The sequence below is a fragment of the Amycolatopsis sp. NPDC114504 genome (genome assembly GCF_055633595.1).
This window is the reverse complement of the sequence record NZ_JBVKDU010000002.1, coordinates 1,556,875-1,667,293: the sequence shown is the minus strand read 5'-3', so window position 1 is coordinate 1,667,293 and position 110,419 is coordinate 1,556,875. Positions and strand designations below refer to the sequence as shown.

Here is a 110,419-nt window from a genome sequence, read left to right as displayed (position 1 = left end):
GAGCGGCATGAGCGCGCTCTCGGTCTCACCCGCGGCCAGCAGCCGCGCCACTTCGTCGGCCTGGTGCCGCAGGCCACGACCCTCGTCGAAGTACTCGAAGCGGCTTCGCTCGCCTTCGCGCGGGATGAGCGTGAAGGACGCGGGCGCGTAGAAGGGACCTTCGATCTCGATGCGCGCGTCGGTGCCGACGATGGCCGCGGTCGTCGGCGAAACCGCGCTCAACGTGCAGCTCAGCACGGCCTGCGCCCCGCTCGCGTAGCCGAACAGCATCGACGTCTGCGCGTCGACGCCGGTGAACGCGGGAGTCGCCATGGCGGCGACGCGGTCGGGCGTGCCGAGCACCATCGACGCGAACGAAACCGGGTAGATCCCCAGGTCGAGCAGGGCACCACCGCCCAGTTCGGGCGCGAACAGCCGGAAGGCGGGGTCCTCGGCGAACCACTGCCCGTGGTCGGCCATGACGGTGACGACGTCGCCGAGGCTCGGCAGCAGCTCGCGGACGTGCCGGATGTGCGGCAGGAACCGCGTCCACATGGCTTCCATGAGGAAGAGGTCGCGTTCCCGGGCGAGCGCGACGAGGTCACGCGCCTCGTCGGCGTTCATCGTGAACGGCTTCTCGACCAGCACGGGCTTGCCGGCCTCGAGCGCGAGCCGCGCGTTGCCGTGGTGCAGGGGGTGCGGCGTGGCGACGTAGACGATGTCGACGTCCGGATCGTTCGCGAGAGCTTCGTAGCTGCCGTGCCGGGCCGGGATGCCGCGCTGCTCGGCGAAGGCGTCGGCGCTTTCGGCCGTGCGCGACCCGACCGCGGCGACGACACCGGAGTCCGTCAGCTTCAGATCGTCCGCGAAGGCGCCGGCGATGCCACCGGTCCCCATGATTCCCCAGCGCAGGGGCTTGTCGGTCATGCCGGAACCCTACGGGCAGTGGCGGTAAAACCACGGTGGATACCCGCCGCGCGATCGGGCAGGGTGGTGGTTTCCCGAGTCGAGCGGAGGGCCTGCCGTGCCCCGTCGCCGTGTTCCCGAACGTGCCACGCCCGTCGGCGCCGGCCGGATCTTCCTGCCGGTGATGCTGGTGGTCTTCGGCCTGGGCACGCTGGTGCTCCTGGTCGCCTCGATCAAGGTCCTGGCGGACGACCTCGGCCACGGCGGCGATCCGTCGCCGTGGTTCGTGCTGTCGGTGTTCGCGACAGCGATCCAGCTGCTGGCCGTCGTCGCACTCGGTTTTCGCCGTCGCTGGGGCGCGAAGCTGCTCGCGGCGGCGTTCGTGGCGAGCGTGCTGCTGGACTTCACGGGACTCACCGGGCTGACCACCGGAGCGGTCCTGATCAAGATCATCGCGGCCGGCCTCTTGGCCACCGCGATCCTGGTCCGCTGGGACGACCTCGTCGCCTGACCCGCCCCTGGTCGACGTGATCGACACCACAAGCGACAATGGAGACGTGACCGCCACCCTGAGCAAGCCCGCCCTGAAGATCGGCCCCTACCAGGTCGATCCTCCCGTGGTGCTCGCTCCGATGGCCGGCATCACCAACGTCGCCTTCCGGCAGCTGTGCGCCGAGTACGGCGCCGGCATCTACGTGTGCGAAATGATCACCGCGCGGGCCGTCGTCGAACGGCACCCCGCGACCATGCACATGATGACCTTCGGGGCCGACGAAAAGCCCCGGTCCATGCAGCTCTACGGCGTCGACCCGAAGACCATGGCCGAAGCCGTCCGGATCATCGTCGGCGAAGGGCTCGCCGACCACATCGACTCCAACTTCGGCTGCCCCGTCGCGAAGGTGACGCGCAAGGGTGGCGGGGCCGCGCTGCCGTACAAGCGGAAGCTGTTCGAGGCGATCGTCCGCGAGTCCGCGAAAGCGGCGGGCGACGTGCCCTTCACGGTCAAGTTCCGCATCGGCATCGACGACGACCACCGCACCTACCTCGACGCCGGCCGCATCGCCGAAGCCGAGGGCGCCGCCGCCGTCAGCCTGCACGCGCGCACCGCCGCGCAGCGCTACTCCGGCCAGGCCGACTGGACGAAGATCACCGCGCTCAAGGAGGCCGTCACCAGCATCCCGGTGCTCGGCAACGGCGACATCTTCTCCGCCGCCGACGCCCTGCGCATGGTCGACGAGACCGGCTGCGACGGCGTGGTCGTCGGCCGCGGCTGCCTCGGCCGGCCGTGGCTGTTCGGCGAGCTGGAAGCCGCGTTCGCCGGCCGCCCGCTGCCGACGCCGCCGAACCTGGGCGAGGTGGCCGGCGTGCTGCGCCGGCACGCCGAGCTGCTCATCCAGCACGACGGCGAGACCAAGGCCCTGCGCGACCTGCGCAAGCACATGGCCTGGTACTTCATGAACTTCCCGGTCGGCTCCGAACTGCGCCGCGGCTTCGCGATGGTCTCCGGCCTCCCCGAGCTCGACGACCTGATCGGCCGCCTCGACCACGACGCCCCGTTCCCGGACAACGCCGACGGCCCCCGCGGACGCCAGGGCTCACCGGGCAAGGTCACGCTGCCCCACGGCTGGCTGAACGACCCGGACGACGACTGCGTCCCGGAAGCGGAAGACATGCACTCGGGCGGCTGATCCCGTCTGGACGGCTCGACCAGAAAGCGCTCATCCGCCTTCTGAAGCCGGGGCACGGCGCCAAAGACCGTTCCCCGTGACGGGGAGGCGGCTCAACTGCATGGTCAGCAGCAGGCCCGCGGTTACGGGTGCGAGGAAGACGGCCAGGGTCTGCAGGCCGATGGTGGTGCGCAGGAAAGTCGCCATACCTCTACGACGACGCCGCCGGGCCGAACGTGAGGTCGTGACAACTGTCATCCCTCGATCGTGGCGGATGGCATCTCTGCCGAACCCCGTGCCGCGACAAGCTTTTCGCATGACGAACAACAACGGACTCGGTTCCCTGCTCCAGACCCTCGGTGTCGAGATCGCCGTCCCGCTCGGCGTCTACTACGGACTCCACTCGCTCGGCGTCAACGACTTCGCCGCCCTCGCGCTCTCCGGGGTCTTTCCGCTGGCCAGGACGCTCTTCCAGTTCGCCAAGCACCGCACCCTCAACGGGCTCGCGCTCGTCGTCCTGGTGACCAACGTCGTCGGGATGCTGCTGACCTTCGTCTCCGGGGATGCCCGCATGATGATCGCCAAGGACTCGATCGGGAGCGGGTTCGTCGGGCTCGTCATCCTGATCTCCGCCTTCACCGCGCAGCCGATCATGACGAAGACCCTGCGCCCGTTCCTCACCCACGGCAAGGACGACCACGAAGCCGCGTGGGAGCGCCTGAACCCCAACCCGAGGTTCGCGAAAGTCCTGCGTCGCAGCAGCTTCATCTGGGGTGTCGGGTTCATGCTCGAAAGCGCCGCTCGCGTCGTCGGTGCCTTCACCTTGCCCGTCTCGACCATGGTGTGGCTGAGCACGGTCATCTTCGTGACCTCGTTCGCGGTGATCATGGTGGCCGCCGGGGCCTCCGCGAAGGAAGCCGGCGAGATGGTCGCGCGGGAAGCCGGCGCGAAGCAGCTCGTCGCCGCTTGACCAGCACGAACGCAGCGTGTACAGGTGTGTACATGTACAGCAAGCGGCAGCAGCTCGTCGGCGACCTCTCCGACCTGATCCGCTCGGGTCGGCTCGCCCACGGTGAACGTCTCCCCGGCGAGAACCAGCTCGCCGAGCAGTACCAGGTCAGCCGCGGCACCGTCCGTAGCGCCCTCTCCGAGCTCCAGCAGCTCGAACTGATCTCCACCCAGGCCGGCGTCGGGTCGTTCGTCACCTTCGACGGCGTCCAGCTCGACCAGCGGCTCGGCTGGGCCCGCGCCCTCGCCGACGCCGGCGCGCCCGTCACCACCGAGCTCCTCGGCATCGAGACCGTCGAAGACCGGGACCTCGAAGAAGAGTTCGGCGAGAAGACCTACGTCGCCGTGCGGCGGCTGCGGCGGGAGCACGACCGGGGCGTCTCGCTCGAGACCGCCACCGTCTCCGCCGCCGGCCCGCTCGCCGACCTCCCCGAGACCGGCCTGCGGGACGGCTCCCTCACCAAGACCCTCGAAGCCGCCGGGCGGATCTCCGTCGGCGGCGACCAGTGGATCAGCACCGAACGTCTCGAAGCCGGCGACGCCGAGCTCCTCGGCCGCAGCATCGGCGAGCTCTTCCTCCGCGCCGAACGCACCTCGGTCGACGTCGAGGGCCGGCTCGTCGAGCGCGTCGTCAGCCTGCTGGACCCGGACCGGTTCCAGTTCCACCTCACCTTCGGACACCGGTGAGCGCGCGGGACCGGGCGCTCGGCGCGTTCACCGGGCTCGCCGTCGGCGACGCACTCGGCATGCCGACGCAGTCCATGTCCCGCGCCGCCATCGCCGCCACCTACGGGCCGGTCACCGGGCTGCTCACCGCCGTCGCCGAGCAGCCGGTCGCGCCGTCGATGCCCGCCGGGTCGGTCACCGACGACACCGAGCAGGCCGTCCTGCTGGCCCGGTTGCTCATCGACGGCCGCGGCACCGTCGAGCCGCAGGTCTTCGCCGACGCCCTGCTCATCTGGGAGGCGGACATGATCCGCCGCGGCTCCGCCGACCTCCTCGGCCCCTCCACGAAACGCGCGCTCACCCGCCTCCAGGACGGCGTCCCCGCCGAAGAGGCCGGCCGCACCGGGACGACCAACGGCGCCGCCATGCGCGTCACGCCGGTCGGCATCGCGACCCCCTCCGACGACCTCCACGCGCTGGTCGACGCGGTCGCCGCGACCGCGCGCGTCACGCACAACACCAGCCTCGGCATCGCGTCCGCCGCCGCGGTCGCCGCCGCCGTGTCCGCCGGGGTCGAGGGCGCGAGCCTCTCCGAAGCGCTCGACGCCGGCGAGCGCGCGGCCGTCGTCGGCGGGGAACGCGGGCACTGGGCGGCCGGCGGGGAGATCGCCGCCCGGATCGAGTGGGCGCGCGGCTGGGTGCGGGGCATGGCGCCGGCCGCCGTCGCCGACGCGGTCGCCAGGGTGATCGGCACGTCGGTCGCGTCGCAGGAGTCCGTCGTGGCCGCGTTCGCGCTGGCCGAGGCCATGGGCGACGACCCGCCGGCGGCGTTGCGCCTGGCCGCCGGGCTCGGCGGCGACACCGACACCGTCGCCGCGATCTGCGGCGCGATGCTCGGCGCCGCGCACGGCGTGGGTGCCTTCCGCCCCGACGTCGTCGAGACCGTGCTGTCGGTGAATCGACTGGAATTCGGGCCGCTCGTCGACGAACTGCTCGCTCTGCGGCGGCGGAACGGGCAGAGTCGTAGCACCTACTGACCACAGGGGACGGGCCATGACCGAAACGGGCACCCGGAAGCTCCAGGTGGAGACCAACGGCCTCGACGTGATCGACGACGCCGAGCGGCGCGGCAGGCCGCGGCAGCTGTTCTGGCCGTGGTTCGGCGCGAACGTGTCGGTGCTGGGGCTGAGCTACGGCTCGTTCACCCTCGGCTTCGACATCTCGTTCTGGCAGGCGCTGGTCGCCGGGGTCGTCGGCATCCTGTTCTCGTTCCTGATGTGCGGGTTCATCGCGATCGCGGGCAAGCGCGGATCGGCGCCGACGATGCTACTCTCGCGCGCGGCCTTCGGCGTCCGGGGCAACCGGCTGCCGTCGGCGATCTCGTGGCTGCTCACGGTCGGCTGGGAAACCGTGCTCACCGCCTTGGCGACGCTCGCCACGTCGACGGTCTTCGAACGCCTCGGCTGGGGCGGCGGGACCGCGACGAAGGTAATCGCGCTGGTCGTCGTCGCCGCGCTGACCGTCGCCGCCGGCGTGCTCGGCTTCGACGCGATCATGAAGCTGCAGACGTGGATCACCTGGATCACCGGCGTGCTCACGGTCGTCTACGTCGTCCTGGTCGTCGGTGACGTGCACTGGGACGCCGTCAGCGTGCTGCCGTCCGGCTCGGCGCAGCAGTGGGTCGGCGCGCTGGTGTTCCTGATGACCGGCTTCGGCCTCGGCTGGGTCAACGCGGCCGCGGACTACTCGCGCTACCTGCCGCGGTCGTCGTCGAGCCGCGGCGTGGTCGGCTGGACGACGTTCGGCGCGTCGGTGGCGCCGCTGGTGCTGCTGGTGTTCGGGCTGCTGCTGGCGGGCTCGTCCACCGAGCTGAACGGCGCCATCGCGAAGGACCCGATCGGCGCGCTGACGACGTTGCTGCCGCTGTGGTTCCTGGTGCCGTTCGCGCTCGTCGCGGTGCTCGGGCTGGTCGGCGGCGCCGTGCTGGACATCTACTCGTCGGGGCTGGCGCTGCTGTCGGCCGGGCTGCGCGTGCGACGGCCGGTCGCGGCGTTCGTCGACGGCGTGCTCATGGTGGCGGGCACGATCTACATCGTGTTCTTCGGTGGCGAGTTCCTCGGCCAGTTCCAGGGTTTCCTGGTGACGCTGGGCGTACCGGTGGCGGCGTGGTGCGGCGTGATGCTCGCGGACGTCCTGCTGCGCCGGCGTGACTACGCCGAGCCGGACCTGTTCGACCCGGCCGGCCGCTACGGCGACGTCCGGTGGGGGCCGATCGCGCTGGTCCTGGTGGCGACGGCGCTCGGCTGGGGCCTGGTCACGAACACCGCCGCGGGCTGGCTCCAGTGGCAGGGCTACCTCCTCGAACCGTTCGGCCTCGGCGGGCGCGACGGCTCGTGGGCGTTCGCGAACCTCGGCGTGCTGCTGGCGCTGGCACTCGGTTTCGTCGTCACTTTGCTCACGCGGCAACGGGTCCGCACGCAGGAGGCGGCGTGAGGTCGGTCCTGGCGGTCATCGACCTGCAGAACGTGTTCGCCACCCCGGCGAGCGAGTGGTTCACCCCGCGCTTCGCCGAGGTGCTCCCGCCGATCCACCGCCTGGTGGACGCGTTCGGCGCGGACGTCGTGTTCACGCGGTTCATCGCGCCCGCGCATCCGGAAGGGGCGTGGAAGCAGTACTACGAGCAGTGGCCGTTCGCACTGCGGCCGCCGGATGACCAGCTGTACCAAGTGATCTCCGAGTTCGACCCGCCGTCCACAGTGGACGCGACGACGTTCGGCAAGTGGACCCCGCGCCTGGCGACCCGCGTCGGCGGCGCCCGGCTGGTGCTGGCGGGCGTGTCGACAGACTGCTGCGTGCTGTCGACGGCGCTGGCCGCGGCGGACGCGGGCGTGTCGGTGACGGTGGTGTCCGACGCGTGCGCGGGCGTGGACGACGAGAGTCACGCGAAGGCGCTGGACCTCATGCGGCTGTACGGGCCGTTGGTGAAGGTGGCCACGACGAACGAGGTGCTCGGCTAGGCTCGACTCGGTGAGCCTCGAAGCCTCGGCCATCGCGTTGACGACCGCGGTGGTGAAGGCCGCCGCGAAGCTCTGGCTCGGCGACCGCCCGCTCGCCGCCGACGCCTCGGCCAAGGTGTTCGACCTGCTGGAGAAGCAGGTCACCGGCCTCAACGACCGCCGCAAGCTCCGCCTGCTGTTCACGAACCTCGAGTCCCGCGTCGCCGACCGGCTGCTGCCGTTCCTCGACGTCGAGTTCCGCGCGCTGCCGGAAAACGAGCGCACGGCGGCGGTGGACGCGGTGCACGACACGTTCGAACGAGCCGCGCTGACCGACGAAGACCTCTTCGCCGCCGACCTCGACGCCGGCTACTTGTACCGCTACCTGCAGCGGACCGTCCCGGACGTCACCGCGCTCCTCTCGGCCGACGCGACCGGGCTGTACCGGCGGGTGCTGCGGGAGTGCTGCGCGTACCTGGTCCAGGTGACGAGCACCCTGCCCCGCTTCCAGCCGGGCGCGCTGGTCGAGGTGCTCCGGCGGGAGACGGAGATCCTGGAGGCGGTCCGAAACGTGCTCGAAGCGATGCCGGAACGCCGGCATCCGGACGACTTCGCGGCGGACTTCCGACGTCAGGTCGTCACGGCGCTGGACCGGATGGCGTTGTTCGGCGCGGGCCTCACCGACGCGACCCGGCTGTACCCGCTGTCGGTCGCGTACCTCAGCCTGAGCGTCACCGCCGACGACGACGGCCCGCCCGCCGACCGGATCGAGCACGTGCTGCCCCGCACCCGGCGGATCCTGCTGCGCGGCGAGGCGGGCTCCGGCAAGACGACGATGCTGCAGTGGCTGGCGGTGCAGTGCGCGAGCCGGCAGCTGGAGAGCGTCGGCGGCTGGTCCGATCTCGACCCTTTTCTGGTGCGGCTGCGGCGGTTCAGCCGGTCCGGACTGCCGGCCCCGGAACAGTTCCTCGACGAAGTCGGCAGGCACATCGCCGACGAGATGCCGCCGGGGTGGGTGCACAAACGGCTGCGGGAGGGCCGGGCCGTCGTGCTCGTGGACGGGATCGACGAGCTGCCCGCGGAACGCCGTCCGGAGGTCCGGGACTGGCTGGGCGAGCTGATCGGCGCGTTCCCGCGGGCCCGGTTCGTCGTCACCACCCGGCCGGCGGCGGTCGAGCCCGGCTGGCTGGCCGGCGACGACTTCACCGAGGTCCGGCTGCGGCCGATGACCCCGCGCGACGTCCGGACGTTCGTCACCCGCTGGCACGCGGCGACGGGCGAGGACTTCGAAGAACGTCGCGACGCACTCGTGACGGCCATCGGCGCGCGCGGCGCGTTGCGGCGGCTGGCCGAGAACCCGCTGTTGTGCGCGCTGCTCTGCGCCCTGCACCACGAAGGCAACGGGCACCTGCCGGACAACCGCATGGAGCTCTACGACGTCGCGCTGCGCATGCTGCTCGACAGCCGTGACGTCGAACGGCGGATCGAGCCCGGCGTCCGGCTGTCGCTGACCGAGAAACTGGTGCTGCTGCGGCACTTGGCGTACTGGCTGGTCCGCAACGCGCACACGGACATCCCGGTGGCGGACGCGGAAGCGCGGCTGGCCGCGAAGCTGACGTCGATGGGCCAGATCGACGCGACCCCGCACCAGGTGTTCCGGCACCTGCTCGACCGCGGCGGCGTGCTGCGCGAACCGGTCCCCGGCCGGATCGACTTCGTGCACCGGACGTTCGGCGAGTACCTCGCGGCGAAGGCGGCCATCGAGGAGGACGACATCGGCGTGCTGGTCGCGAACGCGCACCGCGACGACTGGCGGGAGGTAGTCGTGCTGGCAGCCGGGCACGCCCACCCGGCGCAGCGGGAGAAGCTGCTCGAAGGACTCCTGGCTCCCGAGCGGGACCGGCTCAAGCTCGACCTCGTCGCACTGGCCTGCCTCGAGACGTCTCCCGAACTGCCCGGGACCCTGCGCACGAGGATCGAGGACCGCACGTCGGCGTTGATCCCGCCGAAGACGTTCGCGATCGCCGAATCCCTGGCCACGGCCGGGGAATTCGTCCTGGACCTGCTCGCCGGCCCCGTGCCCGCGGACCCGGAGGCCGCCGCGGCCACCGTGCGCGCCGCCGCCCTGATCGGCGGCCCCGCCGCGCTCGAGCTGCTGGCGCGCTACGGCGACCAGTCCGATCCACGGGTGGTGGACGAGCTGATGGACGCGCACCCGCGGTTCGACCCGGCGCAGTTCGCCGAGCGCGTGCTCGCCGGCACGCCGCTTCCGTACGACTGCCTGACCGTGCTGGACCCCGCGCTGCTCGCGGGCCTGGAACACCTGCGCCACCTGCAGGTGCTCACCTGCCTGTTCGAAAACGGCTACGGCCGGCTCGACTTCGTCCGGCGGCTGCCGCGGCTGCGGGAGGTACGGGTGCAGGACCTCGCCGGGTTCGACCTGCCGTCGCTGGCCGGCACCCCGCTGACCCACGTCGCCCTGCTCGGCGACCCGCTGCCGCAGTCGGCCGACGTGTCCGCGCTCGCCGACGTTCCCGGGCTGACCCGCGTGACCGCCGAGGTCGAGACGCACGGCTGGGCGCGGCTGGCCGAGCTGCCCGAGCTGCGGCGGCTGCAGCTCAGCTGGGTCGACGACCCGGACCGGCTGGCGGAACTGGCTCCGCTGCGGCAGTTGCGGACGCTCGAGCTCAACAACGTGTTCCACCTGCGAGACCTCTCCGTACTGTCCTTTTTGGACGGACCGGAGGACCTGCGCCTCGAAAGCTGCGACGCCCTCCGCGACCTCTCCCGGCTCAGCGCGTGGTCGGGCACGCTGACCGAGCTGCAGCTGCGGTCCTGCCCGGTGGCGGACCTGGCGCCGATCGCGGACCTGACCCGTCTGCGGGCGCTCCGGCTCGCCGGTACCGCACCCTTCGACCTGAGCCTGCTGGCCGGCCTCGATGACCTGCGGCTCCTTTCGCTGGGCGACGCGGAGCGCGCCGATCTCACGCCCCTCGCCGGCCGCTCCGGGCTCACCGTGTACGTCGGGCTGGGCACGTGGCTGACCGGCGAGGACGCGATGGGACCGGAGTGCGTGCTCAAGCGGATCTGACCGGCCACTCGCCGTTCAACCGCGCGAAGTAGATTCGGGCTCGTGATCGACCACATCAGCATCCCCACCGAGGCCGGTTCCTTCGACGCCATCGCCGCCGGGCCCGAAGACGGGCGGCCCGTGCTGCTGCTGCACGGCTTCCCCGAAGCCGCCGTCGAGTGGGAGCACCAGGTCGCCACCCTCGGGGTGCTCGGGTACCGGGCTGTCGCGCCGGACCAGCGGGGCTATTCGCCCGGGGTGCGGCCCGAGCAGGCGACCGAGTACTCGATCGATCACCTCGTCGCGGACGTCGTCACGATCGCCGATCGGCTGGGCTGGCCGGTGTTCGACCTCGTCGGGCACGACTGGGGCGGGGCCGTCGCCTGGTGGACCGCCGACGCGCACCCCGGCCGCCTGCGCAGCCTCGCCGTCGTCTCCACGCCGCACCCCGCCGCGCTCGCCGAGGCCATGAAGACCGACGAAGACCAGCACCTGCGGTCGCGGTACATGACCGAGTGGCGGCAGACCCGCGTCACCGAACGCAAGATGCTGGAGAACGACGCCAAGGCGCTGCGGGACATGTTCGAGCGGCGCGTGTCGCCGACCAAGATCGACGAGTACGTGCGGCGGCTGTCCGAGCCGGGGGCGCTCACCGCGGCCCTCAACTGGTACCGCGGCGGCCGGCCGGGCGGGAAGATCGGCAAGATCTCCGTGCCGACGCTGTACATCTGGAGCACCGAGGACGTCTCGTTCGGCTCGACCGCCGCGCTCGACACCGAGAACTGGGTCACCGGGCCGTTCCGGTTCGAAATGATCGAGGACGTCACGCACTGGGTGCCCGAAGAGGCGCCGGAGGCCGTGACTTCGCTCATCGTCGAGCACCTCGACGCGCGGTAGCGGCCCGTCACCCGGCCGGGCGGACCGCCGGTAACCCACCCGGCTCGCGGTACGAGCCGCTCCGGCTCGTCGTGTTCACTGAGGCCGTGGATACCGCGACCGAACCCGAGACCGAGCAGGTCGTCTTCGTCACCGAAGACGGCGTGCCCACCGGCGAAACCGGCCCGAAGCTGGCCAGCCACCACGAGCACACCCGGTTGCACCTGGCCTTCTCCTGCTACGTCCTGCGACGCCGCGACAACGCGTTGCTGATCACGCAACGCGCGCCGCACAAGAAGGTCTGGCCGGGGGTCTGGACGAACAGCGTCTGCGGCCACCCCGCGCCGGGCGAGTCGCTCGAGGACGCCGTCCGGCGGCGCGCGGCCTACGAGATCGGGCTGCCGTCGCTGTCGGAGCTGCACTGCGTGCTGCCGAGCTACCGGTACCGGACGCCGCCGTTCCAGGGGATCGTCGAGAACGAGTTCTGCCCGGTCTTCGCCGCCTGGGCCGACGCCGAGCCCGAGCCGAACCCGGCCGAGGTCGGCGGCTGGCGCTGGGTCTCCTGGAGCGACTACCAAGAGTTGCTGAACGACGAGACGGCTAATGTGAGTTACTGGGCCAAGGATCAGTTCTCCCAGCTCAAGGGCATCGAGCCGTTCGTCGGACTCTGACGGCGCAACTCCGGAGTGTCACCGCCGCGGTCTCGTTTGAGCGAAATTCACCTTCGACCGCACCCGCGCCTCAAGCACGGCCTCCGCTACGACGACAACCAATGCGTGGTGGAGGTGGGCATGGTCGCGGGGGAAGAAGGCGTGCTGCGCCGGAGCCCGCAGCCGCCGGACCTGCTGCGCCTCCACGAGGCCGTCGCCACGCTCTTCGCGACCCAGGGCGACTGGCGCCGCGCCTACCAGCACCTCCGCTCCGCGCTGGACATCGCGCGTGACGGCAGCCTGCGCGACGCGCTGACCTCGAGCTACAACCGCCGGTACCTCGACGAGCGCTTGTACGGACCGTTCACCGATCGGCCGCCCGCCCGGCCGCGGCCCGCGCTGGGCATCGCGCTCGTCGATCTCGACCGCTTCAAGCGCGTCAACGACACGTACGGTCACCTCGTCGGCGATCGCGTCCTCCGCCGGGTGGCCGATCTGCTCCAGGAGGGGCTCCCGCCGGACGGCTTCTGCGCCCGCTACGGCGGCGAGGAGTTCGTGCTGTGGCTGCCCGGCGTCGATGCCGGGCACGCGGTCCGCATCGTCGACGCCGCCCGCGTGCGCGTCGCCCGTCACCCCTGGTCAGAACTCCAGCCGGGACTGCGCGTGACCATCAGCGCCGGGCTCGCCCACGAGGGGCCGGACGCCCCGACCGCGCCCGAGCGCCAGCTCCGAAGCGCCGATGACCTGCTTTACGCGGCGAAACGGGCCGGGCGGAACAAAGTCGCCTATCACGACGCGCAAAGCACGCGGTTAATAACCCACTCTGAGTAACGTAAACACCCCATTACCTCGGAAAGCTGCGGGCATCCTTCACCCGTTTGTCGACGGCCAGCCGCCGTTCGTCGACTCAAGGTGAAGAAAATTCCGGGAGGGTGTCGTCACGAACGGGGGGTATCCGTACGATAACGAAAACCTCCGGGGGAACGATCACCTCTCGCGGGGGAAGACGGCCAAGTAACAACCCCGCCTTCGATCGCGCGAAAGGAGACCGAGTGCCGGACGAGCACGACAGCCCGGGGACCGGTCGCCGTTCGGACGGTCCCGCGCGGCCCCGCACCGGCAGACGCCGGTCGATGGAGGACCAGGGCGGGATCAGCGTCTCGGACGTCGTCGCCAAGTCCACCGGCGTTCGCCCGCTCCCGTCGCGCGAGCCGCAGGACCGCGCCGACCAGCCCGGACGCCGAGCGCGAGCCGAAGCGCCCGCCCCGTCGCGTGGAGCGCACTCGCGCGCACCGCAGACGCCCGCCGAGGACCCAGTACCCACGGACGCCACTCGTCAATCGCGCCCGCCGCGGCCGCGCCAGCCGCGCCGCACAGCGGCAGCCGCCCCGGCGCCCGAGGCTCCGCTCCAGCGCCGTCCCCCGGCTGCGAACCCGGGCCCGCAGCAGACGACCGCCGCGCCGCAGCCGCCCCGCCGGGTCCGCCGTCCCGCGGTCGGTCCGGACGGTGGCGCTCCCCAGCGCACCGGCGAGGGAGCTGTTCCCCAGAACTCCGCCGACGAAGGTGGCGGACCTCGCCGGGTCCGCCGTCCCGCGGCCACGCCGGACGGCCCCGCACCCCAGAGCCCCGGCGACGAGGGTGGCGCACCCCGCCGCCCTGACAGCGCCGCTCGCCAGCGCCCGACGGCAGCCCTGCGTCCCACCGCCGACGACGGCTCTCGCCGCGCCGCGGGTGCGCCGGACGCCACCCAGCGCCCGGCCGACGGCGGTGCCGCACCCCGGCCCATCCGCCGGCGCCCCGCGGCCGAGGGTGCCGTACCTCAGCGGCCCACGGCTGACGGACCCGCACCCCAGCGCGCTGCCGCAGACGCACCCCGACGGGCCGTGGCCCCCGCCGACGGACCCCGCCGGCCCGCGGTCACCGACAACGCCCAACGCCCAGGCGCCGACGCAACCCGCCGCCCCGCGGCGACCCCCGACGGAGCAGCACCCCGCCGCCCAGACACTGCTGCCGCGCGCCGCCCCGCCGATGGCGCCGCATCCCGCCGGCCCCTGACCGAGAGCGCCGCGGCGGCCCCCGAAGCGCCCGCGCGCAAGCGGCCCACCCCGGATTCGCCGGCACCTCAGCGCCCGGACGCCGCACCGCAACGACCTGCGCCGGACTCCGGCGCACCCCAGGGGCCGGCTGCCGAGGCGGCCGCGGCCAGCGCCCCGCTGCGTCGTCCTGGCTCCGTACCCCCGCGGTCCGAGCTGGACCCGCTGACCATGACCGACGAGATGGAAGCGATCGACGAGGCGACGCAGTACCGCCGCAAGATCGACCACACCCTCGCCCGGTTCTCGGCCGCGCACGACGAGATGAACGCCGAAGAGGCGAAGCGACGCGAGCGCCGTGAACGCCTCTCGCCTGCTTCGCTGATCGAGAGCACGCGTACGGCGCTTCAGCGCGTCGTCGCTCCGACGCCGTCGCCGGAAGAGCAGGCCGAGAGCGCCGAGCTGGCCCTGTGGCAGGAAAAGAAGGCCAAGAAGATCGAGCGCTCGGCGCGGTTCGGCCGGATCGCCGCGGCCGCCGTCGCCGGGCTCGTGTTCCTCGGCATCGGTGGCGCCTGGGGCGCCCAGACCTACTTCGACGCCAAGTTCACGCAGGTCTCCGCGCTCGACGAGAACTCGTCCGACATCCAGGACGCCGACGCGCAGGCCAACGACGAGAACTTCCTCATGGTGGGCTCGGACAGCCGCGACGGCGCGACCGCCGAGGAAGGCGTCGGCACCGCGGACAGCACTCCGGGCGCCCGGAGCGACACCGTGATGGTGGCGCACATCCCGGCCGACCGGAAACGGGTCGTCGTCACGTCGTTCCCGCGCGACCTCGAGATCAACCGGCCGGACTGCCAGAAGTGGGACCCGGCGCAGAACAAGACCACCGACGAGGTCTTCCCCGGCCAGAAGATCGCCAAGCTCAACACCGCGTACGCGGTCGGCGGGCCGGCGTGCGTCACCAAGGTGATCCAGCAGATCACCGGCCTGCGGATCAATCACTTCGTCGGCATCGACTTCAACGGCTTCAAGGAGATGGTCGACGCCGTCCACGGTGTCACCGTGCACAACGAGAAGCCGATCGACGACGGCATCCTCGGCAAGGTGCTGCTGGAGACCGGGGACGTCACGATCTCCGGTGACCAGGCGCTCAACTTCGTGCGCGCCCGGCACGTCAAGGGCGACCCGACGTCGGACTACGGCCGGATCAAGCGGCAGCAGGAGTTCATCGGCGCGCTGCTGAAGAAGGTCATGTCGTCGGACGTCGTGCTCGACCCCGGCAAGCTCACCGACTTCATCAACGCCTTCGCGAAGGCCACCTTCGGCGACAACCTCGGCGTCAAGCAGATGATGACGCTGGCGCAGTCGATGAAGGGCATGGACCAGTCGAAGATCTCGTTCCTGACCGTGCCGACGACCGGCGAGGCCAACAGCCGCGGCAACGAGGTCCTGGTCCGCAGCAAGACGAAGGCCCTGTTCGACGCGCTGCGCAACAACACCGCGCTGCCCGACCCGAACGCGCCGGTGCCGGTGAGCGAACAGGCTCCGCCGACCAGCACGTCGAAGTCGTCGTCCAAGACCACTTCCAAGTCGACGACGAGCAAGAAGACGAGCACCACGGGCTGATCCGCGAGGGATCGTTAGTCCGGGTTCACGTGCGGTTCACCCGGCGATGAGGTGTTTGGCCACGGTTGGCCGTAGGGTTGGGCCATGCGTGAGGCTTACCATGTCGAACTCGAACAGCTCGCCGTCAACCTGGCCGGGATGTCGGTCCAGGTCGCCGACGCCATGGAGCGCGCCACGCGCGCGTTGCTGGAGGTCGACCTCGGGCTCGCCGAGCAGGTCATCAGCGACGACGTGAAGGTCGACGACGCCCGCGCCCAGTGCGAGGAGCAGGCGTACGCGCTGCTGGCCCTGCAGGCGCCCGTGGCGACCGATCTCCGCACGGTGCTGGCCGCCATCCACGCCGCGGAAAGCCTGGAGCGGATGGGCGATCTGGCGCTCCACGTCGCGAAGGCGGCCCGGCGCCGTCACCCCGACCCGGTCCTGCCCGAGGCGGTCAAGCCGTACTTCGCCGAGATGGGCGAGGTCGCGGTCAAGCTGGCCCGGTCGACCGAGCAGGTCATCAAGACGAAGGACGTCGAAGCGGCGAAGACGCTCGAGACCGACGACGACCAGGTGGACGACATCCACCGCCACCTGTTCACGGTCCTGATGGACCGCGAGTGGCCGCACGGCGTCGCCGCGGCGGTCGACGTGACGCTGCTGGGCCGCTTCTACGAGCGCTACGCCGACCACGCGGTGTCGGTCGCGAAGCGGATGATCTTCGTGGTCACCGGCAAGATGCCGGGCTACGGCTCCGACGACGACATCTGAGCAAGCTCCAAAAAGGCCCCTGACCTGCGTCGGGGGCCTTTTTTCGTGGGGACCGATGAGTTTCGCGGCGCGGGTGTCTCTCAACGGGTGACAGCACACTCACGAAGGAGCCGGCCATGCGCACCGTCATCGCCTACGTCAACCTCACCCTCGACGGCCACCTGGCCGGCCCGGCGGGCGAGCTGGACTGGATGTCGCCCGACCCGTCGATGAACATCGCGCTGTCGAACGAGCTGCGGTCCCGCGTCGACACGATCCTGACGGGCCGGAACTTCCACCACGGCATCGAGCAGAACTTCCGCGCCCAGGCGACGGACCCGGCGAGCCCGGCCGAGCTGGCCGACTTCGCCACGTGGATGATTTCGACGCCCCAGGTGGTCTTCTCGCGGTCGTCGGCGGAAGTGGCCGCGCCACACCGGCTCGCCGGACCGGACCTCGCCGCCGAGGTCGCGACGCTGAAGGCGTTGCCAGGCAAGGACATGGTGCTGTTCGGCGGGGTGTCGATCGTGCGGGAGTTCGTCCGGGCCGGACTGGTGGACGAGTACTGGGTCAAGCTCTACCCGACGGCGATCGGTGCGGGGCAGCCGCTTTTCACGGACCGGCGCACCGAATTGCGGCTCGTGGAAAGCAAAGCGTGGGAATCGGGAATCCTGACGCTGCGCTACGTCCCGGCTCATTGATCCACAAAGGACAAAAAAGAAGGCCTTTCTCGCCTGCCCCGAGCACGGGCGAGAAAGGCCTTCTCACACAACGACGACTCAGCCGAAGCGCCCGGAAATGTAGTCTTCCGTGGCCTTTTCGTCCGGGTTGGAGAAGATCTTCTCCGTGTCGTTGAGTTCCACCAGACGCCCCGGCTGCCCCACCCCGGCCAGGTTGAAGAACGCCGTCTGGTCGGAAACCCGCGCCGCCTGCTGCATGTTGTGCGTGACGATGACGATCGTGTAGTCCTTCTTGAGCTCCCCGATCAGGTCCTCGATCGCCAGCGTCGAAATCGGGTCGAGGGCCGAGCACGGCTCGTCCATCAGCAGCACGTCCGGCTGGACCGCGATCGCGCGGGCGATGCACAGACGCTGCTGCTGACCGCCCGACAACCCGCCACCCGGCTTGTTGAGGCGGTCCTTGACCTCGTTCCACAGGTTCGCGCCGCGCAGGGCGCGCTCGGCGATGTCGTCGAGGGTCTTCTTGCCCTTGGTGCCGCCCAGCTTCAGCCCCGCGACGACGTTGTCCTTGATGGACATCGTCGGGAACGGGTTGGGGCGCTGGAACACCATGCCGATCGTGCGGCGCACCTGGACCGGGTCGACCGCCGACGCGTAGATGTCCTCACCGTCCAGGAGCACCTGGCCGTCCACCCGGGCACCCGGGATGACCTCGTGCATCCGGTTCAGCGTCCGCAGCACCGTCGACTTGCCACACCCCGACGGGCCGATGAACGCGGTGACGTTGCGCGGCGGCACGGAAAGGGTGACCTGGTCCACGGCGTGGAACTTGCCGTAGTAGATGTCCACGTCCTTGACGTCGATTCGCTTTGCCATGGCTACAGCTCACTTCTTCTTCGGGGCGACAAGGCGCGCGAACACGGTGGCGAGGAGGTTGATCAGCGCGATGATGAGCACCAGGGTCAGTGCCGCGCCCCAGATCCGGTCGAAGCCGACCGAGCCGGGATCCATCGAGTTGGTGACGCGCTCGTTGTTCATCAGCAGCGGGAGCGCCGCCTGCTCACCGCTGAAGATGTCCCAGTTCGTGTAGGCGGAGTACCCGACCAGGACCAGCAGCGGCGCGGTCTCGCCCATCACCCGGGCCAGCGCCATCATGATGCCGCCGATGATGCCGGACAGGGCCGTCGGCAGCACGATCTTCACGATCGTCTTCCACTTCGGCACGCCCAGCGCGTAGGAGGCCTCGCGCAGGTCGTCCGGGACGATCCGCAGCATCTCCTCCGACGAGCGGACGACGACCGGGATCATCAGCAGCACCAGGGCCAGCGACACGGCGAAACCGCTGCGCGGCAGGCCGAACGTGGTGATCCAGAGCGCGTAGATGAACAACGCGGCGACGATCGAGGGGACACCGGAGAGGATGTCGACCATGAACGTGGTGGCCTTGGCGAGCTTGCCGCGGCCGTACTCGACGAGGTAGATCGCGACGAGCATGCCGATCGGCACCGCGATGACCGCGCAGACGAGGCCCTGCAGCAGGCTGCCGATGATCGCGTGCACGACACCGCCGCCGACCTCGTCGGACAGGAAGTTGCCGAGGTCCTGCGACCACCAGTTGCTGTACGGGATGCGCTTGATGCCGTTCGCGACGACCGTGTAGAGCACCCACACCAGCGGGACGACGGCGATCAGGAACGACAGCCAGACCAGCGTGGTCGCCAGCCCGTTCTTGAGCTTGCGAGCCAGGCTGACCTGCTGGAACGCAGGCGTCGTGGCGGGAGCTTCGAGCGTGGTGGACATGCTCAGTCCCCCTTCTTGCCGATGACGGAGCGCGCGGCGAAGTTCACGAGGAACGTGAGCACGAACAGCACCAGGCCCGCGGCGATGTACGCGCCGGCCGAGATCTCGTTGTTGAACTCGCTGTAGTTGGCGGCGATCTTCGAGGCGAACGTCGAACCGCCGTCGAAGAGGCTCCAGTCGAAGTTCCGGCCCTGCGGGATGAGCAGGATGACCGCCAGCGCGATCGTCTCGCCGAGCGCGCGGCCGAGGCCGAGCATCGACGCGCCGACGTAACCGGCCTTGCCGAACGGGAGCACCGTGGTGCGGATGACTTCCCAGCGCGTCGCGCCCAGCGCCAGCGCGCCCTCGAGGTGCGGCGTCGGCGTGCGCTCGAAGACCTCGCGCGAGAGCGACGTGATGATCGGCAGGATCATCACGGCGAGCACGATGCCCGCGGTGAAGATCGTGCCGCGCACGCTCGGCGCGACGTTGCCGGGCGCCAGCAGCGGGAACCACGAGAACGTGTCGTTGATCCACTGCGAGAACGGCTCGATCGCGGGGGCGAACACGAGGATGCCCCAGAGGCCGAAGATGATCGACGGCACCGCGGCGAGCAGGTCGATGACGTACGCGAACGGCCGCGCGAGCCGCTTCGGCGCGTACTGGGTCAGGAACAGCGCGATACCCAGCGACACCGGCATCGCGATGATCAGCGCCACGAGCGACGTCGCCACCGTGACCTCGAGGAGGTCGAGGATGCCGAACGACATGTTCGCGGGGTCGTTGGTCGACCAGCCGTGGTTCGTCAGGAAGTTGGCCTTGTCGGCCTGCAGCGCCGGGATCGCCTGGATGAGCAGGAAGAGCCCGATCAGGCCGATCAGGGCGACGACGAAGATCCCGGCCCCGGTGGTCAGGTTCTGGAAGATGCGGTCACCGGGCCGCACCTTCTTCGGTTTCTCGCTCGCGGGCGGCTGGGGCGCCGCCGGCGGGGCTGGTTGCTCCGAAATCGGGACCTCCGGGGGCGTCGTGGCGGACGACGAACGCCCACCGGGGTCGCCGGTGGGCGTTCGCGTCGAGGATGACTCGCTCATCAGCTACTTCTGACCAGCCTCTATCACTCGGATTTCAGTCGCAACGCCGGTTCAGGAAATCGCCTTGACGGCGGCCAGGACCTTGGTCTGCAGCGACTGCGGGATCGGCACGTAGCCCTTGGCGGACAGCGGCTGCTGACCGTCGGTGGCGGCCACCGTCAGGAACGCCTTGACGGCCTTCGCGACGTCCGGGTTCGCGTACTTCGAGCAGACGATCTCGTAGGTCGTCAGCAGCAGCGGGTAGGCACCCGGGGTGTTGCTGGCGTAGATGCCGTTGAGGTCGAGCGCGAGGTCGTTCGTGCCGTCCTTGAGGAACTTGGCCGAGTCGAGGGACTTCGCCACGTTCGCCGCGCTGAGCTCGACGCCGCCGGAGCCGCTGTCGATGAGGGCCGGGGTCAGGCCGTCCTTGGCGAACGCGCCCTCGACGTAGGTGATGCCGCCGTCGGAGGCCTTCACCGCGGTCGCGACACCGTTGGAGCCCTGCGCACCGTTGCCGACGCCACCGTTGAACTTCTTGCCGGCACCCTTGGTCCAGTCGGCCTTCGCCGCGGCACCCAGGTACTTCTGGAAGTTGTCGGTGGTGCCCGACTCGTCGGCGCGGGAGACGACCTGGATCGCCTTGTCCGGCAGGGTCAGGCTCTCGTTGCCCTTGACGCCCTTGATGGCCGGGTCGTTCCACTTGGTCACGGCGCCGCTGAAGATCTTGGCGATGACCGACGGGGTCAGCGTCAGCTTGTCGACACCGGAAAGCTTGTAGGCGACGGCCACCGGGCCGACGACCATGGGGATGTTCCACGCGGGGCTCGCGCAGCGCTTGGTGGCCGCGTCGAGGTCCGCGGCGGTGACCGGCGAGTCCGAGCCACCGAAGTCGATCTGGTTGGCGTTGAACTGCTTGACGCCGGCGCCCGAACCGCTCGGGTTGTAGTTCACCTGCTGGCCGGAGCACTTCTTGCCGTACTGCTGCGTGAAGATGTCGATGGCGTTCTTCTGGGCCGACGAACCTTCCGCGGAGAGCGGGCTCTTGCCACCGCACTCCACGTCGGCGGTGCCGGTGGCAGCGGGGGCCGAGGCCGAGTTCGAGCTGCTGCTGTTGGACGCCGCGGGGTCGGTACCACAGGCGGCGAGCACGAGGGCGGCGCTCGCGACGATGCCCACCGCGCTCAGGGGCCGCATGATCTTCACTGCTGTTTCCTCCATCAGGAGCTTGACCGGGTCGTCGCGGCGTACTACCGCGCCGGATCCGGACATTAGGCAGCCCTGGTGGACGGTCGGCCGTCATCGCATGAACGCAAAGTGAACAAGGTCCAGGATGTGAGCAGTGCTACTAGCCCGATAGGGTGCCGTGTCCCCGTCGTGACCTGCGCGTTCGCACTCCGTGACGGATTGTTCGCGCGGCGTCCATCGTGGTCACCGACCGTACTGGACGTCGGTTTCGTGACGCGTGAACCCGAGCTTGGTGTAGACCGCCAGCGCCGGCGCGTTGTCGCCCTCGACGTACAGGATGATCTGCCGCAGCCCCCGGCTCGCGAGGTACCGCAGCCCGGCGAGCGTCAGCGCCCGCCCCAGCCCGCCACCCTGCGCCGCCGGGTCGACGCCGACGACGTAGACCTCGCCGACGCGCTCGCCGTCGAAGCGCCCCGGCGTCGCCTCGTGGACCTTCGTCCAGTGGAAGCCGATCACTTCGCCGTCCTGCTCGGCGAGGAAGAAGCCGTCGGCGTCGAACCACGACCGGGCCTCGTCCGCGCGGAGGTCCTCGGCGGTCAGCGCGCCCTGTTCGGGGTGCCAGTCGAAGGCCCGCGCGTTCACCCTGATGACGGCGTCCTCGTCCTGCCCCGGCACGAACGTCCGCAGCGAGACGCCGTCGCGCAGCCGCGGCTCCGGCCAGTCGGCGCCCTCGACGTCGGTGTGCAGGATCAGCAGCTCGCGCTTGCGCTCCAGGCCGGTGCGCACGGCCAGCTGCCGCGCGGCGGGGTGGTCGCCGTGCGCCCAGATGCGGAAGCCGACCGCGGCGCGCTCGTCGACGGCCTGAAGCAGCTTCACGCCGTAGCCGCGGTTGCGGTGGGCGGGGTGCACCAACAGCTCGGCGACCTGGTGCCCGAAGGAGTCGCCGGTGGTGTCGAGGTGGGCGTAGCCGACGACCTCGCCCTCGACGCAGGCCACGAGGTGCTCACCGCCGTCGAACTCACCCGGCAGCGGCCCCTGGGGCTCGACCTCGGGCCGCCCGTCGGCCTCGCGCACGGCCAGCAGCACCCCGCGCACGTCCTCGAGCTGCTGCTCGTCCAGCTCCTGGCGCCACTCGCCTTCTCCGCTCACCCCGTGACCGTACCCGGGCCGGACGCAACGCGACCGGTGTGCGAGACGTCTCCTGGTGGCGGAAGGGGAGTCAGTGCGCGTGTTCGGGAGTGTCGGCCGGGACCTCGGCCGCCTGCTGCGCGGGCACGTTCGCCCGCACGCCGCCCTTGGCGGGCCGCTCGAACTTGTAGCCGACGTTGCGCACGGTGCCGATCATCTGCTCGTGCTCCGGGCCGAGCTTGGCGCGCAGCCGCCGCACGTGGACGTCGACCGTCCGGGTGCCGCCGAAGAAGTCGTAGCCCCAGACCTCCTGCAGCAGCTGGGCGCGGGTGAACACCCGGCCGGCGTGCTGGGCGAGGTACTTGAGCAGCTCGAACTCCTTGTAGGTGAGCTCGAGGGTGCGCTTGCGCAGGCGGGCGGTGTAGGTCGCCTCGTCGATGACCAGCTCGCCGACCCGCAGCTCGGCTTCGACCTGGGCGGAGCCGCCGTCGCGGGTCGTGACCAGCCGCAGCCGCGCGTCGACCTCGGCCGGGCCCGCGGTGGGCAAGAGGATGTCGTCGGTGCGCCACTCGGCGCTGACGGCCACCAGACCGCCCTCGCCGACGACGGCGATGATCGGGGTGGCCGCCTCGTCTTCACCGGTGCCCTTGAGCAGGCGGCAGAGGCTCTTCGCCGAGGCCAGGTCGCTGCGGGCGTCGAGGACGATCACGTCCCGGTGGCCCGCGTCGAGCAGGGCCGTCACCTCGGGAGGGCGGACGCGTACGGTGTGCGGCAGCAGGTCCAGCGCGGGAAGCACCGCGGTGGCGTCGGCTTCCGCGGTCAGCACCAGAAGGTCCAGGCTCATGAGCCGCACCGCCTTCACAAATCGTCGCCTCACCGTGGCGTTGTTCGGTGCTAAGTGAGAATAGCGGCTCGACGGCCCGGTACCTAACCCTTGCTGGATCGATCACACCTGGAGAAACACCGGTGGACCCGACGAACAGGAGTACGGACGCGATGGTGAGCAGGCCCGTGACCCGGGACGACCGACCCGCACCGAGGCCGGACGCGCGGCGCCGCGGACGCCGGGCGAGGCGCTGGGTGATCGCCCTCGTCGTCCTGGTGCTGCTGCTGGTCGGCGCCGACTTCGGGGCGGCCGCGTACGCCGAGCACATGATCTCCCAGAAGGCCCGCACGCAGCTGCAGCTGACCGACGACCCGTCGGTGACGATCCACGGCTTCCCGTTCCTCACGCAGGCGCTGGGCGGTGACTACAGTCACATCAGCGTGTCCGCGGCCGGCGTTCCGGTCGGCGACAAGCTGCAGGACGTCGCGCTCAACGCCGAGCTCGAGGACGTCAACGCGCCGCTGTCGGACCTCACGAACGGCAACACGAAGGCGATCACCATCGGCAAGCTGACCGGCGCCGTCACCATCAAGGCCGCCGACCTCGCCCGCATGTCGCCGCTCGACAAGATCAAGGAGCTGCGGATCGAGCCGGCGACCACGGACTACGTCGAGAACGGCGACAGCGGGCAGAGCGAGCCGACGCCGACCCCGACGACGACCACCGAGGGCCAGGCCGACCAGGACGAGTCGAGCACCGGCGTCCGCATTTCGGGACACCTTCCGTTCGCGGGCAAGGATCTGGAAATCTTCTGCTTCGCGATGATCGAGGCCGACGCGAAGGACGGGACGATCAACTTCATCCCGAAGCGGCTGCAGTTCGGGAATGACCAGGAGACCACCGTCGTTCCGGCTGCTGTGCAGAAGGCGCTGATGCCGAACTTCGGCGCCTCGATCAACACGAAGGACCTGCCGCTGTCGGTCACCCCGACCGGCGTGCGGGTGCAGAGCGGATCGGTGACGATCAAGGGCGAAGCGACGAACGTGTCGTTCGCGCAGCTGAGCAAGTAGGGAGGCGGCCGGTGACGGGGCTGTGGGTGCTCGTGGCGGTACTGGTGGCCGGGTCGGCCGCCGGCCTGCTGCTGAAGGCCCGCAACGGCCGCGTGCGGGACGCCAAGCCCGCCCGTGCGCTGCCCGGCCCCGTCGCCGACGTCCTCGACCCGGCGTCCGCCGTGACGCTGGTCCAGATCTCCACCACCTTCTGCGCGCCGTGCCGGCACGCGAAGGCCGTGCTCGAACCCCTGGCCGAGCGCACCGACGGCCTGCACCACGTCGAGCTCGACGTGACGAACCAGCCGGAGGTCGCGCAGTCCCTCTCCGTGCTGCGGACGCCGACCACGATCGCGCTGACCCCGGACGGCCGGGAGCTGCTGCGCGTCGGCGGCGTCCCCAAGGGCCCCGAGCTGCTGGACGCGCTCCGGCCGCATCTCACCAGCCGGACGCCCTGACCAGGGCATGTCCCACGTACCGGGAATCGTCCCAAGGTATGAACGTGGTTCCCACTCTGAGGGAGCTCTGGGTACCCTCGCACCCGTGACCAGGCTGACCACCTTCTTGACGCAGCGACGCGCAGTCGACTTCTGCCGCGTCCGCAGCAGCCTGTGTCGCACTCACTCCGACCGGCGCTGAACCACGCCCGGAACCAGCCAGCCCCGAAGCCGCTGAAGCGTGCCGTTCGCACGCACCCCCCTCTGCTCCAGCTGGAGGAACCATGTCCGCCGGACCGGCCGTCGACCCGCGGGGCCCGCGGTTCGCCGCCATCCTGACCACGATCGTGCTCGCGGTCGTCCTGGTCACCCAGTGGTGGCCGCTGCTGGCGATCCAGACCGTCGTGTTCGCCATCGGCGCGTTCGTCGGGCTGAAGCCCGCGCCCTATTCGATCGTGTACCGGACGCTCGTGGCGCCGCGCCTCGGCCCGACCGACGAGCGGGAGGACGCGGCACCGCTGCGGTTCGCCCAGGCCGTCGGGTTCGTGTTCGCCCTCGTCGGCACCGTCGGCTTCGCGGTGGGAATCGTCCCGCTCGGCATCGTCGCGACGGCCTTCGCGCTCTTCGCGGCCTTCCTCAACGCGGCCTTCGACTTCTGCCTCGGCTGCGAAATGTTCTTGCTCCTCAAGCGCTTCACCCCCGCCCGCGCGTCCTGAAAGTTCAACCCCAGAAAGAGAGTCCGTTCCATGAGCCGTGAAGACGTCCTGGTCACCACCCAGTGGGCCGAGGAGAACCTGGACACCCCCGGCGTCGTGTTCGCCGAGGTCGACGAGGACACCACCGCGTACGACGGCGGCCACATCCGGGGCGCGGTGAAGTTCGACTGGCGGAAGGACCTTCAGGACGGGGTGCGCCGCGACTTCGTCTCCAAGGAGGGCTTCGAGAAGCTCCTGTCGGAGAAGGGCATCTCGAACGACGACCGCGTGATCCTCTACGGCGGCAACAACAACTGGTTCGCCGCCTACGCGTACTGGTACTTCAAGCTCTACGGCCACGAGAACGTCCAGCTGCTCGACGGCGGGCGCAAGAAGTGGGAGCTCGACGGCCGTGAGCTGAGCTCCGACGAGGTCAAGCGCGCCGCCACCGACTACAAAGCCCAGGACCAGGACCTGTCCCTGCGCGCGTTCCGCGACGAGGTCGTCCAGTCCATCGGCGCGAAGAACTTCGTCGACGTCCGGTCGCCGGACGAGTTCTCCGGCAAACTGCTCGCCCCGGCGCACCTGCCGCAGGAGCAGTCGCAGGTCCCCGGCCACATCCCGGGCGCGCTGAACGTGCCGTGGGCGAAGGTCGCCAACGAGGACGGCACCTTCAAGACCGAGAGCGAGATCGACGAGCTCTACAAGGAGCAGGGCATCGACGCGAGCAAGGGCACCATCGCCTACTGCCGCATCGGCGAGCGTTCGTCCATCGCGTGGTTCGCGCTGCATGAGCTGCTCGGCCACGAGGACGTGAAGAACTACGACGGTTCGTGGACGGAATACGGCTCGCTCGTCGGCGTGCCGGTCGAGTTGGGAGCCAAGTGATGGCGGTCGACGACAGCTGCGGCGCACCGGTCCAGGAGGCCACGCCGGCGGACTACGACACCAAGGGCCAGGTCGTGCTCGCGGGCAAGGTGACCGGCGCGGACGGGCCGGTCGGCGGCGCGTTCGTCCGGCTCCTCGACGGCGGCGGCGACTTCACCGGCGAGGTCGTTTCCTCGGCCGACGGTGACTTCCGCTTCTACGCGGCACCGGGTGCCTGGACGGTGCGCGCGCTGCACCGCACCGGCAACGGCGAAGCGTCCGTGACGGCGGAGGGCCCGGGCCTGCACCAGCTGGCCATCTCGGTCGGTTGAGTCTCGTTCTTTCGTGAAGGCCTTCCTGCTCCGGCAGGGAGGCCTTCACGGCGTTCAGGGGTCCTGTGGCGGTGACCGTGCTCACCGCGGCGACCCTGCGCCGGGCCGGCTGAGCGGCGGCGGACTATCCTGCTGGACGTGGAAGCTCTGTTTACGACCTTGCTGGTGCTGGCGGGCGTCGCCATCACCTGGTTCGCCGTGTACGTCGTCTACCGGCTTTACGCGGACCAGCGCTGACCCATGACCGCCAGCGGCGACGACGCCATCGCAGCAGCGGAGATGCGCGCGGAGAGCACTCGCGAGCGCAACCTTCCGCTGTGGGACGACCTGCCCATCCCCAATGACACCGCGAACCTGCGTGAGGGGCCGAACCTCAACGACGCCTGCCTCGCGCTGCTGCCGCTCGTCGGCGTCTGGCGCGGTGAGGGCGAGGTCGACTACCCGACCATCGAGGGCCCCCGCAAGTTCGCGCAGCAGCTGACGATCTCGCACGACGGCCGCCCGTTCCTCGTGCACGAGGCGCGCGCGTGGCTGCTGGACGACGACGGCAACGTCATCCGCCCCGCCGCCCGCGAGTCCGGGTTCTGGCGGCCGCAGGAAGACGACACGATCGAGCTGCTGCTCACGCACAACACCGGCATCGTCGAGCTGTACTACGGCAAGCCGCGCAACCAGACGTCCTGGGAGCTCGGCACCGACGCGGTGATCCGCACGGCCTCGGCGAAGGACGTCACCGGGGCGCAGCGCCTCTACGGCCTGATCGAAGGCTCCCTCGGCTACGTCGAGGAACGCGCCATGATGGGCCAGGAGATGCAGCCGCACACCTCGGCCCTGCTGCGCCGCGTCGTCGGCTGACGCCGTGCGCTGGCGGCGCTGTGGCGAGGACGCCGCCCTGCTGGACTGCGACTCGCTCGAGCAGATGCGGGCGGCGCACGCGACCGTGTCCGCCGCCCGCCCCGAAGGCGTCGCCGACCTCGTTCCCGGCGCGCGCAGCCTGCTGGTGATCGGTGGGGTGGCCGCCGTGAAAGCCCTGCTGGACGGCGCCGACCTCACCCATCCGCCCGCCGGCGAGCCCCGCGAAGTCACGCTCGACGTCCGCTACGACGGCGAAGACCTCGCCTTGGTCGCCGCGGACGCCGGGATCTCCGCCGACGCCGTCGCCGACCTGCACACCGACGCTGTCTACACGGTCGCGTTCACCGGGTTCGCGCCCGGGTTCGGCTACCTGACGGGACTTCCGGAGCCGCTGCGGCAGCCGCGGCTGGAGTCCCCGCGCACCCGCGTCCCGGCCGGCTCGGTGGGGCTGGCGGGCGAGTTCACCGGCGTCTACCCGCGCGAGTCGCCCGGCGGCTGGCGGCTGCTCGGGCACACGACGGCGACGCTGTTCGACCCGCACGCCGACCCGCCCGCTCTCTTCGCGCCGGGCGACCGCGTCCGCTTCCGGCGCGTCCGATGAGGTCCGTGGAGGTCCTCGACCCGGGGCGGTACGCGCTGGTCGAGGACCTCGGCCGGCCCGGCTACGCGCACCTCGGCGTCGCGCCGTCCGGGGCACTCGACACGGCCTCGCTGCGGCTGGCGAACCGCCTGGCCGGCAACCCTTCGACGGCTGCCGGGATCGAAGCGCTGCTCGGCGGCCTCTCGGTGCGGCTCACGGCGTCGGCGACGGTCGCGGTCACCGGCCCGGCGGTCGACGTCCGGGTCGACGGCCGTCCGGTCGGCTCCCACGCGCCGGTGCCGGTCCGCGCCGGGCAGACGCTGGCGGTCGGCACGCCGTCGACCGGCCTGCGCTGCTACCTGGCGGTGTCCGGCGGGATCGCCGTCGACCCGGTGCTGGGCAGCCGCTCGCGCGACGTCCTGTCCGGCATCGGGCCCGAACCACTGAGCGCCGGCGACGTGCTCCCGCTCGGCGAGCCAGGGATCCCGGCGGGTGCGGACGTCGTCGTCCCCGTCCCGGCCCCGGGCGAACTCGTGGTGCCGGTGACACCCGGCCCCCGCGACGACTGGCTCGACGACCCGGCCCGCGGGCTGTCGGCGTGGTGGACGGTCACGGCCGAGTCGAACCGCGTCGGCCTGCGCCTCGACGGGACACCGCTGCGCCGGGTCACCGACGGCGAGCTGCCCAGCGAAGGCGTGGTCACCGGGGCGATCCAGGTGCCGCCGAGCGGGTTGCCGGTGGTGTTCCTCGCCGACCACCCGACCACCGGCGGCTACCCCGTCGCGGCCGTCGTGCGGTCGGGTGCGCTGAGCGCGCTCGCGCAAGCTCGGCCGGGCACCCGGGTGCGGTTCCGGATGTCCTGAAAGTCCTGTACCGCCACGCGGGTGAGACCCGGATCACCTGGTGCACCCGTCCGCGTGAGAGCTGGAACCATGTCGCGCCGTCACCCGTCCTCATAGGCGTGGAGAAGGTGACGATCAGCGGTGGCACGGGTTTCCTCGACGTGAACACGCGGGAGCGGGCGGAGCTGCCCCAGGCCCTGCGGATCGCACTGGCCACCGGTCAGCTGCGCCGCCCGCTCGCCACCACGCTCGGCCCGGTCCTCGACCTGCTCGTCGACGGCGACTACCGGGTGAGCGGCCCGGAACGGCTGCCCGACGACCAGCTGCTCACCCCCACCGACGTCTGGCCGCCGTCCGACGAAGCCCGCGTCGGCTACTACCGGACCGCCATCCGCACCGGGCACCGCCCGGTCGCGGTCGTGCTGGCCGACGGCGACCGCGACCTGATCATCGACGGGCACCACAAGATCGCCGCCTACCGCGCCGAAGAGGTCGCGCCGGCGATCGTGCGGATCGCTCAGGCGTATTCGCTCTCGTAGGCCGCCACCAGCTCGGCGTACAGCGCCGATGAGTCCGGCAGCCGCTCGCCGTCCAGCGTGTGCACGCGGGTCAGCTTGCGCACGCTCGATGCCATGAAGACGCCGTCGCCCTCGACGAGGTCGCGGACGGTCAGCGGCTCGACCTTGACCGACCAGCCCGCCTTCTCGGCGCCCCGGAAGAGCGCGGCCTGCGTCGTGCCCGGGAGGATGCCGATGGTCGACGGCGGTGTGTAGAGCGTCCGGCCCTTCGCCAGCACCACGGTCGAGGTCGGCCCTTCGAACACCGAGCCGTCGGCGGCGGTGAAAATCACATCTTCGGCGCCACGACGGCCGGCTTCGCGCACCGCGGCCATGTTCACGGCGTACGACAACGGCTTCGCGCCGAGCAGCAGCCAGGGCGCGCGCTCGGCGAGGTCCGGCGGGAAACCGCGTTCGAGGGTGATCGCGGCGACGCCCTCGGCGCGGGCCCGCAAGATCGACGGCGAGACCTCGGAACCGAGCGCGAACCCGGTCGGCACCGCGTCGGGGTCGCCGTCGGAACCCCTGGTGTACACCAGTTTCAGCGCCATTTCGGAGCTGCCGGACCACCGTTCGAGGACCGCTTCGACCACGCGTTCCCACGCGCTCAGGTCGGGCTCGGGCAGGTCGAGCATGGCGGCCGAGCGGGCCAGCCGCTCGAGGTGCGGACGCAGCTCACGGGGCTTGCCGTCGACGACCAGGATCGTCTCGAAGACGCCGTCACCGCGCTGCAGACCGAGGTCGTCGACCTTGATCTGGGCGACGTCGGGGTCGGCCGGGGTTCCGTCGAGGAGGACGAGCACGCGCATGCGCTCACGGTACTCACCTAGGCTGGGCGGTATGCCGTACCGCTCGCCGCTGCTGGACGTGCCCGGATCGATCCCCCCACCCGACGATCACCCGGAACCCGGAGTCCCCTGGCACTGGGGAGACCCGTTCGCGGAGCAGCGCACGGCCGCGCGCGGCGTGGTCGTGATCGACCGATCGCACCGGGAGATCCTCGCCGTCAGCGGGGAAGAGCGGCTTTCGTGGCTGCACCTGGTGATCTCGCAGCACGTGACCGAGCTGGCCGAGGGAACCGGCACCGAGGCGCTGGTGCTCGACAGCCAGGGCCGCGTCGAGACGCACATGGTGGTCGCGCACGTCGGCGGCACCGTCTACCTCGACACCGACCCGGGCACGAGCGTCACCAGCGCGCTGCCCAAGGGCGGCCCGCAGACGCTGCTCGAGTACCTCGAAGCCATGAAGTTCTGGTCCAAGGTGGACATCCGCGACGCGACGGACGAGTTCGCGCTGCTCACCGTGCTCGGCCCGGACGCCGAGCGCGTGCTGAGCGCGGCCGGCGTCGAGGTCGGGACGGAGCCGTACGCGGTGGCGGCCCTGCCCGGCGGCGGCTTCGCGCGGCGGATGCCGTGGCCCGGCCGGTCGAGCGTCGACCTGGCGGTGCCGCGAGCCGACCTGGCCGCCTGGTGGAAGCGGCTCACCGACGCGGGCGCCCGCGCGGCGGGCAGCTGGGTGTTCGACGCGCTGCGCGTCGAGTCGCTGCGGCCGCGGCTGGGGGTGGACACCGACGAGCGCACGATTCCGCACGAGGTGAACTGGGTCGGCTCGGCCGCGCACGTCGCGAAGGGCTGCTACCGCGGTCAGGAGACGGTGTCGAAGGTCCACAACGTGGGACGCCCGCCGCGCAACCTCCTCCTGCTGCACCTGGACGGTTCGCCCGAGGTGCGCCCGGAGACCGGCGACCCGGTGCTGCTCGACGGCCGGACCGTCGGCCGGGTCGGCACGGTGATCCAGCACCACGAGCTCGGCCCGATCGCGTTGGCGCTGGTCAAGCGGTCCACTCCGGTGGACGCCGAGCTGCTGACCGGCTCGGCGGACAACCTCGTCCAGGCCGCGATCGACCCCGACTCCGTCCCGTCGGAGCAGCCCGCGCCGGGTCGCGCGGCGGCGGCGCGACTTCGTGGCTGAACAAAAGCCCCTGACAGCGAGATCACGCTCAACCGGGATAAACTGCGCTGTGATCGAAGTGCGGCCCGGCGGCAGGCGGCGGATCGACCGCGTGCTCGGCCCGGGGTACCTCAGCGGCCTGGGTGAACTGCCGCTGAAGGTGCTGCGCGAGCGGCGCGACGAAGCCGCGCAGGAAGAGACGGACCTGTCGTACCTGCGCAGGCTGCTGCACGCCCGGATCGACATCGTGCGCGCGGAGCAGTCGCGGCGCAGCTCCGGCGGCGAGTCCAGCATCGTCGACCAGCTGGCCACGATCCTGGCGGACAACGCGCTGGGCCCGGCCGCGGGTTCCGGGCGCCACCAGCAGCTGGAGCCGTCGCGGGCCGGCGAGCACCGCCGGCACGCCGAGGCCCTGATCGGCGACACGGATCTCACCGACGTCGGATCACTGACGGACGAGAAGCTCGCCTCCGCTTTGGACACCTACGCCAGCGAAGAGCTGTCGGTGTCGTCCTTCCGGCGTGAGGTCCAGGGCGTGATGGACACGTTCAACGCGGAGATCGCGCGGCGGTACCAGCAGGGTTCGGCCACTGTGGACGAGCTGCTGGAGAGCGAAGGCGGGCACGGCGAGTGACGAACCCCGTCCTCGCCGAAGTCGTCCGCTCCGGTTTCGTCGAAAGCGTCCACCGCGGCGCGCTCGTGATCACCGGCCCCGAAGGCGACGCGCGCCTGGCCCTCGGCGACGTGACCTCGCCGGTCTTCCCGCGCTCGTCCAACAAGCCGCTGCAGGCCGTCGGGATGCTGCGGGCGGGCCTGGACTTCACCGGCGAAGACCTCGCGCTGGCGTGCGCGTCGCACTCCGGCGAACCCGGGCACGTCAAGCGGGTCATCGAGCTCCTGCAGGACGCCGGGCTGCGCGAAGGCGACCTCGCGTGCCCGCCCGACTTCCCGCTGCACGTGCCGAGCATGCGCGACGCCGCCGAGCCGCGGCGCGTGATGATGAACTGTTCGGGCAAGCACACGGCGATGCTGACGACGTGCGTCCGCGCAGGCTGGCCGACGGACGGCTACGAGTCCCCGGACCACCCGCTGCAACAGGCGATCGCGACGGCGGTCGCGGACCTGACGGGCGAGCCGATCGCCCACACGGGCATCGACGGCTGCGGCGCGCCCCTGTTCGCGTTCTCGTTGACGGCACTGGCCCGCGCGTTCGGCCGGGTGGCGCTCGCGGCGGACGGGCCGGCGCGGACGGTCGCCTCGGCGATGCGCGAAAACCCGTGGCTGGTCGCGGGCACCGGCCGCGAGGACACGGAGCTGATGTCCACGGTGGACGGTCTGGTGTCCAAGGGTGGCGCGGAGGGCGTCCACGCGTTCGCGCTCCCGGACGGGTTCGCGATGGCCCTGAAGATCGACGACGGCAACAAGCGGGCCTGCGCCCCACTGGCGGTCGAGGCGCTGCGCTACCTCGGGGTCGACGTGTCGGCCCTCGGCGAACTGGCCCACGGCTCGGTGCTCGGCGGCGGGCAGCCGGTGGGCGAAGTGCGCGTGCCCGAGCTGCGCGGCTAGTTCGAGCGTTCGCGGGACGCCAGGTCGCCCCAGAACTCGCGCAGGTCGGAGAACAGCTCGGCCAGCTCCTCGACGTTGCCCGAGCGCAGCGCGTCCAGGATGTCGTGGACCTCGTCCGCGGTGTTGTCGGCCTCCAGGATCGGGTCCGCGAACAGCTGCACCAGCCCGCCGTAGTCGAGCTCGACCACGGAGTCCGGGTGGAAGTTGTCCAGCCACCGCCGCGTCTCGAACAGCACGCGGCCCGGCCCGGAGTCGCCGAACGTCTGCTCCAGCAGCTCACCGGCCTCGCGGGCCCGGTGCTGCGCGTCGGCGAGGGTGGTGCGCCAGGAAACCTCGCGCTTCGGGTCGTCGCGGCCGCCGCCGAGCACCAGCCGGCGCTCGTCCGGGTCGATCAGCACGAACCACGGCAGCGGGACGGTCCAGGTCGTCGACAGCGTGTGCGCCGCCGACGTGCTCAGGTCCGCCATCGCCGACTTCGTCCGCCCGCGGATCGTCTCCTGGGTGAAGCCGCCCTCGTCGAGGACGACGTTCTTCAACGCCGGGTGCGCGTCGCCGAGGAAGGTGACCAGCGCGGCGGCCGAGCGGGCCCGCAGCTCCAGCGGGCACACGAACGGCCCGTGCTCGGCCTTGCCCTCCGGCACGTCCCCGGCCGCGAGCACCAGGACGTCGGTGTGCAGGCTCGGTGCGGGACGCCCGTCGGCCAGCTCGGCGGGCAGCAACCGCCGCGGCGCGGCGACCTGTGACTTGAGCCACATGGCCTGCTCGCGCGCGCCCGCGTCCGTCCGCCGGAGCTTGGCTGCCGCGACGGCCGCACGCAGCCGTTCGTCCGGCGGATCGCCCAAGGCGAGCAGGGGCTCGTACACCCGCAAGTAGGCCACGAAGGGACGGAGCACGAGTAGATCGTGGCACGCCTACCAGCGCCGATCGCCACCGACCGGCCGGTAACCGGCGTCCGGCGGACACTGTCACCACCGGCACACCGTGCCACGTCGCATCGAACCCCCCGGACACGGTACGGTGTGAGCAGGAAAGAATTGTCGAGACGATGCGGGGCCGCCGATTCCCCCGGCCGCCCCGCCCCTGTGCGAGGGGGTCGAGCCATGGGGCGCGGCCGGGCTAAGGCCAAGCAGACGAAGGTGGCGCGCGAGCTCAAGTACAGCTCGCACGAGACCGACTTCGATGCTTTGCAGCGCGAGCTGTCGACCGGTTCCTCTAGTGGTCACTACGAGGAGCCCGAGTCCGATAGCGATGATCAAGACCCGTACGACGACGGGTACGGCGAGTACCGTCGTTGAGCACGCGTAACCGCGCGAGGGCATAGCCGGACACAATCCGGCGACCGCCCTCGCGCGCTGTGTGCTGCCCACAAAACGGGGCTGCGAAGGCGATGAAGGAGTTGAGCCGGTGGTAAGTCGGGTTGGAGTCGTCGGGGCGGGCCTCATGGGGTCCGGCATCGCCGAGGTGCACGCCCGGTCCGGAGTGGACGTCCTGGTCACCGAGGTGAACCAGCCGGCGCTCGACGCCGGGAAGGCCCGGATCGAGAAGTCGCTGCAACGCGGCGTCAAGAACGGCAAGCTCTCTTCCGAAGACGCCGAGGCGGCGCTGAGCCGCCTCCGCTTCACGACGGACATCGCCGAGTTCGCCGACCGCGAACTGGTCATCGAGGCGATCCTCGAGCAGGAGCAGGCGAAGGTCGACGTCTTCCGCCAGCTGGACAAGATCGTCGAGGCGGAGGACGCGCTGTTCGCGTCCAACACCTCGTCGATCCCGATCATGAAGCTGGGCATGGCGACGAGCCGGCCGCAGCAGGTGGTCGGCATCCACTTCTTCAACCCCGTGCCGGTGCTGCCGCTGGTCGAGCTGGTGCCCTCGCTGCTGACCAGTGAGGAGACGGCCCGCCGCGCGGAGGAGCACGCGACGACGGCGCTGGGCAAGACCGTCATCCGGTCGCAGGACCGCGCCGGGTTCATCGTGAACTCGCTGCTGGTGCCGTACCTGCTCTCCGCGATCCGCATGATCGAGTCGGGCTTCGCGTCGGCCGAGGACATCGACCGCGGCATGGAGCTGGGCACCGCCCACCCGATGGGCCCGCTGCGCCTGTCCGACCTGATCGGGCTGGACACGATCAAGGCCATCGCGGACTCGATGTACGCGGAGTTCAAGGAGCCGCTGTACTCGTCGCCGCCGCTGCTGCTGCGCATGGTCGACGCGGGCCTGCTGGGCAAGAAGACCGGCCGGGGCTTCTACTCCTACGGCTGATCGATCTTTCGTCACGCCCGGCCGGCACCTTCGCCGGCCGGGCGTTTTAGTGTCGGGGTATGCCTTCCCCCCACGGTGTGACGACGTTCGTCTTCGCCGCCGGCGCCAACGGCGTCTCGGCCGCGCCCGACGAGCTGGTCCTGCGCGGACACCGCGGTGTCGGCGTTCCCCAGCCCGGTCAGCAGTACCGGCTCTCCTACCAGGCACCCCAGGACCTCGCGGCGTTCGCGACGGAACCGTCGGCGCTGGCCGGCGTCACGGTCGCCGACCAGGTGGCGGCCACGGTCGAGGTGGTCCGCCGCGCGGCGGCGCACGGCCCGGTCGTGCTGGTCGGCGCCAGCATCGGCGGCGCGATGGTCAGCCTGGTCGCGGACGTGGTGCCGGACCTGATCGACCTCCTCGTCTACGACACGGCGTTCTGCTGCGTCGACCTGGCCACCCCGGACGAGTACATGGCCACCCCGGAGGCGGCGTCGTCCCGGGTCGGCGACCTGCTGGGGTTCGTCGCGGCCGACCCGTCGGTGATCGGCGCGATCCGGTTCAACTGGCGCACCGCGGACCGCGGCCTGCTGACGGCGGCGAAGGAGGCGTTCCTGGCGGAAGGCACGGACGCCGAGTTCTACGCGTTCCTCAACTCGATGGCCCCGGACGACCTCCTCGGCAAGGGCGCGACCCCGGCCCGCGGCGACCGTGCCCGCTGGGGCCGCGTGCCGCGGGTGTACGTCCGGCACCTGCGCGACCGGATCGTGCCGCTGGAGCTGCAGGACCGCATGATCCGCGAGGCCGACGCGGCCACGCCCGGCAACCGGTTCCGCGTGGTCGACCTCGACACGAGCCACGTCCCGGACGCCGCCCGGTTCGCCGAGCTGGTCGACCTCTACGACACGCTGGCCTGATCGAAGCTCACGGGCGCGTCGAAGGCCGCCCGCCGGGCGGCGCGCCGCAGCACCCCCAGGACGGCCGGCCCGAGCAGGACGATCGCGACGGCGTTGGTGATCGCGCGGCCGGTGTCCCAGCCGAGGGTCGACGTCAGGACCGTGAACACGGCGAACCGGTGCAGGTTGTCCGCCAGCGGCGCACCGGGGACGAACCCGAGCCCGGCGGTGGCACCGGTGCCGGTACCGGCGAGGAACGGCCACGACCACAGGCTCATAAGCAGCCCGAAGAAGTAGGCCGCGAAGACGCCGTACGCCACGAGCAGCGCGATTTCCGCCTTCCCGCGCGGTTTCCGCGGCAGCAGCCCGGCACCGAGCCCGATGAGCGACGACGCGAGCATCTGGAACGGCAGCCACGGCCCGACCCCGGCGGTGAGCAACGCGCTCGTGAACAGCGAAGTCGAGCCGAGCACGAACCCGAAACCGGGCCCGAACACCCGCCCGGCGAGCACGAGCAGGAAGAAGACGAGCTCGATGCCCCCGGTCCCGGCCCCGAGCGGCCGCAGGCCGGCGTTGACCGCCGAGAGCACCCCGAGCAGGGCGAGCGCTTTGGCATCGATGCCCCCACGGGAGAGTTCGGCGAGGACGACGAGGATCAGCACCGGCAGGGTCGCCATGAAGACGAAGGGAGCATCGGCGGTGTGCGCGGCCGCGGCCGGCGTGGGGTGCGCGAGCAGCGGCCAGCAGAACATGGCGAGGCCGAGGACGGTCGCGGTGCCGAGGACCAGGGCGGGTCGCAGGGTGACGCGCACCGCGCGCGGTGAGCCGAGGAAGTCACTCACGCCGAGACCTCCGAGACCTCCGAGAGCGGCCGCGAGAGGAGGCAGCGCGCCGGGCGGCCTGCTGCGCCGAGACGCTGGGCATCGCCCGGCCGCGCCCAGCTGAACTCCGCGCCATCGGACGAGCGGGAGCGCCGCACGATGCCGGGGCCCGCCCCTCCGCCTTCCTCCTCGAGCCGCTGGGCATCGCCCGGCCGCGCGAGTCTCTGGCCCGCTGAACTCCGCGCCATCGCGTGCGCCGGGCCGCGCGAGCCGCCCGCCTCTCGGCCCCCGCCCGCTCGGCGGCCTGCGCCTTCCTCCTCATGCCAGCGCCTCCGCGACCTCGTCCACCGTGAGCCACGGCTCCGGGGCCAAGATCTTCGCCACCTGCGGGGCGAACGCCGGCGACGCGACGATCACCTCCTTCGTCGGGCCGTCCGCGACCACCTCTCCCTCGGCCATCACCACCACGCGGTGCGCCACCGTCGCCACGAACTCGACGTCGTGCGTGGCCAGCAGTACCGCGTGGCCCTGCGAGGCCAGCTCTCGCAGGGTTGCCGCGAAGCGCTTTTTCGCGTGGTAGTCCAGGCCGCGGGTGGGCTCGTCGAGCAGCACGACCGGTGGGGCCGACGCCAGCTGGATCGCCAGCACCAACGCCAGTCGCTGCCCTTCGGATAGATCGCCGGGGTGCGCTTCACCGGCTATCCCGGGGGCGAGGCGGTCCAGCATGGCCCGGGCCGTTCCCGCCGCGACCTCCGATTCGGTGTCGGCCTGTGCGCACTCGGCGTCGACCGAATCGAGGTACAGCAGGTCGGCTGGGGTCTGCGGGACCAGTCCGACGCGCTGACGGGCCACTCGTGGCTTGAGCGACGCCGGATCCGCACCACCGACGTCGACCTCTCCCGCCGACCTCGGCCCGCTGCCCTGCACCGCCCAGAGGAGCGACGACTTGCCGGAGCCGTTGCGTCCCATCAGCGCGACCACTTCCCCCGGCCCGACGCGCAGGTCCACCCCGCGCACCGCCAGGACATCGCCGTACCGGACCACCACCCCTCTCACGTCCAGTGCTCGACCGGTCACCGAGAGAGTACGACGCACCACCGACAATTTCGCGAGCCGCGAGCGCAGCGGCCCGGCGACCCGCCGCGCGTCCCGCACCGACAGCGGCAACGGCGACCACCCCGCCAGCCGCCCGAGCTCGGCGATCGGCGGTGCGATGGCCGACGTCGCCAGGATCTCCGCGGGCGAACCGGACTGCACCGAACCGTCGCCCGGCAGGTACAGCACCCGGTCCGCGTACTGCGCCACCCGCTCCATCCGGTGCTCCGCCACGACCACCGTCGTCCCGAGATCGTGCACCAGGCGGGTGATCGCCGCCAGCACGTCCTCGGCCGCCGTCGGGTCCAGTGCCGACGTCGGCTCGTCGAGCACCACGACGGAAGGGTGCGCCGTCAGCACCGAGCCGATCGCCACGCGCTGCTGCTGCCCGCCCGACAGAGTCCGAAGTGGACGGTTGCGCAGCTCCGCGATTCCCAGCAGGTCAAGGGCTTCCTCGACGCGCTTGCGCATGACGTCCGGCGCCACCGCGAGCTGCTCCATCGCGTACGCCAGCTCCTCCTCGACGGTGTCCGTCACGAACCCCGACAGCGGGTCCTGCCCGACGACGCCGACAACCGAAGCCAGCTCACGCGGCGGGTGGGACGCCGTGTCCAGGCCGCCCACCAGCACCCGCCCGGCCAGCCGCCCGCCGGTGAAGTGCGGGACGAGCCCGTTGATCGCGCCGAGGAACGTCGACTTGCCGGCGCCGGTCGGCCCCGCGACCAGGCACAGCTCACCCTCCTCCACCAGCAGCGAGACGTCCGAAAGCACCGGCCGTGACGCGTCCGGGTAGGTCACCGTGACCCGCGAGAACTCGATCACCGGGTCACCCCCGGCGCGGGAGGCGCCACGAACGCGGGCACCACCGCGATGAGCAGGGACACCACGTGGACCACCGAAACCTCCGGCCACCGCAACGGACTCAACGACGGGTACAGATTCCCCGGATCGACCTGCGCGGAAAGGAAGAGCGAGACGCACGACCCGATCCCGGCCAGCACGACCAGCGTCTCCGGCCACCGCCACGGGTCCGGCCGGTACGCCGTCCGCCGCACGCGCCGGCCGCCGAGGACGAACCCCACGACCGCGACCGCCAGCCCCGCCGCCAGCAGGGGCACGCCGAGCCACGACGACGTCCCGTCGAGCACGCCGTAGACGCCGACGCACACGCCGGCCAGCCCGGACAGGACGCACGAAGCGATCAGCGCCCGCACGCCGGGGCTCAGGTACGCCCGGCGCCCGTAGCCCCGGGAGTCCATCGCGGCCGCGAGCCGCAGCGACCGGTCCATCGCATCCGCCAGCACCGGCACCACGATGCCCTTGACCGCCCGCGGCCCGCGAGTCCGCCCTGCCCGCAGCCGCCGGGCCCGCCGCACGCGCTGCACGCTCTCGACGAGCTGCGGCGCCACCGTCAGGGCCACCGTGACCGCCGTGCCCACCTCGTACAGCGCGCCGGGGACCGCCTTGAGCAGGCGTTTCGGGTTGGCCAGCGCGTTCGCCGCGCCGATGCAGACGACCATCGTCGCCAGTCGCAGGCCATCGTAGAACCCGCCGAGCAACGCCTCGGCCGACGTCGGCCCGAGCAGGGACAACCCGGCGGTCAGCGGGATCCGCGGCAGCGCGAGGAGCACGTGCCCGCCGTCCTCGCCGCCGACCAGGATCCGGAACAGCACGCGCGACGCGACGATCAGCGCGCCGACGTACGCGTAGAGCCGGAACGCCAGCGCCCACGGCGCGTCACTCCGGCGGTTCGCGACGACGAACCCCGCGACGGCGATGATCAGGCCGAGCAGCAGCGGGTTCGTCGTCCGGCTGGCGGCGACGGCCAGCGCGAGCGCCCAGACCCACCAGGCGCCGGGGTGCAGCGCCCTAGCTCGCACGCCGGCGACGCGCGACGACGATCCCGGCGCCGGCGACCACCACGATCACCACGGCCCCGATGACCAGGCCCCACGGGAACGAACTGCCCTGCTCAGCAGGTGCCTGAGCAGGCGTGGCCGCCTGCCGCACGGGGGCCACCTTGGGCGGCGTGGGCAGGTCATTGGCCGACTTCGGCTTCGCGAACGCCCAGCCTTCGAAGCCGTTCGCGACCGGCTTCGACGTCTGCGCGCCCTCCTGGCTCGACTCCCAGGCGCCACCCGCCGACGCGTGCCAGTAGCTCCAGTACGCCGTCGCCGACGGCATCCCCGCGCACGACTCGACGTCCGGCCCCGGCTTGCCGTCGATCCGGCAGGCCACGGCGAGGCCGTACTTCTGCGAGCCGGCGACGTCGACGCCGGCCGCCTGCAGCGCCGCGATGCCGTTCGCCGGCGTGCCGGGGGCGCAGCGGATCAGCGGCTGCGGGCCCAGGTCGCCGAAGTCGACGACCACCGTGACCCCGGCGCCCTCGGCGCAGGACCCGTCGGTGCCGGTCGCCGAGGCCGGCGCGGCCCCGGCGAGGCACGCCCCCAGCAGCAGGGCAGAGGCAGCGGAAAAACGGGCGAAGCGCGCGGCGATCATGCGAGAACCATAACCAGCGGTGGACGTGGTTCCGGCGCGACGAGCGACACACCTAGACTGCGGGCTGTGGGACAGCTCATCGCGGACGGACAGCTGCGCGTCGGCCTGATCGGCGCCGGCCCGTGGGCGACGACGATCCACGCGCCCGGCCTGGCGGATCACCCCGGCACGGCGCTGACGGCGGTCTGGGCCCGGCGGCCCGAGGCCGCGCAAACGCTTGCGGACACGCACTGCGCGGCCACCGCGAGCAGCGTCGAAGAGCTGTTCGAGCAGGTGGACGCGGTCGCGCTGGCCGTTCCGCCGTCGGTACAGGCCGAGCTGGGCGTGCGGGCGGCCGAAGCCGGGAAGCACCTGATCCTGGAGAAGCCGATCGCCGCCGACCTGGCCGGCGCGCAGCGGCTGGCCGACGCTGTCGCCGCGGCCGACGTGGCCGCGCTCGTGGTGCTGACCCTGCGGTACTCGTCGCAGACCCAGGACTGGCTCGCCGGGCTCGCCCAGGCCGGTGGCTGGGCCGGGGGCGGCGCGCGCTGGCTGTCCGGCGCCCTGCTCGGCGGCCAGTACGCGGCCTCGGAGTGGCGTCAGGACGACGGCGGCGCCCTGTTCGACATCGGCCCGCACGCGCTCGACATGCTGGACGCCGCGCTCGGCCCGATCACCGAGGTCGTGGCCGCCCGGCAGAGCCCCGGCGACCTCTGGCACCTGATGCTGGCGCACGAGAACGGCGTGGTCAGCACCGCGACGCTGTCGCTGCGGCTGCCGGTGCAGCCGACCGTCGTCGAGGTCGCCGTCTGGGGACAGCACGGTTACCGGACACTCGGGCGCAAACCGGGCTCCGCGCAGGAGTCCTACACCGCGCTCCTGGACGACTTCGCGGCGATGATCGCCAGCGGCACGACGACGCACCCCTGCGACGTCCGCCGTGGTCTGCACCTGCAGAACCTCCTCGAGCAGGCCCGCGAGCTGGCCGAGTAGTACACAGGCACGCATCGCGGCTTTACGTTGTGAAGTAAGGCTTCCTCACAAACTCCCCGAATTCATCCACAGGGTTGTCCACAACCTCCACTGTGGACGGTGTGCCTCCCGACCGAACCACGGGAACCCTTGTCGCGCCACCGGAAAGATCACCGAATAGTGCGGTCCGCTCGTACTGCCGAGACGATCTTGTGATGCGAAGGTGATCTTGGGAGGGCACGCGCATCGAAGTTTCTTGAGGGGTTCGAGAGAGGAGGCGCATGGAAACCCTGCTGCGCGCCTTCTGGGGGATGATTCCGGTTTCGGCCATCGCGCTGCCGTACGCGCTGCTCGGCTGGCCACTGCTTGCGGCGCGTCGGCGGCGAAGACTGCCGGCCCGCTACGCGACCGCGACGGCCGGCGTCGACAGCGCCGCGTTCCTCGTCGCATTCCTGGTGTTGTGCCTGGTCACGATGCCCGTCGGCACCTCCGGCGAGAGCACGCTCGACCTCGTTCCCGGCGCCGACATCACCGCGGCCTTCAGCGACGACGGGTCACTTTGGCAGGTGATCGGCAACGTCCTGCTGCTGTGTCCGCTCGGCGCGTTGCTGCCCATGCGGATGCGCGGCCTGCGCACTCTGCTGCGGATCGCACTGGCCGCGCTCGTCGCGTCCGTGCTGGTGGAAGGTACGCAATATCTGATCCACACCGGCCGGGTGACCTCGACCGACGACGTCCTGCTCAACACCGCGGGCGCGACGCTCGGTGCGGCACTGAGCCGCCGCGGCTGGCGGGCGCTCGATCCGCCGCCGGTGCCCGTGACCATCCCGGCGCAACGCCGGACGGTCTGCGAGGCCCCGACGCTCAGGATGCGGGTCCCGCGCTCGGTTTGGGACACGCGCTACGCGGCCATCTCGCACCGGGAGCGTCAATAACCCGCTTGCCGGCCGTGCCAAGATGGCCGGGAGAGACCCTTCGAGTCAAGGAATGACCGCCTATGCCTGGCGCCGCCTCCGGCGTCGGCCCCCGCTAGGCCCGACGCCCAGCGTTCCGCCCGCGAGCCCGATCGGGGCCGCGGTTCCTTGACACGCTCTCGAAAGGCTCCAACCCAGCGATGTCCGCTATCCAGAGCTATGTCCGCAAGACGGCACCGCGTGGCCGGGACACCGAGCGGGTCGGCCCCTTCCTGGCCACCTACTCACCGGGTACGGCCCACCCGATGCTCAACTACGCGATCCCGGACGACGGCGCGAAGCCGACGCCGGCCGAGATCGACGCCCTGACCGAGGCGTTCCGGCGGCGGGACCTGCTCCCGCGGCTCGAGTACTTCACCGACGTCGCCCCCGACCTGGAGAAACTGCTGGTCGAGGCGGGGTACGGGCTCGAGCGCCGGGTGCCGCTGATGACCTGCACGGCGGCCGATCGGGTCGACCGGCCGGCTCCGGCGGGGGTCCGGCTGCGGGCCCCGGAGTCCGGCGAAGACTTCCGGCGCATGCGAGGCGCGCAGAACATCGCGTTCGGCGAGGCACCGGAGATCAGCGACGCCGAGGTCGACCGGCTGAAGACCACCGGGCGCCACCTCCTCGCGGAAGAGGACGGCGTGGTCGTCGGCGGCGGGGTCGCGCTCGACATCGTCGACGGCACCACCGAGGTCGCCGGGATCGCCGTGCTCGAGGCGTACCGGGGGCGCGGGATCGCCGCGGCGCTCACCGCGCGCCTCACCCGCGACGTCCACGAGGCCGGCGCGCACACCGCGTTCCTCACCCCGGGCGACCTGGGGATCGGGAACGTCTACGCCCGCGTCGGCTACCGGCCGGCGGGCGAGTGCGTGCACCTGTCCTTGGGCTAGTCGTTCAGACGGCCGGAGCGGCCTCGTTTGACGTCGCTCCGGCGCTTCTTCGACGCCAGGCGGCGCTCCTTCGAACCCCGAGAGGGCTTCGTGGGGCGTCGCTTGGCGGGCGGCGGCGCCGACGCGTCGCGCAGGAGGTTCGCCAGGCGGCCCCGGGCCGCTTCCCGGTTCTGCAGCTGGGAGCGGTGTTCGCTGGCCGCGATCGTCAGGACGCCGTCGACCAGCCGCGAGCCGAGCCCGGCCAGGACCCGGTCGCGCAGGTGCTCGGGGATCGACGGCGACGAAGCGACGTCGAAGGACAGCTCGACGCGCGAGTCGGTGGTGTTCACGCCCTGGCCGCCCGGGCCGGACGAGCGCGAAAAGCGCTCGCTCAACTCGGCTCCCGGGATCGTGAACCGGGAGCCGATCACCACGTCTTCGGCTGCCATGTCACCAGTGTGACAGCCCCGATCAAGTGGCTTCTTTCAAAGGACGCTGTCAGAACCGCGGGTGGTCGCCGGAAAGCACGGCGCGCGGGCCGTCGACGTCGTCGGCGGGCTGGACGTCGCCCAGCACCCACGCCGGCAGGTGCCGCGCGGTCAGCATCGCCAGCGCGCGGTCGACGTCTTCGGCGCCGACGATCGCGACCATGCCGACGCCCATGTTGAAGGTCTTCTCCAGCTCGGCCCGCTCGACCTTGCCGCGCTGGCCGATCACCGCGAACACCGGCGCCGGCGTCCACGTGCCGCGGTCGAGCCGGGCGACCAGGCCGCGCGGCATCACGCGGGCGAGGTTGGCCTCCAGGCCACCGCCGGTGATGTGCGCGAACGTCCGGACCTCGGTCTCCGCGGCCAGCGCGAGGCAGTCCTTCGCGTAGATCCGCGTCGGCTCCAGCATCTCCTCGCCGAGGGTGCGGCCGAACTCCTCGACGTGGCCGCCGAGCGGCATCCGCGCGATGTCCAGCAGCACGTGCCGGGCCAGGGAGTACCCGTTCGAGTGCAGGCCCGACGAGCCGAGCGCCAGCACGACGTCACCCGGACGGACCTTCTCCGGCGAGAGCAGCTGCGACGCCTCGACGACGCCGACGCCGGTGGCCGACATGTCGTAGTCGTGCTCGCCCATCAGGCCGGGGTGCTCGGCGGTCTCGCCGCCCAGCAGCGCGCAGCCGGCCTGGACGCAGCCTTCGGCGATGCCGCCGACCAGCGCGGCGATCTTCTCCGGGTGCACCTTGCCGACGGCGATGTAGTCCTGCAGGAACAGCGGCTCGGCGCCGGTCACGACGAGGTCGTCGACGACCATGGCGACCAGGTCGATGCCGACCGTGTCGTGCTTGTCCAGCGCCTGCGCGACCGCGATCTTGGTGCCGACGCCGTCGGTCGACGACGCGAGCACCGGCTCCTTCCACTTGTCGAGCTTCAGGGAGAAGAGCCCGGCGAAGCCGCCGACGCCACCCATGACCTCGGGGCGCGTGGCCCGCTCGGCGTGCGGCTTGAGCAGCTCGACGGCTTGGTCGCCGGCGTCGATGCTGACGCCGGCGGCGGCGTACGTGGCGCTCGTGGACTCGCTCACGGTGGAAGGACTCCCTCTGGAAGGAACTGCTAGGGACGCCGGACGGCGTCTTCGGCACCGTACCCGGCCGAGCTGACCGGAGTTGCCGCGCCATTGACCGAGTCGAGGCTTTCGAGCAGGTGCTTCCCGATCAGCGCGTCCTCGGGCAGCGGGATCGGGTACTCGCCGGAGAAGCACGCGGTGCACAGCCGCGTCTTCGGCTGCTCCGTGGCCGCGACCAGGCCGTCGAGGGAAATGTAGCCCAGGGAGTCGGCTCCGATCGAGCGCCGGATGCCGTCGAGGTCGACGCCGTTCGCGACCAGCTCGGCCCGCGACGCGAAGTCGATGCCGTAGAAGCACGGCCAGCGCACGGGCGGTGACGCGATCCGGACGTGCACCTCGAGCGCGCCGGCCTCCCGCAGCATCCGGACCAGCGCGCGCTGGGTGTTGCCGCGGACGATCGAGTCGTCTACCACGACCAGGCGCTTGCCGCGGATGACGTCACGCAGCGGGTTGAGCTTGAGGCGGATGCCGAGCTGGCGGATGGTCTGCGACGGCTGGATGAACGTGCGCCCGACGTAGGCGTTCTTCACCAGGCCGGTGCCGTACGGGATGCCCGAGCCCTGCGCGTACCCGATCGCCGCCGGCGTGCCGGACTCCGGCACCGGCATCACCAGGTCGGCCTCGACCGGCTGCTCACCGGCGAGCCGGCGGCCGATGTCGACGCGGGTGGCGTGCACCCCGCGGCCGGCGATCGTGGTGTCGGGGCGGGCGAGGTAGACGTATTCGAAGACACAGCCCTTGGGGTCCGGGTTCGCGAACCGCGAAGAACGCAGACCGGCGGCGTCGATGGCGATCAGCTCGCCGGGCTCGACCTCGCGGACGAAGGACGCGCCGACGATGTCGAGGCCCGCCGTCTCGCTCGAGACGACCCAGCCGCGCTCGAGCCGGCCGAGCACCAACGGGTGTACGCCGTGCGGGTCACGCGCCGCGTAGAGCGTGTTCTCGTCGGCGAAGACCAGGCAGAAGGCGCCCTTGAGCGTGGGCAGCAGCTCCATCGCGGCGGCTTCGATGCCCTTGTCGGCGGCGTTCGCGGCGAGCAGCCCGCAGATCAGGTCGGAGTCGCTCGACGAACCGGTGAGGCCCGCGTGCGGCTTGAGCCCGGCGTCGATGGTGCGCTCGCGCAGCTCGGCCGTGTTGACGAGGTTGCCGTTGTGCGCGAAGGAAAGGCCGCTGCCGGTCGCCGTCGTGCGGAAGATCGGCTGGGCGTTCTCCCAGATGGTGGCGCCGGTGGTCGAGTACCGGCAGTGGCCGACGGCGATGTGCCCCTGCAGCGACTGCAGGATCTGCTCGTCGAACACCTGGCTGACCAGGCCGAGGTCCTTGAAGACCACGATCTGCGAGCCGTCGGAGACGGAGATGCCGGCGGCCTCCTGCCCTCGGTGCTGCAGGGCGTAAAGGCCGTAGTAGGTCAGCTTCGCGACTTCTTCCCCGGGAGCCCAGACGCCGAAGACGCCACACTCCTCACGGGGTTCCGGGTCGGGCTGGTCGGACACGACTTGCGGGTCGGAAACCACCGAGGAGCTCCTGGGAAGACGTGGTCGGGCCGCTTTCAGTGTAGACGGTGCGGACATGGGTCAGGCCCCGCCCGACGTGGTACTGACCACTTCGGACAGGGCCTGAAGTCTTCATGTCTAGCAAGCATCCGGCAGCGAGAGGATCTCCGTGAGCACTTGGGCGCCTTCGCCGCTGCGGCGCCACAACCAGTGTTCCGGCTCGAAGATGTTGTCTTCGGTACCGGGCATCCGGGTCGCCACGACGTCGTCTTCGGCGTTGAGCCGGACGACGTCCACCACGTCGTCGTGCACCCGCACGCCGACGACAGCGAGGACCTCGCCGCGCTCGTCGGCGGGGTGGACGAACTGGTAGCCGCGAGCCACCAGCTCCTGAAGTCCGGTTTCGATGTCGAAGACGGGGGCGACGGCCTCAGCCGAGGACATCGTCGAACTCACCGTCCTTGGCGCCGGCCAGGAAGGCCGCCATCTCCGCGCGCGTGTAGACGAGCGCCGGACCGGTCGGGAACCGCGAGTTGCGCATCGCGATCTCGCCGGTGGACAGCGGCGCGACCTCGACGCAGTTGCCGACCGAGCCGCTGTAGCTCGCCTTGCGCCACTCGGCCCCGGACAGCCGATCGGCCGGGATGCCGTTCTCGAATCGCTCTGCCATGGTCCCACCTCTCGATGCGGAAAACCTTCCGGGCAGCGCATATGCATGTGCATTTGCCCGCGTATCGGAGGCTAGCACGTGTGCCTGCAACGGTAAATGCACGTGCAGAATTTCTTGCAAAGTTCTCGGACGGTAAAGAATCACCAGGTCACGGTTAACCTATCGGGTGATAGTTAGCGACCCTAATGGGTGAACAACTACGAGTAGTCACCGATCATCGGGACAGCCGGAGGGACCGGCGGCGGATCGCGGATACGCCCGGTGACCACTCAACGGGAACACGTCGGCGCCGGCGAACCGGTTCACCAGGACGTTCTCAGATTTCGGCGCGCCGCTTCGCGAGGAGCGCGCGGCTGCGCTCCGGAGTCTCGGAGTCGACCGCCAGCATGTCCAGCGAGCGGCTGTACTTCTCGATCTCTTCGCGCTTCTCGATGTAGTGCGCGCCGGTCAGGTACTCGACGTACGCGATGTTCGGCAGTTCCGGCTCGCCGAACCGCAGCAGCGAAAAGGCGTGCTCCGCGGACAGCCCGCTGCGGGAGAACGGGAGGATCTGCACCGACACGTGCGGCAGCGCGCTCATCTCCAGCAGGTACTCGATCTGCTGCTTGAGCACCTTCATCCCGCCGATCGGCCGGTGCAGGACGGACTCGTCGAGCACCATCCACACGCGGGGCGCGTCCGGCCTGCTGAACATCTTCTGCCGCCGCATGCGCAGCGCGACCAGCTGGTCGACGCGCTCGTCGGCCATCTCCGGGCGGCCGTGACTGAAGATCGCCCGTGCGTACCCCTCGATCTGCAGCAGCCCCGAGACGTACAGCGGCTCCCAGATCTGGATTCGCGCGGCGGCTTCTTCGAGGCCGACGAGGTCGGTGAACCAGTTCGGCATCGTGTCGCCGAAGCGCCGCCACCAGCCCGGCTCGTTCGACTGCTTGACCATGTCGAGGAACGTCTGGCGCTCGGTCGCGTCGTCGACGCCGTACATCGTCAGCAGGTCGGTGACGTCGCGCTCCTTGAAGCCGACGCGGCCCAGTTCCAGGCGGCTGATCTTCGATTCGGACCCGCGGATGTTGTACCCGGCCTGCTGGCGGGTGACGCCGGCCTCTTCACGGAGCCGCCGCAGCTGCGAGCCCAGGATCATCCGGCGCGCAGTGGGGCCGATGTTCTGCTCGCCTGCGGACGCGTTCACCGCGTTCATTACCGGACCTTCCGCGCTCACGTCACCAGGGGGTTCTAGCCCGACTACCGAAAGTACACGTTAACCCGTCCTGCGCAAAGAGGTGACCCGGTTTACCCCATGCGCGCGTCGGCCTACTCTACGTAGAGTACGAGACTTTCGACACAGAACTTGCGAGGTTCAACATGCCCGACGCCGCGACCCGGACCGAACGAGTTCCCGTGGGGGTCGACCCGACCCGAGCGAGCATCGCGCGCGTGTACGACGCCTTCCTGCTCGGGAAGGACAACTACGAGATCGACCGGGAGGTCCTGCACAAGGTGCAGCAGGCCGCACCGGAGGCTCAGGACCTCGCCTTCGAAAACCGCGGTTTCCTCATCCGCGCGTGCCGGTTCCTCGCCAGCCAGACCGGCATCACCCAGTTCCTCGACCTCGGATCCGGCCTGCCGACGGCCGAGAACACCCACCAGGTCGTCCAGCGGATCAACCCGGAGACCAAGGTCGTCTACGTCGACAACGACCCGGTGGTCCTCGCGCACGGCCGCGCGCTGCTCGAAGAGAACGAGCACACCCACTTCGTCGCCGAAGACATCTTCGAGCCGCAGCGGATCCTGCAGAACGAGGTCGTCCGCGAGCACATCGACTTCACCCAGCCGCTCGTGCTGCTGCAGATGGGCACGCTGCACCACTTCAAGGGCGACCACGACCGGCCGGCCGAGATCATGCGGGAGTACGTCGACGCGCTGCCGTCCGGCTCCTTCGTCGGGCTCAGCCACTTCTCCGACCCCGAGAACGAGGACTCCGCGACCGCGCGCCGCATGGAGGACTTCTTCCTGCACAGCCCGATGGGCTCCGGCACGTTCCGGACGCAGAAGGAGATCGAGGCGCTGTTCGCCGGCCTCGAGCTCGTCGACCCCGGTGTGACGCTGTGCGCCGACTGGTGGCCGGACGGCCCGCGGCTCAAGGAGCTCAACGTCGCGCAGCGGACCATCTCCGGCGGGGTCGGCCGCAAGCCGTAGCCCGTCGCGCCCCCGGGTCCGTCAGATCCGGATGAGGGGGAGCCAGTGGGAAAGGTCGGCCCGGGTGCCCGATGCGGACACCCGGCCGTCCGCCACCGCCGTGGTCCAGTCCAACCGGCCGGTGGCCAGTTCCAGCCAGGTGCGCGGGTCCGTCTCGATCACGTTCGGCGGGTTGCCGCGGGTGTGCCGCGGGCCGTCGACGCACTGCACCGCCGCGAACGGCGGCACGCGGACCTCGACCGTGCGGCCCGGCGCGTCGGCCGCGAGCGCGCGCAGGCTGAGCCGGACCGCCGCGGCCAGCTCCGGCCGCGCCGGATCGGGCGCGTCGCCTTGCAGCCACGCCGAAATCGCCAGCACCGCCGCACGTAACTGTCCGGGGTCGACCGAACGCGAAGAGGCCATGGGCAAACAGTAGAGTGGCGCACCAAGACTTTTCAGGCACACCCGGAACGTGGGGATGAGATGGCGCAGCGGGACGAGGCGGATCGGATGGTTTCGCAGCAGCCCACCGGAAGCGGGGCCGATCGCCCGGGCAAGCACAGCAAGCACAACCGCGCCGCGCGGCGCGGCCAGCAGGCGCGGCGCTCCGGCAAGCACGGCACGCCCGAGATCACCGCGGAGATGCGCGCGAACGCCCGCGCCAACCCCGACAGCTGGCTCTACGTCATCGACGAAGCCTTCGACCCGAACGGCCCGGTGCCGTCGTGGGCGGTCGTCGGGGCCTACCCGGTGAACGGCGCGGGCGACGTCGTCGCCGACTTCCACCCCAACGACCGCTACCGGCCCTCGCCCAAGGCGCTCGGCTTCCCGGAGCCGTCGAACGACCTCGAGCAGCTGCTGCAGCTCGTCCGCACCGAGCACCGGCCGGCGTCGGACCTGCCGAAGGTCGTCCTCGACTCGACGCTGTTCGTCTACGCGATGTCGCCGGTGCAGCGCACCGTGATCGGCTTCCACAACACCGACGGCCGGGTCATGGTGCCCGCCTACACGCGCAAGGCGCTGGTGCCGCGCGAGTGGCCGCACGCCCGCGCGGTCGTGGGCCGGGACATCGTCAGCCTGCTGGGCGGACACCCCGTCGCGATCAACCCGCACGACCTGATCACCGCCGTCGTCCCGGCCGAGCACCTGCTGAAGGCGCTGGCCGACGAACAGCGCTGACCTGCGGGTTTAACCCCATCGAGTGAACACCCGAGTCGCCGATCCGGCGACTCGGGTGCATCGTGAGGCTGGACAAGACTCACGAGACTGGTGGGGAGCTTGAGGGTGCTGTGCCGTTCTTAAGAGGTCGTTCGCTGCTTCCCTTCGTCACCGCCGTCGTGCTCGTCGCCGGACAGGCGCCGGCGAGGGCCGACGACATCTACGCGGGCGCCGAGGACCACTTCGCCGGTTCGCAGATCGCCAAGGTCGAAGGCGTCGACTCGACGCCCGGCGTGCAGTACGCGACCGACGACCAGGAGCTCGGCCACGACGTCAGCGGGCACCAGGGCCCGGTCGACTGGCCCGGCGCGGCGCGGACGGGCGCGAAGTTCGTCTACGTCAAGGCGACCGAAGGCACCGGGTTCGTCAACCCGCAGTTCGCCCAGCAGTACAACGGCTCCTACGACGCCGGCCTGATCCGCGGCGCCTACCACTTCGCCCGGCCGGACATCTCCGACGGCGCGTCGCAGGCGCGCTACTTCCTGGCCCACGGCGGCGGCTGGTCGGCCGACGGCCGGACCCTGCCCGGCGCGCTCGACGCGGAGTACAACCCGTACGGCGAAACCTGCTACGGCAAGGACGCGGGCGGGATGGTCCGCTGGATCAGCGACTTCTCCGAGACCTACCGCGCGGCCACCGGGCGCTACCCGACGATCTACACGTCGACGAGCTGGTGGAAGCGCTGCACCGCGAACAACGGCGGCTTCGGCGGCAATCCGCTGTGGATCGCCCGCTACAACACCTTCATCGGCGAGCTGCCCGCGAGCTGGAGCGTCCACACGATCTGGCAGTTCGCCGACAGCGGTTCCCTGCCCGGCGACCAGAACTGGTTCAACGGCCCGGCCGACCGGCTGCGCGCCCTCGCGCTCGGCTGACCGGCCTCACGAATTATAGGTGTTAACCGGTCACCGGTTGACGATCTTCTTCCCGGGAAAATCACCCACGCGTATACCCAATTTCACGGAACTGAGTGACAAAGCGCCCCTTCGTCCTCACAATCGTGCACGGGCGGCTACCTGCAGTAAGCCGTCCTCAGCGAGGGTATCTGTGAAGGGATTCAACGATGTCCACTTCCCGAAGAGGGCGGTTGTTCGCCGCCCTGGTCGTCCCGGCCACGCTGCTCCTGCTCGGCAGCACGGCCCAGGCGGCGACCTTCTCCCCCGAAGCCGACCCCGTGGCCGCGATCAACGCGGACATCGCACAGCACAACCACGAACTGGGGTCGCAGATCCGGCGCGTCGAAGGCGACAAGTCGACGCCGGACTCGCAGAAGGCGGCGCAGCAGCCGCAGCCCGCCCAGGCCATCCCCGGTCAGGTGCTGGCCACCGTGGCCGGCATGGACGTCGCCAGCTACCAGGGCAACGTCGACTGGGCGAACTGGTGGAACCAGGGCAAGCGGTTCGTCTGGACCAAGGCCACCGAGAGCACCAGCTACACGAACCCGTACTTCGCGCAGCAGTACAACGGCTCCTACAACCAGGGCTTCATCCGCGGCGCCTACCACTTCGCGACCCCGAACACGGCGAGCGGCGCGGCGCAGGCGAACTACTTCGTCGCCCACGGCGGCGGCTGGTCGGGCGACGGCCGGACGCTGCCCGGGGCGCTGGACATGGAGTACAACCCGTACGGCGCCACCTGCTACGGCCTGAGCAAGGCGGCGATGACGGCGTGGATCCTCGACTTCCACGACACCTACCACGCCCGGACCGGCCGCTACCCGGCGATCTACACGTCGACGAGCTGGTGGAACCAGTGCGTCAGCGGTGACTTCTCCAGCACGGCCCCGCTGTGGGTCGCGCGGTACGCGTCGTCGGTGGGCACGCTGCCGTACGGCTGGAGCGTCTACACCGTCTGGCAGTACACCTCGAGCCCGTTGGACCAGGACACCTTCAACGGTGCCTACGACCGGCTCCAGGCACTCGCCGCCGGCTGACCCGCACCCCCGGCTCCCGGTTCGTGACGACTGTGGGCTCCACCGGGAACCCCCGGAACGCAGTTTCGCGTCGTCGCGCCCGGGAGCCGGTTTCATGCCGTACCGTCCGAGCTTGCAGAATGCTGCTCACCACGTCCTGGGGGAACCACACGGGCCTTGCGGACGTCGGAAGCGCACGAACACCCAGCGCCCGGAAGGCATGAAGATGACGTACCCGCCTCAGCCGGGCCAGCCCGGCCAGCCCGACCCGTACGGCCAGCAGCCGCAGTCCGGCGGCTTCCAGCAGCAGCCGTACCCGCAGCAGGGTGGGTGGGACCCCAACCAGCAGCAGCAACAGCCGTACCCGACGCAGCAGTACCCGCAGGGCTGGGACCCGAGCCAGCAACAGCAGCAGGGCTACCCGTCGGGCGGGTTCCCGGCGAGCCAGCCGCCGCAGTGGGGTGACCCGAACGCCCAGCAGCAGCAGGCTTGGGGCGACCCGAACGCGCAGCAGCAGTCGGCGTGGGCGGACCCGAACGCGCAGCAGTACGGCCAGCAGGCCTGGGATCCCAACCAGGGCGGCCAGATGGCGGGCTGGGACCAGTCCGGGGGCTACGGCCAGGGCTTCGGCGGGCCGCCGGCGCCGCCGAAGCAGGGCAAGACCGGGCTGTGGATCACCATCGGTGCCGTCGTCGTCCTGCTCGCCGCCGTGGGGATCACCGGCTTCGTCGCGCCCGGCTTCTTCCTGTCGAAGGACAACAACAACGTCGCGGCTCCGCCGTCGTCGAGCACGTCCGCCAAGCCCACGGCGCCGAAGACGACCCCCAAGAAGACGCCGACCACGAAGCCATCTTCGCCGAGCGGCGGCGGGGCGGACGCCAAGGTCGTGCTGCAGGGCTTCATCGACAAGCTGAACGCGGGCGACACCCCCGGCGCGCTCGCGCTGGGCTGCTCGGACTCGAAGGACCTGCTCGACTCGTGGCTCAAGACGTTCCTCAAGCCGCCGCTGCAGCTGGAGCTCGGCGAGGTGCCGGACGACGAGTTCCTCGTCGAGGGCCAGGTCACCGGGACGTCCGCAGGCAAGAACGTCAAGGGCACGCTGAGCGCGACGAACTTCGACGACAAGGGCTTCTGCGTCAGCACGATGCTGGTGTCCTGACCCGGTGAAGCTGTGGCGATCACCGCTGGCGTGGACGTTCCTCGCGGCAGTGGTGCTGCTGGTCGGGGTCGGCGGCTGGTTGCTGACCGACCCCGCCACCAGCCGCAGTGACGCGCTGAAGACCGGCGGCCTCGCCGGCGGCGCGATCGTGGCGCTGTACGCGTTGTGGCTGAACGACCGGCGCCGCCGGGTCGAGGAACGCCGTCAGGAGATCGAGCGGCAGCGCCACGAGCTCGAGTCACAGCGCGCGGAGCTGGACCGCGAACGGGTGGCCGACGAGCGGTTCGCGAAGGCCGTCGAGCTGCTCGGCCACGCGGCCGACCAGGTGCGGGTGGGGGCGATGCACGCGCTGGCGGGCCTGGCGCGCAGCCGGCCGGAGTACACGCAGACGGTGCTGGACGTGCTGTGTTCCTATCTGCGGCGGCCGTTCGAGCGGCCGCAAAAGGATTCGGCCGATCCGGAACCGGAGCGCGAGCTCACGGTCCGGTTGACGGCGCAGCGGCTGATCACCGACCTGCTGCCCGCGCGCGACACCGAAGGCCCGGCGTACGACCTGGACCTGACCGGCGCGACGCTCGAGTACTTCGACCTCTCGGGCAAGCTGATCGGGAGTCTCCTGGCGCGGCATGCGTCCCTGCACAGCAGCACGAACCTCAGCGGCTGCCGCTTCAAGGGCCGCGTGTACTTCACCGCCGCGGGCACCGCGGACGGGCGTCTGGTCGGTCACTTCCGCTGTCGTGGAGCGGTGTTCGAGAGCCACGCGTGGTTCAGCGGCACGGCCTTCGCGGAGGACGCCGACTTCACCAGCACGGAGTTCGCCGGGCGGACGACGTTCAAGGACGCGAAGTTCGCCAAGGACGCGGTGTTCACCGACGTGGTGGCGTCCGATTCGCTGGACCTGGGGCGGACGTTCTTCGGCGGTCAGACGGACCTGCGGTTCGCGTCGCTGCCGGCGTCGGTCTCGCTGTACAACACGCGGGTCCTGTCGGAGAAGACCGTGCTGCTGCCGTCGGCCTGGAAGCAGGAGGAGCTCCGCGACGGCGAAGCCCGGATCGTCTCGAAGGTGGGCGCGTGAAACGGTTCTCACCCTTGGCACTGGCGTTCCTGGTCAGCGCGGCCGCGTTCGCCGGAGTGCTGGTCTGGCTGCTCGCCGACCGCGCGACCACCCGGGGCGACGCGCTCAAGACGGCCGGCCTGGCGGGCGGCGCGGTCGCGGCGTTGTACGGGCTGTGGCTGAACGACCGCCGCCGGCGCGTCGAGGAGGACCGGCACGACCTCGAGCGCACCCGCATCTCCGACGAGCGGTTCGCGAAGGCGATCGAGCTGCTGGGGCACGACGCCGACCAGGTCCGGGTCGGGGCGATCCACGCACTGGGAGGCGTGGCGCGGTCGCGACCCGAGACGTACACGCAGACGGTGCTCGACGTGCTGTGCGCGTACTTGCGGCGTCCGTTCAAGCATCCCGAGCTCGACAAGGTCGACGACCCGGCCGCCGCCGAGCGCGAGCTGCAGGCCCGGCGCACGGCCCAGCGGGTGATCCGGTCGCTGCTCCCGGACGCGGGCGCGAACGGACCGGCTTACGCGCTCGACCTTTCCGGCGCCCGGCTCGACCGGTTCAACCTGTCGGGCAAGGAGGTCGGCTTGCTGGGCGCGCAGCGGACGGAGATCGTCAACGGCGTGTCGTTCACGGACACGTCGTTCTCGGGCTCGGTGTTCTTGACCGGAGCGACCGTGCGCGGGCCGGTGGAGTTCGTGCGGACGAAGTTCGGGGCGGGGACGGGGTTCCGCGACTTCACCGCGCATGACGAGGTGAGTTTCCGGGACGTTTTCTTTGCTATGCCGCCGGATTTCGGCCAGGCCAGGTTGCCTGCCGGGACCGAACTGCCCTGAGCAGCCCCCGTTTTCCACGCTAGCGGAGGGCACCGACAGTTCGCGGTGCCCTCCGGTCACGTGTCCACAGGTCAGCCGAACAGGGCCGGGAGGGTCTTCTCCCAGGTTTCGCGCAGCTCGTCGAGCGTGAACTCCGTGATGTCCTGGAGCTCCAGCGTTCCCGACTCCGGGTCCACCACGCCGGTCTTGCGCCACGGCAACCCGCGCGCCGTGCACATCTCCGTGAAGCGGAGCTCCTCCGTGCGCGGGACCGCCACCAGCACGCGGCCCGCCGACTCGGAGAACAGCTGGACGAACGGGTCCTGCTCCGCGTCGAGGAACACGCGGGCGCCGCACTGTCCGATCAGGACGGTCTCGACCAGCGTCTGGATCAGGCCGCCGTCCGAAAGGTCGTGCGCCGCCGAGATCATTCCGTCGCGGGAGCCCGCCACCAGGATCTCGCCCAGGAGCTTCTCGCGCGCCAGGTCCACGCGCGGGGGGACGCCGCCGAGGTGGCCGTGGAGCTCGCGGGCCCACGCCGAACCGTCCAGCTCGTCGTGCGTTTCGCCCAGCAGCAGCAGGGTTTCGCCGGCCTCCGCGCCGATGCCCGTCGGGATGCGGCGGGTCACGTCGTCGATCACGCCGAGGACGCCGATCACCGGCGTCGGCAGGATCGCCGTCGAGCCCGTCTGGTTGAAGAAGCTCACGTTGCCGCCGGTCACCGGGATGCCCAGCTCGACGCAACCGTCCGCGATGCCGTGCACGGCCTGCTCGAACTGCCACATCACGCCCGGGTCGGTCGGCGCGCCGAAGTTCAGGCAGTCCGACACCGCCACCGGCGTCGCGCCGCCCGTCGCCACGTTGCGGTACGCCTCCGCCAGCGCCAGCTGCGCGCCGCGGTACGGGTCGAGGTAGACGAACTTGCTGTTGCAGTCCGTCGCCACCGAGACGCCGCGGCCACTCGACTCGTCGATCCGGATCATGCCCGAGTCGGACGGCTGCGACAGCACGGAGTTACCCCGCACGTAGCGGTCGTACTGCGACGTCACCCATTCCTTCGACGCCTGGTTGGGCGACGCGATCAACCGCAGCACATCCGCGCGCAGTTCGTCCGGAGTGGACGGACGCGGCAGCTTCGAAGAGGTGTCCGCGATCAGCGCGTCCTGTGTGGACGGACGCTCGATCGGCCGGTCGTACACCGGGCCCTGGTGCGCCACGGTGTGCGCCGGGACGTCGACGACGACCTCGTCGTTCCACGTGATGACCAGGTGCTCGCCGTCGGTGACCTCGCCGATGTCGGTGGCGATGACGTCCCACTTGCGGCAGACCGCCATGAACGCCTCGACGTTCTCCGGCGAGACGACCGCGCACATGCGCTCCTGCGACTCGCTCGAAAGCACCTCGGCGGGGGTCATCCCGGTGGCGCGCAACGGAACGCGGTCGAGGTAGACGTGCATGCCGCCGTCGCCGGCCGCGGCCAGCTCGGACGTCGCGCAGGACAGCCCGGCGCCGCCGAGGTCCTGGATGCCGACGACCAGCTTCTGCGCGAACAGCTCGAGGCAGCACTCGATGAGCACCTTCTCGGTGAACGGGTCGCCGACCTGGACGCTCGGCAGCTTCTTGCGGCCGGACGCCGACTCGTCACCCGAAAAGGTGTCACTCGCCAGGACGGAAACGCCGCCGATGCCGTCGAGGCCGGTGCGCGCGCCGAACAGGATGATCTTGTTGCCGGTGCCGGACGCGAACGCCAGGTGCAGGTCTTCGACGCGCATCGCGCCGACGCACAGCGCGTTGACCAGCGGGTTGCCGGAGTACGACGGGTCGAACACGAGCTCGCCGCCGATGTTCGGCAGGCCGAGGCAGTTGCCGTAACCGCCGACGCCGGCGACGACGCCGGGCAGCACGCGCTTGGTGTCGGGGGCGTCGGCCGGGCCGAAGCGCAGCGCGTCCGAGACCGCGAGCGGGCGCGCGCCCATGGCCATGATGTCGCGGACGATGCCGCCGACACCGGTCGCGGCGCCCTGGTACGGCTCCACATAGGACGGGTGGTTGTGGCTCTCCACCTTGAAGGTGACCGCCCAGCCCTCGCCGATGTCGACGACGCCCGCGTTCTCGCCGATGCCGGCCAGCATCTTGGCCTTCATCTCGTCGGTGGCGGTCTCCCCGAAGTACCGCAGGTGCTTCTTCGACGACTTGTAGGAGCAGTGCTCGCTCCACATCACCGAGTACATGGCCAGCTCGGCGTCGGTGGGCCGGCGGCCGAGGATTTCCCGGATGCGGGCGTACTCGTCGTCGGCGAGCCCGAGCTCGCGGTAGGGCTGACTGTGGTCCGGGGTCGCCCCGGCGCGCTCGGTGGTGTCAACGGTGCTGGTCACGGTGTCCGTGTCAGGGTTCGCCACGGCCGCCAGGATACGGGGCGCACCCGGGCACTCCGGACGGTGGGCCCGCCGAATCCGGCCGCGCGCCGGCGGGTGTGAGCGAGCCGACATCGCGAGCCGCGCCTGTGGACAACTCGCGGACGCCGGCCCGGAACTGTCGGCCCCCGCGAGTAACGTCGAAACCGGGGGTCCCCCCCGTTACCTGAAAAGCAAACTGTCACGTCCCCACCGAGCACAAGCCCCGCCCCGGGGCCGCCGAGCAGGCCGGCCCCCGGCGCCGCCGGCCCGAGCGCCTCCGGCGCCCCGCGCGCTACTCACCGGCGAGGTCCAGGTCCGGGTGACCAAAGCCGACTGGTCCGCGTTCAACCAGGCCGACGACTACAGCTACCGCACGGCAGCGTCGTTCACCGACCTGGCCACCGCCACCCAGTCGGGCACCCTCGCCTGGGGGCGTCGAACCGTGATCCCCGCGGATCCGGCGGGCCGCCTAGTTGCGGACGAAGGTGTGCGAAGTGTCCCGGTTGTTGATGTTGAGCTGCTGCCCGACGGTCAGGGTGAAGTGGCTGTCGGCGAAGTAGAGGAAGATTGTGTGTCCGGTCGTGTTGTTCTTCACCGACAAGGCGTTGTTCCGGATGCACTGACCCTTGCCGAGGCCGGGGCCCTTGAATTCGTAGCAGGTCGGCTGAGTGCTCCCGTAGTCGCTGATCGAGCCGTTGAAGTCGGACACCGAGCCGGTCAGGCCGTTCCCCCAGTACAGGCAGAACTCGCCCAGGTCACAGACACCGTTGCGGGGTGCCGCGACCGCTGACGCGGTGCCGGTCAACGCCATCACCGTGGCGACGGCTCCGCCGACGGCCAACGACGTCCGGGCGACGTTCTTCATGGTTCCCACGTGAATTTCTCTTTCCTGTGGTTCGGGCCTTGTCGACGGCGCCCGCGGTCCGGGCACCCGCACGGTCACGCTCCACGCCGGCGGGCCGTTGAGGCGGAACCGGCCGGTTCACCCGATCGGATGCTTCACCGCGGGAACCGGACCCGGCGGTCTCGCCGTGACGTTGTTGAGGCCGGCCGCCATTTACGCTGCACCGGGTACTAGTCCCCCACGACGCCGACGACCGCGCCCACCGGGGACGTGACACCCCGCCAACCCACCACAACACCGGCCGCGCGCCGCCCAGCTCCGGCACCAGCATCAAGGGCGAGCACCCCGCTCGGACCGGCGACCGCCAGCTCAAACGCGCGTTCTTCCTGGCCGCGTTCGCCGCGTTGTCCGACCGACCAGCAGTGCCTACTACGACAGGAAGAGGGCCGAGGGGAAGAAGCGCAACGCCGCCCTCATCTGTCTGGCCCGCCGACGCTGCGACGTCCTCTACGCGATGCTGCGCAACGGCACCCACTACCGCCACCCCGAACCCGCTCCCGCTGCGGCTTGACAACCACATAGGGACCCCCGCGGGCCGGAGCGTGGGGGCGCCGGAAAATCGGTCGCCTTACGCTGGTCGGCGGCTTACCGTCGGGAATCGTGCTTTCCGCCACGTATCCCTTTCCGCCGCTGCGGCTGCCCGCGCGGCCGAGCGCGAGCCGCTTCCTGCTCGCCGTGTTCCGGGCCCGGCTCGGCACGGTGCTGGGCGCCGCCGCGCTCGGTGTCGTCTGGGCGCTGCCCGGTGCGCTGGTGCCGCTGGTGATCGGCCAGGGCATCGGCGCCGTCAGCGCGCACGACGGTGCCGCCGTCTGGCGCTGGGCGCTGGCCGCCGCCCTGCTCGGGGTGGTGCAGACGCTCACCGGGACCTGGCTCCACTTCCTCAACTACGGCCTGTGGCTGCACGGCGCGGGCTCGACGCAGCGCGCCGTGTCCGCGCACACCACGCGCGTCGGCGCCGGCCTGCGCGAGAAGACGACCACCGGCAACCTCGTCGCGATCTCCACGACCGACATCAACCACATCGGCAACACCGTCGAGATGACCGGCCGGGCGTTCGGCTCGCTGCTCGCGTTCGTCGTGGTCGCCATCTGGCTGATCTCGACGTCTCCGCTGCTCGGCGTGGTCGCGCTGGTCGGTGTGCCGGTCGCGGTGCTGGGCATCGGGCCGCTGCTGGCGCCGCTGCAGAAGCGCAAGGCGAAGCAACGCGAGAAGCGCGGCGACGTCAACGCGCTCGGCGCGGACATCGTGTCCGGCCTGCGGATCCTGCGCGGCATCGGCGGGGAGCGGCGGTTCTTCAGCCGCTTCCGCGAGACGAGCCAGCGGGTGCGGCTGGCCGGCATCGACGTCGGCCGGGCCGAGGCGTGGCTGGCCGCGGCGGAGATCGCGATGCCCGGCCTGGTCACCGTGGTGATCACCTGGCTGGGCGCGCGGCTGGCCGTGGCCGGGGAGATCGGCATCGGGCAGCTCGTGGCGTTCTACGGCGTCTCGGCGTTCCTCGTCTGGCCGGTCACCGCCGCGACCGAGGCGGTCGGCGCGATCACGTCCGGCCTGGTCGCCTCGCGAAAGGTCGTGGCGCTGCTGGCGATCAGCCCGAAGCTGGCCGACCCGGAGACGCCGGTCCGGCTGCCCGCGGGACCGCTGGAGCTGGTCGACACCGAGTCCGGCGTGCGGGTCGCGGCCGGGCGGCTGACGGTCGTCGACTTCGGCGCCGACGGCGAAGCGGTGGCCGACCGGCTGGCGCGGTTCGCCGACCCGGCCGAGGGCGAAGAGGTGCTGGTCGGGGGCGTCCGGGCGGACCACGTCGCGCTCGCGGAGCTGCGGCGGCGGGTCGTCTACGCGCACAACCAGGACATCTGGTTCTCGGGCGTGCTGCGCGAGCAGCTGGCGCCGGCGCGGCCGAGTGGCGTCGGGATCACCGAAGCGCTGTACGCGGCCGACGCCGACGACATCGTCGAGGCGCTGCCCGACGGCGTCGACGAGGTGATCGGCGAGCGCGGGCGCGAGGTGTCCGGCGGCCAGCGGCAGCGGCTGAACCTGGCCCGCGCGCTGGCGGTCGACGCCGACGTGCTGGTGCTGGACGAGCCGACGTCGGCGGTCGACGCGCACACGGAGGCACGCATCACCGAGCGCGTCGCGGCCCTGCGCCGCGGCAAGACGACGGTGGTGTTCAGTCAGAGTCCACTGTGGACACATGTGGCCGACGAGGTCTTCACGGCAAAGGTGGTGACGGTGTGAAGCGGCTCCCCACGGCGTCCCGGCGGGACGTCCGGCGCTGGGCGATGAGCACGGCGGTAAACCACAAGCGCGAGTTCGGCCTGCTGCTGGGCTCGCTGGCCGTGGCGACGCTGATCGGGCTGGCCGGGCCGCAGCTGCTCGGCACGCTGGTCGACGACGTCGCGGCCGGCGCGACGACGGCCGGCGTCGACCTGCTGGCGGCGGTGTTCGTCGGGATCCTGATCCTGCAGGCGGTGGCGCGGAAGATCGCGCGGATGCGCGGCGCGGTGTTCGGCGAGCTGGTGCTGGCCGAGACGCGCGAGGAGTTCGTCGGGACGGCGCTGCGGCTGCCGCTCGGCACGGTCGAGGCGGCCGGCACCGGCGACCTGCTCAGCCGCGCCACCACCGACCTCGGCCGGATCGACCACGCGGCGCGGTTCGCGGCGCCGGAGATCCTGATCGCGGCGGTGACCGTGGTGTTCACGGTCGTCGCGATGGTCGTGACGTCGCCGCTGCTCTCGCTGGGCCTGCTGATCGCGGTTCCGCTGCTGGTGAGCGTCAACGTCTGGTACCAGCGGCGAATCCCGTCGCTGATGCAGTGGATGCTCGACCGGTGGGCGGACCTGACCACCAGCGTCCACGAGACGGCGGAGGGCGCGCGCACGGTCGAGGCGCTCGGGCTGACCGAGCGGCGCGTCGACGCGGCGCACGGCGCGCTGGACCAGAGCATCCTCGGCGAGCGGCGGATGCGGGCGCTGCAGCTGCGGTGGCTGCCGTCGCTGGAGATCAGCTACGTGCTGCCGCTGGCGGTGATGCTGCCGCTCGGGCTGCTCGCGTACACGCGCGGCTGGGCCGGGCTCGGCGAGATCACCACGATGCTGCTGTACGTCCAGGCGATGTCGGCCCCGCTGAACGAAGCGCTGTTCTGGCTGGAGGACCTGCAGGTCGCGGCGGCCGCGGCGCGCCGGATCCTGGGCATCCACTCGGTGTCCCGCGAGGAGTCGCCGAAGGTGACGGAGGTGCCGCGCGGGCGGGACATCGACGTGCACGACGTCCGGTTCGCCTACACGGCCGACCGCGAGGTGCTGCACGGCATCGACCTGCGCGTCCCGCGCGGCGAGCGGCTGGCGATCGTCGGGCCGTCCGGCGCGGGCAAGTCGACGCTCGGCCGGCTGCTGGCGGGCATCGCGGCGCCGTCGTCGGGCTCGGTCCGGATCGGCGGGCAGGACGTCTCGTCGCTGGCCGACGACGTCCTGCGCGGCGAGGTCCTGCTGCTGACCCAGGAGCACCACGTGTTCTCGGGGACGCTGCGGCAGAACCTGGCGCTGCCGGCCCGCCGGGCGGGTGGCGACTGGACGGACGACGAGCTGCTGGCGGCCCTGGCCTCGGCGGGCGCGTCGGACTGGGTCGCGACACTGCCGTCCGGGCTCGACACGAAGCTGGGCTCGGGCGAGCACCCGGTGCCGGCGGCGATCGCGCAGCAGCTGGCGCTGGCCCGCGTGGTCCTGGCGGACCCGCACACGCTGGTGCTGGACGAGGCGACGTCGCTGCTGGACACGGGTTCGGCGCGCGACCTGGAACGCTCGCTCACCAGCGTGCTTTCCGGGCGCACGGTGATCGCGATCGCCCACCGCCTGCACACGGCGGCGGCGGCCGACCGGGTGGCGGTGGTCGAGGGCGGCCGGATCACGGAGCTGGGCTCGCACTCGGCGCTGCTGGCGGCCGGCGGTTCGTACGCGCGTCTGGTGGCGGCGGCTTCGTAGTCCGGAATGTCCGGAGTTCGCGACGTGTTGCTCCCCGGGTAGGAGATCTTCTACCCGGGGAGTGCCATGTCTTTCGTCATGACCGCAGCCGAGCGCGAGGCGTTTCTGAGCGGGGTGCACGTGGGGGTGCTGGCGGTGGAGCGCGCCGGCCGGGCACCACTGGCGGTCCCGGTTTGGTACGACTATTCGCCGGGCGGCGAGCTGCTGATCTGGATGGAACGCGACACGGTCAAGGACAGGTCGATCCGGGCGGCTGGGCGGTTGAGCTTGGCGGTGCAGGACGAGAACCCGCCGTACAAGTACGTGACGGCGGAGGGCCCGGTGGTGGCGAACGACGAGCCCCCGACGCGCGAGCAGGCGCTGCGGATCGCGGGGCGGTACTTGGCCGCTGACCAGGCGGAGGCTTACGTCGAGTCGGCGTTGGGTGAGCGGTCGGTGCTGGTGCGGGTCCGGCCGGAGAAGTGGCTTTCGAACGATCAGAGCAAGAGCTGACCTGTGGACAACTCACGTCCGCGGCCCGCCCTCACCGCCCCCGAATGAGGTCCGCCGCCTTCTCCGCCACCATGATCGTCGGCGCGTTCGTGTTCCCGCGCGGCACCACCGGCATCACCGAAGCATCGACCACCCGCAGCCCGTCGACCCCCTGCACCTTCAGCTGCGGGTCGACCACCGACCCGATCGAACACGTCCCGACCGGGTGATAAAGCGTCTGCGTGTTCTCCCGAATGTGCTCCGCCAGCTCGGAGTCGCTCAAATCGTGCCGCGCAGGCAGGAACGGCTTGTCCAGGAACCGCTTCAACGGGCCGGAGCGGCCGATTTCGATCAGCGCCCGCAGTCCGGCGACCATCTTGTCCATGTCCGACGACTCCGCGTAGTACGCCGGGTCGATTTCCGGTTTCCACGACGGGTTCGACGACTTCAGCCGCAGCCGGCCGCGGCTCGCGACGTCCACCAGTGTCGCCGCCGATGTGAAGCCGGGGACCGTCGGCTCGCGCATTCCGTTGTCGTAGAACAACGTCGGCGCGACGTGGATCTGCATGTCCGGCGCCGGCAGTCCTTCGGTGGTCGGGAAGAACGCGCCCGCCTCGCCGATGTTCGACGTCAGCGGCCCGCGCTTCGTCAGCTGGTAGCGGACGAGCCCACGCGGCGTGGCCGCGTCGACCAGGTCGGTGGTGCCCCGCGTCGACCAGATGATCCCGCACGCCGGGTGGTCATGGAGGTTCTCGCCGACGCCCGGCAGCGCCGCGACGACGTCGATGCCGTGCTCGCGCAGGTGCTCGGCCGGGCCGACGCCGGAAACCATCAGCAGCTGCGGCGAGTTCACCGCGCCGCCACTCAAGATGACCTCGGTCGACGCGCGCGCGGTGGTCTCGACGCCATTGTCCAAATAGGACACGCCGACCGCGCGCGTGCCTTCGAAGACGACGCGGGTCGCGGGCGCGCACGTCTTCACCGTGAGGTTCGGCCGCTCCAAAGCCGGCCGCAGGTAGGCGTCGGCGGTGGACCAGCGGCGACCCTTCTTGCAGGTCACCTGGTAGACGCCGGCGCCTTCCTGGCTCTCGCCGTTGAAGTCGTCGGTGCGCTTGAGGCCCCACGCGACGGCCGAGTCGACCCACGCCGTCGACAGCTCGTGGGTGAACCGGCGGTCCTCGACGTTCAGCGGGCCGTCGGTGCCGTGCAGCGGCCCGTCGAGCCGCTGGTTGCCCTCGGCGCGCTTGAAGTACGGGAGGACGTCGTCCCAGCCCCAGCCTTCGGCGCCGTGGGAATCGCGCCAGCCGTCGTAGTCGGCGCGGTTGCCGCGGATGTAGATCATCGCGTTGATCGACGAACAGCCGCCGAGCATCTTGCCGCGCGGCCAGTACGCGGGCTTGCCCGTGTGCTTCTGCTCGACCGTCTCGTAGTTCCAGTCCCACTTGGTCTTGAACAGGTTGGGGAACGCGGCGGGAATGTGGATTTCGTCCGCCGTGTCCTCCGCGCCCGCTTCGAGCAGCAAGACCTGGGCCGACGGATCTTCGGTGAGCCGGTTCGCCAGCACGCACCCGGCGCTCCCGGCGCCGACGATCACGTAGTCGTAGGAGTCCACGGTGCCTCCACAGCTGTTGGCGCGATGTCAACGACTCATCATGGCGCAGCGGCGCGCCGTCGGCCAGTCTAGTTTTCCCGGCGGCCCCCGCAGCCCGCCGAACTGGGTGAACTATGCTCGCGGGGTACCCACGACCTGCGTGAATAAGGAGCAGCCTGCCGTGGCCCGAGTTGTCGTCGACGTCATGCCGAAGCCCGAAATCCTCGACCCGCAGGGACAGGCCGCGCTCGGCGCCGCCGGCCGTCTCGGCTTCACCGGGATCAAGGAGATCCGCCAGGGCAAGCACTTCGAGATCGAGGTCGACGACACGGTCGACGACGCGACGCTCGAGAAGATCGCCGAGGGCTTCCTCGCGAACCCGGTCATCGAGCAGTGGACGATCACCCGGGTCGGCGCGTGAGCGCGCGCATCGGCGTCATCACGTTCCCGGGCACGCTCGACGACGGTGACGCGGCCCGCGCGGTCCGCTACGCCGACGCGGAGGCGGTGCCCCTGTGGCACGCGGACGAGAACCTCCACGACGTCGACGCGGTCGTCGTCCCGGGCGGCTTCTCCTACGGCGACTACCTGCGCGCGGGCGTGATCGCCCGGTTCGCGCCGGTGATGACGCCGGTGATCGAGGCGGCGCGCGCGGGCATGCCGGTGCTCGGCATCTGCAACGGGTTCCAGATCCTGTGCGAGGCGGGGCTGCTGCCCGGCGCGATGATCCGCAACCAGGGCCTGCACTTCATCTGCCGCGACCAGTGGCTGCGGGTGGAGAACACCGAGACGGCGTGGACGTCGCGGTACGAGGCCGGCGCCGAGATCCTCATCCCGATGAAGAACATCGACGGGTGCTACGTGGCCGAGCAGTCCACTTTGGATTCTCTCGAAGCCGAGGGCCGGGTTGTTTTCCGTTACGTCGGCGGGAACCCGAACGGGTCGCGCAACGACATCGCCGGGATCCGGAGCGAGAACGGCCGGGTGGTCGGGCTGATGCCGCACCCGGAGCACGCGATCGACGCGCTGACCGGGCCGTCGGACGACGGGCTCGGCATGTTCTACAGCGCGGTGGACGCGCTGATCAAGGCTTGAGTGGGAGGTCCGGTTCGCCGGACCTCCCACTGGTCAGGTCGGCCTGGCGACGAGCTGTTCGGCCACGCCGTCGCGATGTGCGTGCACGGGGAGGCTGCACCGGACGCCGCCCGTCAGGCAGATCTGCATCTTGATGCGGTCGAAGCCGCCGACCAGATCGGGTGTGCTGAGCGCGAAGTTGAAGGACTTCTATTCGAAGGTGGCGGTGCTCCTCGTCGTGCTGGCGACTTCGGTGCCGGTCCGGGTGGCACCGGCGCACACGCCTCGCGCGAGGAGATCGTTGAGGCCGAAGCGGCAGTTCACCTGTTCGGCCGATGGGGAGGGCGGCCCTCGGCCCCCGGTATCCAGTTTACCGGCGGGCACTGACAGTTCCGGGGCTGCGGACGCGACTTGTCCACAGCCCCGCAACGCCTCAGCGCTTGCCGTGCAGAATCGTCACCAGCTTGGCCACCATCGCGTCCGTCGAAGGCTTGCGGCTGAACGATGTCAGCGTCAACGGGGCCGTGAAACGCTGACGTGCGATCGCCTTCGTGCGGGCGAACTCGCGTAGGCCCTCCGGGCCGTGGATACGGCCGAAGCCCGAGTCGCCCACGCCGCCGAACGGCAGCGATGCGATGCCCGCGAACGACAGCGGTGCGTTGATCGAGGTCATTCCCGTGCGCAGCTTCTCCGCCAGCTCCACGCCGCGGGACTTCGAAAACACCGTCGATCCCAGGCCGTACTTCGTGTTGTTCGCCTTCTCGACCGCTTCGTCCATGTCGCGGACCTTCGCGATCGTCACCGTCGGGCCGAACGTCTCCTCCGTCACCGCCTCGGAGTCCTCCGGGACGTCGATCAGGACCGTCGGCTGCGCGTACCGGTCGCCGACCGCTTCCTCCCCGCCCAGTACTGCTTTGCCGCCGCGAGCCAGTGCGTCCTGGATGTGCCTCTTGATCACGCCCAGCTGGGATGGCATCGTCACCGGGCCGTACTGCGCCGCCTCGTCCGAGCCCGCGCGGACGTCCTTCGACTTCTCGACGACCTTTGCGACGAACTCGTCGTGGACCTTCTCGTGGACGTACACCCGCTCGACGCCGATGCAGGTCTGGCCCGAGTTGGAGAACGCGCCCCAGACTGTCGCGTCGGCGGCCGCGTCCAGGTCGGCGTCCGCGTCGACCAGGACCGGGTCCTTGCCGCCCGCCTCGATGACCACCGGGGTCAGCGTCTCGGCCGCCGCGGCCATGATCCGCTTGCCCGTCGCCGTCGAGCCGGTGAACGCGATCTTGTTCACGCCCGCGCCGACCAGCGCCGCGCCCGTCTCGCCGAAGCCCGTGATCAGCTGCAGCACCGGCTGCTCCGGCACGATCTCGGCGAACGCGTCGACCAGCCACTTCCCGACGCCCGGCGTGAACTCGCTGGGCTTGAACACCACCGCGTTGCCCGCCGCGAGCGCGTACGCGATCGAGCCGAGCGGCGTGAACACCGGGTAGTTCCACGGGCCGATCACGCCGACCACGCCCAGCGGCTGGTACTCGACGGTCGCCGCCTGGTTAGACATCAGCAGGCCGGCCGAGCGCTTCTGCTTGCCGAGGATCTTCTTCGCGTGCTTGCCCGCCCACGCGATGTGCTCGATGGCCAGGACGCTCTCGAGCTGCGCGTCCGCGATCGGCTTGCCGGTCTCGTCGCGCACCACCTGGCACAGCTGCGGGAGCCGGCGCGTCAGCACGCCCTTCCAGCCGCGGAGCCGCTCGGCGCGCCCGGCGAAGCCCAGGTCCTCCCACCACTTCGCCGCGACACGCGCTCGCGCGACGGCCGCCTGCACGTCCTCGGCGTCGTGCACCGGGTAGGTTCCGACCACCTCGTCGGTCGCCGGGCTCAGCGAGTCGAAAGTCTCGCCGACCGACGTCGGCTTCGGCTGGACGGCAGTCATCGGCGTCTCCCTGGAGGTCGCGGGTCAGCCCAGGTTACGACGTTACTGACATCGTGCCAATAGCTCTCGCGGGCTTCGCCACCAGCATTGCACCCGCGATCGCCGCGGCAAAGACACCGAACAACGGTGCGAGCCACAACGGCAGCACGCCGACGGCCAGCGAACCCAGCCCGAAGCCCGCCGCCTGGACCGTGAACGACAGCGAGAACCCCGCTGACCTGCGGTTCTTCGGCAGCACTCGCTGCAGGTTGACCGACGTCGTGGCCACCAGCGGTCCCGTGCACGCGCCGATCACCGCCACCGACCCGAGCAGCCCGGCCCAGCCGAGGTCGGCGGCGAGCGCGAGCCCACCGGCGACGAACCCGGCGAGGAACAGCCGCGGGTCGCCGGTCCTGCCGCGCCACGCGTAGAGCGCGCTGCCCGCGATGCTCGCCCCGCTCAGCACCGCGATCACGACCGGCGCGGCCGTCTCGGGCGCGCCGAGGCGCTGGACCAGCGGGAGCGGCGCGACCTCGATCGTCGACAGCAGCAGCCCGACGGTGAACGCGCAGCACAGCCACGGCAGGTAGGTGACGAGCCGCGCGGGCGGGACGTCGGCGCGGGATTCCACCCGTTCGCGCTCACCCGCGCGTCGGGGGACGAGCGCGGCGGCGACCACGCAGGCGACGGCCATCGCGGCGACCGGGACGAACGTGCCGGCCAGGTCGAGCAGCGCGACCAGCGCCGGACCGCCGATGAGCACACCTTCCAGGATCATCGCGTCGACGGAGATTGCCCGCGGCAGCAGGTCGTCGTCGACAGTGTCGGCGAGCAGCGTCCGGAAGCCGCCGGACAGCGCGCCACCCGCGATGCCGGGCAGCAGGACGACCGCGACCAGGACCGGCGCGGGTGCGTCGGCGGCCAGCGCGACGGCGGCGAACCCGGCCGCGGTCAGGAGCAGCAGCGCCGGCAGGCCACGTGCCGGGCCGACGCGGTCGAGCAGCCGCCCGACCGGGACCGCGCAGAGCATCTCGGCGGCGACGTAGACCGACATCAGCACGCCGCCGAGCCGGTAGGAACCGGTCGTCGCGGTGGTCAGCAGGGTGAACGCGAGCGGCGCCATGGTCGCCGGCAGCCGGGCGAACTGGACGCCCGCCGACCAGCGCCAGTAGGCGCGATGGGTGAACAACGACATGCTCATACGCTCGTCCGTGACGTACTCAGGGCACACTGATTCGGGTGAGGGCGAATCACCGATGATCGAGCTGGTCCTGACGGCGGCCGGCGCGCAACGCGTCCGCTTCGCGATCTCGCCGTTGGAGGAGGTGCTGGGAGCCGTCCAGACGCTGCTCGGCGTCCGGCGGCACCCGGCGCACCTGCCGTGGCTCGCCGACGCTCCGGAGGTGCCCGAACTGGCCGCGGTCCTGGGCGCGCGGCACTACATCACCGAGTTCCTGAGCCCACCGCCCGACGGACCGGAGACGACGGCGGAGGCGCAGCTGCGGGCGGTCCGGGCGACGCCGCCGCACCAGGTCGCGCTGGAGCTGGGGATGGTCGACGCCGACCTCAGCGCGTTGCCCGCCGACCCGGCTGCCGCGCGCGACCTGCTGGCCGACCAGCTCGAGACGGTGTGGAACGCGCTGCTCGCGCCGGAGTGGCCGCGTCTGCGCGAGCTGCTGGCGGCGGACATCGCGTACCGGACGCGGCAGCTGGGGTCCGGCGGGATCGCGTCGATGCTGGCCGGCCTGCACCCGCGCGTGCGGCTGTCGGACACGTCGGTCCTGGTCGACCTCCGGGCTCGCGAGCGGCTGGAGATCGACGCGCGCGGGCTGCTGCTGATCCCGGCGGTGTTCGCGTGGCCGAACGTCGGGGTGGTGACGGTGCCGCCGTGGCAGATCTCGCTGCTCTACCCGGCCCGCGGGGTGGCTTCGCTGTGGACGTCGTCCGCGGCGCCGCCGGAGCCCCTGGTCGAGGTCCTCGGCCGGACGCGGGCGCTGCTGCTGGCCACCCTCGACCGCCCGGCGGCGACGACCGAACTGGCCCGGCGGCACGCCTTGGCGCCGGCGACGGTTTCGGCGCACCTGACGGCGTTGCGCGGGGCGGGGTTGCTGGCGTCGGAACGCCGTGGTCACCGGGTGCTGTACCGCCGGACCGAGCTGGGCGACGCGCTGCTCACCGGCAGACTGTGACGCATGAGCAGAGCAGTGAGCTGGGAGGGCTTCCACAACACCAGGGACCTCGGCGGCCTGCCGATCGCCGCGGGCGGCACGACCCGCCGCGGTGCCTTCTTCAGGGCGGCGGACCTGCGGTTCGTGACCGGCGCCGGGTGGGCCCAGGCGCGGGAGGCCGGTGTCCGGACCGTCATCGACCTGCGCAACGCCGACGAGATCCGGCCGGCCGACGGTTTGACGGCGCTGGCGGGTTCGGCTCAGTTCGCCGTCGCGGACGACGTGACGACGCCGTCGGACATCGACCGCGTGGAGGTTCCCCTCGACGACATCGGCGACCTCGAGTTCTGGCGGCAGGTCAACGGCGCCCGGCTGAACGGCACCCCGCTCTACTACCGCGTCTTCCTCGAACGGAAGGCCGAGCGCTGCGCCGCCGTCGTCGAAGCGATCGCGCGGTCCGCTCCCGGCGGCGTCCTGTTCCACTGCGGTGCCGGGCGCGACCGGACCGGCCTGGTCGCGCTCCTGCTGCTGGCGCTGGCCGGCGTCGGCCCCGACGCGATCGCCGCGGACTACGACCTGTCCGCCGAGGCCGTGAAAGCGCTGTTCGCCGAGATGGGCGCCGAGGACCAGGGGCCGCGCATCGAGGCTCTCCTCGCGGAGCGGGGCACGACGACCGCGGCCGCGATCCGGGACACGCTCGACGGGTTCGACGTCGAGCGGTACCTCCTCGACGCCGGGGTGAGCCCGGGCGACCTCGACGACATCCGGCGCCGGCTGACGAACCGGGGCTAGGCTGGAATCGACCACCTGCGAAGGAGAACATCGATGCGTATCGTCCATTTCGGACACGCCTGCCTGTTGCTGGAGACCGGCTCCGAGCGGATCCTGATCGACCCCGGCGCGTTCTCCACCGGGTTCGAGGGTGAGCGGGAGCTGTCCGCCGTGCTGGTCACGCACCAGCACTTCGACCACCTGGACATCGAGCGGCTGCCGAAGATCCTCGAAGCCAACCCGGACGCCAAGCTGATCGTCGACCCGGGCTCCGCGCCGGAGGTCGAGAAGCTGGGCGTCCAGTTCGACATCGCCAACGTGGGCGACGCGTTCGCGGTCGGCGACACCTCGATCAAGGCCGTCGGCGGCGAGCACGCCGTCATCCACGCGGACATCCCGGTGATCCCGAACATCGGCTACGTCTTCGACGACGGCGCGTTCTTCCACCCCGGCGACTCGTTCTTCGTGCCCGAGCAGAAGATCGACGTGCTGGGGCTCCCGACGGGCGCGCCGTGGCTCAAGGCCGGCGAAGCGGTCGACTACCTGCGGGCCGTGGCGCCGCGGGTCGCCGTGCCGATCCACGAGGCCGTGCTGGCCAACCCGGCGCTGCACTACGGCCTGTTCGGCAACCTCGCGCCGGAGGGCACCGAGGTCAAGGTGCTGGAACGGGCCGAGCCCGAGAAGTTCTAGGCCGCGACCGTGCGCAGCGAGCCGTAAGTGGCTCCGAACGCCCGGTTCTCCAGCGCCACGTCGACGGCGTCGAGGAGGGCCTGGCGGAGGCCGGGGCGGGTGAGGTCCGTGGCGTCCACCCCCAGCCGGACCAGCCCGCCCCGGCGAGCCGCGCGGGCCGACGCCAGCACCAGTGCGAAGCAGCGCACCGTTTCCGTGCGCTGCGACTGGCTCGTGAACTCGCTCACGCGCGCCCGGCGCACCTCGCCCGTGACGAGGTCGCGGACCGCGCCGAGGTCCGCGCAGAGGCGGAACCCGTGCTCCGCCAACGCCTGCAGCGTCCCGGACGAGGCGATCCAGCGCGGTGGTGCGAAGCCGTCGACGGCCAGGCCGGTGCTGTCCAGCGCGGCCTTCGCGGCGATCAGCCGCAGCCGGGCCTCGTGGGCCGGCAGGGTCGCGAACTCGGCCTTCTTGCCCAGGTACACCGTGCGGTGCGTGGGCGTGACGGTGTGGTCGTACCCGTGCAGCAGCACGGAATCGCCGGCCCGGGCGCGCGTGCGCACCCACTCCGTCACCGGGCCGCCGCCCGTGCGGGCGGCGTACAGCACCGAGAGCGGGACTTTGCGGCGGTCGAGCTCGGCCGCGAGGTCGGCGCACCGGTGCAGCGTGCGCGGGGTGATTCCCGACAGCGAAACCAGCAAGCGAGCTTCCACGCCACCATTGGGACGTACGCGTCTAAAGTCGCCATGAACTGCGCAGGACGGGCGAGCGTCCGTTGCCGGAAGGGTCAGACGCCTTCACGCAGGCGCTGCACCGCCACGGCGATCCGCCCGCGCAGGTCGGGGTTGGCGACCTGCCCGTCGACGGCGTCCGCGCGCGACACCGGGATCCGCGCGCACGCCTCGTCGACGATCTTCGCGCCCGCGTACCCCAGGACCTTCCGCAGCGAGTCGTGCGCGTCGCGGCCACCCGTCGGCGCCGCCACCGACGATGCGTTGATCCACGCCACCGGCTTGCCGTAGATCTCGCCGCCGCCGACCGTCCAGTCCAGGAGGTTCTTGAGCGAGCCCGGCAGGCCGCCCGCGTACTCCGGCGTGCAGATCAGGATCGCGTCCGCCTCCTTGATCGCCGCCCGCAGCGCCGCGACCTCGGGGTGCAGCGGGTCGCGGTCGTCATCCGGGTTGAAGTGCGGCAGGGCGCCGAGACCGGTGTACGTCTTGCTCGCGGTGAGCGTCGCCACGGTCCCCAGCACCGCCGCATTGCCGGAGCCGGCCCGCAGGCTGCCGCAGATCAGCAGGATCACGCAGCCAGTCTGCCAGGGAACGCCCGGTGATGCGGCGACATGCCTCGAGGTACCGCTTGCGCGTGGCGGTCACCACCTCGGGCGGCAACGGCGGCAGCGCGGACACGCAGTCCCAGCCGGACGCCGGGTCGACCAGCCAGTCGCGCACGTGCTGCTTGTCGAACGACGGCCGCGGGCGGCCGGGGCGGTGGCCGTCGGCGAGCCAGTAGCGCGCCGAGTCCGGGGTCAGCAGCTCGTCCGCGAGCACGAGCTCGCCGTTCGGCCGGACACCGAACTCGAACTTCGTGTCGGCCAGCAGCAGGCCCTGTTCCGCGGCCCGGGCGGCGCCTCGGCGGTACAGCTCGAGCGAGGCCTCGCGGACCCGTTCGGCGAGCGGGCGGCCGAGGACCGTCGCGAACGTCTCGAAGTCGAGGTGTTCGTCGATCTCGCCGGGACGTGCCTTGGTGGACGGCGTGAAGATCGGCTCCGGCAGCCGCGCGGACTCGGCCAGCCCGGGCGGCAGCGCGATCCCGCACACCGAACCGGACTTGCGGTACTCCGCGTACCCGCGGCCGGCGAGGTGGCCGCGGACGACGGCCTCCACCGGCAGCATCCGGAGCCGCTCGACCAGCAGCGCCCGGCCGCGGAAGGCCTCCGGGATGGCGGGCCCGTCGTGGGCGATCAGGTGGTTCGGGAGGACGTCGGCCAGCTCGCGGAACCAGAACACGCTCATCGCGGTGAGGACCCGGCCCTTGTCCGGGACGTCGGTGGGGAACACGCGCTCGAAGGCGGAAATGCGGTCGGAAGCGACGACCAGCAGCTGGTCGTCGCCCACGGCGTACAGGTCACGGACCTTGCCGGTGGCGACTCGCTCGGGGGTGGGGAGGGGTGTCACGCGCTGAACCCTAACGCGCACCCTCCGCCACCATGGATGATGCTGGCATGGCGTACGACTGGATCTCGGTGACGACCGACTACGGCCTGCGCGACGGCTTCGTGGCGGCCTGCCACGGCGTGATCGCGCGGCTGGCGCCCGCCGTGCGGGTGCTCGACGTGACGCACGAGGTGCCACCCCAGGACGTCCGGCACGGGGCGATGGCGCTGGCCCAGACGGTGCCGTTCCTGCCCGAGGCGGTGCACGTCGCCGTCGTCGACCCGGGCGTCGGCACGGCCCGGCTCGGCGTGGTCGTCGTCGCCGACGGCGGGCTGCTGGTCGGGCCGGACAACGGCCTCCTGCTGCCCGCCGCGCAGGCGCTGGGCGGGGTCCGGGCGGCGTACGAGCTGGCCGAGCCGTCATTGCGGCTGCCGGTGACGTCGGCGACGTTCCACGGCCGGGACGTCTTCGCGCCCGCGGCGGCCCACCTGGCTCTGGGCGTCCCGCCGGCGGACTTCGGCGCTCCGGTGACCGACCTGGTCGAGCTGCCGGAGCCGTTCGTGGCGGCGTTCCCCGGGAAGCTGGTGTCGGAGGTGCTGACGGTCGACCACTTCGGCAACGTCCAGCTCGCCGCTACCCCGGCCGACCTGGAGCTGTCGGGGCTGTCCGGCGCGGTTTCCGTGCACAGCGAGCGGATCGCGGTGCTCACCGAGGTCGGGCGGACCTTCGCCGACGTGCCCGCCGGCGCGAGCGTGCTCTACACCGACTCGGCGGGACGGCTCGCCGTCGCCGTCAACGGCGGTTCCGCCGCGGCCGTGCTGGGGCTCGGGCCCGCCCAGGAGTGCACGATCACCTCGTCGCCCACCGCGACCTGACCCGGACGCAGCACCGCGGCCTTCATCCCGAAGATCACGCCGCCGTCCGGGTGCCGCCGGTAGCTCGCGAGCGTGCGGATCGGCTCGGGGCCCGCCTTCTTCCCCGTCTCCTGGTCGACCATCGGCACCGTGCAGCGCACGCATTGCTTGGCGTAGCCGAACTTCGCGGTGCCGACGGTCATCGCGCGGACTTCGTCCTCGGTGTGCGGCTCGGCCCAGCCGGACACGATCACGTTGGGCCGGAAGCGGTCCATCGGCACCGGCTCGCCGCCGCGTTCGAGGATGCGGGCGTTCAGGCCGTCCAAAGAGGACTCGCCGGCGACGAGCAGTGCGTGCCCGTCGGCGAACGCGGCCGTGCCGGGTGTCTCACCGCCCGTGACGCGCTCGTGGTCCGGCGCGACGCCGATCAGGACGGACGGCAGGCCGAGCAGGTCCGAGAACCACTCGGCGGCTTCGTCGCCCTGGTGGATGCCGGTGCCGTGCCAGGAGAACGTCGAGCCCGGGTGCCGCGGACCGTCCCGGCGGATGTCGAGGACGAGGTCTTCGACGCCCGGCGCGGCGAGTTCGAGCTTGCCGCCGTCGACGCGCGGCCGGACCGAGGCCAGGATCGGGTAGCGACGCTGGCTGCGGAAGTCCCCGTCGGGCGCGACGACCTGGAAGACGCGGTCGTGCGCCAGCCCGGCCGGCCCGACCTCGGCGACCGGCACCGAAGTACCGGCACACCCCTTGACCGGGTAGTACGTCAGCCGCGCGATCCTCGCCATGCCCGCAGGTTACCCGCGGGCACGGCGAAGAAGCGCGTCGTTTCTAGAGGACCTGTGACAGGAATCGCTGCAGGCGGGGGCTCTGCGGCTCGTCGAAGAGCTGCGCCGGCGGGCCCTGCTCCACGATCTTCCCCGCGTCCATGAACGCGACCTCGTCGGCGACGCTGCGCGCGAAGCCCATCTCGTGCGTCACGACGATCAGGGTCAGCCCCCGCGAAGCCAGGCCCGCCATGAGGTTCAGCACACCCTTGACCAGCTCGGGGTCGAGCGCGCTGGTGGCCTCGTCGAAGAGCATCACCTCGGGGTCCATCGCCAGCGCCCTGGCGATCGCGACGCGCTGCTGCTGACCGCCCGAGAGCGCGCTCGGCCGGTACGGTGCCTTGTCGGCCAGGCCGACGTCCGACAGCCGCGCGCGGGCGATCGCCGACGCCTCCTCCTTGCTGATCCCCTTCACGCTGCGCAGCGGCAGCACGATGTTGTCCAGCACGCTCCGGTGGCCGAAGAGGTTGAAGTGCTGGAACACCATGCCGACGCGCTGGCGCAGCGCGTCCGGGTCGGACCGGATCACGGACTCGCCGTCGAGCAGGAGGTCGCCGGAGTCCGGCTCCTGCAGGCGGTTCACGCACCGCAGGAGCGTCGACTTGCCGGAGCCGGACGGGCCGATCACGCAGGTCGTCTTGCCGCTCTCGACCTTGAGGTCGACCCCACGCAGGACTTCCAGCGTGCCGAAGCTGACGTGGATGTCGCGCAGCTCCACACTGGACGAGCGCACCGCCGTCGTCACCACGTGCTCACCCTCCCCCCGGGACCGATCTCCACCGGGTCACCCTCGTCCGGTTCGTCGGGGCGCACCTTGCGGCCGGTCCGGAGCTTCTTGTCGATGTAGTTCACCAGGTGCGTCAGCGGCACCGTGATCACCAGGAAGAACACCCCGGCGGCGACCAGCGGCGACAGGTTGCCGGTGTTCGCCGCGAGGTCCTGGCCGATCCGGAACAGCTCGCGCTGCCCGGCCAGCAGGCCGAGCACGTAGACGAGGCTGGAGTCCTTGACCAGCGCGATGAACTGGTTGACCAGGGCCGGCAGCACCCGCCGGACACCCTGCGGGATGATCACCAGCAGCATCGACTTCGTGTAGCTCATCCCGAGCGCGCGGCTGGCCTCCATCTGTCCTTTGTCGACACTCTGGATGCCGGACCGGAAGATCTCGCCGATGTAGGCCGCCGCGATCAGCGACAGCGCCAGGATGCCCATCGGGTACGGGTTCGTGCCGACGACGTCCCGCGCGAGCGTGCCGAGCCCCTGGCCGATCAGGAGGATCGTCAGGATGGCCGGCAGCCCGCGGAAGATGTCGGTGTAGATCCGCGCGGGCCAGCGCAGCCACCACTTGGTGGACAGGCCCATGACGGCGAGCAGCATGCCGAGCACGGTGCCGATCAGCGCCGACGACACCGACAGGACGAGCGTGTTCAGCAGGCCGGTCTTCAGCAGGTCGGGCAGGACCTGGGTGATGTAGTCCCAGTTCAGGAACGTGTTGACGAAATCGTCCATTGTGGACTACTGCCCCGCCTTGAACTCCGCCGGCACGGGCGCGGTGGGCTCGAACTGGTCGTGCACCTTGACCCACGTGCCGTCCGCGATGACCTTCTTGAGGCCGTCGTTGATCTTGTTGATCAGGTCGGTGTTGCCCTTCTTGAACGCGAACCCGTGCGGGATGGTCGTGGTGATCGCCTTGGTCACCTTGAGCTTCGCGTCGGCGTTGTTCTTCGCGTAGTCCTCGGCCGTGGCCTGGTCGAACACCGCGCCGTCGATCGCGCCGGTCTTGAGCGCGTTGAGGGCGGCGGCGTCGTTCGGGAAGCGGACGGCCTGCGCGGTCGGCGCGTTCGTGCCGAGCCACGAATCCGAGACCGTGCCCTGGACGACGCCGACCCGCTTGCCCGCCAAGGAGTTCTCGTCGGTGATGCCGGCGGTCTCCTTGGCCTCGATGCCGAGGGACTGGTAGTTGTACGGCGCGGAGAAGTCGACGGTCTTCTTGCGGGCGTCGGTCTGCGAGATCGCCGAGCTGCCGATGTCGAAGGTGCCGTTCGCGACCTGGCCGAGCAGGGCGGAGAACTCCGTCGCGGCGAACTCGAGCTTCAGGCCTTCCTTGGCCGCGATGGCCTTCAGCAGCTCGTTGTCGAACCCGGTGTAGTTGCCGTTCTCCTGGTAGGCGTTCGGCTTCGAGTCGCTCAGCGTCCCGACGCGCAGGGTCTTGTCGCCACCGCTGTCCGAACCACCGCACGCCGTGAGCGCGGCCAGCAAGGTCGCGGTGAGCACCGTGACCAGTGTCTTCTTCATGCTTCTCCTAACCCTGGAACCCGGCCGGCACCGGAACGGTCGGCAGGAACTGCTGGTGCAGCTTAAGCCAGGTCCCGTCGGAGATCACCTGCTCGAGCCCGGTGTCGATCTTGCCGAGCAGCTCGGAGTTGCCCTTCTTCACCGCGAACCCGTGCGGCACGTCAGTGACGAAGCTCTTCACGACGACCAGCTTGGCGTCCGGGTTGTCGGTGACGTTCTTCTCCGCGATGCTCTGGTCGAGGACGTACGCGTCGACCGCGCCACTCTTCAACGCGGTCAGCGCGGCGGCGTAGTCCGGGAAGCGCACGGCCTGCGCGGTGGGAACGGTGCCGCTCAGCCAGTGGTCGCCGACGGTCGCCTGGATGACGGCGACGCGCTTGCCCGCCAGGCCCCGCTCGTCGGTGACCGGCGTGCCCTGCTTGGCCTGGATGCTCACCTCGGTGACTCGCACGCTCTGGTCGGCCAAGGCACTCACGACTGCGAGGCCAAGGCTGCGAGGAGACCGGCTGAGCGCGGTTTCGCGACTGGTGCACCTGGAGTCGCGCTCGTTGTCGAGATCAGTACGCCCGCCGGGGCTCGATGCGGGAAAGCGCCATCCGAGCCACGAACGTCGATGGCGGCCAGCGCGGTGACGATCAGCTTCCTCATGTCACGCACTCACGTTCTTCACGAGCAACCCGGGGCCACCCTGCTGAAGCTCCTTCGACAGCGGCGTCGTCTTGTAGAACTGGCCGTAGATGCGGGCGACCGAACCGTCCGCGATCGCCTTCGCGAGTCCGTCGTTGAGCTTCTTCAGCAGGTCGGGGTTGTTCTTCGCGACGGCGAACGCCGATGGCGTGTCCTTGTCCTCGACCGTGTAGCCGAGCTCCAGCGGGACCGCGGGGTTCTGGTCCAGGTACTTCTGGCCGATGTCCTGCGGCACGACCCAGCCGTCCAGCGTGCCGTTCTTCAGCTGCGCGAAACCCGCGTTGTAGTCGGGGAAGCGGACGACCTCCGCGCCGGCCGTCTTGCCCGCGAACTCGTCCTGCACCGACCCCTGGACGACGCCGAGGCGCTTGCCCGCGAACGACGTCGGGGCCTTCAGGTTCGCGCCCTTCGCGGTCACGATCGTGGTGAAGCCGGTGTTGTAGCCGTTCGAGAACGCGACCGTCTTCTTGCGCGCCTCGGTGCTGGAGATCGTCGAGCTGCCGATGTCGAACTTGCCGGTCGCGACACCGGCCAGCAGGCTGGAGAACTCCGTGCCGACGAACTCGACCTCGAAACCCTCACGGCTCGCGATGTCGCGCAGCAACTCGTTGTCGTAGCCGGTGAACCGGCCGTTCTCCAGGTAGATCGACGGCGGGGCGTCGCTCAGGGTCCCGACGCGCAGGGTGGTCGAACCCGCGTCGGAACCACCGCAGGCGGCGAGGGTCAGCGTCAGCGCGCCCGCGGTGAGGGCGGCGGCGATCTTGGACAGCGTGGATCTCATCGCTTCTTCCAGGGGAGACGTACGTTCTGGGGTCAGCGATCGAGATTAGGGATTTCGCCCGTTCGTGTGGATTCGTTCCACTCCGTGGACGGGTGCGTCAGCTCACAGGATCGGCTGGGGCGCGTAGCCCGCGGCCTCCGGGAAGCGCTCGAGCACCCGCGCGACGCGCTCGGCCACCTGCTCGACCTGACGGCCGGCCGTGCCGGTGAACGAAATCCGGTCGGCGAGGAGCTTGTCCAGCTCACCGCGGTCGAGCGGGATGCGCTCGTCGGCGGCGAAGCGGTCGAGGAGGTCGTTCTCGGCGCGACCTTCCCGCATCTCCAGCGCGACGGCGACGGAGTGCTCCTTGATCGCTTCGTGGGCCGTCTCACGTCCGACGCCCGCGCGGACCGACGCCATGAGCACCTTCGTGGTGGTGAGGAACGGCAGGTAGCGATCGAGCTCACGCTCGATGACCGCCGGGAAGGCGCCGAACTCGGCGAGGACCGTGAGGAAGGTCTCCAGCAGGCCGTCGAGCGCGAAGAACGCGTCCGGCAGCGCGACGCGGCGGACGACCGAGTCGGAGACGTCGCCCTCGTTCCACTGGTCGCCGGCCAGCTCGCCGATCATGGAGAGGTAGCCGCGCAGCACGACCGCGAGGCCGTTCACCCGCTCACACGAGCGCGTGTTCATCTTGTGCGGCATGGCGGACGAGCCGACCTGGCCGGGCTTGAAGCCCTCGGTGACCAGCTCGTGGCCGGCCATCAGCCGGATCGTCTTGGCCAGGCTGGATGGCGCCGCCGCGAGCTGGACCACAGTGGACAGCACGTCGAAGTCGAGCGAGCGCGGGTAGACCTGGCCGACGCTGACGAACCGCTGGTTGAACCCGAGGTGCTGCATGACGCGGTCCTCGAGCTCGTCCAAAGTGGACTCGTCGCCGAGGAGGTCGAGCATGTCCTGCGCGGTGCCGACCGGGCCCTTGATGCCGCGCAGCGGGTAGCGCTCGATCAGGTTGTCGAGCCGCTCGAACGCGACGAGCAGCTCGTCGGCCGCCGTGGCGAAGCGCTTGCCGAGGGTGGTGGCCTGCGCGGCGACGTTGTGCGAGCGCCCGGCCATGACGGTGTCGGCGTGCTCGACGGCGAGCACCGCCAGCCGGGCGAGCACGGCGGCGACGCGCGTGCGCACCAGCTCCAGCGAGCGGAGCAGCTGCAGCTGTTCGACGTTCTCGGTGAGGTCGCGCGAGGTCATGCCCTTGTGGACGTGCTCCTGCCCGGCGAGGTCGCTGAACTCCTCGATACGGGCCTTGACGTCGTGACGGGTGACGCGCTCCCGGGCCGCGATCGACTCGAGGTCGACGGTGGCGACGACGCGCTCGTAGTCTTCGACCACGCCATCGGGCACCTCGACGCCGAGGTCTTTCTGCGCCTTGAGGACGGCGAGCCACAGCTGCCGCTCCAGGACGACCTTCTGCTCCGGCGACCAGAGCGAGACCAGCTCCGCCGAGGCGTAGCGGGCGGCGAGCACGTTCGGAATGCGGGGCTTGTCCGTCACGCCCTCACGATACCTGTGCAGGTCAGGCTCATTGCAGCACCCGGGGCGAGCACGGTCAGCGGGCCGAGCACCTCCAGCTCGACGATCCGCGCGGGCGGATCCAGGTCACCCAGCTCCGCGAGCGGCGACGGCAGCGGGTGCTCCAGCCAGATCTCCAGCGGCGAGCCCTGGTCCGGGTACTCGCCCGCCGGGTCGACGTCGAAGGAGAGTGTCAACGCGCCGTAGGTCACCCAGCCCGACGAGCCCGGCACACCCAGCTTCCCGACGACGTCCTGAGCGGGCACGACCAGCCGGTCACCGTCCACTGTGTACTCCGGCGTGCCCGTCCCGGCCACCAGCGCGACGACGTCCGGCCGGCTGAGCCCGGCGGTGACCTCGCCGCCGCCGGGGAGCTGGGTCACGTTCCACAGCGCCCAGCGCACCCGCCGCCCGGACACGTTCTCCGCGCGCAGGTCCAGCCGGTAGCCGTCGTCGAGGATCGTGACCACGCGGGTGAACCGCAGCCCGGTACGCGGGTCCGGGGCGCTGGTCATCGTCACCGTGTCGCCGTCGGTGGCCACGGCGTACGGCCCGGAGTCGAGGACCGGGTCCGGTGGGCCGGCCCATTCGTCCGGGCCGGACCAGCCCTGCGGCGCCGGCCACGTCTTGTCGCCGCCGTAGTTGACCCAGTCGCCCATCCGCCCGGAGTTCGGCGCGTACTCGCCGCGCAGGTCGTCGTCGAGCAGGTCGTCGTTGCGCCACAACAGTTCGACGCCGCGGTGGCGCACCGACAGCAGCCGGCCGCCGAGTTCCGGCACCAGGCCGAGCCGCAGGTCGCCGCGGTCGAGCCAGGTCACCATTCGGCGAGACCGCCGTCGTCGTGGCGCCACACCGGCGAGCGCCAGGTGTGGCCGACCTCGTCGGCGCGCCGGACCGCCGCTTCGTCGACCTCGATGCCGAGGCCGGGCCCGAGCGGGCGGGCCGCGTAGCCGTCCTGGAAGGCGAAGATCGACGGATCCGTGAGGTACGCGTGCTCGCGGCCCTCGTGGTAGTGCATGCCGATGCTCTGCTCCTGGATCAGGAAGTTCGGCGTCGCGAAGGCGACCTGCAGGGACGCGGCCAGGGAGATCGGCCCGAGCGGGCAGTGCGGCGCCAGCGACGCGCCGTAGACCTCGGCGAGCGCGCCGATCCGCCGCAGCTCGGAGATGCCGCCGGCGTGCGACGGGTCGGGCTGGAGCACCGCGACGCCCGCGTCGAGCACCGGCTTGAACTCCCAGCGCGAGTAGAGCCGCTCGCCGACCGCGACCGGCACGGTCGAGGCCTCGACGACCCGGCGCAGGGCGTCACCCTGCGTCTCCGGCAGGACCGGTTCCTCGACGAACATCGGCTGGACGTCTTCGAGGAGCTTGACCAGCCGCCGCGCCATCGCGGGCGAGACGCGGCCGTGGAAGTCGATCGCCAGGTCGCGGTGCGGGCCGAGCACCTCCCGCGCTTCCCAGGCACGCGCCACCGCGGCATCGGCCTCGGCGGGTGACGCGATCGCGGTCAGCGGCCCGGCGACGTTCATCTTCACGGCCGTGAACCCGGCCTCGACCTGCGCGGTCACCGCCTCGCGGATGCCGGACGGGCGGTCGCCGCCGACCCAGCTGTAGACCCGGACGCGGTCGCGGACCGGGCCGCCGAGCAGCTCGTGCACGGGCGTGTTGCGAGCCTTGCCGGCGATGTCCCACAGCGCGTGGTCGAAGCCGGCCAACGCGCTGGAAAGCACCGGCCCGCCGCGGTAGAAACCGCCGCGGCGCAGCACCTGCCAATGGTCCTCGATGCGCAGCGGGTCCTGGCCGATCACCAGCTCGGACAGCTCGTGCACGGCCGCGCGCACGGTCTCCGCGCGGCCCTCGACCACGGGCTCGCCCCAGCCGCTGATGCCCTCGTCCGTGCTGACCTTGAGGAAGAGCCAGCGCGGCGCGACCAGAAACGTTTCAACCCCGGTGATCTTCACCCGTGTCCCCCATCTACGCGGAATCCTTGGCGGCGGACCAGCCGCCGTCGACGGTCAGCTCGGCTCCGGTGACGAACGACGCGGCGTCCGAGAGCAGGAACGCGATCACGTTCGCCACCTCCGCCGGGTCGCCGAGCCGGCCCGCCGGGGTCGCCTGGGCGCTGCGTTCGCGGTCCGCCGGCGAGATGCGGTTCCAGGCCTCGGTGAGCACCGGCCCCGGCAGGACGGAGTTGACCCGCACGGCCGGGGCGTATTCGACGGCCAGCTGCCGGGCCAGCGCGACCAGCGCGCCCTTGCTGGCGGCGTACGCGGGGTGGCCCGGCAGCCCGAAGTGCGCGTGCACCGACGAGACCAGCACGACCGCGCCGCCGTTCTTGCGCAGCGACGGCAGGCACGCTTTCAGGGCGAGGTACGTGCCGGTCAGGTTGACGTCGAGCTGCCGCTGCCACTCGGCGAGATCGATCTCGTGCAGCGGCCCGGTGCTCGGCACGTAGGCGTTGCTGACCAGTGCGTCCACCTCGCCGATGTCCGCCCAGGTCGTTTCGTCGCTGACCGATCCCCGGATCGGCGTGACGCCGTCGGGGAGTTCGGCGATGTCCACGCCCAGCACGCGGTAGCCGTCGTCGAGCAGCTTCCGGGCCGTCGCCAGCCCGATCCCGGACGCCGCTCCGGTCACCACCGCGGTGCGCGTGGACATCGCCTCTCCTGTTCCTAGAACTCGGCTACGTGGACATGGTCGTCCGGCCCGCGGGCGGCGAACCACAGCGACGCGCCGTCGGACGCGGCGCCGAGGGTTCCCACGATGCTCCCGCTCGGGTACTCCGGCCGTTTGAACCAGCCGGCCCATGAGCCGGACCACTCGTTGGCCCACAGCGAGTAGTCGCTCGCGGACGCGGTGAGTGCGACCTTCGCGCCGGCCGCGACGAGCGTCGGGCTGCTGCTGATCGTGCCGCCGATGCCGGTCCAGTCCGACCAGGTATCCCCGGTCTTCGTGCGCGTCCAGACGCTGTCGTCGGCGGTGCGGACCGCGACGACCGTGCCGCTGGTGGACGTCGCCGCGCCGGGCCTGCCGTAGATCGGTTTGCCGCCGGGCGCGCCGAGACCGGACCACTGACCGGCGCTGGTCCGCTGCCAGACCTGGCCGTCGGCGCCGCGCGCGAAGACCGTGCCGTCGCTGGTGACGGACGGCGAGTCGGTGAGCGTCCCGCCGAGCCGCTTCCAGTCGCCCCACTTCTTCGTGTAGCTGCGCTGGTAGAGCGCGTCGTCGAGACCGCGGACGTAGACGTCGATGCCCTTCGAGGTGGCGACCGCGGCGGGCTGGCCGAGGAACTTGCCGCCGACCTGGCGCGGCCCGTCGAGGCCCTTGACCTGCAGGGAGCCGTCGCGGTCCCGGAAGAACGTCACGGTCTGGCCGCCGGTGCGGACGATCGCCGGGCTGGCGGACGCGTCGCCGCCGAGGTCGTCACCCGGGACGAGATCGGTGCCGTGCAGGCGGAGGAACGCGGTGCCGTGCGCGGGGACCGTGACCGTGTACGAGCCGGTCGCGCTGCCGCGGTCGGCGCGGGCGCGGAGGTCGCGAATGGACACTCGCCCCTTGAGCCCGGCGTCGGCGAAGTTCACCGTCATCTGCGTCGGGGCCTCGCCGCGGTTGAGCAGGACCACCGCGCGGTCGCCGTCGCGGGAGAGGACCTTGCTGTAGGTGTCGGTGCTGCCGTTCGTCGCGACGCGGACGCCCTGCGTGCCGAGCCGGTCCTGGTTGACGCCGACGATCTCCGGGTTCTTCAGCGTGCTGATCATCGACGCGGGCAGCGTGCGCGGGTCCGAGCCGAGGATCAGCGGGGAGGCCATCTCCGCCCACATGACGAACTGGGTGGTCGACTCCTCCTCGTTCAGCTCGTAGGTGCCCTGCTCGGTCTTGCGCATCGGGATCAGGTAGTCGGGGTCGTTGTAGTGCCCCGGCCCGTTCGCCTCGGGGTGCGCGGCGTTGGCGTCCATGTTGCGCAGGACGTCTTTCCAGATGCCCTCGTACGGCGTGCCGAACGCGATGTCCGTGCTGGTGCGCCACGAGTCGGCGACGAGCGGGCCGTAGCTGTAGGCGATGCCGGCGACCTGGTCCGGGCCGTGCGGGGTGCCCCACTCGTCGGTGACCGGGTTGCAGACGTTCAGCACCATCGGGCGGCCCGCCTTGGCGAGGGCCTTGCTGAACTGCGAGAACGCGTCGGCGGGCTTGAGGTTCTGGGCGATGCCGCAGAGGAAGTCGACCTTGACGGCGTCGAACTTCCAGTTCGCGAACCGCTTGGTGTCCTGCTCGTAGTAGCCGCCGGAGCCGGCCGCGCAGTTCTTGCCGTCGGAGGCGCCCGCGTCGGTGTAGATGCCGGCCTTGAGGCCCTTGCCGTGCAGGTAGTTGACCAAAGTGGACAGTCCACTCGGGAATTTGGCCATGTCTTCGTGGAGGTTGCCCTGGGCGTCTCGCGGGTCCGGGGCGGTCCAGCCGCCGTCGATCCAGACGTAGCGGTAGCCGGCGTCGCGCAGGCCGCTGGAGACGAGGAAGTCCGCGACGGACTTCACCGACGCCTCGCTGGGCGCGCCGAGGCCGTAGTAGGTGTTCCAGCCCATGTACGGGGTCTTCGCGACCCCGCTGTCGTAGTAGTCGGGAGCGCCTTGGTCCACGGCCGGGGTTGCTTGAGCCGGGATCGCTACGGCGGTCAGCGCGGCGGTTGCCGCTGCTACGACCGCCAGGGATCTCTTCAAGAGCATGTTGCCGGACACCCTTCTCCGATGAAACAGCGTCGAGCTGAGCCGGAGAGCAGCATGCCGGGGCGTCTCGTCCTCCGTCAAGAATAAATCGTAAATTAAGATTTCACGCGCTATGCTGTCGGCGATGAACACCGAAGTCGTCACCCTCGGCGAGGCGATGCGGCTGCTGCTCGCCGAGCCCGGCGTCGCGCTGCGGCGCGCTCACACCTTCACGTCGTCCGTCGCCGGCGCCGAGACCAACGTCGCCGTCGGCCTGGCCCGGCTCGGCCACCGCGTCCGCTGGCTGAGCCGCGTCGGCGACGACCCGTCCGGTGCTTCGATCCTCGCGACGCTGCGCGCGAACGACGTCGACGTCTCGCAGGTCGAAGTCGACTCGTCCGGCTTCACCGGGTTCTTGATCCGGGACACCGAGACCGTCGAGTACCACCGAAGCGGCTCCGCTGCTTCGCACCTTTCGGCTGCGTACGTGCGTGAAGCGGGTCTCGACGGCGCTCGGCTCGTCCACGTCTCCGGCATCACGGCGATGCTGTCGTCCGAAGCGGTCGAAGCGCTCTTCGCGCTCGCACGTGCTTCGGGTGCTTGGGTGTCCTTCGACCCGAACGTCCGACTGAAGCTCGCTTCCGCGGATCGCTGGCGCTCGGTCGTCGGGCCCCTCCTGACCAGGGCGGATCTGGTGTTCGCCGGAGAAGACGAGCTCGAGCTGCTCGAGCAGACGCCGGACGCGCTGCTCGCCGGCCGGGCGCAGACGGTCGTCGTCAAGCAGCGGGACAAGGTCGCGCGGGCGGTGACGGCCGACGGGTCGTGGTCGCAGCCGAGCCTGGTCACGCGGGTCGTCGACCCGGTCGGCGCGGGGGACGCGCTGACGGCGGGGTACCTGTCGGCGTGGCTGCGGGGCGCACCGCCGGACGAAGCGCTGCGGGCGGGCGCGATGTGCGCGGCGCTGGTCGTCGGCTCGCGGACCGACCTGGAAGGCCTGCCCGACCGGCGCGAACTCACCAAGGCACTGCTCGGCACGGAGGTGGACCGATGACCTATCGCTGGGAGATCACGGCGGCGGCGCTGCGGCAGGGCGTCGTCGGGATCGTGCGCACGCACGACGCGGAGTCGGCGGTTTCGGCGGCGCGCGCGGCTTTGGAGGCCGGGCTGCGCTCGATCGAGCTGCCGCTGACGAACCCGGGAGCGCTGGACGCGATCTCGGGGCTGTCCGCGGCCTACCCGGACGCGACGATCGGCGCCGGCACGGTGCTCGACGAGGCGTCGGCGGTACTGGCGATCCGCGCGGGCGCGCGGTTCCTCGTGTCGCCGTCGGTGGACGCGGCGGTGATCCGTACCGCTCACCGGTACGGCGCGGCGGCGTTCCCCGGCGCGGGTTCGGTGACCGAAATCGTGCGGGCGCTGGAAGAAGGTGCTGACGCGGTCAAGGTTTTCCCGGCTTCTTCTCTCGGGCCATCGTGGATTTCGGACGTGCGGGCGGCGCTCCCGCAGGCGCCACTGGTGCCCACCGGCGGCATCGGACCGGCGGACGTGCCAGGCTGGCTGGCGGCGGGCGCGGTGGCGTGCGGGGTCGGCTCGGCGCTGACCCGCGGCACGCCCGCGGAGATTTCCGCCCGGGTCGAGACGCTGTTGAGGAGCGCGCATGGCTGAGCTGGTCTTCGTCGGGTGCTACACCGGCGACGCGGGGAACGGCACGGGGATCACGACGTTCTCGCGGTCCGCGTCCGGGGCGCTCTCCGAGGTGGCGACGCTGCCGATGGAGTCACCGTCGTGGCTGGTGCGGCACCCGTCGTTGCCGGTGCTGTACGCGGCGAACGAGACCGCCTCGGGCGCGGTCACGGCGTTGTCCATTTCGCCCTCGGGTGCGTTGTCGGTGCTGGGCACTTCGGAGACGGGCGGCGCGCACCCGTGTCACCTGGCGGTGACGCCGGACGGCCGCTTCCTGTTGTGCGCCAACTACACCGGGGGCAGCCTGGCGGTGTTCTCGCTGACTTCTTCCGGTGCCCTGGAGTCGCGGACAGCCTTGGTCCAGCACACCGGGAGCGGACCTGACGCCGATCGTCAGGAGGCGGCGCACGTCCACATGGCGGTCCCGGCTCCCGACAGTTCGATCGTGAGCGCGGTCGACCTGGGGACGGACGAGATCCGCAGCTACACGCTGTCTTCCGACGGTGCTCTCGCGCCGTTGGCCGTGTCGTCGCTGCCTGCCGGAACGGGCCCGCGCCAGCTGGTCCGGCGGCCGGGTACGGATCTGGCGTACGTGGTGGGCGAGCTGGCCGGCACCGTGGTGACGGTCCGCGAGACGTCCCCGGGCGCGTTCGCGGTGGAGTCGGTCACGGCGTCGACGCTGTCGTCGGTGACGCCGAACCTGGTGGCCCACCTGGAGCTGGCGGACGCGCGGATGTACGTGTCGAACCGCGGCCCGGACTGCGTGACGGAGTTCGCCCTCGACGAGACGTTGGTCGTGGCGGACCAGCCCTGCGGCGCGAACCCACGGCACTTCGCCTTGGTGGACGGGACTTGTTACGTGGCGGCCCAGTCGGAGGACGCGATCACGGCGTTCACGCTGACGGCGTCGGGTGAGGCGGACCTGAAGCACTACCCGACGGGGTCGCCGACGTTCGTGCTGCCGGTGTCACTGCCCTGACGGCGCAGGATCACGATGTCCGCGTCGTGGTCTGTGGTCCAGTCGAACGGGAGGCCCGCGTACTTCAGGTGCGCTCCTGAGTACCGGGATCCCTTTTCGTCCACATAGGACGCGTCCGCGGGCAAGGAAAGACGCACCCGCGACGACCGGCCCGGCACCAGCGGCGCCCCCGTCAGAGAGCCCGTGCTCCACGCCAGCACGACCACCGTGTCGCCGTCCTCGGACGTGTACTGCGTTGCCGCCGTCGGGGATGACGGGCCGGCCAGCACCCGCGCGACGCCGTGGTGAATGACCGAACGGATCGACTTGTACACAGCGATCAGCGAAGCCGCTTCAGCATGCTGTGACGAAGTCCAGCGAGACAGGTCCGCGCCGATCCCCAGTACCCCGGCCATCGCCGTCACGAAACGGAACCGCAGCGACCGGGGCCGCGGGTCGAAGATGCCCGACGAGTCCGTCACCCACGAACTCATCAGGTGCGGCGCGTGCATCAGCAGGAACCCGTCCTGGATCGCCAGCCGGTCCAACGGCCCGGTGTTGTCGCTCGGCCAGACGACGTCCGTGCGCGCGACCGTTGCCAGGTCCGTCCGGCCGCCGCCGCCCGCGCACGCCTCGATCGTCACGTGCGGGTGCACAGCACGCAAGTGGTCCAGCACCGACAAGTACCCCGCCACGTGCTCGGCGTCCAGGTCCGCGTCCGGCGCACCCGGGCGGCCGCGCTCCGTCGGGGGACGGTTCATGTCCCACTTCAGGTACGAGATCGGATACGTCGACAACAACGAGTCCAAAGTGGACTTGACAAAAGAAACAACGTCGGGCAGCCCAAGGTCCAGCAGCAGCTGGTTGCGGATCAACGTGAGCGGACGCCCGTCGATCCGATACACCCAGTCCGGATGCGACGCGTACAGCCGCGACTTCGGGCTGACCGCCTCCGGCTCGACCCACAGGCCGAACTCCAGGCCCAGCTCCCGCACCGACTCGACGAACTCCCCGAACGACTCGTCCGCGGGAGTCCAGTCACCGAGGCCGCCGGTGTCGTCGTCGCGGCCGGTGAACCAGCCGTCGTCCACCACGAACAGCTCGACGCCGATGTCCGCCGCTCGCTTCGCCAGCTCCAGCTGGGGCGCGCTCCGGACGTCGAACCCGGTCGCTTCCCACGAGTTGTAGAGCACTGGACGCGGACGCTGCCACCGCGAGCCGGCCAGCACGCGGTCGTAGTCGTGCCAGACCGACGCAAGGCCCGACAGTCCGTCCACACTGGACGCCAGCGCGACAGCGGGAGTTGTCAGAGAGGCGCCGGGTTCCAGCAAGATCGGCCCCGGCGAAGGCAGCCGCCCCGCTCGGACGCGCGTCAGGCCCGAAGGCTCGACGTCCGCCTCGATCGACCACGACCCGGGCCACTCCAGGGAAACGCCGAATGCGGGGCCGCCTGAAGAATCTTGCACCGCGAGCCACGGCACATGAGCGTGCCCCGGGACGCCGAACCGGCTTTCCATCCGGAAACCGCCGGCCGGCAGGGAAACGGACTGGCGCGTGAACTCCTGCGACCACTGCCCGGTCAAGTACGTCAGCCGAGCGCCGGACACCGTCGGGATGCAGACACCCGCCGAGCCCAGCCGGTCGAACTCCAGCGTCGACGAACCGGTGTTTTCGAACTCGACCCACCGGGTGAGCACGTCCGTCGAAGGTACCGGCCGATAGCAGAGCACCGCGCGCAGCCCAGATACTTCGTCCACAAAGGACAAGCGCAGGTCAGAAGCAGAGGAGACGTCGTCGAACCGCCACCACGAACCGCCCCGCACCGCGACGTCCGCGCCGGAGAACGGCCGCAGACCCAGCGGTGCGTACTCGACCGGCGCCGCGTCGGCCTCGGTGATGAAGTGGACGTCGCCCGCGTTCGTGAACACCGATGGCCCGTCCTCGATCCCGGACGGCCCCCACGCCACCAGTTCCGCCCACCGGCGGGACGGATCCAGCGCCACGGTGTACGAAGTGGACTTCATCGGCACTGTCCACGTCACTTGATCGCCCCGATCGCCAGTCCCGAGATGAAGTGCTTCTGGAACCGCAGGAACACCGCGACGGTCGGCACCGCGGCGATCACCGAGCCCGCGGCGATCACGTTCCAGTTGGACACGTACTGCCCCTGCAGGCCGAGCAGCGCCGGCGTCACCGGCATCACCGTCCCGGTGCGCAGCACGGTGATCGACCACAGCAGGTCGTTGAACGTCCAGGTGAACGCCAGCGCGCCGAGCGCCGCCAGCGCCGGGCGGGTCATCGGCAGGATGATCCGCCAGAAGATCTGCGCGACGCCGGCGCCGTCGATCAGCGCCGCTTGCTGGATCTCACCCGGGATCGACCGCATGAACCCCTGCAGCACGAACGTGTAGAAGCCGAGCCCGAACCCGACCTGCACGACGATCAGCGCCGTCAGCGTGTCGTAGATGCCCAGCAGCTCGGCCAGCTTCGCCACCGGCACGAGCAGGATCTGCGGCGGCAGCAGGTTTCCCGCCAGCATCACCAGGATGATCGTGCGGCGGAACGGGATCTCGTACCGGCTCAGCGCGAACGCCGCCGCCGAGCTGAGCAGCAGCGCGAGCAGCACGGTCGGGATCGTCACGAGCAGGCTGTTGAGCATCGCGTGCCCGCCGCCGCCCTCGCCCCACGCCTGCCCGAACCCGTCGAGCGAGAACGACGCGGGCAGCGCGCCCAGCCCGTTCGACGCGATGTCGGAGAACGTGCGGACGCTCGTCGTGAGCACCAGCAGGATCGGCAGCAGCCACAGCACCGAAAGCCCACCCGCGAGCAGGTGGAACCCGAAGGTCCGGGTCCTCCTCACGAGTCCTCCCGGAAAGCGCGCACGAGGTAGGTCACGATCACGCCGAACGCCAGCACGAAGATCACCACGGCCAGCGCGGACGCGTAGCCGAGGCGCAGCGACTGGAACGCCGTCGCGTACATGTACGTGCTGAGCACCTCGGACGAGTGGTATGGCCCGCCCTTCGTCATCGACCAGATGACGTCGAACGACCGCAGCGAGTCGATGATGATCACCGACAGGACCACGGAGTTGACGCTGCGCAGCTGCGGCCAGGTGACGTTGCGGAACTGCTGCCACGCCGTCGCGCCGTCCAGCTTGGCCGCCTCGTACAGCGCCGGGTCGATGCCCTTGAGCCCGGCCAGGTACAGCACCATGACGTAGCCGAGCTGCCGCCACAGCGCCGGGACGAGCACCGCGTACAGCGCCGTCTTCGGGTCGGCGAGCCACGCGTGCTGCCAGCCGCCGAGCCCGATCGCACCGAGCACCTTGTTGAAGACGCCGTCCGGCTGGTAGATCACCTGCCAGATCAGCGACGTCGCGACCAGCGAGAAGACCACCGGCGTGAACAGCGCGGCCCGGTAGAACCCGACGCCACGGCGTTCCTTCTGCAGCAACGCCGCCAGCGCGAGCCCCCCGACGGCCGAGAGGCCACCGAAGAGCACGAGCCAGATCACCGTGTCGAGCGCGGCGGTCTTGAAGATGTCGTCGGAGAACATCTCGGCGAAGTTCCCGAGACCGACGAACGTGGGCGCCGAGACGCCGTCCCAGTTCGTCAGCGCCAGGTAGAACCCCTGCAGCGCCGGCCAGAACACCCAGAACCCCTCGACGAGGAGGGGCACCAGGACGAACGCCAGCAGCACGGGAGAGATCCGGCGACGGCGCTTCGGGGCCCGCGCCGCGGTCTTCGGCCGGTCAGCGGTCAGCACCGCCATCTCAGGACTGCCAGACCTTCTGCGCGGCGGTCTGCCAGTCGCTCAGGATCGAGTCGAGCTCGTTCGGCTTCTGGATGAACCGGATCAGCGCGGCGTCGGCGGTCGGCTGCAGCGCGTCGGAGGAGTCGCGGTTGAAGAACTGCGTGATCTCCTTGGCGTCCGCGAGCATCTTGCGTCCCTTTTGGACCAGCGGCGTGCCGTTGTCCTTGGCCTTCGGGTTGGTCGGCAGGACCGTGCCGGAGGAGTTCTCGATGTAGAGCTCCTGCGCCTCGGCCGTCGCGACGTACTTGAACCACTCCTTGACCTCCGCGACGTGCGCGGTGCGCGCGCTGGCGAAGAAGCCGTCGGTCGGGCCCTCCTCCGCGACCGGGACGGCCGGGTCGAGAATCGGGAACTGGAAGAAGTCGAGGTCGTCGAGCGCGTCCTTCGGGGCGGCGTCAGCGAAGAACGTGCCGGTCAGCACCATGCCGGTGCGGCCCTGCAGCAGCACGGTCGTGGCGTCCTGGAACGCGATCGCGGTGCCGTTCGGGTCGAAGTACGGCAGGGCCTGGCGCCACGGGTCGAAGATCTTCTTGACGCGCGGGTCGTCGAAGCGCTGCTTGCCGGCGAGCAGCTCGCGGTGGAAGGGCGCGCCGTTGATCCGGATGTTCAGGTAGTCGAACCAGGCGGACGCGGTCCACGGCGTGGTGCCGCCCGCGCCGAGCCCGATCGGCGAGATCCCCTTGCCCTTCAGGGTTTCGCACAGCGCGAGGAACTCGGTCCAGTTCGTCGGCGGCCGCACGCCCCACTTCGCGAAGTTGGACTTGCGGTAGAAGAAGCCCCACCAGTAGTAGGACGTGGGGACGAAGACCTGGTGCCCGGCGCCGTCGCCGGAGAGCGCGCGGAACGCGGCGCTGTAGTCGCCCATGGTCTGCCAGACGTCGCCGACGTCGAGCAGCAGGCCCTTGCGCGCGTAGCCGGACAGCAGCGAACCCGGGTACCACGTGAAGGTGTCCGGCGGGGTGGCCGCGGTGAGGTAGCTGGGCAGCTGGGTGCGGAAGGTCTCCGACGCGACGGTGTTGACCGTCGCCGTCGCGCCGCCCTTCGCGCCGAACGCCTGGGCCAGCGCCTCGATCGCCTTCTTCGCCTCGGGCGAGGACAGGTTCGACTGGACGGTGACCGCGCCGGCGGCCTGCTTGACCGGGCCGGAGTTCGCGGAGGTGGCGCAGGCGGCGAGGAAGCTGCCCGAGCCGATGGCGCCCAGCCCGGCGAGGCCCGTGTTGCGCAGGAAACGGCGGCGGGACAGGCCTGCACTCGTCATGTCGTGACCCCTTTGTCTTGGTGCCCGCACGGGCGTGACTGCTGCCAAAGAGTGCAACCGGGCGACGCCGGTGTCAAGATGTATTCATAATTTATGACGACTTAGTGGGCGGCGTAGGATGACTCCGATCACGACCTGCCAGCTGAGAGGGCCCCTCCATTGACCGAACACCGGCCACGCGGGTTGCACGGCCAGACCGTGGAGGCACTGGCCAGCCGCATCCTCTCCGACGAGTGGGGCGAGGGCACCGTCCTGGACCTGCCGGCGCTGCGCGAAGAGCTCGACATCAGCCTGACCGCGCTGCGCGAGGCGCTGAAGGTGCTGGCCGCGAAGGGGATGATCGACGCGCGGCAGAAGCGCGGCACGTTCGTCCAGCCGCGCGAGCGCTGGAACATGCTCGACACCGACGTCATGCGCTGGCAGACCGCGGCCGCCGACGACCCGGGCCTGCTCGACGAGCTGACCGAGGTCCGCACGGTCGTTGAGCCGGCGGCGGCGCGGATCGCGGCCGAACGCGCATCGGAGGAAGACCTCGATTCGCTGCGGGAGGCACTGGCCGACATGGCCGCCGCCGACGACGCGGAGGCGAGCGTCCAGGCCGACCTCGCGTTCCACCGGCGGCTGATGACGGCCACCCACAACAACTTCCTGATGCGGATGGAGCGGGTCATCGCGATCGGGCTGGCCGAGCGCGACAAGCTGGTGCACGGGGCGTCGGCGGCGGAGGACCCGGTGCCGAGCCACCGGAAGGTGTTCGACGCGATCGTCGCCGGTGATCCGGTGGCGGCCGAGCAGGCGATGCTGGCACTCGTCACGAAGTCTCGCGATGACCTGGCGAAGGCTCAGCGCAAGTCCTAGCTCAAGTGCACGGCGGTAACTCGTCAGTTAAGGAGATTGCACTGGAGTCAGGCGTCAGTCCGTGCCGTAATAGGTACATGACAAACGTTCTGACAGCGGTCACCCAAGCGGCCGAGAAGGCCGGACAGGCTTTGCTCGACGCGTACGACCCGGCGAGCCGTCCGGCGGACCGGGCGGCGATGTACGAGCTCGGCACCCGCCTCGAAGCGACCTCGACGGCGATCGTGCGCGAGGCGCTCGACGGCGTCGCGCCCGGCGTCGGCTGGTGGGACGAAGACGAGACCGGCCGCGTCGTGCCGGCCGGGCGGTGGTGGGTGGTCGACGGCACCGAGGGCGCGGTCAACCACGTCCACGGCCTGCCGGAGTGGGGCGTGACGATCACGCTGGTCACGGACGGGCAGCCGGAGCTGACCGTCGTCCGCCAGCCGATCGGCGACCTGACGTACACGGCGGTGCGCGGCGAAGGCGCCTTCCTCAACGGGCGGCGGCTGCACGTCTCGGCCAAGACCGACCTCTCGAGCGCGGCGGTGACGGCGAGCCAGGCGGGTAGCTCTCCCGAGGTCTACACGCGGTTCGCGAGCGCGTTCGTGGCGATGGCATCGAAGGCATTGCTGGTGCGCAACACGATTCCGACGACGTTCCCGTTGCTCGGCCTCGCCGCCGGGCAGTACGACGTCTTCTGGCAGTACGAGCCCGACCTGCCCGGCAGCGCGGCCGGCGCCTTGCTGGCCGGGGAGGCGGGCGCGGTCGTCACCGATCTCACGGGCTCGCCGTGGGACGTCAACTCGGCCGACATCCTCGTCGCCGCACCGGGTCTGCACGCCGCGGCGCTGGAGGTGCTGAAGTGAGCCGGGTGGCGGTGCTCGGCGCGTCGGGCGCGGTGGGCAGTGAGCTGGTGCGGCAGGCGCTCGAGCGCGGACACGAGGTGGTGGCCGTCAGCCGGAACCCGGCGCCGTCGTCCACCGAGCGGCTGACCACGGTCGCCGCCGACGTCCACGACGCCGCGGGGATCGCGGATGCCTTACGCGGCAGCGAAATCGTGCTCGACGCGCTGGGCTTGCGGAAGGGCGACCCACCCGGCGTGCTGACCGCCGGGGCCCGTGCGGTGGTGGCCGCGGGACCGTCGCGGGCGGTGTCCGTCGGCGCGCTCGGGACCGGGCCCTCGGCGGAGGCGGCGGGCTGGCTGTCGCGGACGTTGGTGGCGCGGCTCCTGAAAGCCGAGGTGCCGGACAAGGTCGGCGCGGACGCGGCGATCCTCGGCATGGGCGGGACGGTGGTCCACGTGGGCCCGATGAAGAGCGGCCCGATCAGCCCGACGCGGCAAAGCGTGCGGCTCGACTCCGTGCCCCGCAAGCTGTTCCCGCCGATGATCAGTCACGCGACGGTGGCCGCGGCCATGCTCGACGCGGCCGAAGACGGCCCCCGCGGCGAAGTCCTGGTAGCGCTGGCCAAGTGAGGTCGTGAGTGAGAAACAGTGTTCTAACGCTGTTTCTCACTCACGACCGGCCGCGGCGGACCCGGCCAGCACGTCGGTCACCGCGGTGCGGCAGTGGGCGCGCAGCCATTCGTGCGCCGGATCCGTGTCGTAGCGGCTGTGCCAGCTCAGGACCACCGGTGCGCTGGGCGGGTCGAACGGCAGTTCCACCGCGCTCAAGCCGACGTCGGCGCGGGCCTGGGCCGTGGACCGCTCGGCCATCACCCCCACGACGTCGCTGTGCGCGATCGCCTGCAGCGCCAGTGCCGCCGTCGGGAGCGCCGCGACCACTCGGCGGCGCAGCCCCAGCTCGGCCAGCACCTTGTCGACGCCGTCGCGCAGCCGGCCGCGCCGGGACACGATCACGTGCTCGGCCGCCGCGAACTCCTCGATGTCCAGCTCGCGCCCGGCGCGCGTCACCAGCACCAGGCGATCCTCGCCGACGATCTCGTGGCTGATCTCCGGCGACGCCGGCACCGTCGCCCCGAGCTCCAGGTCGACGTGCCCGCGCGCCAGGTCGGGCGTGTCCACCGGCGCCTCCGCCAGCAGCCGCAGCCCCAGCCCGGGCGCCTCCGCCGACGCCGTCCGCAGCAACGCCGGGAACAGCGCCGCGAGCAGCGCGTCGTGGCCCTGGATGGTGAACGTGCGCCGCAGCGTCGCCGGGTCCACCGTGCGGGCCGGGGCCAGCACCCGGTTCGCGCGGGCCACCAGCGTCCGGACCTCGTCGCGCATCGCGAGCGCGCGGGGCGTCGGGGTCATCGTGCGGCCGGTGCGCACCAGGATGTCGTCGCCGGTCGTCGCCCGGATCCGCGCGAGCGTGCGGCTCATCGCGGGCGGCGTGAGGTGCAGCCGGTCGGCGGCCGCCTGCACGGAGTTCTCCTCCAGCAACGCGTCCAAAGCGGTCAGCAGGTTCAAGTCCACCTGCACGACAGTAATGGTCAGGAGCCGTCGAGTGCGTTCTGCAGCATCCGCGACGCCGCCGCGCGGGGGGCCGGGTCGATCGCGATCAGGGCGTTGACGACAGCTCCGTCGACCAGCGCGATCAGCCGTTCGAGTTCATCGGTCGAAACCGGGGTGCCCGAGCGCGCGAAGATCTCCGTCAGCAGCTCGTCGAGCTGGGCCGACAGCATCCGCATCAACGGCCGCAGGTACGGACGGCGACCGGTCGCGACCAGGCGTTCGTACCGCAGGAGCACCGCTTCCGCGTCGGCCTCCGGGTCGTCGGTCTCCGGCCCGAGCAGCATGTCCAGCACCAGGTCGACGGTCGCCTGCACACCGCGGTTGCGGGTCGCCAGCTCCTCCAGCCGACGGCGGCCCGCCGCCAGCTCGGCGTTCGAATGGTGCTCGACGGCCGCCGTGACCAGCTCTTCCAGCGAGTCGAAGTAGTACGTCGTCGAGGCGAGCGGCAGCCCCGCGCGCTCGGCCACCGCCCGGTGCCGGACGGCGTCGAACCCGCCCTCGACGAGCAGCTTCGCGGCGGCCTCGACGAGCGCGGCGCGCCGTCGTTCCCCTTTCGGGGTGGTCGCAGCGGTCATGACCGGTCATTCTGCCAACCGGGCGGACCCGGGCTCAGAAGCGGGGCGCGAGAGCGTGCGCGAACGTCTGAACCTGACCCGCGTACGGCGCTGTCGCCCCGGCCGAAGGCACGCTGACCAGTAACAACGACCCGCCGGACGCGGTGGCCACCTGGGCCGTGACCGTGCCGGCCGGCTGGGACTTGAAGACCACGGGAATGCCCTTCGGGTACACCGCCGCGGACACCTCGCCGCCCGGGACCGGGAACCCGGCCGAGCGCGACGCCGTCGAACAGGCGCCGCCCGGCACTGCCGGGGTTCCGGCGACGTGGCCGGGGAGCTCGCCAGCGAGGGCGATGGCGAGCTCCCCGTCCACCTGTTCGCACCCGGAGGCGCCTTCGGCCAGCTGGCCGGTCTTCCCGCCCTGGTCACCTCCCTGCCGAGGTGGTTCGGACGAGAAGTTCGGTGACCCCCCACCGACTTCAGGACGTGCCGGGCTCAAGCCGGGTTGCCCCGACCCCGGCCCGGATTGTGACGCCATGGCGCCGTTGTCCGCGGCTGTCAGTGCCTCGGGGGTACCCCCGGACAGCAGGCCGTACGCGCCGAACCCGACGACCACCAGCGCCGCGGCGCTCACCCCGGCGGTGATCCGGTTCCGGCGCCGCACGGTCTGGCGGCGCGATTCGCGAACGACGTCGTCCTGGGAGAACGTCGGCTCGGGTGCGTCCGGCGGCGCGGCGGAGAACAACGAGCGCAGCTCCTGCTCATCCATTGGTCTCCACCTCCCGTTCCAGAACCTGCTTGAGGTTCGCCAGCCCGCGCGCGGTCTGGCTCTTCACGTTGCCTTCGCTGCATCCCAGCGCCTTCGCCGCGCCGGTCACGTCGAGTCCTTCGAAGAACCGCATGACCAGCACCGCCCGCTGCTTGGGCGGCACTTCCTTCAACGCCGCGAGCAGGTCTTCCCTGGTCGCGACGAGGTCGTCGAGGCCGGGCGAGTCGTCGGCGGGTTCCGGCAGGACCTCGGTCTGCCACTCACGCCGCCACGGACGCCGCGATTCGTCGATCGACGCACGCACGAGCGTCGTGCGGACGTACGCGTCGGTCGCCGCGCGATCCCTGATCTTCTTCCACCTCCGGTGCAGCGCGACGAACGCCGTCTGCGCGAGGTCGTCCGCCCGGTGCCAGTCGCCGCAGAGCATGTACGCGGTCCGGCGCACGGCGTCCCGCCTGGCGGCGAAGTACTCCGCGAACTCCTCCTCGTCGCGCTGGTCCACGCGCAGTCGTGCTCCGCTCTGTTGTCGTCGGTGGGTAGGACGGAATCAGGGGCGTCCACGGTTGCACGGACCGAGCGGGTCCCACCACTCCGGGGCTCATTGATCCCCGGGAGGTGGGTGTGATGTGATCGCTCCGTGACCTTCACGCTGCCGCCGCTGGACTTCCGCTCCGACACCGTCACCCGTCCGGATGACACGATGCGCGCGGCGATGGCGTCCGCGGAGGTCGGCGACAACGTCCTCGAACGCGACCCGACGATCCAGGCGCTGGAGGAACGCGCCGCCCACGTCCTGGGCATGCCGGCCGCGCTGTGGGTGCCGAGCGGGACCATGGCGAACCTCGTCGCGCTGAGCATCCACCTGCAGCGTGGCGACCGGTTCCTCGCCACGCGGGGTGCGCACGTGCTGACCAACGAGCTCGGTTCGGCGGCGTGGCTGGCCGGCGGGATGCCGGACATCCTGGAGCACGACGGCGGCCCGGGCCGCCCCTCGCCCGACGCCCTCGCGGCCGCGATCGGACAACCCGGACCGTACTTCACATTACGGACGTCGCTGCTCTGCCTCGAGAACACGCACAACGCGGCCGGCGGCGCGGTCACCCCGCCCGACGAGCACGCCCAGCTGCTGTCCGTCGCGAAGGAAGCCGGCCTGACCGTGCACCTCGACGGCGCCCGGCTCTGGCAGGCCGCGGTCGCGCTGGAGGTGCCGCCGGCCGCGCTGACCGTCGGCGTCGACAGCGTTTCGGCCTGCTTCAGCAAGGGTCTCGGCGCGCCGGTCGGCTCGGTCGTCGCGGGGAGCGTCGCGTTCGTCGAGCGGGCGCGCCGGATGAGGCAGATGCTCGGCGGCGGTGTCCGGCAGGGCGGCGTCCTGGCCGCGGCCTGCCTGGTCGCGCTGGACCGCGTCCCCGAGCTGGCCGAGTCGCACGAGAACGCGCGGCGCCTGGCCGAGGGCCTGGCCGACCACGGCTGGGCGACGAACGAGCCGGACACCAACATCGTGCTCGCCGAGGTACCCGACATCCCGACCGCGCTGGCCTGGCTGGACTCGCTCGGGATCCGCGCGGTGCCGATGGCGGGCCGGGTCCGGTTCGTGACGCACCGGGACCTGAGCGCGACCGACATCGAAGAAGCGTTGCGCCGGATCAAGTCCGGCGCCCGATGAGTACCGGGGGCACCGTGAACTGGATCGTGTTCGACTACGGCGACGTGCTGAGCAAGCCGAGCGAGGCCCGCCCGGAGCTGGCCGCGCTGATCGGCGCGCCGCTGCCGGAGTTCGAGAGGGCGTACTGGGACTACCGGATTCCTTATGACGCCGGAAGCACCCCGCTCGAGTACTGGCAGACGGTCGGCAAGGCCTTGGACGTGTCCGTCGACGAAACGCTGTCGGCCGAGCTGACCCGCGTCGACGTCGAGGGCTGGGCGCACCTGGAACCGTCTTCGCAGGCGTTGTTCGAGGCCCTTTCCGAGGCCGGCGCGTCGCTGGCGCTGCTGTCGAACGCCCCGGTGGTGTTCGGCGAGTGGGTCCGCGCGCAGGAGTGGGCCCGCCACTTCCGCGTGACGCTCTTCTCGGGCGACGTCCGGTGCGTCAAGCCGGACGCGAAGATCTTCCGCCTGCTGCTCGACGAGCTCGGCGCGGAGCCGGCCGACTGCCTGTTCTTCGACGACCGTCAGTCCAATGTGGACGGTGCGCGGGCGGTCGGGCTCAAGGCGGAGGTGTGGAACGGCGCCGACGCGGCCCGCGCGTGGCTCGACTGACCTCACCCGCACCGCACGTCCGCCTACCAGCGGTGATCGTTCGTGGCCTAGGCTGCACGGACCCCGACCCCCGGTAGGCCGCCATGACGAGCGAACGACCGTCGGCCCGCGTCGACTTCGACCGGCCGAGCATCGCCCGCGTCTTCGACGCGTTGATGGGCGGGCAGGACAACTACGAGGCCGACCGCGCGGTGGTGCGGCAGATCCTGGAGATCGCGCCGGAGTCCCCGGCGATGGCGCAGGAAGTGCGGCAGTGGCTCGTCCGCGCCGTGCGGTACCTGACCGAACGGCTCGGCGTCGACCAGTTCCTCGACCTCGGCTCGGGCTTCCCGACGGTGGAGAACACCCACCAGGTGGCGCAGAAGTACAACCCCGAGGCGCACGTCGTCTACGTCGACAACGACCCGGTCGTGCAGGCGCACGGCCGGGCGTTGCTGGTCGACAACGACTTCACGCACATCTCGGGCAACGACCTGCTGCGGCCCGGCGAAACCCTGTCCGACGTGGGCCGGTTCATCGACTTCGACCGGCCGGTCGGGCTCGTGCTGTGCGCGATCGTCCACCACATCACGGACCTCGAGCAGGCCCGGCAGGTGGTCAAGTCCTACGTCGGCGCGATGGCGCCGGGGTCGTACCTGGTCCTGCTCCACCAGCACAACCCGGACGACGGCTCCGAAGCGGCCGGCGTCGCGACATCACTGCAGAAGCGGTTCAGCGGCACCGGGCTCGACACGAGCTACCGCACGCGGGCCGAGATCGCGTCGTTCTTCGACGGCCTCGACCTGCTCGAGCCCGGGTTGACGGCGCCGCACCGGTGGTGGCCGGACGGGCCGCGCCTGGCGCCGCTGACGCCCGTCAACTGGACATCGCTGTGCGGCGTGGCGCGGATCCCGGGATAGCTCAGTAGCGGTTGATCCGCCTGGGGTCCTTCTTGCCGCTGATCGCGCGGTAGCCGGCGGCGCCCAGGAAGGCGATGCCACCGATGATGGCGATCCACAGGACGGCCTTGAACACGAAGCCGATCACGGCGCCCAGCACCATGAACGCCACCCAGGCGACGATCAGGCCGCCGACGATCTTCCAGAACATGGCTTCCTCCGATTGCTCCCGTGGCCCCTCCGGCCCGATGACTCCACTCTGACACCTCGGCCGGCGAAACTCCCCTCAGCGAGCCAACGTTCAGGGATGAATCAGGGTTCCCCCTGGCCGAGCCAGGCCCCCAGCCGGCGAACGCCTTCGTCGAGGTCGTCCGCGCTGCCCGCGAAGGAGAACCGGACGTACTTGCCGCCGTCGACCGGGTCGAAGTCGACGCCGGGGGTGATGGCGAGGCCCGTGTCGGCGAGCAGCCGCTGGCACCAGCTCAGGCTGTCGTGGGTGTACGCGCTGACGTCGGCGTACGCGTAGAAGGCACCGTCGGCGGGGGCGAGCTCGCCGAGACCGATGCCCTTGAGCCCGGCGAAGAGCCGGTCGCGGTTGGCGCGGTAGCGCTCGACGTGCGCGTCGGCCTCCGCGTACGCCTCCGGCGTGAAGGCGGCGAGCGCCGCGTACTGCGAAACCGCGGGCGGGCAGATGGTGAAGTTGCCGGTCAGGACGTCGACCGCGCGATGAAGACGCTGCGGCACGAGCATCCAGCCGAGCCGCCAGCCGGTCATCGCGAAGTACTTCGAGAAGCTGCCGAGCACGAGCGGCTCCCGGCCGAACTGCCACGCGCAGTCGAGCTCGGCGCCGTAGGAGATGCCGTGGTAGATCTCGTCGCTGATCAGCTGCACCCCGTGCGACGAGCACCAGCCGGCGATGGCGGCCAGCTCCCCGGGCGGCAGGACGGTGCCGGTCGGGTTGCTGGGGCTGGCGACGATCAGGCCGTCGATCGGCCCGAGCTCGTCGAGCAGGGCGACGGTGGGCTGGAAGTTCGTCTCGGCGGTGGTCGCGAACTCGACGACCTCGCAGCCGAGGACGGTCAGCAGGTTGCGGTAGGCGGGGTAGCCGGGCCGGGCCATCGCGACCTTGGCCCCGGGGTCGAAGGCGCTGAGGAAGGCGAGCAGGAAGCCTCCGGACGACCCCGTGGTCATGACGACGTCCTGAGCGCTGACGTCGAGCTGGTATTTCCGCTGGTAGTGCCCGGCGACGGCCTCGCGCAGCTCGGGGATGCCGAGCTGTTCGGTGTAGCCGAGGGTGCTCTTGCCGAGCGCTTCGCGGGCAGCGTCGAGAACGGGCTTCGGCGCGGGCACGGAAGGCTGCCCGGCGGCGAGCGACACGAGATCACCGTGACTGCGCTGCCGCGCGCCCGCGGCGGAAAGGACGTCCATGACGTGGAAGGGCGGCACACCGGCCCGCAGCGCGGGACCCGCCTCGAGGTCGGCCATGGGGCCAGGCTAGTTCTAGTACCCCTGGTAGGCACCGCCGTGGGCCATGGCCTTGATGCCCGGCACGTTGCCGAGGCCGCCGTAGCGGTCGAAGGAGTACCGCACGCCCGCGATGATGTTGTCGACCGGGTTGTAGATGTTGTCGTGGCCGGGCAGCTTGTGGGCGTTGAACGTCCCGTCGATGCACTGCATGAGCCCCTTGGACGGGTGCCCGGCAGCGGCGTTGGAGTCCCAGTTGTTGATGGCGTTGGGATTCCCGCCCGACTCGTGCTGGATGATCGCCCAGATGTTGGGGATGTCCGCGTCGGTGACGGGGACGCCGGCCGCCTGAAGGGCCTTGATCGCCTCCTGGATCCACTGCTGGACGTTGCCGGGCGGCGGGGACGACGGCGGGCCGCCGCTGGGGCCGAGGCCACCGCCTCCGCCACCACCGCCGCCGCCGCCTCCGCCACCGCCGTGGGAGGCGCCGTTGCTGTGGATGCCGCCGGTGCTCTTGGGCGCCGCGGGGGTGCTGCTCGGCAGGGGAACCTGGTCGTAGCCGCCGTCGATCTGCTGGGACATCAGCGTCTGCGAGGCCTTGATCTGCGTGTCGGCCTGGGTCTGCAACGCGGCCACGTCGCCGTCGAAGCCGGCGGTGATGGTGTGGATGTCCGTCTTGGCCTGCTCGAGGATCTCGGCGGCGGTCGGGCTCGGGCCGGGCTTGCCCTCGTCCATCGCCTTCTTCGCGCTGTCCAGCGCGACCTTGATGTCGGTCGCCGCCTTGGTGTTGCGCTCGTTGACCGCGGTCTCGGCGGAGTTCTGCTTGTCCGCGACCTTGCGCTTGATCTCGGCGAGGTTGGTCTGCAGGGTGTCGAGGTCCTTGGCGACGTCTTCGAGGTGGGTCTGCACCTTGGTGCCGGCGTCGCGCACCTGGCGGACGTAGGTGAAGAACTGGTCCGCCGCCGGGCCGGCCCACACATCGCCGCCCAGCGCGTCCGTCGACGACTTCAGGGACGCATTGTGGTCACCGGCGTTCTTGCCCGCGTCACGAAACTGCGTCGCCGCGTCGGTGATTTTCTGCAGATTGACCTTTTCGACCTGATCGACCTTCTTCATGAAGGCGTCCCAATTGTCCGGCGTTCCGGCGCCGACCCCGTTCAAAGCCACTCTGGTGCCCCCTGCTCAGTTCACTTGTCGACGTGCAGCGTGAGGTCGCTCGCCCCGACCTGGTCGGTTTCGGCGATCAGGCCGGCGGCCTTGCGCATGGCGAACCCCAGCGCCTCCATGTGCTTGCCCGCGGCGTCGAACTGGCTGTGCACGCCGTCCTTGAACTTGCCGACCGCGCCGTGCGCGTCGCCCTTGTCGTCCATCCCGCCGAAGGGGCTCTCGTGCTCGTGGTCCATGCCGGTGACCTTCTGCTTGGACTTTTCGAACTCGTCCTTCAGCTTCTCCACCTGGCCGGCCGCGATGGCCATCGAGTCGGCGTCGTAGACAGGCACGGTTCGTCATCCCCTTCGCACACTTGCATCCGCCCGATCAGACGTCGTCATGACCGGGACGGTTCCCGCGCTTACTTTATGACTTCCCGTGCGCCGCGCGTACCGTTCCCGGCGAACTTCCACCCGGCGGGGATCAGGCCTCCGCCATCAGTTCACGGATTCGCGTCGCCAGCAGGGCGTTGTCCGCCGGGGTCACGGTCGCCCACTCGCGGCCCTCGCGGTCCGACGCCACCTGGAACAGGTACCGCCCCGCGTCCGTGTCGAAGAACGCCACGACCCGGCCCGCTCGGTGGACCACGCCGTCGCGGCCCACGCGTTCCGCGCCGAACTGGCCCCTGGCCTCCTGGCCCAGCAGCATCCCCGACAGCTCCTGGGCCTGGAACAGCTCCACGCCCCGGTCCTCCAACGCCGTGACCAGGCCTTTCGCGTCGCCCTTCGCGGCCGCGTCGGCGGATCTGAGGACGTCGTACGGGATGCTCACCGTCTGGCCGATGCCCGGGCCGAGGTCGCCCGCCACCGAGGCCGCCGCCTCCGGGAGGCCGTCCTCCGTGGCCGGGATCAGCCAGACCTCGCCGCTGTCGACCACCGCCAGCACCGCCTGGCTGCGGACGCTCACCGCGCGGCCGCGGATCTCGCGTTCGGCCCACACCCACACGTCCACGCCGAACTGGGGGCGAGCCAGCAGGTTGAGCAGGTCCGCCACCTCGCCGGACACCCGGCGGTTGCGGGCCAGGCGCCGCTCGCTCAGTGACGCCCAGGCCGCGTCGACCACTTCCAGCCGCTCGCCGCGGGTCATTCCTTCGCTCGGCACGTCCAGCGCGACGTGCCGGCGGGGCAGGCCCAACGACTCCCAGAGCACGTCGAACTCCCGCGCGGACAGCACCAGCGACACGGTCAGCGCCCGTCCCCGCTGTGGTCGCCGATCACGTCGGGGGAAACCATCCGCTGGTCGGCGAACAGGTCCTGGTCGTCGACGCCGAAGCGGCGGACGTGCTCGGCGTCGTCCTCCTGCGGGGCCGCCTCGGACAGGAACTTCGACTCGCCGGCCTGCTGCTTCGGGCTGATCTGCTCCGACTTCCGCAGCGCGACGGCTTCCTCCTCGGGCAGCTCACCGACCGGCAGCGGCCGCACCGGGCCCTTCGCCTGGCCCTTTTCGCGCCGCAGGCGCTCCTTGTCGCCGCTCAGCGCGCCACCGGCCGCGCCCGCACCGACCGCCGCCGCGCCCGCACCGATCTCGCCGGGGGTCGCGCCGGGCTTCGCGACGAAACCGCGTTCGGCCGTGAACTGACCGGGCGGGAGCGGGGCCTGCGGCATCGCGCCGACCGTGCGGCCCTTGGCCAGCAGGCCGTCGGCGCCGCGGTTGGCCCCGCCGAACGAGCTGTCGACGCTGGTCGAGCCGGAGCCGGACGCGCCACCGCCGCCGAGGGACTTGATCGGCGCCGTCCCCGGCGCCGAGCCGGGCGGCAGTGAGCCGGGTGCGCCCGGCGGCACGAACTGCTCGCCGCCGCCGACCGACAGCCCGGGTGAGAAGTGGGAGGAGTCACCGGACGCCGTGCCGCGACCCGGCGCGTTGACCCAGCCGGGGCCGGGCGTCGACGTCGGCGGCTTCACGCCCGCCGGAGTCGTCGACGACGACGGTGTCGTGTGCTGCGCGGGCGAGGTGCCCGCGCCGGTCTGGCGCGGCGGCTGCGCGACGGGCCGGGACGGCTGCTGCTGCGCCGCGACGCCGTAGACCGGGGTCGGCGGGTCGGCGTGGACCGTGTGCGACACCGGCTGCACCACCGGCGGGTCGACGTGCACCGACCGGACCTTGTCCGAAGCCGGCTTCACACCGCCGTCCGGCGTCACCGCGACAGCGGCGCCCGCGACGTCCAGCACGCCCGGCGTGATGCCCGGGGCGGCCAGCTTCAGCGACTCGGGGTCGGACAGCGACTGCGTCGAGAGCAGGTTCGTGCCGCTTTCCTGCGCGTACTCGTTCAGCGCCTGCTTGGCCTGTTCCTTGGCGTCGTTCGCGGCCTCGACCTGCCGGGCGTGGTCGGTTTCGAAGCCGATCAAGCTGAGCAGCAGGCCGTCGCCGAGCGTGTAGCCGCCCGCGCCCTTCCGGACGGTTTCGGCGTCCGGGAGCTTGTACTTGGTCCGGTTGAACGACTCGCCCTGCTCGAACACCATCTCCGCGGCGTGCGCGACCTTCGTCGTCGCGTCCTGGGAGAACCCGGCCTGCTCGGTGAGGACCTGGCTGGCCGCACCGCCGGCCTGGCTCTGCCACTCGACGCCGAGCTTGAGCAGCTGCGCGCGCAGGGTCTGGTCGGTGTGGGCGAGCGCGGTCGCGACGGCCTTCAGCGCGTCGACGGCCGTACCGATACTGCCGGTGCCGTCACCGTTGATCATCCGCGTGATCTGGTCGGCGATCGCGGTGTTCGTCCAGCCGTCGAAGCGGTGGTTCTGGATCCCGGCCGCGAGCTCGGAGAATTCCACGCGCCCTCCCTAGTTGCGTGCTTTCAAGGTCTGCAGCGCGATGTCGGCGGCCTGCACCGACAGGTCGCACAGCTGCGGCTGCGTGAACTTGCCGCGGGTGATGGCGAAGGTCTGGACGGCCAGCGTCTGGCCCCTCGCGACGCCGACGAGCGCCTCGCAGTCGGCGGGGTCGCCGGCCGCGCGGTAGTTCGTCAGCGCCGGGTAACCGCCGATGGTCTTCGGCTCGGTGGTCATGCTGTTCTTCTTGCGGGCCCCGGTGATCCACTCGTCGAGGTCCGCCGACACCGCTCGCACGTGGTAGGCGTGCACCGGCTCCGCGCCGTCCGCGTCGAACACGCACGTCGGCCCGTCCTCCGGGGGAGCTTCCCGGGGCGCGCTGGTGATCTTCATGGCGTCGAGCTGCACCTGCGGGAACACCTCGCACAGGTTGACGCCCTGCAGGGGCAGCTCAGCCGGCCGTTGCGGCAGCTGGGCCGCCTTGGCGCTCTGCGACGCCGCGGTCGCGGCCGTCTCGATGGGGTAAGGGGTGCCGTCGGTGCCCGCCGAGCAGCCGGCGAGCGCCGCCGTCGCGAGCACGCCTCCGGTGATCCGCAGCTTCCGGCTACGCACCGTGCCTGCTGCGGTCACCGAACACCGCCGCCTTCTCGTCTTCGCTGACCTTGTAGTCCTTGGCGGCGTCGCGCAGCTGCGAGACCAGGCGCTTCAGGCCGGCGACGTACTCGCGGACCTGCCCCGCGTAGGAGCGGTCGCCGTCGGCGATGAGGGTGTTCCAGGCGTCGATCGACTGGGTGCTGATCACGTCGGCCGACGGCGCGTCGATCCGGAGCTGCCCGAGCTTGGTCAGCAGCTGGTCTTCGAGGGAGTTGGCCTGCTCTTCGACGATCCGGGCGACGTCCAGGAGCTTGTCCGGGTGGACCAGGACGTCCGCGGCCGCCGGCGCCACGGGGACGGCCGAGCTGAGGTCGTACGAGGGTCCTGACATGCTCTCCCCTGACGTCATACGGACAGTGACCGGCCGACTCCCGTCGAGGCTACCAACCCGGGTGTGACAGCAGGCTGAGATTGGACGAACATCGTCCCCCGCCGGTTCCCGGATCAGGCGCGCTGTTTGGCCGTCGGAGCGCCGACCTCGCCGTTCGCCGCCTTGAGCGCGATGTCCGTGCGGTGGTGCGAGCCCGCGAGGTGGACCTTCTCGACGGTCTCGTACGCGTGCTTGCGCGCCGACTTGAGCGTCTTGCCGGTGCCGACCACCGAGAGCACGCGGCCGCCGGAGGAGACCACGGCGCCGTCGTCGCGACGGCGGGTGCCCGCGTGCAGCACGCCTTCCAGCTCGGCACCGCCGATGATGTCTCCGGTGCGCGGCTTGCCCGGGTAGCCGTCGGCGGCGATCACGACGGTGACCGCGGCGCCGCCCGCCCACTCCAGCGGCGGGTGCTCGGCGAGCTTGCCGGTGGCGGTGGCGAGCATCAGCCCGGCGATCGGGGTGCGCAGCAGGGCCAGCACGACCTGCGTCTCCGGGTCGCCGAAGCGGCAGTTGAACTCGATGACCTGCGGGCCGTCCGAGGTCAGCGCGAGCCCGGCGTAGAGCAGGCCGGAGAACGACGCGCCGCGCGCGACCAGCTCGTCGGCGACCGGCTGGACGACCTTCTCGACCAGCTCGTCGACGAGGTTCTCGGGCGCCCAGGGCAGCGGCGCGTAGGCACCCATGCCGCCGGTGTTCGGGCCGGCGTCGTCGTCGCCGACGCGCTTGAAGTCCTGCGCGGGCAGCAGCGGGACGACGGTGTGGCCGTCGACGAAGCAGAACAGCGACGCCTCCGGACCGTCCAAAAAGGACTCCAGGAGGACCGGGTGACCGCCGTCGAGCAGCATGATGGCGTGCTTGCGCGCGACGTCGTAGTCGGTCGTGACGACGACGCCCTTGCCGGCGGCGAGGCCGTCGTCCTTGACCACCCAGGTCGGGCCGAAGCGGGCGAGCGCGGCGTCGAGGCGGGCCGGGTTGTCGACCACCTCGCTGCGCGCGGTCGGCACGTTCGCCGCGGCCATGACGTCCTTCGCGAACGCCTTCGAGCCTTCGATGCGGGCCGCCGCGGCCGAGGGACCGAAGCAGGCGATGCCCGCCTTGCGGACGGCATCGGCGACACCGGCGACGAGCGGAACCTCGGGCCCGACCACGACGAGGTCGGCCTGCCAGCTCTTCGCGAGGGCCGCGACCGCCTCGGGATCCGCCGCCTCGACACCGAGCTGCTCGGCCATGGCGGCCGTCCCGGCATTGCCGGGCGCGCAGGCCAGGGCGGTGACGGTGGGGTCGCCGGAGGCCGCGAGGACGAGGGCGTGCTCACGGGCGCCGGAGCCGATTACCAGTACGCGCACGCCGCACAGAGTATCCGGCCGTGTTCACCCCGGACATTTCGCCGTCCTCCGCCACCCGGCGTGAGCGGGGTTCCACGCGGTGTTCACGGGGCGCTACCGGCTGGTGACTGTCCTGGTTGCGACGGCCCGCACCGCCGCACGCCGCCGGCACGGGGGCACCCGGCCGGCCCGCACCGCCGTGCCAGCCGGGTGCCCCCGTGCCGGCAGGAGTCCACAGGTCGCTCATCGGACTCGACCGCACACCGCCGCCGGCAGATGCCCCCGCCGTGCCGCGGGCCGGCGTCCCCCGGGCCGGGCAGGGAGGCGGCTGACGGGCTTGTCCACAAGTCACCACCGGTGTGGACAACTTGGCCTCCGGCCGCAGCGATCCGGAGGTTCGTCGGAGGGCGCCGATACGCTGGAAGCGGGGCTGCCCCCAGGGAGGGCGGGGCTGCGCGAGCAGGAGTCCACGCGCCGTTTACCGAGGCCCGAGACACGCGGGTGCGCCCCGACGAGAGGGCAGGCCGGGGCGAGCCGGCCGGCAGCCTGCAGCGCGAACGCCGAGCAGCCACCCTGCCGCCCTGCCGCCGCGCGTCGGCGAGGTGGCCAGTGCGCCGGGGCCGGAGCGGGTCGCCGCTGGCCTGCGCGACGCGAGCGGCCGGCGGTGCGGGGCGGGCAGTCCGGCCGGCCGCGGCGCGATCGCCCGCGTGGCCCGCCGGTCGCTTGCAAGGCGAACCCCGCGTGGCACGCCCGCCGGCGTGCGCCACCCGCCCGGCCCGCACCGCGCCGGAGGCCACAGGCGCGAGCAGGAGTCCACGCGCCGTTTACCGGGGTGTTCGTCCAGATACGCACTTCGGACGCTTGCGACATCGAGGGTTGCACGGGTAGTCAGGGCACACCCTGTGTGAAAAGAGGTCACCAGATGAAGCGCAAACGTGTCGGCGTGCTGGCGCTCGCCGGACTGGCGTTGCTGAGCGTCACCGGACTGGCCGTCGGGTCGGCGAGTGCGTCCACCGTGCCGTCCGAAAGCGGGGGGTCCGCCGATGCGGCCGCGCACGGACGGGGCCACGATGACCCCGTGATCATCGGACACCGCGGCGCGCCCGGGTACCGGCCGGAGCACACCCTCGCCTCGTACGAGCTCGCCTACCGGATGGGCGTGGACTTCGTCGACGTCGACCTCGTGCCGACCAAGGACGGCCAGCTCGTCGCCCGGCACGAGCCGGAGATCAGCGGGACCACCGACGTCTCGAAGCACCCCGAGTTCGCGGACCGCAAGAAGACCCTGGTGATCGACGGCGTCCCGACGACCGGCTGGTTCACCCAGGACTTCACGCTCGCCGAGCTGAAGACGCTGCGCGCGGTCGAGCGGATCCCGGCGAACCGGCCGCACAACACGCTGTACAACGGGCGCTACCAGATCGCCACCTTCCAGGAGGTGCTCGACCTGACCAAGCGGCTCGGCAAGGAGCTGCACCGGACGCTCGGCACCTACCCCGAGGTCAAGCACTCGACGTTCTTCCAGTCGATCGGCAACCCGACCGAGCCGAAGCTCGTCGCGGCCCTCAAGAAGAACGGCCTCGACCGGCCGGACGCGCCGGCGATCATCCAGTCGTTCGAGGTGTCGAACCTGATCGCGCTGCACAAGCAGGTCCGGACGCCGCTGCTGCAGCTGACCTCCGCGAGCGGCGCCCCGGCGGACTTCGTCGCGAGCGGCGACAAGCGGACCTACGCCGACATCGTCTCGGCGAAGGGACTGAAGGACGTCGCGAAGTACGCGAAGTACCTCGGGCCGGACAAGGCGCAGATCATCCCGCTCGACGCCGCCGGGAACCTGACCAAGCCGACCGCGATCGTCGCGGACGCGCACAAGGCGGGCCTGAAGGTGCAGCCGTACACGTTCCGGAACGAGAACCCGTTCCTGCCGGCGAACCTGCGCTCGTCGGCCGAGCCGGACGCCTACGGTGACGTCTTCACCGAGGAGGCCGCGTTCCTGAAGGCCGGCGTCGACGGCTTCTTCGCCGACCAGCCGGACACCGCGCTGGAGTCGCTGCAGGCGTTCCTGGGCCGGTAAACACTTTGCCGTGACGGGCGCTTCCGTGGACGCTGAGTCCATGGAAGCGCCCTTTTCCGGTGTCGTGCTGGTCAGCCGCGGCGACGAGACGCTGCACGCCGAGGCGGCCGGGTACGCGCACATCGGTTACGCCGTCCGGAACACCGTCGACACCCGGTTCGCGATCGCCAGTGGCACCAAGGGGTTAACCGCTCTCGTCGTCATCGGCCTGGTCGCCGAGGGACACCTCGCACTGACGACGAAAGCCCGCGACATCCTCGGTGACGACCTGCCGCTGATCG

Annotated in this window: 114 protein-coding genes and 2 pseudogenes (2 of these 116 running past the window's edge); 60 read left to right on the top strand and 56 right to left on the bottom strand. The window is 71.1% G+C overall.

The genetic code is table 11. The annotated features are described in order from the left end of the window. Nucleotides 1–906, bottom strand: the 5' portion of a protein-coding gene (locus ACZ7PG_RS19925; RefSeq protein ID WP_470240493.1) for a Gfo/Idh/MocA family protein. The gene continues 57 nt to the left of window position 1, outside the view; 906 of the gene's 963 nt are visible here — the first part of the coding sequence; the start codon lies at nucleotides 904–906; its stop codon lies beyond the left edge, outside the window. A gap of 97 nt (nucleotides 907–1,003) precedes the next feature. Here ACZ7PG_RS19925 and ACZ7PG_RS19920 point away from each other — a divergent pair, with 97 nt between their 5' ends. The 14 genes from ACZ7PG_RS19920 (at nucleotide 1,004) to ACZ7PG_RS19855 (ending at nucleotide 16,910) form a co-directional block, all read left to right on the top strand. Next, nucleotides 1,004–1,396, top strand: coding sequence for a hypothetical protein (locus ACZ7PG_RS19920; RefSeq protein ID WP_155547965.1), 393 nt, complete (start codon nucleotides 1,004–1,006; stop codon nucleotides 1,394–1,396). Between the two features lie 46 nt (nucleotides 1,397–1,442). After that, a complete protein-coding gene (gene dusB / locus ACZ7PG_RS19915; protein ID WP_470240492.1) occupies nucleotides 1,443–2,573 on the top strand; it encodes a tRNA dihydrouridine synthase DusB in 1,131 nt (376 codons plus the stop codon). Nucleotides 2,574–2,868: 295 nt separating this feature from the next. Beyond that, nucleotides 2,869–3,522 (top strand): VC0807 family protein, encoded by a 654-nt coding sequence (locus ACZ7PG_RS19910; RefSeq protein WP_470240491.1) that lies wholly within the window; start codon nucleotides 2,869–2,871, stop codon nucleotides 3,520–3,522. A gap of 32 nt (nucleotides 3,523–3,554) precedes the next feature. Further along, nucleotides 3,555–4,247, top strand: coding sequence for a GntR family transcriptional regulator (locus ACZ7PG_RS19905; protein ID WP_470240490.1), 693 nt, complete (start codon nucleotides 3,555–3,557; stop codon nucleotides 4,245–4,247). Continuing rightward, on the top strand, nucleotides 4,244–5,263 hold the full coding sequence (locus ACZ7PG_RS19900) for an ADP-ribosylglycohydrolase family protein (RefSeq protein ID WP_470240489.1): 1,020 nt from the start codon (nucleotides 4,244–4,246) through the stop codon (nucleotides 5,261–5,263). The genes ACZ7PG_RS19905 and ACZ7PG_RS19900 overlap by 4 nt, the downstream gene beginning before the upstream one ends. Nucleotides 5,264–5,279: 16 nt before the next feature. Further along, nucleotides 5,280–6,719, top strand: a complete 1,440-nt coding sequence (locus ACZ7PG_RS19895) for a purine-cytosine permease family protein (RefSeq protein WP_470240488.1) — start codon at nucleotides 5,280–5,282, stop codon at nucleotides 6,717–6,719. Beyond that, a complete protein-coding gene (locus tag ACZ7PG_RS19890) occupies nucleotides 6,716–7,243 on the top strand; it encodes a cysteine hydrolase family protein (protein ID WP_470240487.1) in 528 nt (175 codons plus the stop codon). Before ACZ7PG_RS19895 ends, ACZ7PG_RS19890 begins: the two co-directional genes overlap by 4 nt. Before the next feature lie 10 nt (nucleotides 7,244–7,253). Further along, complete coding sequence (locus tag ACZ7PG_RS19885; protein WP_470240486.1) at nucleotides 7,254–10,313, top strand: NACHT domain-containing protein; 3,060 nt, start codon at nucleotides 7,254–7,256, stop codon at nucleotides 10,311–10,313. Between the two features lie 42 nt (nucleotides 10,314–10,355). After that, nucleotides 10,356–11,189: an alpha/beta fold hydrolase gene (locus ACZ7PG_RS19880; RefSeq protein WP_470240485.1), complete on the top strand. Its 834-nt coding sequence runs from the start codon at nucleotides 10,356–10,358 to the stop codon at nucleotides 11,187–11,189. 86 nt (nucleotides 11,190–11,275) lie between these two features. After that, nucleotides 11,276–11,839, top strand: coding sequence for an isopentenyl-diphosphate Delta-isomerase (gene idi / locus ACZ7PG_RS19875; RefSeq protein ID WP_470240484.1), 564 nt, complete (start codon nucleotides 11,276–11,278; stop codon nucleotides 11,837–11,839). A gap of 120 nt (nucleotides 11,840–11,959) precedes the next feature. Continuing rightward, nucleotides 11,960–12,649, top strand: a complete 690-nt coding sequence (locus tag ACZ7PG_RS19870) for a GGDEF domain-containing protein (RefSeq protein ID WP_470240483.1) — start codon at nucleotides 11,960–11,962, stop codon at nucleotides 12,647–12,649. 1,433 nt (nucleotides 12,650–14,082) lie between these two features. Further along, nucleotides 14,083–15,480, top strand: a complete 1,398-nt coding sequence (locus ACZ7PG_RS19865; protein ID WP_470240482.1) for an LCP family protein — start codon at nucleotides 14,083–14,085, stop codon at nucleotides 15,478–15,480. An 84-nt stretch (nucleotides 15,481–15,564) separates the two neighbouring features. Continuing rightward, a complete protein-coding gene (gene phoU / locus ACZ7PG_RS19860; RefSeq protein ID WP_470240481.1) occupies nucleotides 15,565–16,230 on the top strand; it encodes a phosphate signaling complex protein PhoU in 666 nt (221 codons plus the stop codon). 116 nt (nucleotides 16,231–16,346) lie between these two features. Next, a complete protein-coding gene (locus tag ACZ7PG_RS19855; protein WP_470240480.1) occupies nucleotides 16,347–16,910 on the top strand; it encodes a dihydrofolate reductase family protein in 564 nt (187 codons plus the stop codon). A 78-nt stretch (nucleotides 16,911–16,988) separates the two neighbouring features. On the opposite strand, the gene pstB is transcribed toward ACZ7PG_RS19855, so the two are convergent. The 6 genes from pstB to ACZ7PG_RS19825 form a co-directional block, all read right to left on the bottom strand. Further along, entirely contained in the window at nucleotides 16,989–17,765 is a 777-nt protein-coding gene (gene pstB / locus ACZ7PG_RS19850; RefSeq protein WP_470240479.1) for a phosphate ABC transporter ATP-binding protein PstB, read from the bottom strand. A gap of 9 nt (nucleotides 17,766–17,774) precedes the next feature. Then, nucleotides 17,775–18,689 carry a phosphate ABC transporter permease PstA gene (pstA, locus tag ACZ7PG_RS19845; protein ID WP_470240478.1) on the bottom strand — a complete coding sequence of 305 codons (915 nt, stop codon included), beginning with the start codon at nucleotides 18,687–18,689 and terminating at the stop codon, nucleotides 17,775–17,777. Nucleotides 18,690–18,691: 2 nt separating this feature from the next. Continuing rightward, nucleotides 18,692–19,612, bottom strand: a complete 921-nt coding sequence (gene pstC / locus ACZ7PG_RS19840) for a phosphate ABC transporter permease subunit PstC (RefSeq protein WP_470240813.1) — start codon at nucleotides 19,610–19,612, stop codon at nucleotides 18,692–18,694. A gap of 198 nt (nucleotides 19,613–19,810) precedes the next feature. Further along, complete coding sequence (pstS, locus tag ACZ7PG_RS19835) at nucleotides 19,811–20,941, bottom strand: phosphate ABC transporter substrate-binding protein PstS (RefSeq protein ID WP_470240477.1); 1,131 nt, start codon at nucleotides 20,939–20,941, stop codon at nucleotides 19,811–19,813. A 225-nt stretch (nucleotides 20,942–21,166) separates the two neighbouring features. Further along, complete coding sequence (gene mshD, locus ACZ7PG_RS19830) at nucleotides 21,167–22,072, bottom strand: mycothiol synthase (RefSeq protein ID WP_470240476.1); 906 nt, start codon at nucleotides 22,070–22,072, stop codon at nucleotides 21,167–21,169. 70 nt (nucleotides 22,073–22,142) lie between these two features. After that, nucleotides 22,143–22,895 (bottom strand): winged helix-turn-helix transcriptional regulator, encoded by a 753-nt coding sequence (locus tag ACZ7PG_RS19825; RefSeq protein ID WP_470240475.1) that lies wholly within the window; start codon nucleotides 22,893–22,895, stop codon nucleotides 22,143–22,145. Between the two features lie 152 nt (nucleotides 22,896–23,047). On the opposite strand from ACZ7PG_RS19825, the gene ACZ7PG_RS19820 reads away from it, so the two are divergent. The 9 genes from ACZ7PG_RS19820 (at nucleotide 23,048) to ACZ7PG_RS19780 (ending at nucleotide 29,073) form a co-directional block, all read left to right on the top strand. Further along, nucleotides 23,048–23,947 (top strand): LmeA family phospholipid-binding protein, encoded by a 900-nt coding sequence (locus ACZ7PG_RS19820; protein ID WP_470240474.1) that lies wholly within the window; start codon nucleotides 23,048–23,050, stop codon nucleotides 23,945–23,947. Between the two features lie 11 nt (nucleotides 23,948–23,958). After that, nucleotides 23,959–24,384: a TlpA family protein disulfide reductase gene (locus ACZ7PG_RS19815; RefSeq protein ID WP_470240473.1), complete on the top strand. Its 426-nt coding sequence runs from the start codon at nucleotides 23,959–23,961 to the stop codon at nucleotides 24,382–24,384. Between the two features lie 263 nt (nucleotides 24,385–24,647). Next, complete coding sequence (locus ACZ7PG_RS19810; RefSeq protein ID WP_470240472.1) at nucleotides 24,648–25,079, top strand: DUF4395 domain-containing protein; 432 nt, start codon at nucleotides 24,648–24,650, stop codon at nucleotides 25,077–25,079. Nucleotides 25,080–25,109: 30 nt separating this feature from the next. Then, nucleotides 25,110–25,946, top strand: coding sequence for a sulfurtransferase (locus ACZ7PG_RS19805; RefSeq protein WP_470240471.1), 837 nt, complete (start codon nucleotides 25,110–25,112; stop codon nucleotides 25,944–25,946). Beyond that, on the top strand, nucleotides 25,946–26,257 hold the full coding sequence (locus ACZ7PG_RS19800) for a DUF1416 domain-containing protein (RefSeq protein WP_470240470.1): 312 nt from the start codon (nucleotides 25,946–25,948) through the stop codon (nucleotides 26,255–26,257). Before ACZ7PG_RS19805 ends, ACZ7PG_RS19800 begins: the two co-directional genes overlap by 1 nt. Before the next feature lie 240 nt (nucleotides 26,258–26,497). Then, on the top strand, nucleotides 26,498–27,112 hold the full coding sequence (locus ACZ7PG_RS19795) for a heme-binding beta-barrel domain-containing protein (RefSeq protein ID WP_470240469.1): 615 nt from the start codon (nucleotides 26,498–26,500) through the stop codon (nucleotides 27,110–27,112). A gap of 4 nt (nucleotides 27,113–27,116) precedes the next feature. Next, nucleotides 27,117–27,713, top strand: a complete 597-nt coding sequence (locus tag ACZ7PG_RS19790; protein ID WP_470240468.1) for a 5-oxoprolinase subunit B family protein — start codon at nucleotides 27,117–27,119, stop codon at nucleotides 27,711–27,713. Continuing rightward, the gene (locus ACZ7PG_RS19785) at nucleotides 27,710–28,555 is read left to right on the top strand and encodes a 5-oxoprolinase subunit C family protein (RefSeq protein WP_470240467.1); all 846 of its coding nucleotides are present in this window, start codon (nucleotides 27,710–27,712) and stop codon (nucleotides 28,553–28,555) included. The genes ACZ7PG_RS19790 and ACZ7PG_RS19785 overlap by 4 nt, the downstream gene beginning before the upstream one ends. A 98-nt stretch (nucleotides 28,556–28,653) precedes the next feature. Continuing rightward, nucleotides 28,654–29,073: a hypothetical protein gene (locus ACZ7PG_RS19780; protein ID WP_470240466.1), complete on the top strand. Its 420-nt coding sequence runs from the start codon at nucleotides 28,654–28,656 to the stop codon at nucleotides 29,071–29,073. On the opposite strand, the gene ACZ7PG_RS19775 is transcribed toward ACZ7PG_RS19780, so the two are convergent. Then, nucleotides 29,052–29,900, bottom strand: coding sequence for an aminodeoxychorismate lyase (locus ACZ7PG_RS19775; protein ID WP_470240465.1), 849 nt, complete (start codon nucleotides 29,898–29,900; stop codon nucleotides 29,052–29,054). The two genes, ACZ7PG_RS19780 and ACZ7PG_RS19775, sit on opposite strands and share 22 nt — an antisense overlap. 31 nt (nucleotides 29,901–29,931) lie before the next feature. Here ACZ7PG_RS19775 and ygfZ point away from each other — a divergent pair, with 31 nt between their 5' ends. The 3 genes from ygfZ to ACZ7PG_RS19760 are packed head-to-tail and all read left to right on the top strand — an operon-like array spanning nucleotide 29,932 to nucleotide 32,607. Next, nucleotides 29,932–31,062 (top strand): CAF17-like 4Fe-4S cluster assembly/insertion protein YgfZ, encoded by a 1,131-nt coding sequence (gene ygfZ / locus ACZ7PG_RS19770; RefSeq protein ID WP_470240464.1) that lies wholly within the window; start codon nucleotides 29,932–29,934, stop codon nucleotides 31,060–31,062. Between the two features lie 49 nt (nucleotides 31,063–31,111). Next, nucleotides 31,112–31,675 carry an RsiG family protein gene (locus ACZ7PG_RS19765; RefSeq protein ID WP_470240463.1) on the top strand — a complete coding sequence of 188 codons (564 nt, stop codon included), beginning with the start codon at nucleotides 31,112–31,114 and terminating at the stop codon, nucleotides 31,673–31,675. Next, a complete protein-coding gene (locus tag ACZ7PG_RS19760) occupies nucleotides 31,672–32,607 on the top strand; it encodes an asparaginase (RefSeq protein WP_470240462.1) in 936 nt (311 codons plus the stop codon). Before ACZ7PG_RS19765 ends, ACZ7PG_RS19760 begins: the two co-directional genes overlap by 4 nt. Here the strand turns inward: ACZ7PG_RS19760 and ACZ7PG_RS19755 are convergent. Then, a complete protein-coding gene (locus ACZ7PG_RS19755) occupies nucleotides 32,604–33,500 on the bottom strand; it encodes a DUF8083 family protein (RefSeq protein WP_470240461.1) in 897 nt (298 codons plus the stop codon). The genes ACZ7PG_RS19760 and ACZ7PG_RS19755 overlap by 4 nt on opposite strands. A gap of 207 nt (nucleotides 33,501–33,707) precedes the next feature. On the opposite strand from ACZ7PG_RS19755, the gene ACZ7PG_RS19750 reads away from it, so the two are divergent. From ACZ7PG_RS19750 to ACZ7PG_RS19740, 3 genes are all read left to right on the top strand, one after another. Continuing rightward, nucleotides 33,708–33,902, top strand: a complete 195-nt coding sequence (locus tag ACZ7PG_RS19750) for a DUF3073 domain-containing protein (RefSeq protein WP_470240460.1) — start codon at nucleotides 33,708–33,710, stop codon at nucleotides 33,900–33,902. Nucleotides 33,903–34,011: 109 nt separating this feature from the next. Next, nucleotides 34,012–34,866: a 3-hydroxybutyryl-CoA dehydrogenase gene (locus ACZ7PG_RS19745; RefSeq protein WP_470240459.1), complete on the top strand. Its 855-nt coding sequence runs from the start codon at nucleotides 34,012–34,014 to the stop codon at nucleotides 34,864–34,866. A 59-nt stretch (nucleotides 34,867–34,925) separates the two neighbouring features. Continuing rightward, nucleotides 34,926–35,762, top strand: coding sequence for an alpha/beta fold hydrolase (locus ACZ7PG_RS19740; protein WP_470240458.1), 837 nt, complete (start codon nucleotides 34,926–34,928; stop codon nucleotides 35,760–35,762). Here the strand turns inward: ACZ7PG_RS19740 and ACZ7PG_RS19735 are convergent. From ACZ7PG_RS19735 to ACZ7PG_RS19720, 4 genes are all read right to left on the bottom strand, one after another. After that, nucleotides 35,744–36,583: an ECF transporter S component family protein gene (locus tag ACZ7PG_RS19735; RefSeq protein ID WP_470240457.1), complete on the bottom strand. Its 840-nt coding sequence runs from the start codon at nucleotides 36,581–36,583 to the stop codon at nucleotides 35,744–35,746. The two genes, ACZ7PG_RS19740 and ACZ7PG_RS19735, sit on opposite strands and share 19 nt — an antisense overlap. Nucleotides 36,584–36,880: 297 nt before the next feature. Then, a complete protein-coding gene (locus ACZ7PG_RS19730) occupies nucleotides 36,881–38,479 on the bottom strand; it encodes an ABC transporter ATP-binding protein (protein WP_470240456.1) in 1,599 nt (532 codons plus the stop codon). Next, nucleotides 38,476–39,537 (bottom strand): CbiQ family ECF transporter T component, encoded by a 1,062-nt coding sequence (locus ACZ7PG_RS19725; protein ID WP_470240455.1) that lies wholly within the window; start codon nucleotides 39,535–39,537, stop codon nucleotides 38,476–38,478. The genes ACZ7PG_RS19730 and ACZ7PG_RS19725 overlap by 4 nt, the downstream gene beginning before the upstream one ends. Continuing rightward, on the bottom strand, nucleotides 39,527–40,156 hold the full coding sequence (locus ACZ7PG_RS19720; protein ID WP_470240454.1) for a hypothetical protein: 630 nt from the start codon (nucleotides 40,154–40,156) through the stop codon (nucleotides 39,527–39,529). Before ACZ7PG_RS19720 ends, ACZ7PG_RS19725 begins: the two co-directional genes overlap by 11 nt. 66 nt (nucleotides 40,157–40,222) lie before the next feature. Here ACZ7PG_RS19720 and ACZ7PG_RS19715 point away from each other — a divergent pair, with 66 nt between their 5' ends. From ACZ7PG_RS19715 to ACZ7PG_RS19705, 3 genes are all read left to right on the top strand, one after another. After that, complete coding sequence (locus ACZ7PG_RS19715; protein ID WP_470240453.1) at nucleotides 40,223–41,128, top strand: Gfo/Idh/MocA family protein; 906 nt, start codon at nucleotides 40,223–40,225, stop codon at nucleotides 41,126–41,128. A gap of 260 nt (nucleotides 41,129–41,388) precedes the next feature. Further along, nucleotides 41,389–42,042, top strand: a complete 654-nt coding sequence (locus ACZ7PG_RS19710; protein WP_470240452.1) for a VanZ family protein — start codon at nucleotides 41,389–41,391, stop codon at nucleotides 42,040–42,042. Nucleotides 42,043–42,221: 179 nt separating this feature from the next. Continuing rightward, a complete protein-coding gene (locus tag ACZ7PG_RS19705) occupies nucleotides 42,222–42,956 on the top strand; it encodes a GNAT family N-acetyltransferase (protein ID WP_470240451.1) in 735 nt (244 codons plus the stop codon). Here the strand turns inward: ACZ7PG_RS19705 and arfB are convergent. The 6 genes from arfB to ACZ7PG_RS19675 form a co-directional block, all read right to left on the bottom strand. Then, nucleotides 42,953–43,384: an alternative ribosome rescue aminoacyl-tRNA hydrolase ArfB gene (arfB, locus tag ACZ7PG_RS19700; protein ID WP_470240450.1), complete on the bottom strand. Its 432-nt coding sequence runs from the start codon at nucleotides 43,382–43,384 to the stop codon at nucleotides 42,953–42,955. The two genes, ACZ7PG_RS19705 and arfB, sit on opposite strands and share 4 nt — an antisense overlap. Before the next feature lie 49 nt (nucleotides 43,385–43,433). Beyond that, complete coding sequence (gene purM / locus ACZ7PG_RS19695) at nucleotides 43,434–44,504, bottom strand: phosphoribosylformylglycinamidine cyclo-ligase (RefSeq protein ID WP_470240449.1); 1,071 nt, start codon at nucleotides 44,502–44,504, stop codon at nucleotides 43,434–43,436. A 29-nt stretch (nucleotides 44,505–44,533) separates the two neighbouring features. Next, complete coding sequence (gene purF, locus ACZ7PG_RS19690) at nucleotides 44,534–46,060, bottom strand: amidophosphoribosyltransferase (RefSeq protein WP_470240448.1); 1,527 nt, start codon at nucleotides 46,058–46,060, stop codon at nucleotides 44,534–44,536. 117 nt (nucleotides 46,061–46,177) lie between these two features. After that, nucleotides 46,178–46,483 carry a hypothetical protein gene (locus tag ACZ7PG_RS19685; RefSeq protein ID WP_470240447.1) on the bottom strand — a complete coding sequence of 102 codons (306 nt, stop codon included), beginning with the start codon at nucleotides 46,481–46,483 and terminating at the stop codon, nucleotides 46,178–46,180. Beyond that, the gene (locus ACZ7PG_RS19680) at nucleotides 46,470–46,709 is read right to left on the bottom strand and encodes a DUF397 domain-containing protein (RefSeq protein ID WP_470240446.1); all 240 of its coding nucleotides are present in this window, start codon (nucleotides 46,707–46,709) and stop codon (nucleotides 46,470–46,472) included. The genes ACZ7PG_RS19685 and ACZ7PG_RS19680 overlap by 14 nt, the downstream gene beginning before the upstream one ends. Nucleotides 46,710–47,025: 316 nt before the next feature. After that, nucleotides 47,026–47,904, bottom strand: a complete 879-nt coding sequence (locus tag ACZ7PG_RS19675) for a helix-turn-helix domain-containing protein (protein WP_470240445.1) — start codon at nucleotides 47,902–47,904, stop codon at nucleotides 47,026–47,028. A 200-nt stretch (nucleotides 47,905–48,104) separates the two neighbouring features. Between ACZ7PG_RS19675 and ACZ7PG_RS19670 the strand changes: the two genes are divergently transcribed. Further along, nucleotides 48,105–48,902 (top strand): SAM-dependent methyltransferase, encoded by a 798-nt coding sequence (locus ACZ7PG_RS19670; protein ID WP_470240444.1) that lies wholly within the window; start codon nucleotides 48,105–48,107, stop codon nucleotides 48,900–48,902. 21 nt (nucleotides 48,903–48,923) lie between these two features. On the opposite strand, the gene ACZ7PG_RS19665 is transcribed toward ACZ7PG_RS19670, so the two are convergent. Continuing rightward, nucleotides 48,924–49,304: a sterol carrier family protein gene (locus ACZ7PG_RS19665; RefSeq protein WP_470240443.1), complete on the bottom strand. Its 381-nt coding sequence runs from the start codon at nucleotides 49,302–49,304 to the stop codon at nucleotides 48,924–48,926. 60 nt (nucleotides 49,305–49,364) lie between these two features. Here ACZ7PG_RS19665 and ACZ7PG_RS19660 point away from each other — a divergent pair, with 60 nt between their 5' ends. From ACZ7PG_RS19660 to ACZ7PG_RS19635, 6 genes are all read left to right on the top strand, one after another. After that, nucleotides 49,365–50,060 carry a type VII secretion system-associated protein gene (locus ACZ7PG_RS19660; RefSeq protein ID WP_470240442.1) on the top strand — a complete coding sequence of 232 codons (696 nt, stop codon included), beginning with the start codon at nucleotides 49,365–49,367 and terminating at the stop codon, nucleotides 50,058–50,060. A gap of 110 nt (nucleotides 50,061–50,170) precedes the next feature. Beyond that, complete coding sequence (locus ACZ7PG_RS19655; protein WP_470240441.1) at nucleotides 50,171–50,974, top strand: lysozyme; 804 nt, start codon at nucleotides 50,171–50,173, stop codon at nucleotides 50,972–50,974. Between the two features lie 188 nt (nucleotides 50,975–51,162). Continuing rightward, on the top strand, nucleotides 51,163–52,032 hold the full coding sequence (locus ACZ7PG_RS19650) for a lysozyme (RefSeq protein WP_470240440.1): 870 nt from the start codon (nucleotides 51,163–51,165) through the stop codon (nucleotides 52,030–52,032). Between the two features lie 205 nt (nucleotides 52,033–52,237). Beyond that, nucleotides 52,238–53,170, top strand: coding sequence for a hypothetical protein (locus ACZ7PG_RS19645; RefSeq protein ID WP_470240439.1), 933 nt, complete (start codon nucleotides 52,238–52,240; stop codon nucleotides 53,168–53,170). Between the two features lie 4 nt (nucleotides 53,171–53,174). Beyond that, complete coding sequence (locus tag ACZ7PG_RS19640; RefSeq protein WP_470240438.1) at nucleotides 53,175–54,245, top strand: pentapeptide repeat-containing protein; 1,071 nt, start codon at nucleotides 53,175–53,177, stop codon at nucleotides 54,243–54,245. Further along, nucleotides 54,242–55,060 carry a pentapeptide repeat-containing protein gene (locus ACZ7PG_RS19635; RefSeq protein WP_470240437.1) on the top strand — a complete coding sequence of 273 codons (819 nt, stop codon included), beginning with the start codon at nucleotides 54,242–54,244 and terminating at the stop codon, nucleotides 55,058–55,060. The genes ACZ7PG_RS19640 and ACZ7PG_RS19635 overlap by 4 nt, the downstream gene beginning before the upstream one ends. A gap of 71 nt (nucleotides 55,061–55,131) precedes the next feature. Here the strand turns inward: ACZ7PG_RS19635 and purL are convergent, their stop codons facing one another. Beyond that, entirely contained in the window at nucleotides 55,132–57,414 is a 2,283-nt protein-coding gene (gene purL / locus ACZ7PG_RS19630; RefSeq protein WP_470240812.1) for a phosphoribosylformylglycinamidine synthase subunit PurL, read from the bottom strand. A gap of 490 nt (nucleotides 57,415–57,904) precedes the next feature. Further along, a complete protein-coding gene (locus tag ACZ7PG_RS19625; RefSeq protein WP_470240436.1) occupies nucleotides 57,905–58,300 on the bottom strand; it encodes a peptidase inhibitor family I36 protein in 396 nt (131 codons plus the stop codon). Between the two features lie 278 nt (nucleotides 58,301–58,578). On the opposite strand from ACZ7PG_RS19625, the pseudogene ACZ7PG_RS19620 reads away from it, so the two are divergent. The 4 genes and pseudogenes from ACZ7PG_RS19620 to ACZ7PG_RS19605 all read left to right on the top strand — a co-directional run. Then, nucleotides 58,579–58,850 (top strand): annotated as a pseudogene (locus ACZ7PG_RS19620) (IS110 family transposase); the annotation flags it as partial. Between the two features lie 89 nt (nucleotides 58,851–58,939). Beyond that, the gene (locus ACZ7PG_RS19615) at nucleotides 58,940–60,574 is read left to right on the top strand and encodes an ABC transporter ATP-binding protein (RefSeq protein WP_470240435.1); all 1,635 of its coding nucleotides are present in this window, start codon (nucleotides 58,940–58,942) and stop codon (nucleotides 60,572–60,574) included. Continuing rightward, complete coding sequence (locus ACZ7PG_RS19610; protein ID WP_470240434.1) at nucleotides 60,571–62,316, top strand: ABC transporter ATP-binding protein; 1,746 nt, start codon at nucleotides 60,571–60,573, stop codon at nucleotides 62,314–62,316. Before ACZ7PG_RS19615 ends, ACZ7PG_RS19610 begins: the two co-directional genes overlap by 4 nt. Nucleotides 62,317–62,382: 66 nt before the next feature. After that, the gene (locus tag ACZ7PG_RS19605) at nucleotides 62,383–62,808 is read left to right on the top strand and encodes a TIGR03618 family F420-dependent PPOX class oxidoreductase (RefSeq protein WP_470240433.1); all 426 of its coding nucleotides are present in this window, start codon (nucleotides 62,383–62,385) and stop codon (nucleotides 62,806–62,808) included. A gap of 31 nt (nucleotides 62,809–62,839) precedes the next feature. On the opposite strand, the gene ACZ7PG_RS19600 is transcribed toward ACZ7PG_RS19605, so the two are convergent. After that, complete coding sequence (locus ACZ7PG_RS19600) at nucleotides 62,840–64,399, bottom strand: GMC family oxidoreductase (protein WP_470240432.1); 1,560 nt, start codon at nucleotides 64,397–64,399, stop codon at nucleotides 62,840–62,842. Nucleotides 64,400–64,559: 160 nt separating this feature from the next. Here ACZ7PG_RS19600 and purS point away from each other — a divergent pair, with 160 nt between their 5' ends. Beyond that, nucleotides 64,560–64,799 (top strand): phosphoribosylformylglycinamidine synthase subunit PurS, encoded by a 240-nt coding sequence (gene purS, locus ACZ7PG_RS19595; protein WP_364610540.1) that lies wholly within the window; start codon nucleotides 64,560–64,562, stop codon nucleotides 64,797–64,799. Continuing rightward, a complete protein-coding gene (gene purQ / locus ACZ7PG_RS19590) occupies nucleotides 64,796–65,473 on the top strand; it encodes a phosphoribosylformylglycinamidine synthase subunit PurQ (RefSeq protein ID WP_470240431.1) in 678 nt (225 codons plus the stop codon). The genes purS and purQ overlap by 4 nt, the downstream gene beginning before the upstream one ends. A gap of 412 nt (nucleotides 65,474–65,885) precedes the next feature. On the opposite strand, the gene ACZ7PG_RS19585 is transcribed toward purQ, so the two are convergent. Next, nucleotides 65,886–67,382, bottom strand: coding sequence for an aldehyde dehydrogenase family protein (locus ACZ7PG_RS19585; RefSeq protein ID WP_470240430.1), 1,497 nt, complete (start codon nucleotides 67,380–67,382; stop codon nucleotides 65,886–65,888). A gap of 34 nt (nucleotides 67,383–67,416) precedes the next feature. Then, entirely contained in the window at nucleotides 67,417–68,556 is a 1,140-nt protein-coding gene (locus tag ACZ7PG_RS19580; protein ID WP_470240429.1) for an MFS transporter, read from the bottom strand. A gap of 61 nt (nucleotides 68,557–68,617) precedes the next feature. Between ACZ7PG_RS19580 and ACZ7PG_RS19575 the strand changes: the two genes are divergently transcribed. From ACZ7PG_RS19575 to ACZ7PG_RS19565, 3 genes are read left to right on the top strand one after another with little or no spacing between them, the layout of a single operon-like run. After that, on the top strand, nucleotides 68,618–69,550 hold the full coding sequence (locus tag ACZ7PG_RS19575) for an ArsR/SmtB family transcription factor (RefSeq protein WP_470240428.1): 933 nt from the start codon (nucleotides 68,618–68,620) through the stop codon (nucleotides 69,548–69,550). Between the two features lie 3 nt (nucleotides 69,551–69,553). Then, a complete protein-coding gene (locus tag ACZ7PG_RS19570; protein ID WP_470240427.1) occupies nucleotides 69,554–70,321 on the top strand; it encodes a tyrosine-protein phosphatase in 768 nt (255 codons plus the stop codon). 33 nt (nucleotides 70,322–70,354) lie between these two features. Next, complete coding sequence (locus tag ACZ7PG_RS19565) at nucleotides 70,355–70,990, top strand: MBL fold metallo-hydrolase (protein WP_470240426.1); 636 nt, start codon at nucleotides 70,355–70,357, stop codon at nucleotides 70,988–70,990. Here ACZ7PG_RS19565 and ACZ7PG_RS19560 read toward each other — a convergent pair. The 3 genes from ACZ7PG_RS19560 to ACZ7PG_RS19550 all read right to left on the bottom strand — a co-directional run bounded on the left by ACZ7PG_RS19560 (nucleotide 70,987) and on the right by ACZ7PG_RS19550 (nucleotide 73,146). Beyond that, complete coding sequence (locus ACZ7PG_RS19560; RefSeq protein ID WP_470240425.1) at nucleotides 70,987–71,682, bottom strand: DUF2334 domain-containing protein; 696 nt, start codon at nucleotides 71,680–71,682, stop codon at nucleotides 70,987–70,989. The genes ACZ7PG_RS19565 and ACZ7PG_RS19560 overlap by 4 nt on opposite strands. A 74-nt stretch (nucleotides 71,683–71,756) precedes the next feature. Continuing rightward, nucleotides 71,757–72,221 carry an NADPH-dependent FMN reductase gene (locus ACZ7PG_RS19555; protein ID WP_470240424.1) on the bottom strand — a complete coding sequence of 155 codons (465 nt, stop codon included), beginning with the start codon at nucleotides 72,219–72,221 and terminating at the stop codon, nucleotides 71,757–71,759. Continuing rightward, on the bottom strand, nucleotides 72,142–73,146 hold the full coding sequence (locus ACZ7PG_RS19550; RefSeq protein WP_470240423.1) for a phosphoribosylaminoimidazolesuccinocarboxamide synthase: 1,005 nt from the start codon (nucleotides 73,144–73,146) through the stop codon (nucleotides 72,142–72,144). The genes ACZ7PG_RS19555 and ACZ7PG_RS19550 overlap by 80 nt, the downstream gene beginning before the upstream one ends. Nucleotides 73,147–73,193: 47 nt before the next feature. On the opposite strand from ACZ7PG_RS19550, the gene ACZ7PG_RS19545 reads away from it, so the two are divergent. Further along, nucleotides 73,194–74,000, top strand: coding sequence for an SAM hydrolase/SAM-dependent halogenase family protein (locus tag ACZ7PG_RS19545; protein ID WP_470240811.1), 807 nt, complete (start codon nucleotides 73,194–73,196; stop codon nucleotides 73,998–74,000). On the opposite strand, the gene ACZ7PG_RS19540 is transcribed toward ACZ7PG_RS19545, so the two are convergent. From ACZ7PG_RS19540 to ACZ7PG_RS19490, 11 genes and pseudogenes are all read right to left on the bottom strand, one after another. Next, the gene (locus ACZ7PG_RS19540; RefSeq protein ID WP_470240422.1) at nucleotides 73,883–74,764 is read right to left on the bottom strand and encodes an MOSC domain-containing protein; all 882 of its coding nucleotides are present in this window, start codon (nucleotides 74,762–74,764) and stop codon (nucleotides 73,883–73,885) included. The two genes, ACZ7PG_RS19545 and ACZ7PG_RS19540, sit on opposite strands and share 118 nt — an antisense overlap. 43 nt (nucleotides 74,765–74,807) lie before the next feature. Then, nucleotides 74,808–75,548, bottom strand: a complete 741-nt coding sequence (locus ACZ7PG_RS19535) for an amino acid ABC transporter ATP-binding protein (RefSeq protein ID WP_470240810.1) — start codon at nucleotides 75,546–75,548, stop codon at nucleotides 74,808–74,810. Next, nucleotides 75,545–76,312 (bottom strand): amino acid ABC transporter permease, encoded by a 768-nt coding sequence (locus ACZ7PG_RS19530; RefSeq protein ID WP_470240421.1) that lies wholly within the window; start codon nucleotides 76,310–76,312, stop codon nucleotides 75,545–75,547. The genes ACZ7PG_RS19535 and ACZ7PG_RS19530 overlap by 4 nt, the downstream gene beginning before the upstream one ends. Before the next feature lie 6 nt (nucleotides 76,313–76,318). Further along, a complete protein-coding gene (locus ACZ7PG_RS19525) occupies nucleotides 76,319–77,098 on the bottom strand; it encodes an ABC transporter substrate-binding protein (RefSeq protein WP_470240420.1) in 780 nt (259 codons plus the stop codon). Between the two features lie 7 nt (nucleotides 77,099–77,105). Beyond that, nucleotides 77,106–77,534 (bottom strand): annotated as a pseudogene (locus ACZ7PG_RS19520) (substrate-binding periplasmic protein); the annotation flags it as partial. Nucleotides 77,535–77,747: 213 nt separating this feature from the next. Next, nucleotides 77,748–78,566, bottom strand: a complete 819-nt coding sequence (locus ACZ7PG_RS19515; RefSeq protein WP_470240419.1) for a substrate-binding periplasmic protein — start codon at nucleotides 78,564–78,566, stop codon at nucleotides 77,748–77,750. Nucleotides 78,567–78,668: 102 nt separating this feature from the next. Continuing rightward, complete coding sequence (gene purB, locus ACZ7PG_RS19510; RefSeq protein WP_470240418.1) at nucleotides 78,669–80,096, bottom strand: adenylosuccinate lyase; 1,428 nt, start codon at nucleotides 80,094–80,096, stop codon at nucleotides 78,669–78,671. After that, the gene (locus ACZ7PG_RS19505; protein ID WP_470240417.1) at nucleotides 80,093–80,935 is read right to left on the bottom strand and encodes a DUF4380 domain-containing protein; all 843 of its coding nucleotides are present in this window, start codon (nucleotides 80,933–80,935) and stop codon (nucleotides 80,093–80,095) included. Before ACZ7PG_RS19505 ends, purB begins: the two co-directional genes overlap by 4 nt. Further along, complete coding sequence (gene dgoD, locus ACZ7PG_RS19500) at nucleotides 80,929–82,074, bottom strand: galactonate dehydratase (protein WP_470240416.1); 1,146 nt, start codon at nucleotides 82,072–82,074, stop codon at nucleotides 80,929–80,931. Before dgoD ends, ACZ7PG_RS19505 begins: the two co-directional genes overlap by 7 nt. A gap of 13 nt (nucleotides 82,075–82,087) precedes the next feature. Further along, the gene (locus ACZ7PG_RS19495; RefSeq protein ID WP_470240415.1) at nucleotides 82,088–82,771 is read right to left on the bottom strand and encodes an SDR family NAD(P)-dependent oxidoreductase; all 684 of its coding nucleotides are present in this window, start codon (nucleotides 82,769–82,771) and stop codon (nucleotides 82,088–82,090) included. A 14-nt stretch (nucleotides 82,772–82,785) separates the two neighbouring features. Then, nucleotides 82,786–84,831, bottom strand: coding sequence for a DUF8189 domain-containing protein (locus ACZ7PG_RS19490; RefSeq protein WP_470240414.1), 2,046 nt, complete (start codon nucleotides 84,829–84,831; stop codon nucleotides 82,786–82,788). A 124-nt stretch (nucleotides 84,832–84,955) separates the two neighbouring features. Between ACZ7PG_RS19490 and ACZ7PG_RS19485 the strand changes: the two genes are divergently transcribed. The 3 genes from ACZ7PG_RS19485 to ACZ7PG_RS19475 are packed head-to-tail and all read left to right on the top strand — an operon-like array spanning nucleotide 84,956 to nucleotide 87,472. Then, a complete protein-coding gene (locus ACZ7PG_RS19485; RefSeq protein ID WP_470240413.1) occupies nucleotides 84,956–85,861 on the top strand; it encodes a sugar kinase in 906 nt (301 codons plus the stop codon). After that, complete coding sequence (locus ACZ7PG_RS19480; RefSeq protein ID WP_470240412.1) at nucleotides 85,858–86,475, top strand: bifunctional 4-hydroxy-2-oxoglutarate aldolase/2-dehydro-3-deoxy-phosphogluconate aldolase; 618 nt, start codon at nucleotides 85,858–85,860, stop codon at nucleotides 86,473–86,475. Before ACZ7PG_RS19485 ends, ACZ7PG_RS19480 begins: the two co-directional genes overlap by 4 nt. Next, nucleotides 86,468–87,472, top strand: a complete 1,005-nt coding sequence (locus tag ACZ7PG_RS19475; protein ID WP_470240411.1) for a lactonase family protein — start codon at nucleotides 86,468–86,470, stop codon at nucleotides 87,470–87,472. The genes ACZ7PG_RS19480 and ACZ7PG_RS19475 overlap by 8 nt, the downstream gene beginning before the upstream one ends. Here ACZ7PG_RS19475 and ACZ7PG_RS19470 read toward each other — a convergent pair. From ACZ7PG_RS19470 to ACZ7PG_RS19455, 4 genes are read right to left on the bottom strand one after another with little or no spacing between them, the layout of a single operon-like run. Continuing rightward, nucleotides 87,424–89,475, bottom strand: coding sequence for an alpha-galactosidase (locus ACZ7PG_RS19470; RefSeq protein WP_470240410.1), 2,052 nt, complete (start codon nucleotides 89,473–89,475; stop codon nucleotides 87,424–87,426). The genes ACZ7PG_RS19475 and ACZ7PG_RS19470 overlap by 49 nt on opposite strands. Nucleotides 89,476–89,489: 14 nt before the next feature. Beyond that, entirely contained in the window at nucleotides 89,490–90,311 is an 822-nt protein-coding gene (locus ACZ7PG_RS19465; RefSeq protein ID WP_470240409.1) for a carbohydrate ABC transporter permease, read from the bottom strand. Then, nucleotides 90,308–91,225, bottom strand: a complete 918-nt coding sequence (locus ACZ7PG_RS19460) for a carbohydrate ABC transporter permease (RefSeq protein WP_470240408.1) — start codon at nucleotides 91,223–91,225, stop codon at nucleotides 90,308–90,310. The genes ACZ7PG_RS19465 and ACZ7PG_RS19460 overlap by 4 nt, the downstream gene beginning before the upstream one ends. 1 nt (nucleotide 91,226) lies before the next feature. Then, the gene (locus tag ACZ7PG_RS19455) at nucleotides 91,227–92,525 is read right to left on the bottom strand and encodes an ABC transporter substrate-binding protein (RefSeq protein WP_470240407.1); all 1,299 of its coding nucleotides are present in this window, start codon (nucleotides 92,523–92,525) and stop codon (nucleotides 91,227–91,229) included. A gap of 159 nt (nucleotides 92,526–92,684) precedes the next feature. On the opposite strand from ACZ7PG_RS19455, the gene ACZ7PG_RS19450 reads away from it, so the two are divergent. The 3 genes from ACZ7PG_RS19450 to ACZ7PG_RS19440 all read left to right on the top strand — a co-directional run bounded on the left by ACZ7PG_RS19450 (nucleotide 92,685) and on the right by ACZ7PG_RS19440 (nucleotide 94,839). Beyond that, on the top strand, nucleotides 92,685–93,383 hold the full coding sequence (locus ACZ7PG_RS19450) for a FadR/GntR family transcriptional regulator (RefSeq protein ID WP_470240406.1): 699 nt from the start codon (nucleotides 92,685–92,687) through the stop codon (nucleotides 93,381–93,383). Nucleotides 93,384–93,460: 77 nt separating this feature from the next. Beyond that, entirely contained in the window at nucleotides 93,461–94,231 is a 771-nt protein-coding gene (locus tag ACZ7PG_RS19445; protein WP_470240405.1) for an inositol monophosphatase family protein, read from the top strand. Then, entirely contained in the window at nucleotides 94,228–94,839 is a 612-nt protein-coding gene (locus ACZ7PG_RS19440; protein WP_470240404.1) for an NAD(P)-dependent oxidoreductase, read from the top strand. Before ACZ7PG_RS19445 ends, ACZ7PG_RS19440 begins: the two co-directional genes overlap by 4 nt. Before the next feature lie 36 nt (nucleotides 94,840–94,875). On the opposite strand, the gene ACZ7PG_RS19435 is transcribed toward ACZ7PG_RS19440, so the two are convergent. From ACZ7PG_RS19435 to ACZ7PG_RS19420, 4 genes are read right to left on the bottom strand one after another with little or no spacing between them, the layout of a single operon-like run. Continuing rightward, the gene (locus ACZ7PG_RS19435) at nucleotides 94,876–95,778 is read right to left on the bottom strand and encodes a LysR family transcriptional regulator (RefSeq protein ID WP_470240403.1); all 903 of its coding nucleotides are present in this window, start codon (nucleotides 95,776–95,778) and stop codon (nucleotides 94,876–94,878) included. A gap of 17 nt (nucleotides 95,779–95,795) precedes the next feature. Next, on the bottom strand, nucleotides 95,796–96,392 hold the full coding sequence (locus tag ACZ7PG_RS19430) for a TetR/AcrR family transcriptional regulator (protein ID WP_470240402.1): 597 nt from the start codon (nucleotides 96,390–96,392) through the stop codon (nucleotides 95,796–95,798). A 34-nt stretch (nucleotides 96,393–96,426) separates the two neighbouring features. After that, nucleotides 96,427–97,143, bottom strand: a complete 717-nt coding sequence (locus tag ACZ7PG_RS19425) for a hypothetical protein (RefSeq protein ID WP_470240401.1) — start codon at nucleotides 97,141–97,143, stop codon at nucleotides 96,427–96,429. Next, nucleotides 97,136–97,645 carry a SigE family RNA polymerase sigma factor gene (locus ACZ7PG_RS19420; RefSeq protein WP_470240400.1) on the bottom strand — a complete coding sequence of 170 codons (510 nt, stop codon included), beginning with the start codon at nucleotides 97,643–97,645 and terminating at the stop codon, nucleotides 97,136–97,138. The genes ACZ7PG_RS19425 and ACZ7PG_RS19420 overlap by 8 nt, the downstream gene beginning before the upstream one ends. Nucleotides 97,646–97,780: 135 nt before the next feature. On the opposite strand from ACZ7PG_RS19420, the gene ACZ7PG_RS19415 reads away from it, so the two are divergent. From ACZ7PG_RS19415 to ACZ7PG_RS19405, 3 genes are all read left to right on the top strand, one after another. Then, nucleotides 97,781–98,806, top strand: a complete 1,026-nt coding sequence (locus ACZ7PG_RS19415) for a threonine aldolase family protein (RefSeq protein ID WP_470240399.1) — start codon at nucleotides 97,781–97,783, stop codon at nucleotides 98,804–98,806. A 14-nt stretch (nucleotides 98,807–98,820) separates the two neighbouring features. Then, complete coding sequence (locus ACZ7PG_RS19410) at nucleotides 98,821–99,399, top strand: HAD family hydrolase (protein ID WP_470240398.1); 579 nt, start codon at nucleotides 98,821–98,823, stop codon at nucleotides 99,397–99,399. Between the two features lie 83 nt (nucleotides 99,400–99,482). Further along, nucleotides 99,483–100,298, top strand: a complete 816-nt coding sequence (locus ACZ7PG_RS19405; protein WP_470240397.1) for an SAM-dependent methyltransferase — start codon at nucleotides 99,483–99,485, stop codon at nucleotides 100,296–100,298. A gap of 1 nt (nucleotide 100,299) precedes the next feature. Here the strand turns inward: ACZ7PG_RS19405 and ACZ7PG_RS19400 are convergent, their stop codons facing one another. From ACZ7PG_RS19400 to purD, 9 genes are all read right to left on the bottom strand, one after another. Then, nucleotides 100,300–100,488: a hypothetical protein gene (locus ACZ7PG_RS19400; protein WP_364610651.1), complete on the bottom strand. Its 189-nt coding sequence runs from the start codon at nucleotides 100,486–100,488 to the stop codon at nucleotides 100,300–100,302. A 101-nt stretch (nucleotides 100,489–100,589) separates the two neighbouring features. Continuing rightward, on the bottom strand, nucleotides 100,590–101,762 hold the full coding sequence (locus ACZ7PG_RS19395) for a pyridoxal phosphate-dependent aminotransferase (RefSeq protein WP_470240396.1): 1,173 nt from the start codon (nucleotides 101,760–101,762) through the stop codon (nucleotides 100,590–100,592). A 15-nt stretch (nucleotides 101,763–101,777) separates the two neighbouring features. Further along, nucleotides 101,778–102,857 (bottom strand): transglycosylase SLT domain-containing protein, encoded by a 1,080-nt coding sequence (locus tag ACZ7PG_RS19390; protein ID WP_470240395.1) that lies wholly within the window; start codon nucleotides 102,855–102,857, stop codon nucleotides 101,778–101,780. Nucleotides 102,858–102,928: 71 nt separating this feature from the next. Then, nucleotides 102,929–103,240 (bottom strand): hypothetical protein, encoded by a 312-nt coding sequence (locus ACZ7PG_RS19385; protein ID WP_470240394.1) that lies wholly within the window; start codon nucleotides 103,238–103,240, stop codon nucleotides 102,929–102,931. 133 nt (nucleotides 103,241–103,373) lie between these two features. Then, nucleotides 103,374–104,132 carry an ESX secretion-associated protein EspG gene (locus ACZ7PG_RS19380; RefSeq protein ID WP_470240393.1) on the bottom strand — a complete coding sequence of 253 codons (759 nt, stop codon included), beginning with the start codon at nucleotides 104,130–104,132 and terminating at the stop codon, nucleotides 103,374–103,376. Nucleotides 104,133–104,134: 2 nt separating this feature from the next. Then, a complete protein-coding gene (locus ACZ7PG_RS19375; protein WP_470240392.1) occupies nucleotides 104,135–105,715 on the bottom strand; it encodes a hypothetical protein in 1,581 nt (526 codons plus the stop codon). Nucleotides 105,716–105,724: 9 nt separating this feature from the next. After that, nucleotides 105,725–106,291, bottom strand: a complete 567-nt coding sequence (locus ACZ7PG_RS19370) for a DUF3558 domain-containing protein (protein WP_470240809.1) — start codon at nucleotides 106,289–106,291, stop codon at nucleotides 105,725–105,727. A gap of 25 nt (nucleotides 106,292–106,316) precedes the next feature. Beyond that, complete coding sequence (locus ACZ7PG_RS19365; RefSeq protein ID WP_470240391.1) at nucleotides 106,317–106,697, bottom strand: hypothetical protein; 381 nt, start codon at nucleotides 106,695–106,697, stop codon at nucleotides 106,317–106,319. 113 nt (nucleotides 106,698–106,810) lie between these two features. Continuing rightward, nucleotides 106,811–108,085: a phosphoribosylamine--glycine ligase gene (gene purD, locus ACZ7PG_RS19360; RefSeq protein ID WP_470240390.1), complete on the bottom strand. Its 1,275-nt coding sequence runs from the start codon at nucleotides 108,083–108,085 to the stop codon at nucleotides 106,811–106,813. 901 nt (nucleotides 108,086–108,986) lie between these two features. On the opposite strand from purD, the gene ACZ7PG_RS19355 reads away from it, so the two are divergent. Together ACZ7PG_RS19355 and ACZ7PG_RS19350 are read left to right on the top strand one after the other, a co-directional pair. After that, nucleotides 108,987–110,138, top strand: a complete 1,152-nt coding sequence (locus ACZ7PG_RS19355; protein WP_470240389.1) for a glycerophosphodiester phosphodiesterase — start codon at nucleotides 108,987–108,989, stop codon at nucleotides 110,136–110,138. A gap of 40 nt (nucleotides 110,139–110,178) precedes the next feature. Continuing rightward, nucleotides 110,179–110,419, top strand: partial view of a serine hydrolase domain-containing protein gene (locus tag ACZ7PG_RS19350; protein ID WP_470240388.1) — the beginning only. It continues 680 nt past the right edge of the window; 241 of the gene's 921 nt are visible here — the first part of the coding sequence; the start codon lies at nucleotides 110,179–110,181; its stop codon lies beyond the right edge, outside the window.

What these genes read in the sequence shown, in the direction of transcription:
- ACZ7PG_RS19910 (WP_470240491.1), top strand. Translation starts at nt 2,869, where the DNA reads ATGACGAACAACAACGGACTCGGTTCCCTGCTCCAGACCCTCGGTGTC.
- ACZ7PG_RS19905 (WP_470240490.1), top strand. Translation starts at nt 3,555, where the DNA reads ATGTACAGCAAGCGGCAGCAGCTCGTCGGCGACCTCTCCGACCTGATC.
- ACZ7PG_RS19895 (WP_470240488.1), top strand. Translation starts at nt 5,280, where the DNA reads ATGACCGAAACGGGCACCCGGAAGCTCCAGGTGGAGACCAACGGCCTC.
- ACZ7PG_RS19870 (WP_470240483.1), top strand. Translation starts at nt 11,960, where the DNA reads ATGGTCGCGGGGGAAGAAGGCGTGCTGCGCCGGAGCCCGCAGCCGCCG.
- ACZ7PG_RS19865 (WP_470240482.1), top strand. Translation starts at nt 14,083, where the DNA reads ATGACCGACGAGATGGAAGCGATCGACGAGGCGACGCAGTACCGCCGC.
- phoU (WP_470240481.1), top strand. Translation starts at nt 15,565, where the DNA reads ATGCGTGAGGCTTACCATGTCGAACTCGAACAGCTCGCCGTCAACCTG.
- ACZ7PG_RS19855 (WP_470240480.1), top strand. Translation starts at nt 16,347, where the DNA reads ATGCGCACCGTCATCGCCTACGTCAACCTCACCCTCGACGGCCACCTG.
- pstB (WP_470240479.1), bottom strand. Translation starts at nt 17,765, where the DNA reads ATGGCAAAGCGAATCGACGTCAAGGACGTGGACATCTACTACGGCAAG.
- pstA (WP_470240478.1), bottom strand. Translation starts at nt 18,689, where the DNA reads ATGTCCACCACGCTCGAAGCTCCCGCCACGACGCCTGCGTTCCAGCAG.
- ACZ7PG_RS19825 (WP_470240475.1), bottom strand. Translation starts at nt 22,895, where the DNA reads ATGAGCCTGGACCTTCTGGTGCTGACCGCGGAAGCCGACGCCACCGCG.
- ACZ7PG_RS19820 (WP_470240474.1), top strand. Translation starts at nt 23,048, where the DNA reads ATGGTGAGCAGGCCCGTGACCCGGGACGACCGACCCGCACCGAGGCCG.
- ACZ7PG_RS19810 (WP_470240472.1), top strand. Translation starts at nt 24,648, where the DNA reads ATGTCCGCCGGACCGGCCGTCGACCCGCGGGGCCCGCGGTTCGCCGCC.
- ACZ7PG_RS19805 (WP_470240471.1), top strand. Translation starts at nt 25,110, where the DNA reads ATGAGCCGTGAAGACGTCCTGGTCACCACCCAGTGGGCCGAGGAGAAC.
- ACZ7PG_RS19800 (WP_470240470.1), top strand. Translation starts at nt 25,946, where the DNA reads ATGGCGGTCGACGACAGCTGCGGCGCACCGGTCCAGGAGGCCACGCCG.
- ACZ7PG_RS19795 (WP_470240469.1), top strand. Translation starts at nt 26,498, where the DNA reads ATGACCGCCAGCGGCGACGACGCCATCGCAGCAGCGGAGATGCGCGCG.
- ACZ7PG_RS19785 (WP_470240467.1), top strand. Translation starts at nt 27,710, where the DNA reads ATGAGGTCCGTGGAGGTCCTCGACCCGGGGCGGTACGCGCTGGTCGAG.
- ACZ7PG_RS19775 (WP_470240465.1), bottom strand. Translation starts at nt 29,900, where the DNA reads ATGCGCGTGCTCGTCCTCCTCGACGGAACCCCGGCCGACCCCGACGTC.
- ygfZ (WP_470240464.1), top strand. Translation starts at nt 29,932, where the DNA reads ATGCCGTACCGCTCGCCGCTGCTGGACGTGCCCGGATCGATCCCCCCA.
- ACZ7PG_RS19750 (WP_470240460.1), top strand. Translation starts at nt 33,708, where the DNA reads ATGGGGCGCGGCCGGGCTAAGGCCAAGCAGACGAAGGTGGCGCGCGAG.
- ACZ7PG_RS19740 (WP_470240458.1), top strand. Translation starts at nt 34,926, where the DNA reads ATGCCTTCCCCCCACGGTGTGACGACGTTCGTCTTCGCCGCCGGCGCC.
- ACZ7PG_RS19720 (WP_470240454.1), bottom strand. Translation starts at nt 40,156, where the DNA reads ATGATCGCCGCGCGCTTCGCCCGTTTTTCCGCTGCCTCTGCCCTGCTG.
- ACZ7PG_RS19710 (WP_470240452.1), top strand. Translation starts at nt 41,389, where the DNA reads ATGGAAACCCTGCTGCGCGCCTTCTGGGGGATGATTCCGGTTTCGGCC.
- ACZ7PG_RS19705 (WP_470240451.1), top strand. Translation starts at nt 42,222, where the DNA reads ATGTCCGCTATCCAGAGCTATGTCCGCAAGACGGCACCGCGTGGCCGG.
- arfB (WP_470240450.1), bottom strand. Translation starts at nt 43,384, where the DNA reads ATGGCAGCCGAAGACGTGGTGATCGGCTCCCGGTTCACGATCCCGGGA.
- ACZ7PG_RS19685 (WP_470240447.1), bottom strand. Translation starts at nt 46,483, where the DNA reads ATGTCCTCGGCTGAGGCCGTCGCCCCCGTCTTCGACATCGAAACCGGA.
- ACZ7PG_RS19680 (WP_470240446.1), bottom strand. Translation starts at nt 46,709, where the DNA reads ATGGCAGAGCGATTCGAGAACGGCATCCCGGCCGATCGGCTGTCCGGG.
- ACZ7PG_RS19675 (WP_470240445.1), bottom strand. Translation starts at nt 47,904, where the DNA reads ATGAACGCGGTGAACGCGTCCGCAGGCGAGCAGAACATCGGCCCCACT.
- ACZ7PG_RS19665 (WP_470240443.1), bottom strand. Translation starts at nt 49,304, where the DNA reads ATGGCCTCTTCGCGTTCGGTCGACCCCGGACAGTTACGTGCGGCGGTG.
- ACZ7PG_RS19660 (WP_470240442.1), top strand. Translation starts at nt 49,365, where the DNA reads ATGGCGCAGCGGGACGAGGCGGATCGGATGGTTTCGCAGCAGCCCACC.
- ACZ7PG_RS19650 (WP_470240440.1), top strand. Translation starts at nt 51,163, where the DNA reads ATGTCCACTTCCCGAAGAGGGCGGTTGTTCGCCGCCCTGGTCGTCCCG.
- ACZ7PG_RS19645 (WP_470240439.1), top strand. Translation starts at nt 52,238, where the DNA reads ATGACGTACCCGCCTCAGCCGGGCCAGCCCGGCCAGCCCGACCCGTAC.
- ACZ7PG_RS19625 (WP_470240436.1), bottom strand. Translation starts at nt 58,300, where the DNA reads ATGAAGAACGTCGCCCGGACGTCGTTGGCCGTCGGCGGAGCCGTCGCC.
- ACZ7PG_RS19605 (WP_470240433.1), top strand. Translation starts at nt 62,383, where the DNA reads ATGTCTTTCGTCATGACCGCAGCCGAGCGCGAGGCGTTTCTGAGCGGG.
- ACZ7PG_RS19585 (WP_470240430.1), bottom strand. Translation starts at nt 67,382, where the DNA reads ATGACTGCCGTCCAGCCGAAGCCGACGTCGGTCGGCGAGACTTTCGAC.
- ACZ7PG_RS19580 (WP_470240429.1), bottom strand. Translation starts at nt 68,556, where the DNA reads ATGTCGTTGTTCACCCATCGCGCCTACTGGCGCTGGTCGGCGGGCGTC.
- ACZ7PG_RS19575 (WP_470240428.1), top strand. Translation starts at nt 68,618, where the DNA reads ATGATCGAGCTGGTCCTGACGGCGGCCGGCGCGCAACGCGTCCGCTTC.
- ACZ7PG_RS19570 (WP_470240427.1), top strand. Translation starts at nt 69,554, where the DNA reads ATGAGCAGAGCAGTGAGCTGGGAGGGCTTCCACAACACCAGGGACCTC.
- ACZ7PG_RS19565 (WP_470240426.1), top strand. Translation starts at nt 70,355, where the DNA reads ATGCGTATCGTCCATTTCGGACACGCCTGCCTGTTGCTGGAGACCGGC.
- ACZ7PG_RS19545 (WP_470240811.1), top strand. Translation starts at nt 73,194, where the DNA reads ATGGCGTACGACTGGATCTCGGTGACGACCGACTACGGCCTGCGCGAC.
- ACZ7PG_RS19540 (WP_470240422.1), bottom strand. Translation starts at nt 74,764, where the DNA reads ATGGCGAGGATCGCGCGGCTGACGTACTACCCGGTCAAGGGGTGTGCC.
- ACZ7PG_RS19530 (WP_470240421.1), bottom strand. Translation starts at nt 76,312, where the DNA reads ATGGACGATTTCGTCAACACGTTCCTGAACTGGGACTACATCACCCAG.
- ACZ7PG_RS19525 (WP_470240420.1), bottom strand. Translation starts at nt 77,098, where the DNA reads ATGAAGAAGACACTGGTCACGGTGCTCACCGCGACCTTGCTGGCCGCG.
- ACZ7PG_RS19515 (WP_470240419.1), bottom strand. Translation starts at nt 78,566, where the DNA reads ATGAGATCCACGCTGTCCAAGATCGCCGCCGCCCTCACCGCGGGCGCG.
- ACZ7PG_RS19505 (WP_470240417.1), bottom strand. Translation starts at nt 80,935, where the DNA reads ATGGTGACCTGGCTCGACCGCGGCGACCTGCGGCTCGGCCTGGTGCCG.
- ACZ7PG_RS19495 (WP_470240415.1), bottom strand. Translation starts at nt 82,771, where the DNA reads ATGTCCACGCGCACCGCGGTGGTGACCGGAGCGGCGTCCGGGATCGGG.
- ACZ7PG_RS19490 (WP_470240414.1), bottom strand. Translation starts at nt 84,831, where the DNA reads ATGCTCTTGAAGAGATCCCTGGCGGTCGTAGCAGCGGCAACCGCCGCG.
- ACZ7PG_RS19485 (WP_470240413.1), top strand. Translation starts at nt 84,956, where the DNA reads ATGAACACCGAAGTCGTCACCCTCGGCGAGGCGATGCGGCTGCTGCTC.
- ACZ7PG_RS19480 (WP_470240412.1), top strand. Translation starts at nt 85,858, where the DNA reads ATGACCTATCGCTGGGAGATCACGGCGGCGGCGCTGCGGCAGGGCGTC.
- ACZ7PG_RS19475 (WP_470240411.1), top strand. Translation starts at nt 86,468, where the DNA reads ATGGCTGAGCTGGTCTTCGTCGGGTGCTACACCGGCGACGCGGGGAAC.
- ACZ7PG_RS19470 (WP_470240410.1), bottom strand. Translation starts at nt 89,475, where the DNA reads ATGAAGTCCACTTCGTACACCGTGGCGCTGGATCCGTCCCGCCGGTGG.
- ACZ7PG_RS19460 (WP_470240408.1), bottom strand. Translation starts at nt 91,225, where the DNA reads ATGGCGGTGCTGACCGCTGACCGGCCGAAGACCGCGGCGCGGGCCCCG.
- ACZ7PG_RS19455 (WP_470240407.1), bottom strand. Translation starts at nt 92,525, where the DNA reads ATGACGAGTGCAGGCCTGTCCCGCCGCCGTTTCCTGCGCAACACGGGC.
- ACZ7PG_RS19445 (WP_470240405.1), top strand. Translation starts at nt 93,461, where the DNA reads ATGACAAACGTTCTGACAGCGGTCACCCAAGCGGCCGAGAAGGCCGGA.
- ACZ7PG_RS19430 (WP_470240402.1), bottom strand. Translation starts at nt 96,392, where the DNA reads ATGACCGCTGCGACCACCCCGAAAGGGGAACGACGGCGCGCCGCGCTC.
- ACZ7PG_RS19425 (WP_470240401.1), bottom strand. Translation starts at nt 97,143, where the DNA reads ATGGATGAGCAGGAGCTGCGCTCGTTGTTCTCCGCCGCGCCGCCGGAC.
- ACZ7PG_RS19405 (WP_470240397.1), top strand. Translation starts at nt 99,483, where the DNA reads ATGACGAGCGAACGACCGTCGGCCCGCGTCGACTTCGACCGGCCGAGC.
- ACZ7PG_RS19400 (WP_364610651.1), bottom strand. Translation starts at nt 100,488, where the DNA reads ATGTTCTGGAAGATCGTCGGCGGCCTGATCGTCGCCTGGGTGGCGTTC.
- ACZ7PG_RS19395 (WP_470240396.1), bottom strand. Translation starts at nt 101,762, where the DNA reads ATGGCCGACCTCGAGGCGGGTCCCGCGCTGCGGGCCGGTGTGCCGCCC.
- ACZ7PG_RS19390 (WP_470240395.1), bottom strand. Translation starts at nt 102,857, where the DNA reads ATGAAGAAGGTCGATCAGGTCGAAAAGGTCAATCTGCAGAAAATCACC.
- ACZ7PG_RS19365 (WP_470240391.1), bottom strand. Translation starts at nt 106,697, where the DNA reads ATGTCAGGACCCTCGTACGACCTCAGCTCGGCCGTCCCCGTGGCGCCG.
- ACZ7PG_RS19355 (WP_470240389.1), top strand. Translation starts at nt 108,987, where the DNA reads ATGAAGCGCAAACGTGTCGGCGTGCTGGCGCTCGCCGGACTGGCGTTG.